We start from the raw sequence: 115,343 nt of genomic DNA on the forward strand, positions 1-115,343 counted from the left end.
CATTTGGTTTGGCAACCAGCATAGTCAAAAATTGGATAAGCTCATCGGAGCCGTTACCCAATGCGATTTCCGCTTTATCGGGAATACCGAAAACCTCCCTCAATTCTTCATAAATACCGCTCTTGGCAGCATGGGGATACAAATGAATCGGCGCCTGCTTTGCCAAGTCCGCCCATTCCGATAATAAAGATTCATACCCGGCGAAAGGATGATGCGGACACTCCATGGCGTCCAACTTAATAAAACCTTCCGGCAAATCAGCAACCTGATAGGCTGTCATTACTTTAATATCATCACGGATAACATCAGCAACGCGATTCATGGTTTTCTATCCTCCTGAGATAAAGTATTTAGAATAATAGCACAATCTTTATTAAATATATATATTAATAAGACTATAAAACAAGATAAAGTTTCATTCGTTTGAAGAAAAAACAATAAATCCTTTCTTCAGCATCTTTAAGCAATATTCTTGGCTTACCCCGCCTTTTTAGCGGTATAATTTTAAGTTTTCCAGTACGGCTTTACGCCCTCAATATTGTGAACAATACACGCTCCCCATTACCTTATCTTGCAACTTCCATAAGCCTTATCCTGCTGATTCTGCTTTCCTTGTCATGGGAATTGTGGATCGCGCCATTGCGCGAAGGCGGCTCATGGCTGGCACTGAAAGCCCTGCCGCTGTGCCTGCCGTTGACCGGCATTTTGAAAAAACGCATCTACACTTATCAATACAGCTCCATGCTGATTCTGATTTACTTTGCCGAAGCCTGTATGCGCCTGGCTGACACAGCCGTCGCCAGCCGGATTTGCGCCGCCGTTTCTGTATTATTGTGCATTGCCTTTTTCCTCGGCTGCCTTGCATTTATCAAACAACAAAAACACACATCAAAATGACCTACCACACTCTTTCAGACGGCCTGACTGAATCTTCAGTAAAAACCTTTTGGCCTTTATGGCTCAGTTTTCTTTGGATTTGCGCCGTCCCTTTTCTCTCGCTCTACCGAGTCGGTCCACTGCCCAGCTTTTATTTGGAAGCCATCTCTCTGAGCGGCTCATTGGTACTGACTTTGATTAGCGCACACAAAAGTCTGCTGAATATCCGCCTTCCTGCACTCAGTATCGGCTTGTTTGCCATGGCCGCATTTTGGTCGCTCCAAGCGCGCCTCATGTATTCCACCTACCCCGGCATGAGCGATATTACCGCCTGGACCTTTGTTATTTTGGCACTGGGCGCATGGTCGGTGCGGGGCTGGGTAGCAGCTTACGGACAGGAACGCGTCGTCAGCATCTTTGCTTGGTCTTTATTGATAGGTGCAACCATACAGGCCGTCATCGTCTGGCTGCAATTTAAAGGCTGGTCTAACGTAGAGTGGTTGAACGGCATCATTGCCCGAAGCAGCGGTACCGTAAACGGCCAACTCGGCCAGCGCAATCATTTGGGACATTATTTAATGTGGGGCATTTTGGCGGCATCCTATTTATGGACGGCGCGCAAAATGTCCAATACAGCAGGTTTTCTGTTTGTATTGGCATTGACTGCGACCCTCGGCCTTGTCAACTCGCGCACCATCTTAGGCTACATTGCCGCCCTATTCCTGATTACGCCGTTATGGTTTTGGCGTACCCGTTTCCAACACAAACGCGCACTGTGCATTTTCCTTCTGACCGCCATCCTGGCCGCCGCTTTCCAATTCGGCATGGGCAGCCTGTTGGATTTGTTTGGCAACATCAAATACGAAACCGCCGTCGAACGCGCAGGCACCAGCGGTTTTGAAGGCTCCATGCGCCAAATCGAATGGAGCAAGGCATGGATTGCCTTTCAATCCGCACCTTGGTTCGGTCACGGCTGGAACAGCTTTGCCCAGCAAACCTTTCTGATCAATGCCCAGCAACAATATTTCCCCAACAATATCCTCGGCGTACTGTTTACCCATTCGCACAATATCGTCATGCAGTTGCTGTCCGAAATGGGCATTGCCGGCACCTTGCTGGCAACCTTAACCCTGCTTGCAGCCGTATGGCGACTATCAGGCCGCAACCAAACACCGGCTTCCCTATTTTTGCTGACTGCCGCCGCCGTCAGCCTCTGCCACAGCATGCTCGAATATCCGCTTTGGTATATCTACTTCCTTACCGTATTCAGCCTGATTCTGTCGCTGACACCTTCTTATCCGAAAGATGTTTCAGACGGCCCTTTATCTACCCGAATCAGACAATGGACAGGCGGTATAGCTGCTTTATCGATTTTAATCGGCATGGCAAACCTCAGCTGGGAATATCAAAATCTGACCCAATATAGCCGTGTAGGGAAAACCGACGATCCGCAAACAGTTCAAAACAAAATTGACGGCTTGCAGCAGCTCTCCAAAGAAAGCCCCATGCTTGCCTATTACGCCGATTTAAGTTTGAGCAGACGTGCCGACCCGACCGATGCCTACATCCGCCCATGGGCGGAAGAAGCCGCACTCAAAGCCCTGACCTACCGCCCCTACTCCAGCGCCTATCAAGTCGGCCTCTACCTATACAGACAAGGCAAGAAAGAAGAAGGTGCGCAATGGATGCAGGCAGTGCAATATTATTACCCCTATATGATGTATTTCTACGCCGACAAAATACGCAGCCATCCGGTATTCTCCCCCCTGCTGCCCAAACTTTTGTCCGATTGCAAAGATTTCATCAACGCACCGAAACACCAAACTGCCAAATCATGTGATAAACCCTAAACAAAACTCACTCAATTGTCAGTTTGTCCTTACAGGCCGTCTGAAAATGTAAAGAGCGACAAGTTTCTATGCAAAAAAGCGCAAAAGCACAGAAAATTACGCTATCAACAAAAGCAGATTGCATGTTAAGATTGAACACAACTCTATTTTAATCGCCGCACTGCCTATTTAGTGCCACGGCGCATACAATCACGAAAAGGAAATTCCATGAGTCGCGTATTACTCGTAGATGACGATGCCCTCTTGACCGAATTGCTGACCGAATACCTGACTGCCGAAGGCCTCAACGTTCACAGCGTTCCTGACGGCGAAGCCGGCGTTCAAGAAATTCTGACCGGACAATACGATGTCATCGTATTAGACTCCATGATGCCTAAAATGAACGGCTTGGACGTACTGAAAAACGTACGTACCCAAAGCACTGTACCCATCATCATGCTGACCGCGAAAGGCGACGACATCGACCGCATTATCGGTCTGGAAATGGGTGCGGACGATTACGTACCGAAACCATGCACACCGCGCGAACTCTTGGCCCGCATCAACGCCATCCTGCGCCGTGCGCAACACAGCAACGAACAAAACAACGCGCCTAACAGCATTTCCGTCAGCGACGTCGTTTTGTACCCAGCCAAACGCCAAGCCAGCATCAAAGACACTCCGCTTGAATTGACCAGCACCGAGTTCAATCTGCTCGAAGTTTTGATGCGCCACGCCGGACAAGTTGTCAGCAAAGAGACCCTGTCTATCGAGGCACTCGACCGCAAACTGGCTAAATTTGACCGCAGCATCGACGTACACATCTCCAGTATCCGCCACAAATTGGGCGATGCTTCCCTGATTCAAACCGTACGCGGCTTAGGCTACCTGTTTGTTAAAAACTAAAGATTAAACAGATCAATGAAACTGTTTCAACGCATCTTCGCCACATTTTGCGCAGTCATCGTCTGCGCAATCTTTGTGGCGAGTTTTTCATTTTGGCTGGTGCAAAACACCCTCGCCGAAAACCAATTCAACCAACGCCGCACCATCGAAACCACATTGATGAGCAGCATCATCTCCGCGTTTAACTCGCGCGGAGACAGCGGTGCGCGTGAAATTCTTTCCGAATGGAAAAACAATCCGGTTTCCAATGCCGTTTATGTGATTACCGGCGACGATAAAAAAGATATTTTAGGCCGCAATATCGATAGCCTGTCCATTGAACGCGCCCGCATCTTTGCCATCAACAATCCCGAATCTGATTTGGCACACATCGAATACGACCGTTTTGGCGAAGAATACCTCTTCTTCATTAAAGGCTGGGACAACCATCAGGCCCAACGTCTCCCTAGTCCGCTCTTCATTCCCGGCTTGCCGCTTTCGCCTATTTGGCACGAATTTATCATTCTGTCTTTCATCATCATCGTCGGCCTGCTGATGGCATACATCCTTGCCAACAACATTACCAAGCCCATCAAAATTCTTGGTGGCGGCATGGACAGAGTAGCCAACGGCGAACTCGAAACCCGTATTTCCCAACAAGTTGACGACCGTGACGACGAATTGTCCCACCTTGCCGTGCAGTTCGACAAAATGGCCGAGAAACTTGAAAAACTTGTTGCCAAAGAGCGCCACCTGCTGCACCACGTTTCTCATGAAATGCGTTCGCCGCTGGCACGTATGCAAGCGATTGTCGGCCTGATTCAATCTCAGCCGCAAAAACAAGAGCAATATCTCAAGCGGCTTGAAGGCGAATTGGTGCGCATGGATACTTTGGTAGGTGAATTATTGACCCTCTCCCGCCTAGAGACTTCCAATATTCCTTTGGAAAAAGAAAACCTCAAACTCGTTCCTTTCCTGACCAACTTGATTGAGGACAACCAAAGCATTGCCCACCAAAACAACCAAAGCGTTACCCTGAGCATTGATCCAAAAATCCCCGAAAATGCCGTAGTCAGCGCCAACGAAGGCTATCTATACCGCGCCTTTGACAACGTTATCCGCAATGCCATCAATTACAGTCCGGAAGGCAGCACCATTCAAACCCATATCGGACAAGACGGCAAAAACTGGATTATCGATGTTACCGACAACGGGCCTGGCGTAGATGAAATGCAGCTTCCGCATATTTTCACTGCCTTTTATCGCGCCGACTCCAGTGCGCACAAGCCCGGTACAGGTTTAGGGCTTGCCTTGACGCAGCATATTATGGAACAGCACTGCGGTAAAATCATTGCTGAAAATGTCAAACCCAACGGCCTGAGGATGCGTTTTATCCTTCCCAAAAAGAAAGCCGGAGACAAAAAAGAAGTCTAGAAATAAGGCCGTCTGAAACTTTTCAGACGGCCAAAAACACAAATAAGGAACCATCATGAGTGCAACCGTCCAAACCGGCTACTTCTTCATGCCTGAACACATCATTCTCGTCGGCGCCAGCGAACGTCCGCACAGCCTTGGCGAACGCATTTTCAGCCACCTGCTCGGTTCCTCATATCAAGGCAAAATCACTCCCGTCAATCTTCGACACAGCAGTGTCGCTGGCATTCCCTCCTACTCCAGCCTCAGTAAAATTCCGGGACAAGCCGATTTGGTTGTTGCCGTTATCCCGCCCGACCATTACGACTCGCTGTTCAAAGCCTGCCGTAAAAAAGACCTGCGCCACATCATCCTGATTCAAGATTGGGAAAACCTGCCGCCCGAATCCTGCAAAAACGCCCGTTCCATTATTCAAAAATATCACGACGACGAATTGAACATCACCGTATGCAACAGCGCAGGCATCCAACTCCCCTCGCTCAACCTCAACATCGGCACCCAAACCGACTATCCCGCCGGCCATATTGCCTTACTGACCGGCCACAGCACCGTCAGCCGCAACATCAACCACCTGCTGAACACACTGCAGCAAGGTGTATCGCGCCACATCAGCCTCAATTATGACCTAAGCCCCACCACATCCGCCGACTGGCTCAACCGCTTCGGCCACAACCGCCATACCAAAGTTGCCGTTATCCACTACAATCCGGCCGAAAACCAACGCGAGCTGTTCAGTGCCATCCGCCACTTTACACGCCACACTCCGCTTATCCTGTTGTCCACACACTACACCGACGACACAGACAAAGCCGTCCTACATAGCCTCGCACGCCATTGCAACTTCCTGCCGGTATTCAATATCAACAAACTCGAAGCAGCCTTAAAAGCCCATCTTTCCGGCATTCCCGTCATTACCCATCCCACTATTTTGTCCGATACGCCGATAGAATGGCTGCGCAGCACCGCCGATGCCTGCGAATTGACCCTCGACCTCCCAACCGATGTACCGTCCATCCGACAAGGCTGCATCGGCAGCAACCCCACGCCTGCACGCATCCACCGCTTGGCGCTCGAACAATTACAAAATCCGCATACTCAAGCCCTGCTCGGCATTATTTCGCCAGATACGCCGGATGCGTACAGCATTCATCAAACTCTGGATAATTTGGCACAAAAAACCAGCAAGCCCATTCTCGTCAGCTATCGTTTTTCAGACGGCCTGACTCGGTTTAACACGCCGGAAGAAGCCTTGCTGACACTTTATTTCCGCAATCAAACCGCCTATTTGCAACAGGTGCAAAATACCCCTGCCCCAGTAAAAACAGGCCGTCTGAAAACACCTAAAAGCAAAAGTATCGATAAAGCCATTGCGTCCGGCCAAACCGAACTGATTGCGGAAGCCCTATACCTGCCTCCGTGCCAAACCCAAAAACACAATGCCGTCCAATTCCGATTCAGCCGCTATGCCATTTACGGCAATATCCTGACCGCCCATTACAACGGCCAAACCCAAGCCGCATTACCGCCCTTCACCACGCTCGATATCCAGCGTTTAAGCCAATTTGCAGAACTTGATAACACTTCCGTTCTCAATCAATTCCTGCATTCCCTAAACACGCTTATCCACAACAACCAGCATATCGGCGACATTATCCTCAGCTACAATGGTAGCCAATACAGCAGCACCATCATTCCCGAAATCGTGGAAAAACCAGCCGCACCAACAACCAAAATTCCTAAAAAAGCCGTCCAAACCTTAGAACAGGCCGCTGCTAAAATGCAAAGTGCCGCCGCCTACCTCCAACAAAAAAATCCGGCCGCAGCCGAATTCCTACGCAACACCGGCGAAGCCGCTTCCGAACTGCTGCACCCTAAAACCGAAACGCCCGAGATACAAAACGTACTCGCACCCTATCCGAGCCAAACCGATACCTTTACCCTGCCCGACGGCAACACGCTGCACATCCGTGCACTAGAGCCTGAAGATGCCGAAGCCAAACAAAAATTTGTCCGCCAATTACCCGCGACCGACCGCTATACTCGCTTCATGACCCATACCAACGAGTTACCGCTGCCCACACTCGCACGGCTGACCCGTCCCGATTTCCATACCGAATGCGCGTGGGCAGCCTTCGCTTCAGACGGCCGTATCGTCGCAGTCAGCCGTTACAGCCGCATCAATCGTAATGAGTGCGAGTTCGGCATTACTTTAGCACCTGAAACGCGCAAAACCGGCTTGGCCGGCAAAATGATGAGCCTCATTATCCAAACTGCCACACAACAAGGTTACCAAACCATGAATGCGGAAATCCTCAAAGAAAACACACCGATGCTCAAACTCGCTGAAAAATCAGGATTTACCGTTACCCCGTCGGAAACCGACCGCGGCCTATATCAAGCCAGCCTCGATTTAAACGAATGGCAAAACAGCAACAAAAACAAATAAAAACTTGCATAACCCGTGTGAAATATCCTAAAATTAGCGGTTTCTATATATCCGCATTTTTCAAAAGGACTCAAAATGGTAGTTATCCGTTTGGCTCGCGGCGGCTCAAAACACCGCCCTTTCTTCAACGTAGTCGTAACTGACTCTCGCAACCGTCGTGACGGCCGCTTCATCGAGCGCGTAGGTTTCTACAACCCCGTTGCCAACGAAAAACAAGAACGCGTACGTTTTGACGCAGACCGCATCAACCACTGGGTTGCTCAAGGCGCGAAAGTTAGCGACGCAGTTGCCAAACTGATTAAAGAGCAAAAAATCGCTGCTTAATCAGCTAAAACGACCATGACAGACACTCAAAAACGGGTAGCCATGGGCTACATCAAAGGCGTATTCGGCATTAAAGGCTGGCTTAAAATTGCCGCCAATACCGAATATACCGACAGCCTGCTGGACTACCCCGAGTGGCAGTTGTGCAAGGATGGCAAAACCCTGAATGTTGTGCTTGAGGCAGGTAAAATTGCCAATGGCGAACTTCAGGTCAAATTTGAAGGTATAGACGATCGCGATCAAGCATTTACCTTGCGCGGCTATACCATCGAAATCCCCAGAGAGTCATTCTCCCCTACTGAGGAAGACGAATACTACTGGGCAGATTTAGTCGGCATGACCGTCATCAACAAAGAAAACATCGTCCTCGGCAAAGTCAACAACCTGATGGAAACCGGTGCCAATGATGTTTTGATGATTAAAGGCGAACACGGACAAATCCTGATTCCCTTTGTCTCCAACTATATCGAATCTGTCGATACCGACAGCAAAACCATTATTGCCGACTGGGGTTTGGACTACTGATGCTGATTCAAGCCATCACCATTTTCCCAGAGATGTTCGACAGTATTGTCGAATACGGCGTTACAGGCAGAGCAAGAAAACAAAATCTTTGGCAGTTTCAAGCCATCAATCCCCGAAAATTTGCCGACAACAAACTTGGCTATATTGATGATCGACCCTTCGGAGGTGGTCCGGGAATGATTATGATGGCTCCGCCGCTTCAAGCGGCAATTGAAGAAGCCAAAGCAAACTCGCAAAAACCTGCCAAAGTAATTTATCTCAGTCCGCAAGGTCAGCCGCTGACACATAAAAAAGCTGCAGAACTTGCCGAACTGCCCCATCTTATTCTTCTATGCGGACGCTATGAAGGCATAGATGAAAGACTGCTGCAAAGCAGTGTGGACGAAGAAATCAGCATTGGCGACTTTGTCGTCTCGGGTGGCGAATTACCCGCCATGATGTTGATGGATGCCGTCTTAAGATTGGTTCCGGACGTATTGGGCGATATACAGTCAGCTGAACAAGACTCGTTTTCAGACGACCTTTTAGACTGTCCTCATTACACCAAACCCGTAGAATTCCAAGGCATGATGGTTCCTGATGTCTTACGCTCAGGAAATCATGGCTTGATTGCCGAGTGGCGATTGAAACAATCCCTGCGACGCACTTTAGAGCGCCGACCTGATTTATTGGAAAAGCGCAGTTTAATCCCAAAGGAATCCCGCCTCTTAAAAGAAATCTTGCAAGAGCAACAGGAAATCCAATCATAACTTAGGAAAAACAAATGAACTTGATTCAACAATTAGAGCAAGAAGAAATCGCTCGCTTGAACAAAGAAATCCCTGAATTCGCTCCAGGCGACACCGTTGTCGTATCTGTACGCGTGGTTGAGGGTTCTCGCAGCCGTCTGCAAGCATACGAAGGTGTTGTTATCGCTCGCCGCAACCGTGGCCTGAACAGCAACTTCATCGTTCGCAAAATCTCTAGCGGCGAAGGTGTAGAACGTACTTTCCAACTGTACTCTCCTACCGTAGAAAAAATCGAAGTTAAACGCCGTGGTGACGTACGTCGCGCCAAACTGTACTACTTGCGCGGCCTGACCGGTAAAGCAGCTCGCATTAAAGAAAAATTGCCTGCTCGCAAAGGTTAATAGCCTTCATCAAAAACCCACTTCAATGAAGTGGGTTTTTTGTTTTTATACAAGATCTCCTCGTCTTTCTTACACCAATCCTGCAAGCCAACCACAATCTCCATTTTACATATAAACTTAAACAGAATCGTAACTTACCTACCTCTTTTAACCTTTATAAAAAAGGCCGTCTGAAACAAAAGATTCAGACGGCCTTTAATCACATCGGACGGTTATTTAAACCATCTTGCCAATGCTGGGATACGTGATAACAACAATGTATCCAAAATCCAAATAACAGCGATTGCGGCAATGGCTGTTGGGAAAATCACAGCCAAAATCAGAAGTGGCACAGCCATTGCCCACCATACCGGCAATTTGATTTTCTGTGCAGGAGGAACCAAACCACGTGCTTCCGAAGGACGACGTTTCCACCACATCACACAGCCGCTGACGCAGATGAAGATGACCGCCAAGCAGAACAAAACGTTCGCCAACACGCTCCACCAGCCCATCGTACCGATATGCAGCGCAATGCTGACCGCCATGAATTTACCAAACCAGTTGTAATCGTCGTAATGGATGTCGGCAAGGACTTTACCGCTGTATTGATCGATGTGTACCGTGCGGTCGGCGGTCGGACTGGGCATATCGTAGCTCATCGAGTCTTGAGACAGCGTCCACACGCCCGTTTCGCCTTTAGGCAAATTAAGCTTGTAGCGACCTTCAAAACCGATTTCGCGGGCAAAGCGGCCAACCGTTTCCAAAGTCATCGGTTCGCTCGGATTGATGCCGTTTTCGCCCTTCGTTGTACCGGAAACAGGCATAGGCGTAAGCTCCAGAACCCATGGCACTTCTTTGATTTTACCGTCGTTCAACACATCGCCATGGGTCGGCACGGTAGATACAGGGTTCGGTTTGACGCCCCATTTACCGGCAGGGAATTGGCTCCAAGACTGAACCAACTTACCACCCCAAATTCCCGCCCAAGCAACGCCCGACAGGCAGAACAGTAATAGAAGCAAAGAAACCCAAGTGCCGAATGCGCCGTGCATGCTACGCCACCATGTGCGCCCTTTGCCTGCTTTCGGCACAAGCATGGATTTCAGGCTGCGCTGTTTCGCCCACCACAAATAAATCCCCGTGATTATCAGCAGGATGGTCAGCGACGCGGCAGTTTCCAGCAGATAGTCGCCTACCGGACCGATCATCATATCGCCATGGATTTCGTCCATGATGTGATACCAGCCTTCATTGCGCGGCGTTGAATTGACGACCTTCGCCGTATAGGGATCAACGGCAACCATAGTAGCCTTATCGTCATTGTTCACGCGGAATACGGCAACCATATCATCTGCGCGCGGCGCAATATACTGCACTACCGAAGCAGTTTCCGGATTTACAAACTGTCTGGCGGCTTCAGCCTGAGCCGATAAAGGCTGAACCACTGCCTGCGGCGCAACATGTATGAGTTCGCCTTCTTTACCGGTGATATTGGCAAATAGCAGCATTCCCAACCCTGTAACAGCCAACAGGGTTAAAAACGGCGCAACCAAAAATCCGGCATAAAAATGCCATCGCCAAACAGTCAAATAACGGCGGTTAGCCTGTTGTTCATTTTGGGGAGTTGGTTTTGTTTCCATATAATCTCTTCGTATAGTTAAAGCAGACTAATTACTACGAATTAGCATCAGGTATTTTAATCAAAAACATTCATTTAAGAAACCGTTTTTCCCATGCAGCTTTGAAATACTTCAATATTTAGTTTTCAGGCCGTCTGAAAAAAACAAAATAGAAAGAAAACAACACTTTACTGAAAATCCGTTTTAATCATTGCGGTTTCGGCAGAATTTGGTAGAATACAGGCATTACTTATTTATTCATCAAGCCGCCAAGCTTTGGCGGCTTGTATTTTTATTTCCAATCCGGCTACCGCGCGTGGCCGGATAAAATTTTAAAAGCATCATCATGCTTTCATGGAGAACTCAATGCAAAAAATCCCTTTGACCGTCCGTGGTGCAGAATTGTTGAAACAAGAACTTCAACACCTCAAAAGCGTAGCACGTCCAGAAGTCATTGAAGCCATCGCCGAAGCACGTTCGCACGGCGACTTGTCTGAAAACGCAGAATACGAAGCCGCCAAAGAGCGTCAAGGCTTTATCGAAGGCCGCATCGCCGAGTTGGAACACAAACTCTCTATGGCGCACATCATCAACCCTGCCGAAATCCATGCAGAAGGCAAAATCGTGTTCGGTACAACTGTGACACTGGAAGACTTGGAAACCGAAGAACAAGTTACCTATCAAATCGTCGGTGAAGATGAAGCAGACATCAAAGAACGCAAAATCTACGTTGGCTCCCCCATTGCCCGCGCCCTGATCGGCAAAGAAGAAGGCGACGTTGCAGAAGTTCAGGCACCTGGCGGTGTGCGTGAATATGACATTATTGCCGTACAATATATCTAAATAAACAAAAGGCCGTCTGAAAACATTTTCAGACGGCCTTTTGTTGTATCTAAAAACACGATAATAGAGAAGTGAAATCTTCCCAGGAGAAGCATAATGAATCTACTGTACAAAATTATCCAAACCGCTGCCGCCATGTGGCTCGGTATGCAGCTGACAGCAGGCTATGTTACTGCCCCTATCCTGTTCCGCCTTCTACCTAAAATGCAGGCAGGAGAAATTGCCGGCATCTTGTTTGCCATTACAGCAATATGTGGCTTAGTTATTTTTGGCGCAGCCTATGCCTTTTTCAGAAAGCAACTGGCCTCACTTTCTTGGTGGATCTTGGTACTTTGGCTACTCTTAGCCTGCAACCATCTTTTGGTTACGCCGGTTATCGAGGCACACAAGTACGGACTAGATAACTGGCTGCTGTCCCTAGTAGGTGGAACATTCGGCGTTTGGCACGGCTTATCCAGTATCATCTTTTTGATTTGTACAATACTCGCCGCTGTTTGCGTATGGAAATGGCTCAAGCCAAACTAATCTGTCTTAATAAAAGGCCGTCTGAAAATAAGTCTTTCCGACGGCTTTTTATTTTGAATCATGAATTCCCCGACTCTTCAAATATAAACCATAAAAAAATGCCCTGCATATTGCAGGGCATTTTTCACAAACCGATTAAGGTTTAGCGTAACCGTGAACGCCATTGTAAGGAGCTGGGATCCAACCTTCATCAGTAGCAGGCAATTCGCCTTGACCTTCGATAGTTTGGCCTGGAGCAACTTGACGAGTAACAACGCTGCGGATTTTAACATCAACGCGACGGTCAGGTTCGATACAAGCGATAAGAGCAGCACGTTTCTTAGCTTTAGAAACTTTTTTGCCCAGTTTAGCAACTTCAGCTTCACAAGTAGCAGTCATGCGAGCTTGAGATTCGCCCAGACCTACTGCAGAGATTTTGCTAGAAGCAACGCCATGACCTACCAAGTAGTTAGCAACTACGTTAGCACGACGCTCAGACAGAGCTTGGTTGTATTCTTCAGAACCCATGAAGTCAGTGTGACCTTCAACACGTACAGTTTCTACGTTTTTGTTGCTCAGGCGTTGAGCCAAAGCGTCCAGGTTTTCTTGAGCTTCAGGACGCAGGTTGTCTTTGTCGAAGCCGAACAGAGTTTTAGTAGACAGAGAAACAGTTTCATCAACATACTCAGGAGCTTGTTGTACAGGAGCAACTGCTTCACGATCACCACATTCAACACGGCCTTGGGTAGCTTTGTCGAAGTAGCTGTTTTTCCAGCATTCGCCGTAGTTGTTACGGACGATTTCTTGAGATTGGCTGCTTACGGTGTAACCGTGTTTGGTATGCGCTTCGCTGGCCATTGCGGTGCCAGAGGCAACCAAGGCAACGAACAATGCGCTTAATTTCAGCTGTTTGGTCATTTTATTCCCTCATCAAATTGTTATGCGGCGGACTAGGAAAGCAACCGCTGCAAAGTACCAATATACAGGCCGCAGTATCAAAACAGCGGCAAATCGGATATATCAGGTTGCACTATAAAGAAGCGCAAGGCAAACTGTCAATACTCGATGCCTTCAAACAATTATGAAGTGCCTGCTTCCTAGTAGTTAATCATGCCGAAAAATCAATCTTGTGTCATTAATTTAGGGCAAAATCAGCCAATTCACCCGCCCAAAGTTGTACAAAAACAACAAAACTTCATCCCCCTTTCATTCACAGATTTCCTGTTTTCATATCATTAAAAGATATTTTCATTAAAAACAACCATTTTCAAAACTCGGGGCAAAACTGGGCAAAATATGTTAAATTACATGCCGTTTGTCGCACAAAATCCACATTAACAACGTATCCGGTACTGCTACCATGAAACTGCAACAATTACGTTATGCCCTTGAGGTTTACCGACACAATCTGAATGTCTCCGAAGCCGCTGATGCGCTTTTCACATCCCAGCCCGGCATTTCCAAACAAATCCGCCTGCTTGAAGAAGAATTGGGTATCCAAATTTTTATCCGCAGCGGCAAACGTGTGGTTTCCGTTTCGCAACCGGGCAAAGCCGTATTAGAGATTTCGGAACGGATTTTGCGTGATGTACAAAACATTAAAAATATCGGCAGCGAGTTTACCGATCATGACAGCGGCTCCCTGACCATCGCGACAACGCATACCCAGGCGCGCTATGCTTTGCCCAAAATCGTTGCGGAATTTGTCAAAAACTACCCTAAAGTCAATTTGACCATCAAACAAGGTAGCCCTTCTGCCATTGCGCAAATGGTCAGCAGCGGCGAAGCTGATTTGGCAATTATTACTGAACGCATTGACGATCATCCTGAGTTGGGCAAACTGCCCTGCTATGAATGGAACCATGCCGTCATTGTTCCGCACGACCACCCTCTTTTGGACTGCCGCAATCCTTTAAGCCTTGAAGATTTAGCTTCTTTTCCGCTGGTCACTTACGAATTTGCTTTTAATTCCGGCAGCAGTATCGCGCGTACATTTAATAAAGCGCATATTGAGCAACCTGATGTTGCCTTATCGGCTGCCGATACGGATGTATTGAAGACGTATGTCCGCTTAGGCTTAGGCGTTGGATTAATGGCCAAAATGGCGTACGATCCCATTGTCGATCAAGATTTACAGCTGATTGATGCGGCACACTTATTTGAACCGTCGCCCACTTGGATAGCCTTACGCACTGATACCTACCTGCGTGGTTACGCGTATGACTTTATCCAAATGTTTGCACCGAAACTGACCAGAGAAGTAGTCGACCGCATTCTGTACACGCCGGTTGTTGAAGATTTTTCAATTTAATATCTGACTATCACTTGCGTAACTTAACAATTATTCTTTAATTCTTGTTAAAAAGGCCGTCTGAAATATTTCAGACGGCCTAAGATTCAGATAGCGTGCGAACAACCGGAAACCATTTTCTTCAAGGTTGTCGCATCTAAGATTTTGATGTGCTTGTGTTCAACCGAAATCAAGCCTTCATGATGGAATTTAGACAAGGTGCGGCTGACTGTTTCCAGCTTTAGCCCCAAATAGCTGCCGATTTCCTCACGTGACATCCTCAAGATAAAATCATTGGCGGCGAAGCCTCGTGAATAGAGGCGCTGAGACAAGTTTAGCAAGAATGCTGCCAATCGCTCTTCAGCGCGCATATTGCCCAAAAGCAGCATAACGCCCTGATCTCGAACAATTTCACGACTCATTAAGCGGAAAAAGTGAGAGCGGAGGCTGGGAATATCCTGACCGAGTTCTTCAATGTGTGTAAACGGAAGCTCGCATACCTCGCTGTCTTCCAAAGCCACAGCATCACAGCTGTGAATATGGGAACAAATCCCATCCATACCGATCAGCTCGCCCGACATAAAAAAGCCGGTTACCTGGTCTCGTCCATCTTGGCTGGCGACTGTTGTCTTAAAGAAGCCCGCACGGATGGCAAACAAAGAGGTAAACGGCTCGCCGGCACGGAACAGGTATTCACCTTTTTTCAGACGGCGGCTTTGACGAATAACCGCATCTAATTGTGAAAATTCGTTAGGCATTAGTCCGACAGGCAAACACAGCTCGCGTAAAGAACATGTGGAACACAAGGTTTTCATTTGATGTGTTGCATTGTGTGTAGCCATAACGCACCTTTAATTTGCTTAATTCTCTCAACCCCTGATTAAGCCGAATAACTATTGACCCATGTCAAAGTCGGCATATCATTATGAGGCATTCTACCAAACTATCGAAATTTTGACTAAAATTTTCCCTAATTTCCTCACTTTATACTACAAGCCCCGACCATGAAAATCATCCCCATCTCAAATAACACCAACACAAACAATGAATTACCGGAATTTGACCGTGAATTAATTGCCAGTTTGCCATCAAGCGGTCCACGTTATACATCCTATCCGACCGCCGACCGCTTCCATGAAGGCTTTAAAGAAGCCGAATATATCCAAGCTTTAAACCTGCGCAATATGGGCGCGCTCAACAAACCCCTTTCACTCTACATCCACATTCCCTTCTGCAATACCATCTGCTATTACTGCGGCTGCAATAAAATCATTACCAAAGACAAAAGCCGTGCCGATGCCTATATCCAATATCTGGAAAAAGAAATGGAGTTGCTGGCACCTCATTTAGGCGGAAGACACCAGCTCGCACAGCTCCACTTCGGCGGCGGTACGCCCACATTCCTGAGCGATGACCAACTCGAACGCGTCTTCGACATGATTCGTAAATACTTCCAGCTGATTCCCAACGGCGAATACTCCATCGAAATCGACCCGCGTAAAGTCAGCCGTGAAACCGTCCTCAAATTGGGCAAACTCGGTTTCAACCGCATGAGTGTCGGCATTCAAGACTTCGACCCTAAAGTGCAGGCAGCCGTCAATCGTATCCAAAGTTACGAAGAAACCAAAGAAGTCATCGATGCCGCCCGCGAAGCAGGGTTCAAATCCGTCAGCGTTGATTTGATTTACGGCCTGCCGCACCAAAACACCGAAAGCATCAAAACCACCATCGACACGGTCTTGTCCCTCAGTCCCGACCGCCTCGCCCTCTACCACTACGCTCACTTGCCGCATATCTTCAAACCGCAACGCCGTATCGACACCAATGTCGTTCCCGACAGCGAAGAAAAACTCGATATGCTGCAATATTGCGTCCAAACCCTGACTGAGCGAGGCTACGTTTTCATCGGCATGGACCACTTTGCCAAACCTGACGACGAGCTCTCCATCGCCCTCAAAGAAGGTTTCCTGCAACGAAATTTCCAAGGTTATTCCACCTATGCCGACTGTGACTTGGTGGCGATCGGCGTATCCTCTATTGGCAAAATCGGCAGCACCTACTCCCAAAACGAGCGCGACATCGATACCTATTACGCCGCACTCGATGCCGGACATCTGCCGATTATGCGCGGCTACCAGCTCAATCAAGACGACATTTTGCGCCGCAACATCATTCAGGATTTGATGTGCCGCTTCTCGCTCGACTATCGGATTTACGAAAGCGTGTTCGGCATTCCGTTTAGCCGTTATTTTGCAGCCGAACTGGAAGATATGAAGCAACTGGAAACCCTCGGCCTGGTCCACCTCAAACCGCACGGCCTGACCGTTACGCCGAAGGGCCGTTTCCTGATCCGCAACATCGCCATGGTGTTCGACTACCATTTACGCCATAAAGAAACCAAAGCCAAATACTCGCAAACCGTATAAACACTTAGGCCGTCTGAACATATGTGCTATATTTCAGACGGCCTTTTTTCACATCAAAAGCAACACAAAATGGATCAACCCGATTTCTTCCCCATTCCCAGCCCCTGCATCGGCGTTTGCGAAGCCAATGCCAAAGGTTATTGCAAAGGCTGCCTGCGCAGCCGGGAAGAGCGCTTGTACTGGCTCCAGATGACCGACAGCCAAAAACATCAAGTCATGCACCTTCTATCCCTCAGGAAGGCCAAAATCCGCAACCGCAAACAGGAAAAAACCGAAACGGGCGAACATCCGGTTCAAAACCTGCTCGATTTCTAAATTGCCCTTGCCTACCGCACACCACAATAAGGAAAAACATGAAAAAACTGCTTGCCTGTCTGCTGATACCATTTACCGCCCTCGCCTTAGGTACCTGCAAACCCGCTGCAACTTTACCCGAAAGCAAACCTGCCGAACTCAATTGGCAGCAGCCTAAACTCACCAGCAATGTTTGGAAAATCAGCAAAGAAGGCCAACCCGATTCCTATCTGCTCGGCACCATCCACATGGGGAAAACCAATCAGACCTTGTCTTCCGATGCCCTCAAACTGTTGCAATCCACCAACCAACTGACCACAGAAGTTGACGCATTGCCGGACAGCAGTCCGGAAACAAAAAAATGTATCAAAAATACTTCAAAGAGGTCATGAGTACCGAACCGCTCAGTCGCAAGCTTGGCAAAACAGATTTCCGTCTTTTACAAGAAATCTATTCAAAAAATGAAGAAAGCCGACCCATTGCCCAAATTGCCGACAAACTCCATCCGTGGGCAGCATTGGTTTTTGCCGGCAGCGCATTTCCCCAAGGATATAGCGCAGAAACCGGTGCAGATATGTTGCTGACCAATGCGGCCGCCGACATCAATAAGCCGCGTGGTTCATTGGAAAGTTTGGACGATGTTACCGCGATCTTCAAAGCCCAGCCTGAAGAGACCATGCTCAACTTTCTGAAAGCCAGCATTAAAACCAATAAAGAAGAAACCGAAGATATCAAAAAACTCCATCAAGCCTATTCAGACGGCCGCTTTGAAGAACTCATCCCACTTTTGGAAGAAACCGAACAGCGCACCCTCAAACTTGTTGATACCAAGTACGCCAAAGCCATGTCCGATTGGCTGAAAAACGACCTCCTGATCCGCCGCAACTTGGCATGGTTGCCTGAAATCCGCAAGCAATCGGCCAAACAAAGCACCCTCTTTGCTGTCGGCATTGCCCATTTACCCAGCGAAAAAGGCCTAATCGAACTATTGCGTCAAGAAGGCTATCAAGTAACCCCCGAACCCAAAGTCCTGATTTGGCAATAAACCCCCAATCCAACAACAAGACCGTCTGAAAGTCTTTCTTTCAGACGGCCTTTATTTAATCTCTATTAAATGAAGCAGTAAGCAGCGTTGAGCGCCAAACTCAATCGCCCAATGCCGCTACCATCACCGCTTTAATCGTGTGCATCCGGTTTTCTGCCTGATCAAACACGATGCTGGCTTCGCTTTCAAAGACTTCTTCCGTTACTTCCACGCCATTCAGGCCGAATGTCTCATAAATCCATTCGCCGACTTTGGTTTCGCGATTATGGAAAGCAGGCAGGCAATGCATAAACTTGACTTGCGGATTTTCAGCCGCGGCCATTAATTCGGGCGTAACGCGGTAATCTTTCAGCAAATCGATACGTTCCTGCCAAGCCTCTTTAGGCTCGCCCATGCTGACCCACACATCGGTATGGATAAAATCCACGCCTTTCACGGCTTCTTTCACATTCTCCGTCAACAGAATCCGTCCACCGATCTCTTTAGCAACAGCCTGCACCGTCTCGGTAATGTTTTCAGACGGCCACAAACTTTTCGGCGCACCGATACGCACGTCCATGCCCAGTTTTGCAGCCAACACCAGCAACGAATTAGCCATGTTGTAACGCGCATCGCCGACATAGGCAAACGCAATTTGGTTCAAAGGCTTATTGCTATGCTCGCGCATCGTCAGCGCATCAGCGAGCATTTGAGTCGGGTGGAACTCGTTGGTCAAACCATTGAACACAGGCACGCCTGCATACTTGGCCAGCTCTTCCACCACATCCTGTCCAAAACCGCGATATTCGATACCGTCAAACATCCGCCCTAAAACACGCGCCGTATCCTTAATGCTTTCCTTATGCCCGATTTGGCTGGCAGAAGGCTCTAGATAAGTTACCCCGGCCCCTTGGTCGCGTGCAGCCACTTCAAACGCGCAACGGGTGCGAGTCGATGTTTTCTCGAAAATCAGGGCAATGTTTTTCCCCTTCATCCGCTGCACTTCGCGCCCTGCTTTTTTAGCAGCCTTCAATTCGGCGGCAAGGTCGAGATAGGTGGTAATTTCTTCCGGCGTAAAATCCAAAAGTTTTAAAAAATGGCGGTTTTTCAGGCTCATGTCTTATTTCTCTTTTTTCTAGCGTGGGCGTTGCCCAACATTTTTCTCCATGCAGATTTTTCCGGGCTTCCCCGACCTTCTGCTACTCAATTTTTCAGCGCGCGAAGCCTGCCCCTAATGCAGATCCTCTCAAAACAAGGCCGTCTGAACCTCGCCTCTCTCCAAGGCAAGCAACGATTGTTTGCGGTTCAAACCGCCTGCGTAGCCGGTCAGTTTGCCATCACTGCCGATAACGCGGTGACAGGGAATCAGGATAGACACCTTGTTCTGCCCGTTTGCAGCGGCAACGGCGCGGACGGCTTTAGGATTACCCAACTGTTGCGCCTGCTCCTTGTAGCTGCGCGTTTCGCCGTAAGGAATGGTCAGCAGCGCATTCCACACCTGCTGCTGAAAGGCCGTGCCTATCGTTTCCAAAGGCGTCGCAAAAACTTTCAGACGGCCTTGAAAGTATAAATCCAATTCTTGGCATAAAAGTTGCGTTTGCTCATTTTCTTGGAAAATAAACTGCCCACGCAAAGCTTTTTGGACAGCCATGATTTCCTGCTCCATATGTTTCTGCCCGACAAATTCCAGCAGACACAAACCCTTACTGCCGAACACCGCCAACATCTCGCCCAACGGCGTGGCAACCGCAGCCGCAGTCAGTTCGTGCGGACTATCAGGATAACGCGTTTCCAACAGTAGGATAGCTCGGCGGATACGGACATATTCTTCAGGCGTACAACCGATACAGTCAATAAAATCCTGCTCGAACTGCTTGGCTTCGTGTTCTATAAACCGCTCGTGCAGCAAGGCTTCGAGAGTAGCGGGAAAGTCAGTTTCCAATTGCTCTCGGATATCATTCCACTTTGATGGAAGGTCGTTTAAAGAAGGCAGAGTAATCATATTTTGCCTTGTCTAATTATCGATAACTTAAACGAAAACAAAAAGAGCAAAAGAATCATATCGCCCTATCGTTTTTCAAAGCCTATACGGCCTTTTTCACTTAAACAAACGTTTCAACATACCTTCATATACTGCCGACAGCTTCGGAATATCTTCCAAACGTACGTTTTCATTGATTTGGTGGATGGTCGCGTTAGACGGGCCTAATTCGATGAGTTCTTTGGCAATGGCTTTGATGAAGCGTCCATCCGAAGTACCGCCGGTAGTGGACAATTCGGCCTCAACGCCACAAATCTCGGCAATGGCTTCGCGCGCCACATCGGTCAGTTTTCCGGCCTGAGTTAAAAACGGTTGGCCGGAACAAGACCACTGCAAATCATATTGCACGCAGTGTTTGTCCAAAATGGCGTGGACGCGTTGTTTCAGCCCTTCTTCGGTGGACTCGGTAGAAAAGCGGAAATTGAATTTGACGTTCAGCTCGCCCGGAATGACGTTGGTCGCGCCTGTGCCGCCGTTGATATTGGAAATTTGGAAACTGGTCGGTGGAAAGTATTCATTGCCCTCGTCCCAGACTTCTTGTGTCAGCTCCAGCAAGGCTGGGGCAAAAGTATGCACGGGATTGATTGCCAAATGCGGATAGGCAATATGGCCTTGCTTGCCTTTGACGGTCAGATTGCCCGACAACGAGCCGCGGCGGCCGTTTTTCAACATATCGCCTAATTTATCCACAGCAGTCGGTTCGCCGACGATACAGTAATCAATCAACTCGCCGCGCGCTTTCAACACATCGACGACTTTGGTCGTACCGTCCAGCGCATCACCCTCTTCGTCCGAAGTAATCAGGAGCGCGATGCTGCCTTGATGATTGGGATTTTCGGCAACGAATCGCTCGCAGGCGGTAACAAAACAGGCAATGCTGGTTTTCATATCCGCCGCGCCGCGGCCATACAGACGGCCTTCACGCTCGGTCGGTTCAAACGGTGGCGAATCCCATTTTTCAACAGGGCCTGTCGGCACGACGTCGGTATGTCCGGCAAAGCAGAACACCGGAGCCTGTGTACCGCGGCGCAACCAAACATTTTTGGTGTCGCCAAAATGAAGCTCTTCTACGGCAAAACCGATTTTTTGCAGGCGTTCGGCCAGCAGTTGTTGGCAGTTTTGGTCATCCGGTGTAACGGACGGGCGGGAAATCAGCGCTTTGGCAAGCTCTAGGGATTGCGTTTCGGTCATATTTGTTCACTTTGAGAAACAGGCCGTCTGAAACGTTCTGAATATAATTTTCAGACGGCCTTGAGTTTATTTGAAGATACTGAATGGGCAGTCTGCCTTTCGGTATTCTGAGTTATTTTCCATGACAAGCTTCATACAGCGGCAGTAAGTCTTCCACTGTTTCCACTATCCATTTCGCGACATCCTGCTTGCCTAAATCATCGCGTTCGATGTGTTTCCCGATGCAGAAGAAATCTTTGTCGTCTCGAAGCTTTCTATCGCCGTCGCTTTGTTGGGAGACGGTACGATAATCATCATATTCGCTTTCCGCACCGTGCCACATATCGAATGAAGCGTATTTTTCAGTATCAAAATTATCCAGCCAGCGGTTGTAATCAGGCAGCGCAATTGGGGAAACATCGGCTTTATAGCAATGCCAATCCAAGCTGACGCTCAGGCGGCGGCGATTCAGCAAAATCGACAAAATTGCTGCGGAATTTTTATATTGTTCGTATTTGAAATAGGCAAAGAAATGAGCGCGGACCTGCCAGCCGTTACACCAGCGTTCGATATGCGGCGGCGCAAACGGTGCACCCAATTCAGCGGCAACCTGCTGGATCAGCTGCTGCCATACTTGCCAGTTTTCTTTATAGTCTGCCTTGATTTGCGGAATGCTTTCAGGCTGGTATTTTTTAAGCTGGGAAAACTGGAAAAAAGGGATATTGAACAAATCGCAACTTTTTGGGGTCAGCATCGTGTATTCCTTGGGACGATTGTTTCAGACGGCCTTATTTGTGGCGGCGTGCGGCCATAATTTCGCCGATTTCGGTCAGTTTTTCTTTGGGGATAAAGGTTTTGCCCATATCAAACAGCGGCTCTTCAATCGCCAGATGAACATCATATCCTGCGACAAAGCGTTTGAATGCTTCGGCATCAGGGATATAGGCGTTGTCCGCTTCAAGCTTGGCAAATTCAGCCGCTACGCCGTCCCAGTTGCTATGCAGGCTAACATGTTGGCGCAACAGCTCGTCAACGCTCTCTTGGGCTTGCGGCGCATATTGCAACAAAAGCGGAAAGAAGTTTTCTTCTTCATCTTCATGGTGCAACGGCGCGGCAACGTTGAAATACTGGGCAATTTGGCGGATGGTTTGCAAAACAACCTGATTGCAGCCGTTTTCGGCAATATAGTCCGACAACATGGCAACCTGGCTGCAGAAACGGCGCACTTTGCCGTGGCAGGCGTACAGCATTTCAATGGGTTCGGCAAAAGTAACGCTTTTGGTTTCAAACGGATTCATAGGATTTATTCTTAAATTAATGTTTCCAGATTATAACAAAACAGCCTGCGCAAGGCAGGCTGTCTGTTTTCGAACTTGAGGCGGATTAGTCAACCAAAGTAACTTTACCGTTCATCAAAGCACCGTGACCTGGGAAGGTACAAGCGAATTTGTATTCGCCGTCAGCCAGTTTGGCAGGATCCAGAGTCAAAGAAGATTCTTCGCCGCCACCGATCAGTTTGGTGTGGGCAACAACGCGTGCATCATCAGGTTTAACGTAGTCAGTGTCAGCTGCGCCAACGCCATCTTTGAAAATACCGTCCATGTCTTCAGTTTTACCGATAACAATGTTGTGACCCATGCTGGCTTTAGGTTGGGTACCGGTGTGTTTCAGGGTGATGGTGAATTCTTTACAAGCTTTGCTTACTTGGATTTCTTTAGTGTTGAACTGCATAGCGTCGTTGGCTTCAACAGTAGTCGCGCAGTTGCCGGCAGCAGGAGCAGCGGCAGCGTCGGCTGGAGCGGCTTCAGAAGCAGGAGCTGCATCAGCAGGTGCAGTAGTTTCTGCAGGGGCAGCTTCGGAAGCAGCAGGGGCTTCAGCAGGTTTTGCAGCTTCTTGAGAGCATGCAGCCAAGCCGATAACGGCAGCGGAAATCAGAGCCAGATAAGCTTTCATTGATGTATCTCCTAATGATGAGAGTTTTGTTAAGTTCTATTAATAGCACCACACGAATATATTAATAAAAGGCAAACGCCAAACTAAAATTTATCCGCATAGCGTGATGTGAAATTCAGGCGTTATTTTGCTACAAACTTCACACGAAATCAAAGTTTCAAGCCAAGTTTACATCAGTTTACCTAAAAGAAAACAGATACTTTCTAGGTCGTATTTCTTTAGTATTAGATGCTATCATCCGAATGAAATAAGTTTTAACATTTATTAACAATAATCTCATCTGACATAATTTTAACGGCTGTGCTTGCGTACCAATTCTGCCAATGCCGCCGCCAATTCGGGATGTTTGCCTTCCAATTTGGCTGCCGCCTCGTCAAAACTGTCTAAAGCTGCCTCGCTCAATCGCAAACTATTGGTTTTCGGCTGAGTCGGAGGCTTGGGGACTACCCTGACCACCACTTCCCTTACCCCTGCATGCAATGCTTGCAACTTGGGCAACATGGCAGGCAGGATCATCTTCAAACGCGAAGCAGCCATATTGTTGGCGGCAAGCAAGACCAATCTTCCGTCTTCTACGCAGGCCGTCTGAAAATGCAGATGCAGGTTGGCCGGCAAAACCGTTTTGATTTTTGCATCCAATTTCCGCCATTGTTGCGATTGTTGCAACAAGCCCGCCAATAAATGATCGCGCTTGCCTAATTGTGCTAAATCCATATATTTCAGACGGCCTCTCAGTAAATTAACCAAACAATTACAATTGAAATACAGCAAAACCGCCTTTATTTCAAACAGCATTACCGCGTTATACAAGCGCTTGTGTTAAAATCCCAATTTCGCCCACTATTATATCAAGGCGCAGGAATTATTCATGCTGACAAACATTGCTAAGAAAATCTTCGGCAGCCGCAACGACCGCCTGCTGAAACAATATCGTAAATCCGTTGCCAAAATCAACGCGCTTGAGAAACAAATGCAGGCCTTGAGCGATGCAGAACTGCAAGCTAAAACAGCCGAATTCAAACAACGTCTCGCCGATGGACAAAGCCTGGACGACATCTTGGTCGAAGCCTTTGCCGTCTGCCGCGAAGCATCGAGCCGTGTATTGGGCATGCGCCACTTTGATGTACAGCTGATCGGCGGTATGGTCCTGCACAACGGCAAAATCGCCGAAATGCGTACCGGTGAAGGTAAAACTCTGGTGGCCACCCTTGCCGTTTATCTGAATGCATTGTCAGGAAAAGGCGTACACGTCGTTACCGTAAACGACTACCTCGCCTCCCGTGACGCGAGCATTATGGAGCCGTTGTACAACTTCTTAGGCTTGAGCGTCGGCGTGATCGTCGCCGATTTGCAACCTTTTGAACGCCAAACTGCTTATGGTGCCGACATTACTTACGGTACAAACAACGAGTTCGGTTTCGACTACCTGCGCGACAATATGGTGACCGACCAATACGACAAAGTTCAACGTGAATTGAACTTTGCCGTTGTCGACGAAGTGGACTCCATTCTGATTGACGAAGCGCGTACGCCGCTGATTATTTCCGGCCAGGCGGATGACAACATCCAGCTCTACCGTGTAATGAACGCTGTTCCTGCCCACCTTATCCGCCAAGAAACCGAAGAAGGCGAAGGCGATTACTGGGTAGATGAAAAAGCACACCAAGTCATCCTGAGCGAAGCCGGTCACGAACACGCCGAGCAAATCCTGACCCAAATGGGCTTATTGCAGGAAAACGATTCGCTCTACTCTGCCGCCAATATTTCCCTGATGCACCACCTCATGGCGGCATTGCGCGCACACACCCTGTTCCACAAAGACCAACATTACGTCATTCAAGACGGCGAAATCGTGATTGTGGACGAATTTACAGGCCGTCTGATGGCCGGCCGCCGCTGGTCCGAAGGCTTGCACCAAGCTGTTGAAGCTAAAGAAGGCGTAGAAATCAAACGCGAAAACCAAACGCTTGCATCTATTACCTTCCAAAACTACTTCCGCCTGTACAGCAAACTGTCCGGTATGACTGGTACGGCCGACACCGAAGCCTTCGAGTTCCAAAGCATTTACAACCTCGAAACCGTCATCATCCCGACCAACCGTCCTGTACAACGTAAAGACTTCAACGACCAAATCTTCCGCTCAGCCGAAGAAAAATTTGAAGCCGTTGTCAAAGACATCGCCGAATGCCATAAAAACGGCCAACCGGTTTTGGTCGGCACAACCAGCATCGAAAACTCCGAACTGGTTTCTGACTTATTACATAAAGCAGGTCTGCCGCATAACGTTCTGAACGCCAAAGAACACGAGCGCGAGGCATTAATTGTCGCTCAAGCCGGTAAAGTCGGCGCGATTACCGTTGCCACCAACATGGCCGGCCGCGGTACCGATATTGTCTTGGGCGGCAACCTCAAACATCAAATCGAAGCCATCCATGCCGATGAAACCTTGAGCGAACAGCAAAAACAAGCGCAAATTTCAGCCCTTGAAAGCGGTTGGCAAGCTGAACACGACCAAGTTGTGGCCGCAGGCGGTTTGCACATTATCGGTACAGAACGCCATGAAAGCCGCCGTATCGACAACCAGTTGCGCGGTCGTGCGGGCCGTCAGGGCGACCCCGGCTCCAGCCGTTTCTATCTGTCGTTTGAAGACCCATTATTGCGCCTGTTTGCACTCGACCGTGCCGCTGCCATCCTCAACCGTCTGGCACCTGAACGCGGCGTTGCCATCGAACACGGCCTGCTGACCCGTCAAATCGAAGGCGCGCAACGTAAAGTCGAAGGCCGCAACTTCGATATGCGTAAACAGGTTTTGGAATACGATGACGTTGCCAACGACCAACGTAAAGTGATTTACCATCAACGTAACGAAATCCTGACCAGCAAAGACGTCAGCGATTTGACCCGCGAAATCCGCGCCGACGTTATCAGCGACTTGGTTGATTACCACATCCCGCCTGACAGCATGGAAGAGCAATGGGACATTCCGGCACTGGAGCACCAACTTGCCGCCGATTTCCGCCTGCATGTCGATATTAAAGGCTGGCTGAAAGAAGACAGCACTTTGGACAACCAAGACATTAAAGAGCGCCTCATCAAACGCATCGAAGACGAATATGCCGAGAAAGTCGAATTGGTCGGCAAACAGGCCATGTCTGACTTCGAACGCAATGTTATGCTGCAAGTTATCGACAACCAATGGCGCGAACACCTCGCCGCTATGGACTACCTGCGCCAAGGCATCCACCTGCGCAGCTATGCTCAGAAAAATCCGAAACAGGAATACAAACGCGAAGCTTTCGCCATGTTTGAAAATCTGTGGCGCGGTATCAAACAAAACATTGCCGCTTTGCTGACCGCCGTTCAAATCGAGCGCAACAGCGAATACGACCATACTGCCGCACAAAGCGTCAGCGATGTTCAAACCGTCCACTCCGATGCGCCTGATATGGAAGAATTGCTAGGTCAATCGCAAACCGATTTGGTTACCGAAGCATTCGATCCTGACGGCACAGACTTCAGCCCTGAAGCGCTTGCACAAAATGGCCTGATTGTTCACCGCAACGATCCTTGCCCTTGCGGCAGCGGCCTGAAATACAAACAGTGCCACGGTAAATTAAACTAAGCAGTCATCTCAAAAGGCCGTCTGAATAAGTGTAAAAACGAAATCAAAGATTCTCGTTTCACCGTTCAGACGGCCTGAGAATTATCCAAATAAGCAAAAAATTTCCAAACCCAATTTCAAAAGAGTATCCCTATGGCAGGCAATACCTTCGGACAAATCTTTACCGTTACCACTTTCGGCGAAAGCCACGGCGCAGGCTTGGGCTGCATCATTGACGGCTGCCCGCCCGGATTAGAATTGAGCGAAGCGGATATCCAATTTGACCTTGACCGTCGCAAACCCGGCACCAGCCGCCACGTTACCCAACGCCGCGAAGCCGACCAAGTCGAAATCCTCTCCGGCGTATTCGAAGGCAAAACCACCGGTACCCCCATCGCCCTCCTGATCCGCAATACCGACCAACGCAGCAAAGACTATGGCAATATCGCCACCAGTTTTCGTCCCGGACACGCCGATTACACCTACTGGCACAAATACGGTACACGCGACTATCGCGGCGGCGGTAGAAGTTCCGCCCGCGAAACCGCTGCCCGCGTTGCAGCCGGAGCAGTTGCAAAAAAATGGCTGAAAGAAAAATTCGGCACGGAAATTACCGCTTACGTTACCCAAGTCGGTGAAAAAGAAATCCAGTTTGAAGGTTACAAATATATTTCCCAAAATCCTTTTTTTGCAGCAAACCAAAGCCAAATTGAAGACTTGGAAAACTATATGGACAGCGTGCGCAAATCATTGGATTCTGTCGGCGCAAAACTTCATATCGAAGCAGCCAACGTCCCTGTTGGCTTGGGCGAACCGGTTTTTGACCGCCTCGATGCAGAAATTGCCTATGCCATGATGGGCATCAATGCTGTCAAAGGCGTGGAAATCGGTGCAGGTTTTAATAGCGTAACGCAACGTGGCAGCGAACACGGTGACGAGCTCACGCCACAAGGCTTTCTATCCAACCACTCAGGCGGCATCTTGGGCGGCATCAGCACCGGACAAGACATTCATGTAAATATTGCCATCAAACCCACCAGCTCCATCGCCACACCGCGCCGGAGCATTGATATAGAGGGCAACCCTGTCGAGCTTGCCACACACGGCCGCCACGACCCCTGCGTCGGATTACGCGCTGCTCCGATTGCAGAAGCCATGCTGGCATTGGTATTGATTGACCACGCCTTACGCCATCGTGCGCAAAATGCCGATGTTCAGGTTAATACACCAGACATTGCCAAATTGGAAAAATAACCGTTTATTTCTGAATATTCTCAGAAAAATTTAGCCAAATCCCAGTCTTTATACTACAATAGCACCTTATTGCCGTATGACGAAAATACGGATTTATATTAGAGGAATACAACCGCAATGGCACAAGAAACCGCTTTGGGCGCTGCGCTGAAATCTGCCGTCCAAACTATGAGCAAGAAAAAACAGACAGACATGATTGCCGACCACATTTACGGCAAATATGATGTATTCAAACGATTCAAACCGTTGGCCGTCGGTATCGACCAAGACTTGGTTGCCGCCCTGCCCCAATACGACCCAGCACTGATTGCACGCGTACTGGCCAACCACTGCCGCCGTCCGCGCTATCTGAAAGCCCTGGCTCGCGGCGGCAAACGTTTTGACTTGAACAACCGCTTCAAAGGCGAAGTCAGTACAGAAGAACAAACCATTGCCCAACAGCACCCAGCCGTTCAACAGGCATTGGCTGCACAAGCCGAACGTCAAGCCGCTAAGGCTACTACAGAAGCAGAAGTAGCTCCTACTCAAGCCGAGACCAACGAAGCTGCTGAATAATGTTCAGACGGCCGTAAAGGCTTACACTAAATAGAAAAACCCCAATTCAATACGACACTTAAACGTCGATGAATTGGGGCTTTTTTATTACCTTAACCTTATAGCAGACTAATTAAAAATAGCTTTGTTTATCCTCACTAAACCCCAAAATCTTTTCCAAGATATTCCTAATAAGGTATTTCTCTATTACCTTGATTATTCTTGTATCAGTTCAAACATTGAAAAGCATGATTTGTGCATCGTTAAAACAAACTAAAATCTATCCTTTACAAAAATAAGTAAAGGCCGTCTGAAATCTATCTTTCAGACGGCCTTTTGAAATCAAGCAATCAATTAAAACACGGCTTGCAAAACCAAATAGCTGACAACAGACAAAACGGCAGCAGCAGGCAAGGTAATAACCCAAGCAAGGCCGATCGGTTTCATCAATTTCCAGTTGGCATTGCGGTTAACCAAGCCGATACCCAAAACTGCACCTACCAAGATATGGGTACTGGAAACAGGCAAGCCCATAAATGATGCGGCCATCACGACGGCGGCAGCAGAAAGCTCGGCTGAGAAGCCTGACGCGGGATGCATCTCTGCCAAGCTGGTGCCTACGGTTTTAATCACTTCTTTGCCGACAAACCATAAACCGACGATTAAAGCGATACCGAAAGTCAACATGGCAATCGGCGGCACGGCGTTTTGGGCAGTAATGCTGTTGGTACGCAACACATCCATAATCGCGGCAAACGGACCAATCGCATTGGCAATATCGTTCGCACCATGGCTGAATGCGAAACCGCAAGCGGTAAATACCTGCATCCATGAGAACATTTGGAAAGTCGATTTATCCAAATCTTTGCGTTTTAAACTTTTGGCAAATACAAACGTACCCATCCAAATAGCCGCACCGATCATGAAAATGGTCAGGAAGCTGTTGACGTTGCTCATGCCCAAATGCAGATTTTTCAGACCTTTGAAAATCAACATGGCCGCAATCATCATGCCGCCGACAGAAGCGATAAACGGCACCCAAGAGTGCAGGGCTTTGTAAGAATCTACTTCGCCCTTACGGCTGTCAAAGCGGTGCAGACCGCGATAATACTCAGACTGCAATTCTTCAGGATCAAAGTCCGGCTCATCATAAATTTGGGCATCGTGCGCCATTTTGGTGGCGTATTCGACTTTTTCAGATTCACTCAAGGCTTCAAAAAACAGGCGGTGTTCTTCTTTATAGGCTTTCTTCTCCAGCTTGATGCCTTTGAGCGTATTATCGGCCCAAGAGTTGTAGTCCAAAACGTTTTTCTTAATTCGTGAAAACAACAGATAGGAAACGATACCGCCCAATACCGGAGACAAAATCCAAGACAAGGCAATTTCGCCCAACTTGTCCCATTGAATCAGCGCAACGGAATCCACACCGTTCAATGCCGCCATACACAAGGCACTACCGACGATACCGCCGATAATGGCATGTGTCGTGGAAACCGGCAGACCTTTGCGTGATGCGAAAAGCAGCCACAATGCCGCAGCCAAAAGCGCAGACATCATAATAAAGACAAACTGCATCGGATCCAGATGCATGCCATTCAAATCGATAATACCCTTACGGATGGTATCTGTTACCTCGCCGCCGGCAATCACTGCGCCGCTGACTTCAAATACTGCCGCAATCAGCAAAGCTTGCGGAATGGTCAATGTGCCGGAGCCGACACTTGTACCGAAAGAGTTGGCAATATCATTACCACCCACATTAAACGCCATGAAGACGCCGAAAAAGGTAGCAAGGATAAACAGGACTGAGTGGTTGTAGTGGGTATAACCCAAACCCCAATAAATAAAATAGCCGACCATGCTCACAAGCATAGCGGCAAAAACCGTATTAATCAGCTTCAAGTTCGCACTCGACTGAGTTTGAGCCATGGAAAGTTTCCTTTTGGAAAACATGTTGAGTCGCGTTATTTTAACCTTTTTGTAATCTTTCTTGCACCAACTATTTACATTAAATGCCGAAATTCCCGTAAAAACGTCAAAAGGCGTTAAAATGTCGTTTTACCTTCTCTTTCTGTAACCGAAATGCAACCCCAATACTATATCGGCATCATGTCAGGAACCAGCATGGACGGTGCCGATGCCGTACTGATTCAAATGCAGGGCAAGCAATGGCAACGAGCCGTTGCCCACAGCTTTCTACCCTATTCAGACGGCCTGCGCCAAGAATTGTTGGCACTGCAAGACATAGGCGAAAATGAATTGCACAGAAGCAATATCCTGGCGCAAACACTCAGCCGCCTATACGCCCAAACCGTCCAACAACTATTGGCAGAACAAAACCTGTCGGCCAAAGACATTGCCGCGATCGGCTGCCACGGACAAACCATCCGCCATGCGCCTGAACACGGTTACAGCATTCAACTGGTCAACCTCTCCCTGTTAGCTGAACTGACCGGCATTTTCACTGTCGGCGACTTTCGCAGCCGCGACCTTGCCTGCAACGGCCAAGGTGCACCCCTCGTTCCAGCCTTTCACGAAGCGCTGTTTCAAGATGCGAATGAAACCCGCGCCGTACTCAACATTGGCGGTATTTCCAATATCAGTATCCTCCCACACGACAGCCCTTCTTTCGGCTTCGATACCGGCCCCGGCAATATGCTGATGGATGCATGGATGCAACATATTTGGCAGCAGCCTTACGACAAAAACGGGGAAAAAGCTGCACAAGGCAAAATCCTCCCTGATCTGCTCGCTTCCCTGCTCGACCATCCTTATTTCAGCCGCCCTTATCCCAAAAGTACAGGCCGAGAGTTGTTTTCCCTAAGCTGGCTTCAAGGCCATCTGAAAGGTAATGAAAAGCCGGAAGATGTGATACGTACATTGGTCTTTTATACCGCACAAACCATTTTTGACGCGGCCAAACAAGCTGCTCCGGTGATTCATCATCTTTATATCTGCGGCGGCGGCATCCGCAATCCTGTTTTGATGCAAGACTTGGAAACCCTGTTTTCTCCCGACACCAAATTGCACAGTACAGCCAAGCTCCATCTTGACCCGCAATGGGTGGAAGCCGCCGCTTTTGCCTGGCTTGCAGCCTGTTGGTGCAATCAAGTCCCGAGCAATCCCCACCATGCAACCGGCGCACATTCACACCGAATTTTAGGCTCAGGACATTACGGCAACTAAAGTTAAATCAATAAAAAGGCCGTCTGAACATTTTCAGACGGCCTTTACTATATTAGCCTTTCCTTATTCTTCTTCCGGCAAACGATTGATTTTCACACGGGCAATCCGTTGTCCGTCCTTCTCAACCACTTCAAAACGCCAGCCATGATAATCGATGAAGTCGCCCACATCAGGAATACTTTGCAATTCTTCCATAATCAAGCCGGCAACAGTATGGAAGTCCGCATCTTCTTCTTGAGCAGGCAGATTTAACTGGGAAGCCAATTCCACATACTCCAATGCACCATCCACAGACAGCGTTTCATCCTGGCTGGCTGGAGCAGCTTCTTCTTCCTCACGCTCGAATTCCTCTGGGAACTCACCGGCAATGGTTTCCAACAAATCTTTCATGGTCACCATACCCAACACCGCGCCAAATTCATCCACCACCAACGCATAATCCGCGCTGCTTTGACGGAACAATTCAATCGCATTTAACGCCGTCGTACTGTCCGGCAAAATCAATGGCTGGCGCAAGGCCGTCTGAATATTGATTTCTCCCGATTCAAGCAGCTGGTTCAGCAAATCTTTTTTACTGATATAGCCCAAAGGCTCATCTACACCTGCCTTACCGACAACCAACAAACGGCTATACGGCGTATTTTTCAACTGCGCATTTTGTTCTTCCCGACTTTGGGAAATATCCAATTTCTCGATTTCCCGACGCGGAATCATCACGCCCATAATCGGGCGTTCCGCCAAAGTCAGCACGCTGCGAATCATGGATTTTTCGTTTTCTTCAAAATGCTCGTCATCGCCGCCGTTGTCGCCTGCTTTTGCCAAAATGCTTTCGCGGATACCCATCATGCCCAACACATTTTCAGCGGTACGCTTACGCCAAGAAGTGCTGATATAGTCATTTTTACGGGCATTCTTTTGCGAAACCTGATTAAACAGTTCGATCAAAATCGAGAAGCCAATCGCCGCATACAAATAGCCTTTCGGAATATGGAAATGGAAGGCTTCTGCAATCAGGCTGAAACCAATCATCAACAAGAAACCCAAACACAACATCACAACGGTTGGATGCTTGTCCACAAAGGCAGTCAACGGTTTGCTGGCAGAAATCATCACCGTCATCGCCACAACAACCGCACCCATTGCCACCACAATATGATCCACCATCGCCACTGCCGTAATAACAGAATCGATAGAGAAAACTGCATCCAAAATCAAGATTTGCGCCACAACGCCCCAAAAAGCAGAATGCTTCTTCTGCCCTTCAGCAACAGCAAATTGATTGTGGCCTTCAAGTCGTTCGTGCAGCTCGGTAGTCGCTTTATAAAGCAGGAAAATACCGCCGGCAAACATAATCATGTCTTTACCGGAAATCTCCAGGCCGCCCAACTCAAACAAAGGACGCGTCAGCGTCATGATGTGCGCCATAAAGCCCAGCATGAAAATCCGAATAACAACGGCCAAGCCCAAGCCCGTTATCCGCGCCTTATCACGTTGCGACGGCTTAACCTTGTTTGCCAAAATCGCTACGAAAACAAGGTTATCAATACCTAAAACAACTTCCAAAACCAGAAGCGTGGCAAAGCCTATCCAAGTATGCGGCTCTGCCAACCAACTGAAATCCATAATGATTGTGTTCCTTTAAAATACAAAAAGGCAGCCGCTCCGCTTAAAACGGACAGACTGCCAAAGTTCGGACATAAATAAAGGGAAAGAAGCGGTATAACAACTACTCTGCTCTGCGTCTTTCATGAAAAATTTATACCTCGATCAACAATAATGGCAATCAGTTTATCAGTTTGACGAAAGAAAGGCAAAATCTGACAGCATATTTTCTTTTAAAAACAGCCTATACCAGCACTTACCAGCTTTCAGACGGCCTTTTCTTACTTGATAAAACCATCAATCGGCGCATAACCCAAGAAATCTGCCTGTTCATTCAATATCACAACCCATTCTTTACTTCGCGCACTGGTAAACGGCAAGAAATACAACTCTTTCCCATCATTTCTCAGCGAAGCCTGTTCCAAAATTGACTCCTCATTCATGCCACGGGCTTTTGCCAAGACAGACAACGGTTTCATTGCTTTACGAATTTTCTCACGTTCCTGCTGCGAATCTGGCAACCACCAAGAAGGCCTCATACTCGGTTCAACACCTTTCAAAGACAAATCAAGACCTTGGTTAGCTTCGTCCGGGCTCATCGCTTCACGCAACCCAACACGGCGTACGCCAAACCAAGATAAATCCTGCAAATCCTTCGGAGCATGGCTCAAATCATTTACATCAATTTCTGCAGCAGTTACCACATTTATCCTATCGGTTTCGAATGCGGAAACCACTGGACGCGCCAAAGATACGTTGCACAAACCATAAATTAAAGCAGCCAGCTGAATCATGCCGATTAAGGAAAAATCAACAATCCTCTCTTTAAGTTTTTTGCTCGGACTGGCAAGAATCAAAGTCAGCAACGGGCCGCAAACAATATCTACTGAAATGACCAGTTTATATAAAGCCAATCCGCCTGTCAGCTCGGCATACGGATAAGGATACCAAACTCCAAATACTAACAAAGCGGCCAATCCTGCCAAAATCAGACTAATCAACAAATGCCATGCCGCATTTTTTAATGCGAACCGAAAGCGTGGTGAAGAATGTAATGTATGTGCGTTTTCCATAGATAACAATAAGATATTATTTCTTCTATAAATATTATGTATAGCTAAAAAAATAAATGAGATATTTAAATATGCTGGTAGGCCGTCTGAAAATTGAAGCATTAACTGCAATCATCTCACCACGCATTATCAATATATTAAAAATACTAATAAATAGATAAAATAAAAACCACCATGTAACATGGTGGTTTTAAAATTTGGCTCCCCGACCTGGGCTCGAACCAGGGACCTGCGGATTAACAGTCCGTCGCTCTACCGACTGAGCTATCGGGGAATTAAAGATGGAATTATATAGAAAATATCAGAAACCTGTCAAGCAACAATCTATATAAAAACAAAAATATTTTTATATCTTTTTAATTTATAAAAATTTTATAAGATTTCAGCAATTTGTTTGGCTGCACGTTTCGCATCCAACAAAATCAAGCCCAATTTACCGCTTTCTTTTGCCATCAATACCAACACTGCATTTTCACCTGCTTGACTCAACAGAATATAGCCATTTTTACCTTTAACCATTACCTGATCCAACTCACCGCAAGCCAACTCATGTACGGAACGATTGCCCAATGCCAAAAGCGTTGCCGACATCGCACCTACACGGTCTGCATTCAAGTGGGAAGGCAGCATGGTTGCGATCGGCAGGCCGTCTGTAGAAATAACTGCAGAGGCAGTGATATCCGCAGAAGTATTGTTCAAATCGCTTAATACAGAGATTAATAGTTGTTGCATAGTCGCTCCATTCTAAAATAAATATCGGTCAGGCAAAAATCAACGGCTGCCGTATCGGTGATACAGCACTTTAACCAAAGTAACAAAAGCCTCTTTATTTAAGTCAGGCATTCCACCAATTACCAAAATCAGCTTGGTCATGCCAATATACAGGGGGAAAAAGGTCAATTCACTTTGGCCTGAAGGATCACAAATACCCCATGCGCTATTATTGATATGTAGGTTATTGCGAATCAAAAGACGGTGTTTGTCTTCCATTTTGGCTACTTCACTCGCCAAAAGGCCCAACTCTTCCGCAGCCTCGTGATGGAAATTGGCATTGGCAAAATACAAACCGTTTTCATCAGCCAATAAAGCCTTGCCAGAATTAGACAACTGTCCCAACAATGTAGGCAATTGCTCGTCAGTCAAATGGATATCGTCTGTACTGATTTCTTCATCACCATACAAAAATTCCAAGCGTTGGAGCCGATACAGCAGGTTCAAAGCAGTATTGATGTCGCTGGTATCCGCCCATGCCAAGATTTTTTCGCTGCTGATGGTTTCAGACGGCTCTGCACGCAACAGGCCATACAATAAAGTTCTGCTGGCACTGGGCGTATCATTTGAAACAGCATAATACGCACCCGCCGGTGTAATCTTAGGATATAAATTTGCTTGTAAAGAAAGTGTCGCTTCCATCTTATACCTCTAATCCGGGGTCAATTGAGAACAACATGGCAGTAACCAATTGTTTTACATCGTCTTCTCGACGCGCATCAATCTCAAAAACCGGGACATTAAAATTATTCTGTGCTAAATATTTTTGATAAACATCCACGCTTGGTAAGGATCGGATATCCATCTTTGTTACCCCTACAACCAGAGGCGCTTTTTTCAGCAACTCCCGGAATGCATCCAAGAAGAATTGCAGGTCTTTCAATGGATTGCTTCTTGTATTATCCAAAAGAAGCACCAAGCCCATACTGCCTTGGCTCAGAATTTCCCACATGAAATTAAAACGCTCCTGACCAGGCGTACCATACAGATGAACCTTGGTTTCCTCATCCAAATGAATGACACCGTAGTCCATCGCCACAGTCGTGTACCCCTTGCGGACAAGTGTCATATCGGATGCGGATGCATCGGTTTGAACTGGTGGTTCATCAGATAAAGCTGAAATTGCAGTGGTTTTACCTACGCCAACAGGACCGGTAAAGATAATTTTATTTTCTTTCATGACGTGTCCTTTACGATTTACCCAGCAACTTACGCATCAGGCGTTGCAACAGGCCGCGAGGTTGTTCTTTCGACGGACCGGCAATTTTTTGAGCCTCTTTGCTCATTGCTGTTTCAGGTACGTCTTTGCTATTCACATCAATCTGTTCATTCAACGAAGGCGTATTGTTCGCATCAGTTGCAAACTCTGTATCTGTTGCCAAAAAGCCTGTCATATATGTTGCCGATAAATAATTTAAAATATCAGGCATTTCTAAAGGCATAACTTTATAGAGGATGTTCAGATTAACAGACGTTTTTGTCAGAAATGCCGACAGACGCATAGATTCCGGAACATGTGCCAAACGGGTTAAGTTTGGCCACCGCTTGAGTGTAAAAACAGTTTGCGGCGTCATCGGATAAATCAGACGGCCTGATGCAGTCCAAATAGCCATTTGCCACAAGCATGACATAATGGTGACTTTGGCTTTTTCTTTCCATTGAGGATTATCAGGAACAGCCTTACACACGACAGCCAAGTTATCGTTCTTACACAATTTCTCCAACTCATTGGCAGTGACTGTCAACAGTACACGCTGAATACTAGGAAACACGATTAATATCGGCTTGCCTTCATGCAAGACGGCAATATCTTGGTGTCCTTGACTGGCAAATTTCAGCGCACCCAACAAGCCTTTATTTGGATTAAATCGGCGAATGGTTGCTTTTCTAGTGCCATCGGAATTTGATTGTCTTTTATTCTCTTCAGCCGCTTGTTGCTCAGACGGCTCAAAAACATTACCGCCTTGAGCCAGGCTGCGCAAAACAGGAAACAAGGTATCAAATTTGACCGGCTTAGCCAAATAAGGAGTCGTTACTGTCGGCAACTCGGAAGAAAACATAGCCACAGGTACTTCCGGATAAGTTTTCTTCGACTCTTTCCAAGCTTCTACACCTGCCGGAGTATCGGTATCAACCAATACCAAATCCGGTTTTTCATCAGAATCAGGGGAAACGATGACGTAATTCGTCGTATTGTGCATTTTAAATGCCATACGGAATACCGCCTGCTGTTGCTCACCCATCTCCTGTAACATAACCCGTATGGTTTTAATTTTTGGTAAATGATTATTCATCACTCGTACTTTCTACGATTATCTTATTTTTTTGAATATTGGTTCATTCGTTGCAAGAGACGACTCATTGCCAAGACAACCTCTTCAGGCAGGCTGACAACACGTTCACGCAACAAGCGCAGAAATTGTTCCAAACGTCCCCAATCTTCAACGCGTTCGTACAAATCAAACAAGATAATGTACAACTGCGATTCTTGAGGATACTGCAAAACAGCCTGTTCCAAAGTACCGATGGCCAAATCCAACTGACCATAGGCCAACAAAGATTCGACTTCTTTCACAGCTTCATCTGCAGGTGAAGAGCTCGCGCTGATGACTGAAGAGTCTTTTTGAACCAACTCACGATATTTGGCTTTCATCTGCAAAGAACTTGGCTGGATATAACCGCGTTTCAAGCCAATCTCTTTAATTTGCTGTTCAGACGGCCCTTTTTCCAAATCATCAAAAATTTCGTGATAACCAAGGCTATAACCCCAACCAAGCATACGTTCTTTTACTTGACGGCCATATTGACCCAAAGAGTGGTAAAGCTTCCACAGATGCTTGGCAAACTGCCCTACTTCTTCATTCTGATAATCCAGACGCAAGGCATCGATAATGAGACCAGCAGGTTTCGCAGAAGTTTGGATTGCTTTGTTGTATTGATGCAAAGCAGTCTCGTAGCTAATCTTGTCTTTCAGGATTTTTGCACTACGTTCCGGCTTGGCAAAACCAATAACTGCCCCCATCTCTTCAGGGCTGATTTCGCCAAAATCTTTCTTGCCTAATACGATAGGCGCACGGTTGCCCATACCTGGAACGACAATGCGTTCAACCGAGTCGTTCTCAAAGGCAATATGCTCGTCGGAGGCAACTTCCAAACCGCTTTGCTCGCCAATTTGACGATCGACTTCCTGCATATTCCAACCGAGATGATGCTCGGCAAAAACACGCAGGCGCAGGTTAGTAGAATCCAAAGCCAGACCGGCTTTCAGGTATTCGGCTACGCTGTCTTCAGAAAGGGAAGCACTATGACGCTCAAGCGTATCCGCCAGCATGTCGATATTGCCGACTCGCAGATTCAAACCAATTAATTCATGAACCAGTTTTTCCGGAGCGCCGTCCTCCAACGTATTGAGATAACCGGCCAAAGACTCTGCAGCCTTACTCTCATAGCCGAACTGTTTATAAACCTGATATTCGGTCAACGGATCGACTTCTTGCGCGGAGACAGAAGCTGTTGCATCGTTTGATCCGCTTCCGCCCCATTCCCAGTCTTGATTATCCGCATTGGAAACTGTCTGGTTGACTTTCTCAATCCAGTCGTTTCCATCCTCAGAGGAGGCTGTATGAGCAGCAGATGTACGGCCGCTTTTTGATGCATGTGCGCTTTGTTTGTCTGAATTGTTACTTTGTTTATGACGAACAAAAACCAACACCAGCAAAAAAAGCACCAGCAAAAGAATAGTTAAAAGTTGATAGTTCAAGAACACCTCCCGGTCTTGTGCTGCAAACTGCATTTATTAACATCTGTTGCTTTACACGCAACTTCAACGCTATTAATTCCCCAAACGAATGATGATAACATGAACGCACCCATTTTCACATTAGAAACCCTACCCCCATAAAGGACTTGATACCAATTTACAACTCAAACACACCAATGGATTCAACATGCGAGGTTTGTGCAAACATATTCATGATTCCTACCGCCTTAAACTTATAGCCCTTATCAACCAAGACACCGGCATCTCGTGCAAATGTTGATGGATTGCACGAAACATACACTATCTTCTGAGGCAAAAACGGCTTGTGTAGCGATTTGACAACAGCATAAGCCCCGTTTCTCGGAGGATCCAGCAACATCTTGTCAAATTGCCCCCACGACTCAACAGTTTTTTCATCGGTATCGAACAAGTCTGCAACAGAAAACGTCATATTCTCGGCACAACGATTCAGGCGTGCATTTTCCCTTGCCCTATCGACCAAATAATCGGCACCTTCAATACCGACAACCGATGCACCACTTTTTGCCAGCGGCAAACTAAAATTGCCCAAACCGCAAAACAAATCGGCAATCCTCTCCCCTTTTTGAGGGTTTAAAAGCCTGACCGCCCTTGCCACCATCACTTCGTTCAATTGCGCATTAATCTGCGTAAAATCACCCGGCTTGTAAGGCATTTCCACATCAAATTGAGCAAAAGTATAGTTCAGGGCAGGCGCGTTCTCAGGGTAAAACGGCAAAGACTCGGCATGATCCTGCAGCCATATTTGCCATGCCTTTTCAGCACCCGACAATATCTTATCAAACCAATTACGCAATTCGCTTAATATTTGTCCAAACGGTTGATTTACGAAACGAATGTTGAATACGGTCACATTTTTTCCGCAATAAAACTCAACAAATTTCACTTTCACACCGTCATCATGCAGCTTTTGCAGCAAATTGCGGACATCAGGCAACCTATCGGACACATGCTTAGGCAAAATATGGCAATGGCGGATATTGACGACATCATGGCTTTTTTTGGCCTGAAAACCGAGTTTCAGACGGCCTTGCTTATCCATCGAAACACTTAAACGTGCTCTATCGCGATAATACCAGGAGTAACCATATAAAGGGGGCAAAATTATCTCAGGCTTGACCTTACCTATCCGTTCCAACTGCTCTTCCAAAATCCGTTGCTTTAATGCAACTTGCGCGCCAAAGGAAACATGTTGAAGCGAACAACCGCCACATGTATCAAAATAGCAACAAGCTGGCTCAATGCGTTCGGAAGAAGGTTTTAAAACCGTTTCGACCTGAGCTTCTGCAAACTGCTTTTTTTCTTTATGAATGGCAAACGTTACACGCTCTCCGGGCAGCGCACCGCCGATGAATACAGTCTTCCCATCGACTCTGGCAACACCCCTGCCCTCATAATCCAAAGAAAAAACTTCCGCCTCTTGATACCGTTCTTTCACACTCATACCGTTTCCGTCAGACAGCCGCTTACCGGCCGTCTGACTGTCTTCCAATACCGAAAGCGCATATTTTCTCACAAAAACACAGAGTTTCAGGTATCATGCGCCAAAAACTTTCATTTCAATCCCTACAAAAAAAGACGACATGAAAAAATTATTCCTTGGCCTGACAGCTGCCCTTCTGACCTCGGCCACTACTGCAAACACACTTATTCCAGACGTCTCCCCCGCCTCTTCCGGACAACACGTCGTTATCAATATTACGCAACAGCGTTTGTTCCTCTACGACAACGGCAAACTGAGCAAAATTTATCCTGTTGCCGTCGGCAAAGCCATGACCCAAACCAATCTAGGCGAACATAAAATCGGCGCAAAAGCCTACAACCCGGTTTGGCACATCCCTAAATCCATCCAAAAAGAACGCAATGACGGCGTAAAAAGCGTACCTGCCGGCCCAAATAATCCGCTGGGCCCGGTATTTGTCCGTCTTGGTGACCCTAAATTGAGCCTTGGTATCCACGGCACCAATGCCCCTGCCAGCGTACCCGGCGTCCGTAGCCATGGTTGCGTGCGCATGAAATCGCCTGACGCATTGGAATTCGCCAAAACCATCGCAACAGGTTCTCCTGCCTCCGTTATCTACCAAATGGCGAGCCTGAACGAAGATGCCAACCAAAACTTGTGGCTGGCTGCCTATCGTGACCCATACGACAAGAAAAACCTTGATACGGCTGCCCTGAAAAAAAGCATTGCCGCCTGGGCAAAAGCGCACGGCAAAACCATTCCTGCCGCACGTGTGGATGCAATCCTGAAAGGACGCACCGGCGCAGCAAACTGTCTGACCTGCGCCAAAGGTGTGAAACTCAAATCGCCTTTGAAGTCTTTGGCATGGACCAGCGGCACGGATGCTTACAGCAAACCTAAAGTCATGCCGAAACCGGCTCCTGCTAAAGATGTGGTATTGCCTCAAGGAACTGAAATCGAAGTCGATGCTACCGACGATACAAACAAGGCAGCATCCGAACCGAAACAAAGCGTTCGTCCGACTCCGGTGAAACCGGCAAAACCTGCTGCCAAACCGGCAACCACTCCGGCCGATACTCCTGCTTCTGTGCCTAAAGCCGCTTCCGAACCGGCTACTACCCCTGCCTCTTCCCCTGCGAAAGATGCTCCGACAAGCAGCGAACCTGCAGATTTGTTGTTCTAAGCAGAACAAAATACATAGCCAAAGGCCGTCTGAAATGAATTTTTCAGACGGCCTTTTCGTACAACTGGATATTGGAAATATATGCCCCTCTTAATTCAGACGGCCTTTTTACTTTCCAAATATTCCGACAAACCGCACTCGCGCAAAATACAGCTTGGGCATTCATGACAACCACCAACCACGCCGTTATAACAGGTATGCGTGTGCTCGCAAATATAATCCAATGCACCCATTTCATCTGCCAGCGCCCATGTTTGCGCTTTGGTTAAATACATCAAGGGCGTGTGGATTTGAAAAGCGTAATCCATGGCCAGATTCAGCGTGACATTCATCGACTTGACGAACACATCGCGGCAGTCGGGATAACCGGAAAAGTCGGTTTCGCACACGCCGGCAATGATATGGCGTATCCCCTGACCTTTGGCGTAAATAGCGGCATAAAGCAAAAACAAAGCATTGCGTCCATCTACAAATGTATTAGGCAGGCCGTCTGAAGCTGTTTCAATGGATGCCTTATCATCCATCAAGGCGTTATGCGTAATCTGTTGCATCAGGCTCAAATCGAGTACTGTCTGCTTCACGCCCAAATCTTGGACAATCCAACGCGCGCGCTCCAATTCGATGGCGTGGCGTTGCCCATACTGAAAAGTGATGGCCTGCACATTCTCACGGCCATATGTTTGAATTGCCTGAATCAGGCAGGTTGTTGAATCCTGCCCACCCGAAAAAATAACGAGTGCCTGCTGTTTTTCCATAGTAAATTCCTAGTTTTGTTAACGCGGGAGGTTTGCGAACCGCGTGATTCGAAGATTGACGGATTATAACGGATTTCGTCTATAATCACGGCACTTCATTTTCTTTTATATAGCATAATTATGAGCATCTACGCCCTGAAACCAAAATTTCAAAACCTGTTGCGCCCCATTGTTAAGCGACTGTATCAAAAAGGCATTACTGCCAATCAGGTCACTCTGTTTGCCTGCGCCGTTTCCATTTTGATCGGTTTGCTTTTAGCATTGTTTGCTAGTGTATCCACATTATTCTGGCTTTTGCCGATTTGGTTGTTCGTCCGTATGGCACTGAATGCGATGGACGGTATGCTGGCACGGGAGTTCGGCCAGCAATCGGCATTAGGTGGTTATTTGAATGAAATCACCGATATTGCCGCCGATGCTGCTTTGTACCTGCCTTTTGCCTTTATCGCACCCTTCGGCGGCGTGCAAATTGCCCTGTTTATTTGGCTGGCGGCAATGACCGAGTTTTGCGGCGTTTTGGGACAAGTTCATGGCAACGGACGTCGTTATGACGGGCCATTCGGCAAAAGCGACCGCGCATTCTTTATCGGCGCATTGGCCGTATGGTATGCAATCGACGGTAGCTTCCATTCGACTTTCTATATCCTTATGTGGCTGGCCTGTGCGGCATTGGTTTATACCTGCTACAAACGTGTCATCAATGGCTTGAAGGCCGTCTGAAACTTGTCCACGTTCTTGGGTTAATCATTATTAATTAGAGTATTTAAACCCATCAACCTGTTTTACTGAAAACAAAAAGGCCGTCTGAAACCATAAACTATCGGTTTCAGACGGCCTTTTATTCAGTAGCCAAGATAACTTACTGTTTACCCAGTTGACTGTAATCTACCAACATATACTTGGCAGTAATTTTCTGCGAAGCATTACCTTCGTCACCCATCAGAATCATTTGAGGCTTGCCGTTAACGGTAATCGAATCGACGGCTTCAACGTTGGTGATGTGTTGCAGATTAGGCAGAGAGATTTTTTGCGGTTCATCAGTCGGATTACCGCTCCAAGTCCACAGTTGTGAGAATTTCTGTCCATTCTCATCCTTCACTTCATTGGCAATCACGTAGGTTTTCAACACAGGATCATAGTTGAGGGAACGGATACCGCCGCCATCAATATTAATCACGGCCACTTCATCAAACTCAGGTTTGGCATTGCGCTCAAATACATCTTTCGGATTGCTAATAAACGCGACCAACGCCATGTTGTTGAACTCAGGATCACGGAATCCCAAAACGAGACGTTTTTTCACCGGATCAAACGCCATGCCCTCAATATTGATTTCTTCAAAAGACACTTCTGCCTTGGTTCGCTCGCGAATTAAATCATGCAGTTTGTGATCGGTTTCCAAAACCTGCGTCAGATTGTCGTAGCTGGTCAGCCCCAACACATTGCCGTCTTGGATTTTAAAGCGCATCAGGTGTTCGCGGTCAGGCGAGCGGTTGCCTTTACGGGTGCGCGAGTGTGAAGTCATAGCGTAGATAAAGCCTTCATCGTCACGCGCTAAAGCTTCCAAGTCGCTGAGACGGCGTTTGAAACCGGTAATCACGCGTGTATCCAATGCCTCGTCTTCCACAAACCTGCCGGTTTTATCAATGCTGATGATACTGAACGCATGGTTTGGTTCGTCTTCCGCGATCAGCAACTTGCCGTCCGGAAGCTGTTGTACGGCAGAAGGTTCAAATACGCCGTTAAACATATTGATACCCAGCGAACGCAGCTCTGCCGCGTTGTTGGCCGGAGGCATCAGCAATGACGGCAGTGTTTTCACACCGATAAATGCCGCCAACGAAGCCAGCAAACCCCAGCGGAATACTGCATAAGATAAGTTAATGTATTTAAACTGTTTATCCGCCAACAAACCGAGCCAGTAAAGATGGTCGCTCATCTTTTGATAGACTTGTTTACGGTCGCCCATAATTTCCTGCATCATTTCCCAATATTGATCTTTTTGCAGCTTCACACGGTCTTCATAAATCAAAATATTGGGTTGGCTGCCGCCAAAAAAGCGCGTTTCGGTACTGCTGAGGCGGGTTTTCAAATCCCTCAGCTTAGAACGGCCGCGGACAAAATCCTTAAACCATGTACGCGCCGCCTGCATTTTGCCGATACGTTCAGGAGAAGCAGAAAGCAATGCAAACACGATAGACGCCGCGGCAGTAATCATAAACGTACTGGCCGGAATCAAAAATTCGGGCGATGATGAAAAAATAAACGCGCCCGAAATCATCAGCGCAGAAACAATAAAACCATTCAGCGAAATCATAATATTCGCTTTGGTTGCCGCCAGCGCCAACAATTCCATCTCTGAGCGTACGGCGTTGCGGAACATGGTTTCCACGCCCTTATTCGTACCCAACAGATCAGACGCATTCAAATCCTCGGCTTTATTTTTTTTCTTTTTCGCCTTGTCTTTTTTACGTTTGGCCTTCTTCTCGTTTTTTTCAGACGGCATCTCAGGATGTTCAACCACTTCCTGAATTTCTACCGCTTCAGCCACAACCTCAACTTCGTTTTCAACAACGCCGTTTTGCTTGTGATCCCACAAATCAACATCCTGTTGGGATTCTGCAGATGTGCCGTCGTTTAAAGGTTTTTCTTGGTCGCCCATCTGCTTCGGCTGACCATCTTCCTTCCAATCATTCAAACTCATATCATGACTCCCGACATCAAACACTTTGAACTACATGGAAAATAAAAAACATATTTAGTTCATTTGTTTTAGGTAATTTACATGCTGTTTACATTCTTTAAATTCCCAAATAGCAAACTGTCGCAGGACCAAAAGCCCTGCGACAATCCACTTTATATCAAAATATTAATAATCGATGCGCTCTTTGATAATTTGCAAATCAGGATACGACAAAACAATGTCGTACTCACGGCCATTTTTAAAAGCCTCAACCTCCAACACAGGCTGACCTCGACGGCTATCGGCATCAACATCGTGAACTTGATAGCCGCGTTGTTCCAACATTCTTACGGCTTTAGCACGGTTTTGCTCGAAGTTTTTGTCGCTGTAGATTTTGTGTTCGATGTAATCGCTGGCACCGGCAGTAGCAGCAGACAAAGCAACGATGGCGGTCAATAAGAATTTTTTCATGTTTGATTTCCTTTTAGAATGTGTATTCGGGTTTCGATGGATGTATTAAAACATGACAAAATTAGCAGTTAATTAGTGCTTGGTTAAACGTAGTAAAGGCCGTCTGAAAACTGTTCAGACGGCCTAAGTGATGCCCTTTCAAAAGAAATAAGAGAAAAAATTTGGCAACAATATGATAACGATAAGTCCCATCTGACTGTATTTCGTAAATTAATTGCGAAAAAACGAGTTTATGATGATATGTCGGTAGTAATTTGTAAGGTTATCCAAACACCCTCTATCTAACCTTTTAACAATCACTGTCATCGGTTTTAAGTAAAATTTGGAATCATCTTTTACCATTTCTCTCCATCATTGCATTTGTCCGTCTATCGGATAGTCATTGCTTTTATTTGATATGCCATGATACTGTTTAAAAACATGACTATTAGGAGTTTCTCATGTCCGAACAGCAAAAATACTTTTCTACCCAAGACGGTACTTCGCTTTTCTACCGCTATCGCCCTGCTGCCGATGGTTCTTCCGACAAAGCCATTGTGTTGTTCCATCGCGGACATGAGCACTCCGGCCGGATGATGTTTGTGGCGGACGAGTTGGGTTTTGATGATTTTGCCTATTTCGCTTGGGACGCGCGTGGTCATGGTTACAGCCCCGGTGAACGCGGCGATAGTCCGAGTATTGGCACTTCGGTTTCAGACGTAGATGATTTTATCCGACACATTCAAAGCGAATACGGTATCAAACCTGAAAACATCTGCGTGATTGCGCAAAGTGTCGGTGCGGTATTGGTTTCTACTTGGTTGCACGATTACGCGCCGAAAATCCGTTGCGCCGTATTGGCTTCGCCTGCGTTCAAAGTCAAACTCTATGTTCCGTTTGCCCGTACCGGTTTGAAAATTAAGCAAAAATGGCGTGGCAATTTCTTTGTCAACAGCTACGTCAAAGCCCACTATCTGACCCACAATGTCGAACGTCAAAAAAGCTACGACAATGATCCGCTTATTGCCCGCGCTATTTCTGTGCGCATCCTGCTGGGTTTATATGAAGCGGCCGAACGCGTCGTTGCCGATGCACAAGCGATTACTACGCCTGTACAACTGTTGATTTCAGGCAGCGACTGGGTTGTTCATCACAAACCGCAACACGATTTCTACAACCGTTTGGGCAGCCATATTAAAGAGCGCCATATCCTGCCCGGTTTCTACCACGATACTTTAGGTGAGCAAAACCGTGAAATCGCTTTTGTTGAAATGCGCCGTTTTATCCGCGAGCGTTTCAATCAGCCTTTGCAACAAGTCGATCTGACTCAATCGCACTTATTTGGAGACAGCCGTCGTGAAGCCGACGAACTGGCTACGCCTTTGCCTGTTTGTTCGCCTCGTGGCGCATTTTGGGCGACATATCGCGCCTCGCTCAAACTGGGTTCGCGCTGGAGTGAAGGTTTGAGAATCGGTCAAGAAACAGGTTTTGATTCGGGCAGCACACTGGATTACGTCTACCGCAATCAACCGCAAGGCAGCAACGCTTTCGGTGTATGGGTGGACAAGTACTATCTCAACGCCATCGGCTGGCGCGGTATCCGCCAACGCAAAGTCAATATCGGCAAAGCCATTCAGACGGCCTCAGCTAAATTGCGTGAAGCAGGCAAACCTGTACACGTTTTGGATATCGCGTCCGGTCATGGCCGCTATGTATTGGATGCCCTGACTGCCGACACATTGCCTGATTCCGTACGCTTGCGCGATTACAGCCCGATTAATGTCGAAGCCGGACGCAAACTGATTGCCGAGCGCGGCTTGCAAAACACGGTAACCTTCAATGAAGTCAATGCCTACGACCGCGCCAATTATCACGATTTACAGCCTCGTCCAACGCTGGGCATCGTCTCCGGCCTACATGAATTGTTTGCCGACAATGATTTGATTTTGAACTCGCTCTACGGCTTCGGAGAAGCCATCGAAACCGGCGGCTACCTGATTTACACCGACCAGCCGTGGCATCCGCAACTGGAAATGATTGCCCGTGCTCTGACCAGCCACAAAGCAGGCAGCCCAAACTGGGTAATGCGCCGCCGCAGTCAGCAGGAAATGGATCAGTTGGTTGAAAAAGCCGGTTTTGAAAAAATCCATCAATGGATAGACGAAGACGGTATTTTCACCGTGAGCTTGGCAGTGAAGAAATAAAAATAAAGGCCGTCTGAACAATTTTTTAACTTTCAGACGGCCTTATTTAAACCATGTACCTATCCATGAAACCTACCCTCAAAACCTCCCTACTCAAGCTGATTTCAGTCGGTATCCTGTTCTACACCAGCTACGGCCTATCCAATCATTATGCGGCATCGCTGGACTATGTGCCTGAAATCGCTTTTGCATGGGAGAGCAATATTCCGTTTTGGGCATGGACGATTGTGCCTTATTGGTCGCTGAACCTGATGTATGCTGCGGCATTTTTTCTTTGCCGTGATACACATGAACAAAACCGATATGTAGCGCACCTCGTAGCCGCCCAACTGATTGCGACTGCTTGCTTTGTGCTGTTTCCGCTGCGTTTCGGGTGGCCTAAACCGCCTGCCGATGGGCTGTCAGGCTGGCTGTTTGATTCATTGGCTGCATTTGATTTGCCATACAACCAAGCGCCATCTTTGCATATTGCGTTGGCAATTATCGTGGGTGCATTTTATTGGACACGCTTTCCCCAAATCCGCCTGCCGCTTTTCTTATGGCAAAGCCTAATTGCCTTGTCGGTACTGACGACTTATCAACATCATTTTATTGACGTGCCGACCGGAGCATTGCTCGGCTGGCTGGTGTTGTGGGCTTTCCCACATCAGATGACTTCGCCGTTAAAACTTAGCTCGAGTGATGTACACTCAAGAAATATTGTGCTGCTGTATTTACTTGGCGCGTGTTTGACGGCGTTGCCTGCGCTGCTGGGTGGCGCGTGGCTGTGGTTGATATGGATGAGCGTGTCTTTGCTGATGGTGGCCTTTGCCTATTTGACTGGAAATGCAAACATATTCCAAAAACAGGCTAACGGTAAATTATCGGCGGCAGCGACGGTTTTGCTGTTGCCTTATCTGGTGGGCGTACGGCTCAACATGGCGTATTGGTTACGCGGTAAGGCGAAAATGGCACAAGTCCGCCATGATGTATGGATTGGGAGCGTTTTGGGTATTTCAAACCATCTGCCTGCCGTATTGGATGTATGCGCCGAATATCCCTGCTGTAGCTATCAGGGAGAATATCGCGCCCTGCCTTTACTAGATATGGTAACGCCGTCTGAAAATGATTTGGTTCAGACGGCCTTGATATTGGAAACCTTACGCCAAAAACACGGCAAAGCGCTGGTATGTTGCGCTTTGGGTTATGGAAGAAGTGCCGCAGTGGTGCTGACGTGGCTGCTGGTCTATGGTGGCTGCAAAAACTTGGCGCAAGCGAAGGCCGAACTCAAACAGGCTCGGCCGCAAATGGTATTATCACCGACCGCCGCCCAAGCAGTCGAAGCTGCAGCAAACCGTTTAAAACAAGGATAATGATGGACAACGCAACCGATAGCCGTATTACTGCCCACCTGCTCTCTACCGCACATTATGTTGCCGCCTGTAACGCCTTGCTGCTCGCCTTGTCGGCAAAATATGGCGGCGTATGGTTTGCGGTGCAACTTTTCTTGGCAGCGGTTTTGTTGTACTGCCATATCCGCATTCACTTCGACCGCCGCGTGTTCGAAGACTTTGCCGACAACTGTTACTCTCCTGAAGACTTCGACCACGCCTTACAGCAAAACGGTTTGCGTCAAATTTCAGGCAGCCGTACTTTGCCCCAACGGATAAACGGCGCACTTTCCTTATGGCGCAAAAGCTTATACCTGACCGCCGTACAATTTTTAATTTTGCTTATCCAAAACATTTGATTATTTTTGCTGATTTACCCAAACCAAATCCTTAGCGGTATCTCATTTCAAAAGGCAGAAACAATGAAAAACTTCCTCAAAAAACAACTTGCCTGGCTGACCGACCAAGCCTTGTGTCTGTCGGTCTCTTTTCTTACGGGCGTACGCCCTAAAAGCCCGCGCGAGCTGACATTCAATCAGCACCAAAAAGTCTATTACGCCAATCACGGCAGCCATGGTGATTTTGTATTGGTGTGGATTTCCCTGCCCCGCCGCTGGCGCTTGTCCACGCGCCCTGTCGCCGGTTCGGATTACTGGCTGACGAGCAAACTCAAACGCTTCATCATTCAAAATGTTTTCAATGCCTTGCTGATTCCGCGTCATAGCGATAATCCGCAAGCAATTACCGAACAGATGAAAGACGCGCTGAACGCAGGCGATTCCTTGATTATTTTCCCTGAAGGCACGCGTAATACTGACGATAACACTATCCTGCTGCCGTTCAAGTCCGGCATTTATCATCTGGCGAAAAGCAAACCTAATACCGAATTTGTGCCGATTTGGATAGATAACATCAGCCGCGTACTGCCCAAAGGCAAAATCCTGCCTATCCCGCTTTTGTGTGAAGTCCATATCGGACAGCCGCTTACTTTGCAGGAAAACGAAGACAAAGACAGTTTTTTGACACGCAGCCGTGAAGCGCTGTTGGCACTCAGGCCGTCTGAAAATGACCGCGGCGAGCTTCGCCAAAATGAACCTGAAGTTCAGCAAAACAAAGGAGGACAAGCATGAGCCTTTCTACGACTTCCCAACAAATCATCGTCGAACAAGCCGCAGCTCATCTGACTCCGCAAGCCAGCTATATTTTTGTCGGCGTATTTGCCGTATTGTGTTTTGCCAGCATCATCGGACAATGGTTCAAGCGTAAAAACGGCGCAGATAATGCCACCATCGCCAACCTCAACGCCCGTATTTACGCATGGTGGCTGATGACGCTGGTGTTGCTGGGGGCGTTTTGGTTCGGCAAAATCGGGACGGTTGTACTGTTTTTCCTGATTTCATTTGCCGCACTGCGCGAATTTATGACCCTCGTCTATCGCCGCCGCAGCGACTATTACAGCATGGTAGTCTGCTTTTACCTGCTTCTGCCGGTGCAATACTATTTCGTCTATGACGGCTGGTACGGCATGTTCAGCATTTTTATTCCGGTTTACGGCTTTTTGATACTGCCGATTATTGCCAGCCTCAGCGGCCAAACCGCGCACTTTTTGGAACGCGCCGCCAAAACGCAATGGATGGCGATGATTTGCATCTTCTGTCTGTCTCATGTTCCGGCGCTGATGTTTCTGGACTTGGACGGCTTCGATAACGGCAACAATATCCTGTTGCTGATCTTCCTGATTGGCGTGGTGCAAGTATCGGATGTGTTGCAATACGTTTGGGGCAAACTGATTGGCGGTGCAAAAATCATGCCTTCGCTTTCGCCGTCAAAAACCATTTCCGGCACTGTCGGCGGTATTTTGTCGGCCACAGCCATTGCCGCGCTAATGGCGCCGATTACGCCGTTCTCCCACGGCCAAGCGGCCGTTATCGGCTTTATCGTCTGCCTGATGGGTTTCTTTGGCGGTCTGGTTATGTCTGCCATCAAACGCGATTACGGTGTCAAAGACTGGGGCAATATGATACGCGGCCACGGCGGTATGCTTGACCGCGTGGATTCGATTTGTTTTGCCGCACCCGTGTTTTTCCACATCACCCGTTATTTCTGGAACGGCTAAACTTCAGGCCGTCTGAAAGCTGTTTTCAGACGGCCTTTAATGATCGAAACTTCCAGTTCTACCAATTCGTTATACAATACGTAACCATTGTTATTACATACACACAACATGAATAAACCCTCTCCAATCTTTCCCATTTTTCTTGCTGCAATTATCTTCGCCCTTATTGTTTGGTCAGGCATTAATCCTCATGACCGCGCAGTCTGGTACGCCGAAATTATCCCCGTAGCATCCGTATTCTTCCTTCTGGTTGCCACCTACCGCATTTTCCGCTTCAGCAACTTGGCCTACTTATTCATGAGCTTCTGGCTGATTATGCATTCCATCGGCGCATACTATACTTTTGCCGATGTGCCATTTGAATCCATCAACCGCTTTGTCGAACCGATTTTGGGCGAAAACCGCAATCATTACGACCGTATTGCCCATTACATCATCGGCTTCTACGCCTACCCGATGGCCGAATGGCTGCTGCGCCGCAAGCTGTGCAACCTGCTGTTGGCCTTATTTTTCTCCCTATTCTTCATTATGAGCGTTGCTGCAGCCTATGAAATCATCGAATGGCAATATGCCGTCATCGACGGCGGAGAGGCCGGATTGGAATTCTTGGGTTCTCAAGGCGATATTTGGGATGCGCAAAAAGACATGCTTGCCGATACTTTGGGCGCGTTAACCTCGCTGTTTATTTTTGTGTTTACCCGCCCCGATAAACGTTTGGGTTCCTCTTAAATATATCTCTTTAAAATAAAAGGCCGTCTGAAACCAGATTTTCAGACGGCCTTTTTTCATTTTTCTATTGTTGCTATTGTAAAAATTAATAAATGCGATAGTTAAAAACATAAGCTGATTTTGAAACAAAATCCGTCATCAAAATTTTTAAGCACATGAAATATATAAAAAACCATGTCTGTTAAGATTTTGTAAACAATATGCCTACGTCAACCTAAATTTTTCGATTTGATTTAAATCAGCATATCTTGTGTCATTAATCCATAAAATATCCGGAATTCTACAAAATATTGATTAACCTGATAGATGTTATCATTAAGATGAGAAACACAAAATGCAGAAAATTCCAGAATTAGTCTGCCCAGCCGGCAACCTGCCTGCACTGAAAACCGCTGTGGATAATGGTGCGGACACGGTTTACATGGGTTTGAAAGATGCGACCAATGCACGAAACTTTCCGGGATTGAATTTCGATATGAAATCGGCACGGGAAGGCGTAGCTTACGCCCATGCGCGCGGACGCAATGTACTGATGGCCATCAATACATTCGCACAAGCCGGCCAAGTGGAGCGTTGGCACGCTGCTGTGGATACGGCGGCAGATTTGGGTGCCGATGCAATTATTGTTGCCGACCCCGCCATCATGGCGTATGCGGCAGACAAACATCCGAATTTACGCCTGCATATGTCAGTACAAGGTTCGGCCACCAATTACGAGGCCATCAATATGATGAAAGAGCTGTTCGGCATCCGTCGTGCCGTTTTGCCGCGCGTGCTGACCATCGATCAGGTCAAACATGTAATTGACAATACTGATGTGGAAATTGAAGTCTTTGGTTTCGGCAGTTTGTGTGTGATGGTGGAAGGCCGTTGCATCTTGTCGAGCTATGCAACAGGCGAATCGCCCAATATGCAAGGTGTCTGCTCTCCGGCAAAATCCGTCCGCTGGGAACAACTGCCCGACCGCATGAACGTACGTCTAAACCAGGTATTGATAGACCAATACAAACCCAATGAACCGGCAGGTTATCCAACCTTGTGCAAAGGCCGCTTTGAAGTCAATGATGAAACCTACTATGCCTTGGAAGAACCGACCAGCCTGAATGTTTTGGAAATGTTGCCCGAACTCATCAAAATCGGTGTGTCCGCCATCAAAATCGAGGGACGCCAACGCAGCCCGATGTATACGGCGCAAGTAACCAAATCCCTCCGCCAAGCACTGAATGCAGCCGCAGCCGACCCGTCGCATTTCAAAGTCAATCCGTCCTGGAACAATGCCTTGAGCAAAGTTTCGGAAGGTCATCAGACAACTTTGGGCGCATACAACCGCCCATGGAAATAAGGGGAAGAAAATGAATTCATTGAAATTGTCGCTGGGCCCTATTTTATTTTTCTGGCAAAAAGAAGCCCTACTGGAATTTTACGTTTCCATGCTGGATACGCCGTTGGACACTGTTTATTTGGGTGAGGTAGTCTGCTCACGCCGTCAGAAAATGCGCTTTGCCGACTGGTTCGGACTGGCTGAAGACCTGGCAGAAAGCGGTAAGGAGATTATTCTTTCTTCACAAGTCCTGCTCGAAAGCGAATCCGATCTGAAACGCCTGCGCAAAATTACGGAGCAGGGAAAGTTTAAAGTTGAAGCCAACGACATGGGTGCGGTCAAATTGGCACGCAAACACGGCATCCCGTTCGTTGCCGGTGCAAGCCTGAATATCTACAACGAAACCACTTTAGACGTATTCCGAAAATTAGGGGCATTCCGCTGGATTACACCGTCCGAGCTGAGCCGCGATAAGGTTGCCGAAATCATCAAGGCTTCAGACGGCATTGAAACCGAACTCTTCGCTTGGGGCAAAATGCCGCTTGCCTATTCATCACGTTGCTTTACCGCCCGCCATTACAATTTGAATAAAGACAGTTGCGAGTTCCGCTGCCTCGACCACGAGCACGGTATGGCCATGAATACGCGAGAAGGCCAGCCGTTTCTCACCATCAACGGCATCCAAACCATGTCTTACGGCTGCCAAAACCTACTGCCCCACCATGAAGACTTGAATAAAATCGGCGTGAATATGCTCAGACTGTCGCCACAAATGCACAGCATGGCTGAAATTATCCAAATTCACCGCGATGTATTGGACGGAAAAGCCACATGGGAAGATGTCCGCCCCGAGTTGGAACGACTGACTACCGGAACACTGGTTGACGGCTATTGGCGCGGTCAGCCCGGTATTGAAACCGTGAAGGAGGCATATTATGGCGCTGCCTGAAATCATATTACCCAAATGGATGGCAAAAATCGGTACCAAACTTCCCGGCAAACCTCCACGCTTTGTTTTGGTCTCCGTATTGAATACCATGCTGAAAAAAGGTTTACTACCTGCCGATATGGAACTTTTTGCCGGAAGAAAATTCGAAATCGAAGTTTTGGATGCCGGTATCAAAGTGCGGTTTAGTGCCGATACGGAAAAATTCCTGGACGACAACTTCAGCGGCGCCCCCGATCTGAGGCTGGCCGCCAACGGTATAGACTTCATGCGCATGATGATGCGCGAGGAAGATCCCGATACCTTATTTTTCAACCGTAAATTGCAAATTGAAGGCGATACGGAACTGGGGTTAATTACCAAAAACTTACTCGACAGCGTCGAGTGGCCTTTCAGCGAATGGTTCCTGAAACGCAGTACGTCCACTTTGGATTGATTAATTTTGGTTGAACCAAGAACAAAGGCCGTCTGAATGTTTCAGACGGCCTTTTGTATGTTTCTTCCATACGGTTTTATCAAACATAAAAAAAGCGTACCTAGAAAGGTACGCTTTTTTTCAATCTAACTCAAAATTAGAATTTTGCGCCAGACTCATTTGCCATAAAGTCAACAGCTGCTTTAACTTCATCATCGCTCAGGCTACCATTGCCACCTTTAGCCGGCATAGAATTAAAGCCTTCGATAGCATGTTTGTGCAGAGTGTCTTTACCTTGTTTAATGCGAGGAGCCCAGTCTTCTTTTTTACCTACGACAGGAGCGCCTGGAATCAAACCGCCATGACATGTTTTACAGTTGGCTTCAAAAACAGCTTTGCCGTCTACCTTAACCGGAGCTGCTTCTGCTTTTTCAGCAGGTTTGGCTTCAGCAGCAGGAGCAGCTTTAGCATCTGAAGCAGCTTTAGCATCTGAAGCAGCTTTATCGGCAGCAGGAGCCGAAGCAGCCGCTGGAGCAGAAGCATCGGCAGGTTGAGCTGCCGGAGCAGGCTCGGCTTTTTTAGCAGGAGCTTTTTTACCGTCTTTGTTGGACAAACCCCAAACATAAGCGGTCATGATGTGCAGCTTGTCTTTGTCGAGGAAGTGACCCCAAGCAGGCATTTGGCTGCTGCGACCGTTGGTAATGGTTTCGGTAATCGCTTTTTGAGTACCGCCCCACAACCATACATCGTCGGTCAGATTCGGGCCGAGGCCTTGGATACCTTGACCTTTGTCGCCGTGACAAGTGAAACAGTTGGCAGGTGGGCCGCTAAACAAGGCTTTACCGCGTTCTGCACGTTCTTCGTCGTATTGACCTTTAGGTTTAGAAAGGGACATAACATACTGTGTTACATTTTTCACGCCTTCTTCACCCAAAGCAGGACCCCATGCAGGCATGGCGGCAGTACGGCCTTTTTCAATGGTTTCCTGAATTTTTTCAGGCTCGCCACCCCACAACCAGTCATCGTCAGTCAGATTTGGGAAGCCTTTAGAGCCTTTAGCATCTGAACCGTGACATTGGATACAGTAGGTATTGAAAAGGTTTTGACCAATGGCACGTGCTTCAGGATTTTTAGCCACTTGGTCAATCGGCATATTGGAAAATTTAGCATACACTTTACCGTATTGCTGATTGGCTTTGGCAACTTCTTCTTCATATTGACCATGGCTGCTCCAGCCCCACAGGCCTTTGTAATCGCCGATACCTGGATACATAATCAGGTAGCCGACGCCAAACAGCCATGTGCAGACATAAAGCCAAAACCACCAACGTGGCAGAGGGTTGTTGTACTCCGAAATGCCGTCCCACTCATGACCTGTGGTTTTTACTTCTTCGCCTTTTTTAGGGCGTTTCACAACGTTTTGCGAAAGCAGAAGCCAAGCCAGGCCGATGAAGCTGAGCACGACGATAACGGCAATATATATACTCCAGAAACTACTGGTAAATTGGGATGTTGTGTTCATTATTTTGCTCCGTGATCACGGACTGACTGAGCTTGATCGTCCTTTTCAGACGGCCTTTGTTCGTCATTATCGAAAATACTGCTGGCTGCATCATCATAGTTTTTCTTATTGCGTCTATTGAACACAATATAGAGGACTAAAATAAAGCTGATGAATACCCAAACAGTAAAGAGCGAGCGAGCCCAGTTAGCGTCCATGATGTTACCTTACGTTTTTCAATGCCAAGCCCAAGCCTTGCAGGTAGGCGATAACAGCGTCCAGCTCTGATTTGTTGGCCAGCATTTCAGGTGCTTTGGCAATTTCTTCATCGCTGTAAGGTGTACCCACTTTACGCAGGGCTTTCATATGCGCCACAGTTGCCTCGGCATCGACTTTATTGCGTGCGAGCCATGGAAATGCAGGCATATTGGACTCCGGCACAACGTCGCGCGGGTTCAGCAGGTGGATGCGGTGCCACTCATCAGAATAGCGACCACCGACACGAGCCAAATCCGGACCGGTACGTTTAGAACCCCATTGGAACGGATGGTCATAAACAGACTCACCGGCAACGGAGTAGTGGCCGTAACGTTCAGTTTCTGCACGGAATGGACGAATCATTTGAGAGTGGCAGTTGTAGCAGCCTTCGCGTACGTAAATATCACGACCGGCCACTTGCAAGGCGTTGTATGGTTTCACGCCTGGCGCAGGTTCAGTAACTGCCTTGGAGAAGAACAGCGGGACAGCCTCGATCAGAAGGCCGACGCTGACTACAAGCAGGGTGAATACAATCAGTACACCAACTTTTTCTTCAGCTAATTGTTGCAATTTCATTTTGGTAGCCTATCTTTCTTATTATTAGTGGTGTTGGGTTTGAGAAACCGCAGGAATCTCAGCATCAACCGCTTTACCACTGATAGCAGTACGGTAAACGTTATATGCCATGATGCACATACCGCTCAGGTACAGAAGACCGCCGGTGAAACGAATCATGTAGTAAGGCATGGTACGTTTTACAGATTCGACAAAGGAATAAGTCAGTGTGCCGTCTTCGTTCAAAGAACCCCACATCAGGCCTTGCATCACACCGGCAATCCACATCGCGGCGATATACAGAACCACACCGATGGTTGCAATCCAGAAATGCGCTTCAACCAATTTGGTGCTGTACATTTCGTTTTTACCGAAGAGGCGTGGGATCATGTAGTAAACGGAACCGATGGTTACGAAGCCTACCCAACCCAATGCACCGGCATGAACGTGCGCAACAGTCCAGTCAGTATAGTGGCTCAGAGCGTTAACTGTTTTGATAGACATCATCGGGCCTTCGAAGGTAGACATACCGTAGAAGGACAGAGATACGATCAAGAATTTCAAAATCGGGTCGGTACGCAGTTTGTCCCATGCACCAGACAGAGTCATGATACCGTTGATCATACCGCCCCAAGAAGGTGCGAACAGGATCAAAGACAATACCATACCCAAAGATTGAGTCCAGTCAGGCAATGCGGTGTAGTGCAAGTGGTGTGAACCAGCCCACATATAAGTGAAAATCAAAGCCCAGAAGTGAACAACGGACAAGCGGTAAGAGTAAATAGGACGGCCTGCTTGTTTTGGTACGAAATAGTACATCATACCCAAGAAGCCGGCTGTCAGGAAAAAGCCCACCGCATTGTGGCCGTACCACCATTGAACCATCGCATCAATCGCACCTGCGTAAACCGGGTAAGATTTCATCAAACCGGCAGGGATGCTGATATTATTGACGATGTGCAACAGCGCAACGGCCAAGATAAAGCCGCCGTAGAACCAGTTGGCAACGTAAATATGTTTGATTTTACGTTTGGCAATCGTACCGAAGAATACGATGGCGTAGGCAACCCACACCAGCGTAATCAAAATGTCGATAGGCCATTCCAACTCGGCGTATTCTTTACCTTGGGTGTAACCCATAGGCAAGCTGATGGCCGCAGCCACGATAACAGCCTGCCAACCCCAGAAGGTAAATGCAGGCAGCCAACCGCCAAACAGACGGGTATTACATGTACGTTGAACAACGTAGTATGATGTACCGATCAAACCGCAACCGCCGAATGCAAAAATAACCGCATTGGTGTGCAGAGGACGCAGGCGACCGAAGTGGAACCAAGGTCCGATATTGGATAAATCGAGGGCCGGAGCAAAAAGCTGGGCAGCGACGATAACGCCGACCAACATGCCCACAATACCCCAAACTACAGTCATGATGGCGAACTGGCGCACCACTTTGTAGTTATAAGTTTGTGTGTCCATGGAAGTCTCCATAAATTATGGGTATAAAAAATTTTTATCTCACCCCAACCCCTGCATTTACGAAAAGCGCAATACGGCCAAGGCTCAAATTTTTCTAAATTTAACATAGACACCACAACATGCCAAGCAAAATTACATTCCACATTGCATAAAATATTTAGTAAGACATAAATTCATTTCTTTTATAATCAATAAATTATTAAAACATACGCATTAAATCAGACGTGGTATTTTTTCAAGCCCCCTTTTTCATACAGTTTTATTGATATAGATTAAGCCCACCCCTTAAACCCCCTTATTCTTAATAAACTTTAGCAAATTAACCAATAGTTATGATTAATTACAAAATTACTCCCAACTTTCTGTCTCATGAATGGCACATCACCTTATCATTCACTCAAACTGATGATTCAGAAACAGAAATCAGCTTACCCAACTGGGTTCCCGGCAGCTACCTCATCCGTGACTTTGCCCGCCATATCACGCACATCAGCGCGCGCTGCAACGGCAAAGCCCAGCTGCTGACACAAACCAGCAAAAACCATTGGCAAACCCCTGCTCTCAGTGGAGAGTGGGAAATTTACTACACTGTTTACGCATTCGACTTATCAGTTCGCGGCTCGTTCCTCAGCACCGAGCGTGGCTTTTTCGACGGCGCATGCCTATTCTTAAAAGTACACGGACAAGAGGAACAACCGCACCAAGTCGAATTTCCTACCCTGCCACACACATGGCAGATAGCCACAACCCTGCCACAAATTTCGGCGACCACTTTTCAGACGGCCTCATATGCCGAGCTTATTGATCACCCTGTTGAAACAGGCATCATCGAATTCCTCGACTTTGAAGCACAAGGTATTCCCCACCGTATTGCATTAAGCGGTATCTACCCCGATTTCGACCTCACCCGCTTCCTCGCCGATATTCAAAAAATCTGCGAAACCGAGTTGGCGATGTTCCCTTCCCCTGCCCCGTTTACCGAATACCTTTTCCTACTACATCTGGGAGACAACCTCTACGGCGGACTGGAACACATCAGCAGCACCGCCCTACTCGCCGACCGCCACAGTCTGCCATCTTACGATATGGGCGAAGCCGACAAAGCCTATACCGAATTACTCGGTCTATTCTCCCATGAATACTTCCACGCATGGAACGTCAAATCCATCAAACCGGCCGTCTTCGCACCTTACAATCTCGACCAAGAAAACTATACCGAGCAACTTTGGGCATTTGAAGGCATTACCTCCTACTACGACGACCTCTTTCTTGCTAGAAGCAAAACCATCAGCCCCGAAGCCTACCTTACCCTGCTTGCACAAGGCATCACACGCGTACAGCAAACACATGGCCGTCTGAAACAAACACTTGCCCAATCCAGTTTCAGCGCATGGGACAAGTTCTACAAACAAGACGAAAACAGCCCCAACGCCATCGTCAGCTACTATCAAAAAGGCGCACTGGCCGCACTTTGCCTCGACCTCATCATCCGTGAGAAAAGCCAAGGCAAATACACCCTCGACAGCGTGATGCAGCAACACTATCTCGATTGGTGCAACACCCATCAAGGCATACCCGAAAAACACTGGCAATCCCGTTGCCAAGAAATGACCGGTTTAGATTTAGAAACCTTCTTTCAGACGGCCTTATACAGTACCGATGATCTTCCGCTCGCAGAATGCCTGCAAAGCGTAGGTGTCAAACTCGACTTTATTCCCCTACCACGCCAGCACGGCGGAGCATTTGCCACCGAACCCCAATCGGTTGCCCCCGCCAACGATTTGGGCGCACGTTTCAAACAAAACAGCGATCATGCCGTCCTGACTCATGTATTTAATGGCGGTAGCGCAGAAAATGCCGGACTCTGCCCGCAAGATAAAATCATCGCCTTAGGCGGCTATGCCTGCAACGACCTTGCAGCGCAGTGGGGCAAACTGCCTATCGGCACGCGCACCACCATCCATTTCTTCCGCCAAGGCCTATTGCGTGAAACCAGCATCACAGTTCAAGCAGCAGAAGCCAATACTGCCCTGCTGCACATTACCGATCGCCAAAAACTCGAAAACTGGTTGTACAATCATTAAATAAAACTTCAAACGGCCTGCCACTTCCTAGGCCGTCTGAAATCAACATATCCATTTAATATAAAGAAAGGAAAAACTATGCCTATCCGTAAACTGACCGACACCCTCTATATCGCCCCTCAGCTGACCGAAGCCGACGTCCAAGAAGCCGTACGTCTCGACATCAAAACCATCATCTGCAATCGCCCGGACGGCGAAGAAGAAAACCAACCGGCTTTTGCCGAAGTACAAAACTGGTTTAAAGAGGCTGGCATCAACCAATTTTCCCACCAGCCCGTCGTTGCGCCTCAAATCACCGTAGCCGATGTTGCAGCCTTCCAAAATCTGTTGCAACAATCTCCGGCTCCCATTCTTGCCTTCTGCCGCACCGGCACTCGCTGCTCCCTGCTTTGGGGTTATCATCAAGTGCAACACGGCGCATCTGTAGCCGAAGTAGTTGCCGCAGCCGAACAGGCAGGCGTCAACCTCAGTAACTTTGAAGCCCGCCTGCAAGAAGCCAAAGATAAAGGTTTGGCTTAATACTTTATTTATATACTAAGTAGCAGCCTTCAAACCAATCAGGCCGTCTGAAACCCATTTTTCAGACGGCCTAATGACTTTTATTCACAATCAAACCTTATTTTTAATTTATTTCCACTATCCTAAAAATATATTTTCTAAATCAAGCCCGAATTGACCTGTATCAATACCCTAACCCTATTTTCATTTATAATGCCTTTCAATGCTTCAGGGTCAAGCCCGAATCATCCAGTTTTCCTCTATAAGAGCCAGCTCTCTTATTAAATGATTTTTCTTTCCTCTTGATGTGTGTGTGTTTGGGTGTGGCCGAAAGCCACCCCCTTTTTTTTATACCTACCCTCTTTAAGGCCGAGACCTTTGCAAAATTCCCCAAAATCCCCTAAATGTCTTGGTTGGAATTTAGGGAATTTTGGGGAATTTTGCAAAGGTCTCAATATGCCTGTGTTGGACGTGATTTCCGCCGGCGCGAAAGCCGCGCTGACAACGACGCGCAACAATAAAATCGGCATTATCGCCACCAATACGACAGTCAACAGCAATGCTTATGCGCGCGCCATCCATAGGAACAACCCTGATACGCTCGTCCGCACGCAGGCTGCGCCGCTGCTCGTCCCTTTGGTGGAGGAAGGTTGGTTGGAACATGAAGTTACCCGCCTGACCGTATGCGAATACCTCAAACCATTGCTTGCAGACGGCATCGATACGCTGGTGTTGGGCTGCACGCACTTTCCCTTGCTCAAGCCCTTAATCGGTAGGGAGGCGGGTAATGTCGCGTTGGTTGATTCTGCAATTACGACGGCTGAAGAAACAGCACGCGTCCTTGCGCAGGAGGGATTTCTCAATACTGACAACAATAATCCCGACTATCGTTTTTATGTCAGCGATATTCCTTTGAAATTCAGAATGATAGGCGAACGTTTTCTAAGTAGAACGATGGAGCAGATTGAAATGGTGTCTTTGGGTTAGTCAAGGTTTGCTCAAACACCCGCATATCCGGAGTAAGGATGTGCGGGTGTTTTTTGTGAAGGTACGTCAGAAAATGTTTGCAAATTACATTTTAAGTTAATAAAATATAAACTATTATCATTTTTAAAAAAGTTGATATGAAAAATTCACTTATTGCCCAAGCAGCCGGTATCCTGCCTGTGCTGCTGCTTTCTGCCTGCGCGGGTGGCGGCAGTTTCGATTTGGACAGCGTGGAAACGAAACAGCACAACCCGCAGTCCGAAGCACCGAAATACCAAGACGAACAGACTGAAAAACCGGCAAAACCCGATGAAGCGCAGGCGGCGGAAAACGACCGTCCGGTTTACGGTTTTGCAGCCAAAATACCGCGTCGGAACTGGCACCCGAAAAATAAAGAAGATCATAAGGCATTATCAGAAGCGGATTGGGAGAAATTAGGTGCGGGTGAGCCGGGTGAGTTTCCCCAAAAGAATGAGATTTTTGCGATGGATAAGGGTACGCTGAACGAATCCATCACAACGGGCGATGGCAAAAGCCGTGTGGAAGGATACACGGATTTCCAATATGTCCGCTCGGGCTATATCTACCGCAACGGTGCCAATAAAATCGATTTCAAAAACAATATCGCCCTTTCCGGCGCGGACGGCTACCTTTTCTACAAAGGCAGCAATCCTTCCCAAGCTCTGCCGATGGGCAAGTCGATTTACAAAGGCACTTGGGATTATGTAACCGATGCCAAGGAAAAACAGAAGTTTTCCCAGTTGGGTAATTCGCAAGCGGGCGATAGGTACGGGGCTTTGTCTGCCGAGGAAGCGGATGTGTTGCGCAATAAAAGCGAGGCACCGGAAGGTCAGACCGATTTTGGGCTGACCAGCGAGTTTGAGGTGGACTTCGCCGCCAAGACCATGACCGGCGCGCTCTACCGCAATAACCGGATTACCCATAACGAAACCGAAAATAAAGCCAAACAAATTAAACGTTACGACATTCAGGCTAACCTGCACGGTAACCGTTTCAAAGGTAAGGCGTTGGCTGCAGATAAAGATACTGGGAACGGTCATCCCTTTGTTTCTGATTCTGATAGTCTGGAAGGTGGTTTCTACGGGCCTCAGGGCGATGAGTTGGGCGGCAAGTTTTTGGCAAACGATAAGAAAGTGCTTGCCGTATTCAGCGCGAAACAGAAAGACGGTGCAGAAAAACCATTGGCTGAAACCTTTATGGACGCTTACCGCATCGGTGCGGATTTTGTGAAAAAACAGATAGACAGCTTTGGCAACGTGGCCAAACTGCTGATTGACGGCGTAGAGCTTGCGCTTGTGCCGTCCGAAGGCACTCAGACGGCATTCCAGCATGTATTTGAGAAAGACGGTGTGAAGGTGTCGGTATGCTGCTCCAATTTGGATTACCTGCATTTCGGGGTGTTGGAACACGGCGGTTCGCACGATATGTTCCTGCAGGGCAGCCGTACGCCGGTTTCCGATATGCCTGTAACGGCGGGAGAGGCGGTATATCGCGGTACATGGTCGGGTACTATTGTTAATGGTACGAGCTGGAGTGCCGAACCTTCCAATAAGGAAGGCGGTAACCGGGCGGAGTTTAAAGTTAATTTTGCCGAGAAAACCCTCAACGGTATGCTGACGGCGAAAGACCGCATTGCCCCCGTATTCACCATCACTGCCACGATTCAGGGCAACGGTTTTTCAGGTGTGGCGAAAACCGGTGAAAACGGCTTTGCATTAGATCCGAAAAATACCATCGATCCGAAACGGACGAATATCCGTGCAGATGTGTCCGGCGGCTTCTACGGCAAAACCGCCATTGAGATGGGCGGATCGTTCTCCGGAAATACATTGGAGGGAGAAAGCGGCAAGGCGGCAGTGGTATTCGGTACGAAACGCCAACAGCTTGTCCGGTAAACTGGGCTGCCGGTTGACAGAGGAAAGTTCTTCAGACGGCATATCGGTTTTAAATGCCGTCTGAAGGCAGTAAGTAGAGAAATGATATGAAACAGCAACATTTGTTCCGATTAAATATTTTATGCCTGTCGCTGATGACTGCGCTGCCTGCTTATGCGGATGTTTTACCGTCTGGACAAGTGTGGGAAAAGCAGCTCGATACCGTGCAGGTCAATGCGAAAAAACAGAAAACCCGCCGTGATAACGAAGTAACCGGGCTGGGCAAGCTGGTCAAATCTTCCGAGACGCTAAGTAAAGAACAGGTTTTGAATATCCGAGACCTGACCCGTTACGATCCGGGTATTGCCGTGGTCGAACAGGGTCGGGGCGCAAGTTCCGGCTATTCAATACGCGGCATGGATAAAAACCGCGTTTCCTTAACGGTAGACGGCGTTTCGCAAATACAGTCCTACACCGCGCAGGCGGCATTGGGTGGGACGAGGACGGCGGGCAGCAGCGGCGCAATCAATGAAATTGAGTATGAAAACGTTAAGGCCGTTGAAATCAGCAAGGGTTCGAATTCATCAGAATACGGAAACGGCGCATTGGCAGGTTCGGTCGCATTTCAAACCAAAACCGCAGCCGACATTATCGGAGAGGGAAAACAGTGGGGCATTCAGAGTAAAACTGCCTATTCTGGAAAAGACCATGCCCTGACACAGTCCCTTGCGCTTGCAGGACGCAGCGGCGGCGCGGAAGCCCTCCTTATTTATACTAAACGGCGGGGGCAGGAAATCCATGCGCATAAAGATGCTGGTAAAGGTGTGCAGAGTTTCAACCGGCTGATGCCGGTCGAGGATACCCATCCGTACGCAAATTTCATTGTCGAAGAGGAATGTTCCAATGGATATGCGGCCTGTAAAGACAATGCGAAAAAAGATGCTTTGGCCAAAGATGAGCGCAAAACCGTCAGCACGCAGGATTATACCGGCCCCAGCCGCTTCCTTGCGGACCCGCTTGAGTATGGCAGCCAATCATGGCTGTTCCGACCGGGTTGGCATTTGGACAACCGCCATTATGTCGGAGCCGTTCTTGAACGTACGCAGCAGACCTTTGATACACGGGATATGACTGTTCCTGCCTATTTTACCGAGGCCGATCTGAATGAAAGTGTCCGGAGAAACGGTACGCCGAGCGGCTTTGGCAAATATTCGGGCAATAATAAGGCCGAAAGGCTGTTTGTTCAGGGAGAGGGCGGTACATTGCAGGGTATCGGTTACGGTACCGGCGTGTTTTATGATGAACGCCATACTAAAAACCGGTACGGGGTCGAATATGTTTACCATAATGCTGACAAGGATACCTGGGCCGATTACGCCCGACTTTCTTATGACCGGCAAGGTATAGATTTGGACAACCGTTTGCAGCAGACGCATTGCTCTCACGACGGTTCGGATAAAAATTGCCGTCCCGACGGCAATAAACCGTATTCCTTCTATAAATCCGACCGGATGATTTATGAAGAAAGCCGAAACCTGTTCCAAGCAGTATTTAAAAAGGCATTTGATACGGCCAAAATCCGTCACAATTTGAGTATCAATCTAGGGTACGACCGCTTTAAGTCGCAATTGTCCCACAGCGATTATTATCTTCAAAACGCAGTTCAGGCATATGGATCGAAAATCCCGGAAGGGGCGCAGTCACCCAACGGAAGCCAAGGCAAACCGTATTGGGTGTCTATCGGCAAGACCACGGTCAATACATCGCCGATATGCCGTTTCGGCAATAACACCTATACAGACTGCACACCGAGGAATATCGGCGGCAACGGTTATTATGCAGCCGTTCAAGACAATGTTCGTTTGGGCAGGTGGGCGGATGTCGGAGCAGGCATACGTTACGATTATCGCAGTACGCATTCGGAAGATAAGAGTGTCTCTACCGGCACTCACCGCAACCTTTCTTGGAACGCAGGCGTAGTCCTCAAGCCTTTCACCTGGATGGATTTGACTTATCGCGCTTCTACGGGCTTCCGTCTACCGTCGTTTGCCGAAATGTACGGCTGGAGAGCCGGGGAGTCTTTGAAAACGTTGGATCTGAAACCGGAAAAATCCTTTAATAGAGAGACAGGTATTGTATTTAAAGGGGACTTCGGCAATTTGGAAGCCAGCTATTTCAACAATGCTTATCGCGACCTGATTGCATTCGGTTATGAAACCCGAACTCAAAACGGGCAAACTTCGGCTTCTGGCGACCCCGGATATCGAAATGCTCAAAATGCACGGATAGCCGGTATCAATATTTTGGGTAAAATCGATTGGCACGGTGTATGGGGCGGGTTGCCGGACGGGTTGTATTCCACGCTTGCCTATAACCGCATCAAGGTCAAAGATGCCGATATACGCGCCGACAGGACGTTTGTAACTTCATATCTCTTTGATGCCGTCCAACCTTCACGATATGTATTGGGTTTGGGTTACGACCATCCTGACGGAATATGGGGTATCAATACGATGTTTACTTATTCCAAGGCAAAATCTGTTGACGAACTGCTAGGCAGCCAGGCGCTGTTGAACGGTAATGCCAATGCTAAAAAAGCAGCATCACGGCGGACGCGGCCTTGGCATGTTACGGATGTTTCCGGATATTACAATATCAAGAAACACCTGACCCTGCGCGCAGGCGTGTATAACCTCTTCAACTACCGGTATACCACTTGGGAGTCTGTAAGGCAGACTGCCGAAGGAGCGGTCAATAGGCACAATAATGTCGGCAGGTATAACCGCTACGCCGCACCGGGACGAAATTACACCCTGACTTTGGAGATGAAGTTTTAACCTAAGCAACCGTGCATCAAGGCAATAGGAGACCTTTGCAAAATTCCCCAAAATCCCCTAAATTCCTACCCAGACATTTAGGGGATTTTTCATGAGTACCTTCTTCCAGCAAACCACACAAGCCATGATTGCCAAACACATCGACCGTTTCCCACTATTGAAGTTGGATCAAGTAATTGATTGGCAACCGATCGAACAATACCTGAATCGTCAAAAAACCCGTTACCTCCGAGACCACCGCGGCCGTCCCGCCTATCCCCTGTTGTCCATGTTCAAAGCCGTCCTGCTCGGACAATGGCACAGCCTCTCCGATCCCGAACTCGAACACAGCCTCATCACCCGCATCGATTTCAACCTGTTTTGCCGTTTTGACGAACTGAGCATCCCCGATTACAGCACCTTATGCCGCTACCGCAACTGGCTGGCGCAAGACGACACCCTGTCCGAATTGCTAAAACTGATTAACTGCCAACTGACCGAAAAAGGTTTAAAAGTAGAGAAAGCATCCGCCGCCGTCATTGACGCCACCATTATTCAGACCGCCGGCAGCAAACAGCGTCAGGCTATAGAAGTCGATGAGGAAGGACAAGTCAGCGGCCAAACCACACCGAGTAAAGACAGCGATGCCCGTTGGATAAAGAAAAACGGCCTCTACAGACTCGGTTACAAACAACATACCCGCACCGATGAGGAAGGCTATATCGAGAAACTGCACATCACCCCCGCCAATACCCATGAGTGCAACCATCTGTTGCCTTTGCTGGAAGGTATAGCCAAAGATACGACCGTCTATGCCGACAAAGGCTATGACAGTGAGGAAAACCGGCAACATCTGAAAGAGCATCGGCTGCAGGACGGTATTATGCGCAAAGCCCACCGCAAACATCCGCTGTCGGAAGCGCAAACCAAACGCAACCGATATTTATCAAAAACCCGTTATGTGGTCGAACAGAGCTTCGGTACGCTGCACCGTAAATTCCGCTACGCCCGGGCAGTCTATTTTGGTCTGCTCAAAGTAAGTGCACAAAGCCATCTGAAGGCGATGTGTTTGAACCTATTGAAAGCCGCTAACAGGCTAAGTGCGCCTGCTGCCGCCTAAAAGGCGGCCGGATGCCTGATTATCGGGTGTCCGGGGAGGATTAAGGGGATATTTGGGTAAAATCAGGAGTAATTAGGAGCGGAAATAAACGAAAACCTGTGTTTGGATTTCGGCTGTCGGGGGAAAAGGAATTTTGCAAAGGTCTCAGGCCGTCTGAAAACTTTCAGACGGCCTTTCCTTTCCCCTCACAAAAATAGTATAAAATCTCCTTATCGTTCAAACCACAAACTCAAAATACCATGGTCAACAAACTCACTCCCCCTCCAAGCCTGCCCGATCCGCAAGACCTCCGTGCCGTTATCGCTTACAACATGCGCCTCTACCGCGTTAATCACGGCTGGTCGCAAGAAGAACTGGCGCGCCAATGCGGACTTGACCGCACCTACGTCTCCGCCGTCGAGCGCAAACGCTGGAACATCGCCCTTTCCAACATCGAAAAAATCGCATCCGCACTCAAAATCGCCCCTTACAAACTCCTTCTTCCGCCGCAAGAGATGCTCCGCCAAATGACCGAGCCTGCCGACACCCAAGCCTAGTTCACAGCCAGATATCATTATGACCGCCGCCCAACAAGCCATCCAAACCTACCAGCAGCAAAAAGCAGCAGCAGAAACCGCCTACCGCCAAAACAACCGCCCTACCGTTTACTTCCGCGACCATATCGCCGCTGCCGAAACCCTGCTGCAAACCCTCTGGCAAATCCACTTTCCCGACAGCGACGACATCAGTCTCATTGCCATCGGCGGCTTCGGGCGTTGCGAACTCTACCCCCATTCTGACTGGGACTTAGCGATTATTTCCTCGGCCCCATTTTCAGACGGCCTGCAACAACAAACCGCCCAATTTATCCAAACCCTTTGGGACGCACGCCTCAATCCCGCCATCAAAAGCGGCAGCATAGAAGAAATACTCCAAAGTACCCAAAACGACATTACCGGCGAAACCGCCTTTCTTGAAGCACGCCACCTACAAGGCAATGCCGACCTTACCGCCCAACTTCTAAACAAACTCAACACACGTCGCGACACAGCCGCCTTTATCGAAGCCAAACTCCTCGAAATGGAGCAACGCCATACCAAATCCCAAGGCACAGGCGCACAACTCGAACCCAACATCAAAACCTGCCCCGGCGGCCTGCGCGACATCCATACCCTTATCTGGACAGCCAAAGCACAAGGCATAGACAGCAACCCCACTGCCCTCGTTACCGCAGGCGTCCTCACACGCACTGAAGCCGGCATGCTGGCTCATGGCTACCGCCGTCTCGCCAACATCCGCATTCACCTCCACCTTACCGCCGACCGCCCCGAAGACAGACTGCTTTTCGACTACCAGTCCCAAGTCGCCGAAAGCTTAGGCTATCCCCAACCCGACATCCGCGGCAGAAGCGAAGCCCTGATGCACACCTTCTACCGAGCCACCAAAGCCATCAAACAACTCAACGGCATCCTTATTCCGGTTCTCAAAAACCATCAAACCTCCAGCCATCCCCAACATATCCACCCCATCGACAGCCACTACAAACGCATCGGCCACCAAATTGCCACCAACGACCTTGCCCTGTTCGAACAAAATCCCGAACACATCTTCACCATTATTCAAACCATGCAGGAGCAAAACATCACCACCATCGAGCCGCAAACCCTGCGCGCATGGTGGGCGGCCACACGAAAAATCAACACCCGTTTTACCCAAAATCCAGAAAACCGCCGCCGCTTTATCCAATTCTTCAAACACGGCACCGGCCTTACCCAAACCCTCCGTTTTCTCAACCTCTACGGCGTACTTGGCCGCTATCTCCCCGCATGGGAAAAAATCACCGGCCTGCTCCAACACGACCTCTTCCATATTTACCCCGTAGACGACCACATCCTGACCGTCGTCCGCAATATGCGCCGTCTCGCCATCGAAACCCATAGCCACGAAATGCCCGAGGCCAGCGCCATCATGCAGGCCTACCCACGACCACATGTCCTCTACACCGCCGCCCTGTTGCACGACATCGCCAAAGGCCGTGGCGGCGATCACGCCAAAGAAGGCATCAAAGACGCACAACAATTCGCCGCCAACCACTACTACACCGAAGAAGAAAGCCACCTCCTCGCATGGCTGGTTGAAAACCACCTGCTCATGTCCACCGTTGCCCAAAAAGAAGACATCCAAGATCCTCACGTCCTCCAAGCCTTCTGCCGCCGTATTCCCACACGCGAATACCTCGACGCACTCTACCTGCTTACCATTGCCGACATCCGCGGCACCAACCCCAAACTTTGGAACACATGGCGCGCCAGCCTGCTCCAAACCCTCTACCACAGCACCGCCGCCGTTTTAAACAGCAAAAACCACGATCCCGAACGCCTCCCCAACCGACGCGAACAAGCCTCGACCGACCAGCTCACACGCGCGGCCGTCCCCCTCAAAAACCAACAAAAACTCCGCCGCATCCTCGGCAGCGCATACTACGTCCGCCATCAGACGCGGGAAATCCTCTGGCACACCGCAAACCTCGCCTACGACACCCAAAGTCCGGCCGTCCGCAGCCGCATCCTTCCCCAAAGCAACAGCCTTCAAGTCATGGTGTTCATGCCCAATGGCGACCGCCTCTTCGCACGCCTCTGCCGCATCTTCAGCAGCCACCGCTTCGACATCCAAGCAGCCCGTGCCTTCATTACCGAGCACGACTACATCCTCGATACCTTTATCCTCCAACTTCCCGACAATCTCCCGCCCGAAGAATATCCCGACCGCCAAAGCGCACTCGAAGCCGAACTCAACAGCTTCATCCACGGCAATACCACCGTCCAAAAACAAAGCGGCCGCCCGCACATCAGCCGCCGCATCCGCCACATCCCCATTCCGCCTACCGTAATCATCACCCCCGAAGAAGATTATCCCGGCTGGCACACCATAGACATCACCGCCGTCAACCGCCCCCACCTCCTCGCCGACATCGCCGAGACCTTCTTCGCACACAACATCAGCCTGCGCTACGCCAAAATTACCACCTTGGATCAGCGCATTGAGGACAGCTTCATTACCTACAGCCCATCCCTACAAGACCCACAAACCCAAAATACCCTAAAACAGGCATTGATCGAAGTCTTGACCCCATAAAGGCCGTCTGAACATCTTAAAAACATAGGGTGAGCATTTTTTGCTCACCCTAATCACACTCAAAAATATAAACATCCTGAATATACCCTTTTAAAACACTCAAGGAATCCAAAGCCTTAAAATTCGAAACCAGAACTTCCTTCTGACATAAAACTACATACCAAAATCATAACCCAAATGAATATAATTCCAATAACAAAATTTCATTCACCTATTACGCCAAATCCTCTTCAAAAATCCTTCCTTCCAAATTTTCTCCTTATCCGTATTCAAACAAAATACGCATCCAAAATAAAACCCATAAAAAACAAAAAAATAAAATCACAAAATATTAAACCCACCGATTAATCCATAAAAACACCGCCCATCTAAATCAATTAACATATTATTAACCAAGCCAAATTTCTGACAAAAAACGTCACATGACCAAACTTGCACACACTCTCTGTCACAAAAAACACAAAACTGACAAAAAACGTCAACCCCCTAATTTCCCTAAAATCCTGAAACTTTCAAACAAAACCTCACAAAATCTAAAAATTAAAAAATAATCCCAATAAAAACAATGAATAAAAAATAAAAAATAAAATTTTTAATCAGTTTTGCGCACTTGGCACACAGACTGCTTGTAACAACACATCCGATAAGGCCCAAGCCTCAAAGCAGCAAGCCCGACGGAAGCTGTATATTCCTTCTTACTTATGGTTTACTCATAATACATAGTGCCAAGCACATTACGGACTTTTTACTTAAACACAATTATTCACACTTTCAAACTGGAGTTTTAAACAATGAAAGCAATCCAAAAAGGTTTTACCCTGATCGAATTGATGATCGTCATCGCCATCTTGGGCATTCTGGCCGTAATCGCTCTGCCTGCATACCAAGACTACACCATCCGCGCTAAAATTTCAGAAGGTCTGAGCTTAGCTGAGCCTGCCAAGTTGGCTGTAGCAGAAACTTCTGCAGCTTTAGGTGGTTTAGATAAGGTTACTGCTACTAATACTGGTTATACTTTTCCTACTAAAGGTACCGATTACGTTAAAAGCATTGTAATTACACCTAAAACTGGTGTAATTACAGTAACTACTCAAAATACTGGTGCTAGTAAACAGCCTGTCTTTACTCTGACCCCTAACCAAGAAAAACCTGAGTTTCCTATCACTTGGAAATGTAAATCTACTGGTGGTGAAACCAAACACGTTCCTGCTAACTGCCGCTAATATTGGTATTGCAGTCTAAATAAAAGCAAATCCCATAAGGCAATTATGGGATTTGCTTTATAAAAATAAAAAAACTTAAAAACGATACACTCAAATGAATACCCCATTTCAAGCCCAAAAAGGTTTTACCCTGATTGAGCTGATGATAGTGATCGCCATCCTCGGTATTCTGGTTGTTGTCGCCATACCCACTTACCAAAACTATATCGGTAGGGCGCAAGCCTCCGAAGCACTATACCTTGCCGACGACCTGAAAACCGAAATCAGCATTGCCTCAGCGGTAAATAATCGCCTGCCCAATGCAGAGGATGTCAGTAAACAAGGCTCAATCGGCGTTACCGCTCAACGCATCGGTGGCACATACATCCAAAACGGTGGCGTAACTGTAGAAGCAGATACAGGCAAAATCAGTATTCCCTTCGATAAAGGGCAAAACAAAGGCAAAGTCCTGACCCTGACCCCTTATCGAAATAATAACGATTCGACTTGGTTGCTCAACTGGCAATGCGGCGGAACGCTGGATCCGATAATGGTTCCCGCCATGTGCCGTGACAACTCACACGGATAAGAAGCAAGCATATACCCTAAGAAAAACACACAAATACATTGCAAAGAAAACACCCCAAACAAAGCCAAATACAAACGCGGAAAGCGAACAAACCAAAAGAACAAAACTCTCCAAAACAAGGTCCTTAAGAGCCTGAATGATCACATTACGAAAATAAATGCCGTCTGAAATCATTTTCAGACGGCCTCTTTATATCTAATCCTAATATGACATAAAACTTTGGTCTTGATTAGTTTCAGACGGCCTTCATCTTTTCACAACTACATAAAACAAATTCGCAACACCCCTGATAAGACAATTTGTCGCACATCTGAACTCAATATATAATTTAACCATGCAAGTCTTTATTTTTAAGCATTTTTCATTTTCAAAACATATATTATCGACACTGGGAGAACCATCATGCCTCATCTAAACTTGGATAAAACGGATTTAAAGATTCTGCAGGTTTTGCAGGAAAATGGGCGGTTGAGCAATGTTGAGCTTTCTGAAAAGGTGGCGCTCTCCCCTTCTCCCTGCCTGCGCCGTCTCAAACAGCTTGAAGATGCGGGCATTATTCAAAAATACGCGGCCCAGCTTTCTCCCGTATCTTTGGGCTTGGGTTTGCAGGCTTTTATCCGTGTATCGATTAGCAAGGCAAAAGATGCGCGCGAGGATTTTTCCGAATCTGTCCGCGCTTGGCCGGAAGTATTGAGCTGCTTTGCTTTAACGGGTGAAACCGACTATCTGCTCCATGCCTTTTTTACCGATATGAACGCGTTTTCCCATTTTGTTTTGGACACGTTGCTTTCACACCACGGCGTGCAAGATGCGCAATCAAGTTTTGTGTTGAAAGAAATTAAAAACACGACTGCTCTGCCTTTGGTTCATTTGGTTCAGGATTGATGATTTGAAACCGATAAAGGCCGTCTGTTTTTCAGACGGCCTTTTAAATTCCAATGGTTTGCTTTCATGTCCATACACTTGTATACTTTTTAAGAATAATTCACATAAGCTTTTACTATGACTGACACCACCCATCTCGATAGCAATACTGTTTCAGAACATACCAAACAATGGCTGGAAAAAGCCGTTATCGGGCTGAATCTCTGCCCGTTTGCCAAAGCGCCGCACGTTAAAAACCTGGTTCGCATCGTTGTCAGCGAAGCCCGTCATTTGGATGGTTTCCTTGAAGACTTGGATCGTGAATTGCAGCTTCTGGGCAATACGCCCGCTTCGGAATTGGAAACCACTTTACTGGTTCATCCAACGCTGTTCCCTGATTTTGAAACCTTCAACCAAATGTTGGAAATCGCCGATGATGCCGTTGTAGAAAACGAATTGGAAGGCATTGTCCAAATTGCGCCGTTCCATCCTGACTTCCAATTTGAAGGCACTGAAGCCGACAACATCAGCAACTACACCAATCGCTCACCCTACCCGACTTTGCACTTGATTCGTGAAGACAGTATTGCCAAAGCGGCTGAAGCATTTCCCGATGCCTCGGCAATTTTTGACCGCAATATCGCGCTGCTGGAAAAAATGGGGCATGAGGGCTGGGATAAATTAGACATTCCGCGTTGTCCATTTCCACATCACAAGCCGTCTGAAAACAAATAATTGGTGACGGGAATATGGTTCGCTATTTATTGATTTTTTGCGGCGCATTGTCGCTCGTCTTGGGCATTATTGGCATTTTCCTGCCATTACTGCCGACTACGCCTTTCATTTTATTGACCGCCGCCTTCTGGGCAAAAGCTTCGCCGCGCTTTCACAATTGGCTGTATCATCACCGCCATTTCGGCCCGATCATACAAAACTGGGAAAATAACGGCGCCGTGCCACGCAAGGCAAAATTCTTCGCTATCGGCATGATGGCCCTTTCTTGCCTGTTTATGTTTTGGCAATTTCCAGAACGCTGGTGGATGGGTGCCGTTTCATCAGTCTTCTGTAGCTGCGTGGCAGTGTGGATGTGGTTACGGCCGGAGGCATAAAATAAAACAGGTGGGCATTTTCGCTTACCTGTTTTTTATTTTCACACCTAATTTATCCATTAAAACAATCAGTAAGGACTAAAACACCCTATTTCATCCTCATTTTTCAGACGGCCTCCATTTATTCAATCAAATGTAAATTTTAGCTAAAATTAATTCAAAGTATTTTTTCGATAGCATTATTTTCAATATTTCAAACTCCTGTTTCAAAAACATTTTTTTACTACTTTCGACTACTTCCCTCCCTTTTATTTCTTTATTTGTATCAACATTTCTTTTGATTCCAACACTCTAAACCGTCCCTTAACACTTGCTTTGCGTTATACTTTCCCCTGACACCACCGCGCAGTTCGTCTGGATATTTTCAGACGGCCTGAATATTTCACCGCCGTGCTTTCTCAACGAAGTTCCTCACGGCGCAACAGAATAAAAAGGAAATACTATGCGCTATCTCTCATTTTTACTGCTTCTTGCCGCCTTTCCTGCTGCGGCATCCGATTTTGACGGCTCATCCGCAAGCCTGCTTTGGGGTCTGCCGTTTGCACTGATTCTCTTGTCTATTGCACTCGGACCTCTGTTTTTCTCCCATACTTGGCACCACCACTTCGGCAAAATTACGGCGTTTTGGACGCTGCTGTTTTTAACTCCATTCATCGTAACCTTTGGTTTCGGAGCCGGCGTACATACCGTTGCCCATGCATTGGTTGAAGAATATATCCCCTTTATCCTGCTGCTTTTGGCGCTCTATACCATTTCAGGCGGTATTTTTGTCAGCGGCGATTTGCATGGTTCGCCTAAATTGAACACAATCCTGTTGGCAGTCGGTACGGCTTTGTCTTCCATCATGGGGACAACAGGCGCGGCGATGCTGATGATTCGTCCGCTTTTGAAAGCCAACCATAAACGCCACTACCGCGTTCACATTGTGATTTTCTTCATTTTCTTGGTGGCAAATATCGGCGGTGGTCTGACTCCTTTAGGCGATCCTCCGCTGTTCTTAGGATTCCTGAAAGGCGTAGATTTCATGTGGACGGTCAAACACATGCTGATGCCTGTATTGATCAGTTCTGTGGTTTTACTGGCCGTTTTCTACATCATCGACAGCCGACACTTCAACCGTGAACAAAGCGAACACCTTGCTCCTGCTCCTTCCGATAAAGAAGAAAAAGTCAAAATTTACGGCAAATGGAATTTCCTGTTGCTGGCCGGTGTAGTCGGCGCGGTTTTATTGTCCGGCTTGTGGAAACCAAATCATCCGGGCTTTGAAATCTTGGGCAGCCATTACGCCTTGCAAAACCTGATGCGCGATGGCATTTTGCTGGCTTTGACCGCCGTATCTTGGATTATTACGCCCAAACAGGTACGCGCAGGCAATGAGTTCAACTTCGAGCCGATTGCCGAAGTGGGCAAACTGTTTTTGGGTATTTTCATTACCATTTCCCCCGTCTTGGCGATTTTGAAAGCTGGTGAAACAGGCGCATTGGCTTCTGTTGTTTCTTTGGTTCACGACGCGGCAGGCAATCCGATTAATGTGATGTATTTCTGGATGAGCGGTTTGTTGTCGGCATTCTTGGATAACGCGCCGACTTATTTGGTGTTCTTCAATATGGCCGGTGGCGATGCCCAAGCTTTGATGACAGGCCATCTGTTCCATTCGCTGCTGGCAGTATCCATGGGTTCCGTATTTATGGGCGCGCTCACTTATATCGGTAATGCGCCGAACTTCATGGTCAAAGCCATTGCCGAACAACGCGGCGTACCGATGCCTTCCTTCTTCGGCTACATGGCATGGTCGGTAATTGTATTGGTACCGCTGTTTGCCCTGCATACGATGATTTTCTTCGTTTGGCAGCTCTTTTAAAACTTAGAGGCCGTCTGAAATTCAGACGGCCTTTTATTTTCAGCTATATCATCAAATATAGCGTTTAAATATCAATCAGTTAAAAATTATTTCCCTTAACACTCGATTACACATTCCTACTTTTTTCCCAATTTTCCCGTAAAAATAAGCGTAAAACTGACATAAAGCAGCCTATACCTGATAAAATCTAAAGCTTTGTTGTTTGCGTTTATTCATTGTTTTTATAGCAAACCTCTGCTTTTTTTTAGACGGCCCACCCTTTGTTTCAAAGCATTACATGCCGTCTGAAAAAACAATCCGACATCCGAATCTCAACCCACCAAAAAGTAACGCATCCTTATGATTAAGATAAAAAAAGGCTTAGACCTGCCTATCGCAGGCAGACCGGAGCAAGTCATTTATGACGGCCCGGCCATTACCGAAGTCGCGTTGCTTGGCGAAGAATATGTCGGCATGCGCCCCTCGATGAAAATCAAGGAAGGCGAAGCCGTCAAAAAAGGCCAAGTGCTGTTTGAAGACAAAAAGAATCCGGGCGTAGTATTTACCGCTCCGGCTTCAGGCAAAATCGCCGCGATTCACCGTGGCGAAAAGCGCGTACTTCAGTCAGTCGTGATTGCCGTTGAAGGCAACGACGAAATCGAGTTCGAACGCTACGCACCTGAAGCGCTGGCAAAATTGAGCAGCGAAGAAGTGCGCCGCAACCTGATTCAATCCGGTTTGTGGACTGCGCTGCGTACCCGTCCGTTCAGCAAAATCCCTGCCGTCGATGCCGAGCCGTTCGCCATCTTCGTCAATGCGATGGACACCAATCCGCTGGCTGCCGATCCTACAGTCATCATCAAAGAAGCCTCCGAGGACTTCAAACGCGGCCTGTTGGTATTGAGCTGCCTGACCGAGCGTAAAATCCATGTGTGTAAAGCAGCAGGCGCAGATGTGCCGTCTGAAAACGCTGCCAACATCGAAACACATGAATTTGGCGGCCCGCATCCTGCTGGTTTGAGTGGCACGCACATTCATTTCATCGAACCAGTCGGTGCGAACAAAACCGTTTGGACCATCAATTATCAAGATGTAATTGCCATTGGCCGTTTGTTTGCAACAGGCCGTCTGAACACCGAACGCGTTGTTGCCCTGGGCGGCTCTCAAGTCAACAAACCGCGCCTCTTGCGTACCGTTTTGGGTGCGAAAGTATCGCAAATTACTGCGGGCGAATTGGTTGATGCAGACAACCGCGTGATTTCCGGCTCAGTATTGAACGGCGCGATTGCACAAGGCGCGCACGATTACCTCGGCCGCTACCACAATCAGATTTCCGTTATCGAAGAAGGCCGCAGCAAAGAGCTGTTCGGCTGGGTTGCGCCACAACCGGACAAATACTCCATCACGCGCACAACCCTCGGCCATTTCCTGAAAAACAAACTCTTCAAGTTCAACACAGCCGTCAACGGCGGCGACCGCGCCATGGTACCGATCGGCACTTACGAGCGCGTGATGCCGTTGGACATCCTGCCTACCCTGCTCTTGCGCGATTTAATCGTCGGCGATACCGACAGCGCTCAGGCATTGGGTTGCTTGGAATTGGACGAAGAAGACCTCGCTTTGTGCAGCTTCGTCTGCCCGGGCAAATACGAATACGGCCCGCTGTTGCGCAAGGTGCTGGAAACCATTGAGAAGGAAGGCTGATTATGGGCTTGAAACATTTTCTTGAAAAAATCGAACCGCACTTCCTGCCGGGAGGCAAACATGAAAAATGGTATGCCCTCTACGAAGCTGCGGCGACGATTTTCTATACATCCGGCGCGGTAACGCGCAAAGCGGCCCACGTCCGCGATGCGCTCGACTCCAAGCGCATGATGATCTTGGTGTGGCTGGCTTTGTTCCCTGCCATGTTCTACGGTATGTACAACGTCGGCGCACAGGCATTCGGTGCGTTAACGCCTGATTTGCTGCAACAAAATATCGCCAACGACTGGCATTACGCCCTTGCCAACGCTTTGGGCATCAATATGTCGTCTGAGGCGGGCGTGTTGGGCAAAATGCTGTTCGGCGCGATTTTCTTCCTGCCGATTTACGCGACTGTATTTGTTGTGGGCGGCTTCTGGGAAGTTTTGTTCGCATCCGTACGCAAACACGAAATCAACGAAGGTTTCTTCGTGACTTCGATTCTGTTTGCTTTGATTGTTCCCCCTACCCTGCCTTTGTGGCAAGCGGCTTTGGGTATTTCTTTCGGCGTTGTGGTTGCGAAAGAAGTATTCGGCGGTACAGGTAAAAACTTCATGAACCCTGCTCTTGCAGGCCGTGCGTTCCTGTTCTTCGCCTACCCTGCCAACATTACCGGCGATACCATTTGGACTGCGGTTGATGGCTATTCCGGTGCCACTGCTTTGGCGCAATGGGCGGCACACGGTGCAGACGGCCTGAAAAATGCTGTAACCGGTCAAGCCATTTCTTGGATGGATGCGTTTATCGGTAATGTACCCGGCTCAATCGGCGAAGTGTCCACTTTGGCGCTCTTAATCGGCGGCGCGTTTATCGTGTTCACCCGTATTGCCTCTTGGCGCATTATCGCCGGCGTGATGATCGGTATGATTGCCATGTCTTCACTGTTTAACTTCATCGGTTCGGACACCAACGCCATGTTCTCCATGCCTTGGTACTGGCACTTGGTAGTCGGTGGCTTTGCCATTGGTATGCTGTTTATGGCGACCGACCCTGTTTCCGCTTCCTTTACCAATGTCGGCAAATGGTGGTACGGCGCGTTAATCGGCGTGATGTGCGTATTGATCCGCGTGGTCAACCCTGCTTACCCCGAAGGCATGATGTTGGCGATTCTGTTTGCCAACCTGTTTGCCCCGATTTTCGACTATTTCGTCGCACAAGCGAACATCAAACGCAGAAAGGCGCGCAGCAATGGCTAAGAAATTCGATAAAGACAGCTTCAGCGGCACGCTGATTGTGGTATTGGTTGTCAGCCTGATTTGTTCCATCATCGTTGCCGGTGCGGTCGTCGGCTTGAAACCCATCCAAGAGAAACAAAAACTCCAGGACAAACAAGGCTATATCTTGAGCGTAGCCGGTTTGATGGATAAAAACACCGACATCAGCAAAACCTTTGCCGAGCGTATCGAGCAACGTGTCGTGGACTTGGCTACCGGCGAATACGTCGCCGATGCGCCTAAAGACTTCAGCGCACGCGTTGCCGGCAAAGACCCTGCCCAAAGCATCCAAATCAAACCCGAAGACGATTTGGCCGGTATCAAGAGCCGTGCCAAATACACCGAGGTTTATCTGGTAAAAGGCGATGACGGCAAAGTCAGCCAAATCATCCTGCCTATGCACGGTAACGGTTTGTGGTCTGTTATGTACGGCTTTGTCGCCATCCAACCCGACGGCAACACCATCAACGGCATCACCTACTACGACCAAGGTGAAACCCCGGGCTTGGGCGGCGAAATCGGCAACCCTCTGTGGCAACAAAAATTCGTCGGCAAAAAACTGTTTGACGAACAAGGCAAACTCGCCCTGCACGTCGGCAAAGGCGCAGGCTCAGACAAAGAACACGGCGTAGATGCCCTCTCCGGCGCATCGCTGACATCTAAAGGCGTGCAAGGTTCGTTCGCCTACTGGTTCGGCGAAAACGGCTATATCCCCTACCTGAACAAATTGAAATCAGCAGGAGCACAATAATGGCTGACATGAAACGCTTGAAATATTTGATGTTTTCACCCTTTATCGACAACAACCCGATTGCCTTGCAGGTTTTGGGTATTTGTTCGGCTTTGGCGGTTACCACCAAACTTCAGACGGCCATCGTAATGGGTATTTCCGTAGCTTTGGTAACCGGTTTTTCCAGCTTCTTCATTTCTTTGGTACGCAACTACATCCCCAACAGCATCCGTATTATTGTGCAAATGGCGATTGTTGCTTCCTTGGTAACGCTGGTTGACCAACTGCTCCAAGCCTTTGCTTATGAGCTGTCCAAACAGCTGTCCGTATTCGTCGGCCTGATTATTACCAACTGTATCGTAATGGGCCGTGCCGAAGCATTCGCCATGAAAGAGCCGCCGCTGGAAAGCTTGGTTGACGGTATCGGCAACGGCGCAGGTTACGGCATGATGTTGATCATCATCGCAACCATCCGCGAACTGATCGGCTCTGGCAAGCTCTTTGGCTACACCATTTTCCAAACAGTACAAGATGGCGGCTGGTATCAAACCAACGGCTTGTTCTTGCTCGCCCCTAGCGCGTTCTTCATCATCGGCTTCTTGGTATGGGGTCTGCGCACTTGGAAACCTGAACAGGCGGAGAAATAACACATGGAACATTACTTAAGCCTCTTTGTAAAATCCGTCTTTCTGGAAAACATGGCACTTTCCTTCTTCTTGGGAATGTGTACATTTTTGGCGGTATCTAAAAAAGTATCCACCGCATTCGGTTTGGGCGTTGCCGTTACTTTCGTACTCGGCCTGTCCGTCCCAGCCAACCAACTGGTTTACTCGCTGCTGAAAGACGGCGCGCTGGTTGAAGGTGTGGACCTGACCTTCCTGAAATTCATCACCTTCATCGGCGTGATTGCCGCTTTGGTGCAGATTTTGGAAATGTTCTTGGATAAATTCGTCCCTGCCCTCTACAACGCATTGGGTATCTACCTGCCCCTGATTACCGTAAACTGCGCGATTTTCGGTGCCGTATCGTTTATGGCGCAACGCGAATACAACTTCGGCGAGTCCGTTGTATACGGTTTCGGTGCAGGTCTGGGCTGGCTTTTGGCTATTGTCGCTTTGGCGGGCATTACCGAAAAAATGAAATATTCGGATGTCCCTAAAGGCCTCAAAGGCTTGGGCATTACCTTTATCGCCGCTGGCCTGATGGCAATGGCGTTTATGTCGTTCTCCGGCATCCAGTTATAAGAAAGGAATCGGCATGGAGATTATTCTAGGTATCGTGATGTTTACCCTCATCGTCTTGGTTTTGGCACTGATGATTCTGTTTGCCAAATCCAAGTTGGTGAGCGAAGGCGACATCACCATCAAAGTCAATAATGAAAAAGAGCTGACGATGCCTGCCGGCGGTAAACTGCTGGGTGCGCTTGCCAGCCAAGGCATCTTCGTTCCTTCCGCCTGCGGTGGTGGCGGCTCATGCGGCCAGTGCCGCGTTATCGTAAAAAGCGGCGGCGGCGACATTCTGCCAACCGAGTTGTCCCACATCAGCAAACGCGAAGCGCGCGAAGGCTGCCGTCTGTCTTGTCAGGTCAACGTTAAAACCGACATGGACATCGAAGTACCGGAAGAAGTATTCGGCGTGAAAAAATGGGAATGTACTGTCATCTCCAATGACAACAAAGCAACGTTCATTAAAGAACTCAAGCTTGCCATTCCCGAAGGCGAAGAAGTTCCTTTCCGCGCCGGTGGCTACATCCAAATTGAAGCCCCTCCTCACACTGTTGCCTACAAAGACTTCGACATTCCTAAGGAATATCACGAAGACTGGGACAAATACAATCTGTGGCAATATGTTTCCAAAGTGGACGAGCCGATTTTGCGTGCCTACTCTATGGCTTCATACCCTGAAGAAAAAGGCATCATCATGCTGAACGTGCGTATCGCTACGCCTCCTCCACGCGTACCTGATGCGCCTCCAGGACAAATGTCGTCTTATATCTGGTCGCTTAAAGCCGGTGATAAAGTAACGATTTCCGGTCCATTTGGCGAATTCTTTGCCAAAGATACCGATGCCGAAATGGTATTTATCGGCGGTGGTGCGGGTATGGCTCCGATGCGTTCCCACATTTTCGACCAGCTGAAACGTTTGAACTCCAAACGTAAGATTACCTTCTGGTATGGTGCACGTTCTAAACGCGAGATGTTCTATGTCGAAGACTTCGACCAACTCGCAGCAGAATTCCCGAACTTCACATGGCACGTTGCCCTGTCCGACCCATTGCCTGAAGACAACTGGGATGGTTACACAGGCTTCATTCACAACGTAGTTTACGAAAACCACCTGAAAAACCATGAAGCACCGGAAGACTGCGAATTCTATATGTGTGGCCCTCCGATCATGAACCAGTCCGTGATCAAAATGCTCAAAGATTTGGGCGTGGAAGACGAAAACATCCTCTTGGACGATTTCGGCGGCTAACAAACAAAAAGGAAGAAACTTCGGTTTCTTCCTTTTTTATTGCCAGGTCGTCTGAAAACCATACTTTCAGACGGCCTGAACCTTTCTTTTACGATACAATAAAGGCTTCAAAAAATAATCCGCGAATCCCCTATGCCGTTTCTTTCCAATTCGTTTTACCGTCCGATAATCGGCTACACCGTTGCCATCGTTTCCGCACTCACGCTCTCTGCCTGCCAACCTGAAAAACAACAAACCATCACCCTGCAAGGCGAGACCATGGGCACTACCTATACCGTCAAATACCTTTCAGATGGTCAAGACAAACTCCCCTCCCCCGCCGAAATACAAAAACGCATTGATGACGCGCTTAAAGAAGTCAACCGGCAAATGTCTACCTACCAGACCGATTCCGAAATCAGCCAATTCAACCAGCTGCGCACCGTCAATCAGGCCATGCCCATTTCCCAAGACTTTGCCTATGTAACCGGCGAAGCCTTGCGTTTAAACAAATTGACGCACGGCGCACTGGACGTAACCGTCGGCCCTTTGGTCAACCTTTGGGGATTCGGCCCGCAAAAAGAAATCACGCACGAACCGACTGCACAAGAAATCCAACATGCTTCAGAAATGGTCGGTACGGACAAACTCAAACTTTCCCAAGATGGTCAGCAGCCTACACTCGCCAAAACCCATCCCGAAGTCTATTTAGACCTATCCTCCATCGCCAAAGGTTTTGGCGTGGATAAAACCGCCGCCGAACTTGAAAAACTCAATATCGGCAATTATTTGGTAGAAATCGGAGGCGAGTTACATGGCAAAGGCCACAATGCACAAGGCAATCCTTGGCGTATCGGCATCGAGCAGCCCAATATCGTTCAAGGCGGCGCCACTCAAATCACCATTCCATTGGACAATAAATCACTGGCCACATCCGGCGACTACCGCATTTTCCATGTCGATAAGTCAGGCCGCCGCCTTTCCCATATCATCAACCCTAAAACCAAACAACCCATCAGCCACAACCTTGCTTCCATCAGCGTAGTAGCAGAAAACGCCACACTTGCAGACGGCCTTTCCACCGGATTGTTCGTCCTCGGAGAAACTGAAGCACTTAAACTTGCCGAGCAAGAAAATCTCGCCGTTTTCCTTATCATCCGGACCCCGCAAGGCGGCTACCATACTAAAATGTCCAGCGCATTCAAGAAATTATTAAACTAACCTTCAGGAATACACACATGAAAACCCTCCTCCTCACTTTCGGCATTTTTATCATTGTCATCCTTGGCATGGCAGTCGGCTATATCTTCTCCAAACGCACCATCAAAGGCAGCTGCGGCGGCATTTCCTCTCTCGGCATGAAAAAAATGTGCGATTGCGACACGCCATGCGATACCTTGCAAAAAGAGCTGGATAAAAAACAACATTCCGACGACCAAGGCATCAAGGTCGATCATTAAGTCGTTGTTGAATGTTTATTAGCGATTTAAGGCTGCTTATCCCCTATCAGGCCGTCTGAAAAATAAAAGAGCGTAATCCCAATTGATACACACTCTTTTATTTTGTCTCTTCCAAAGCAATCCAAAAATATCTTACATACACATTTAAAACAAGCCCCCAAAAACCAATCAGAAAATAAAAAGAAAAGCTCCTGCAAAACAGGAGCTTTTTCTTGGAAGAAACTAGATTATTTCAATTTAGTTTCTTTGTAAATAACGTGTTTACGGGCTACTGGGTCAAATTTTTTGATTTCCAGTTTGCCAGGCATAGTACGTTTGTTTTTAGTAGTTGTGTAGAAGTGACCAGTACCAGCACTGGACTCCAGTTTGATTTTATCGCGCATTGCAGTAATCCTTAATTAATGGTGTTTAAATTAAGCTTCGCCGCGAGCACGCAAATCAGCCAATACGACATCAATGCCTACTTTATCGATGGTGCGCAATGCAGCGTTAGAAACGCGCAGGCGAACCCAGCGGTTTTCACTTTCTACCCAGAAACGACGTGATTGCAAGTTAGGCAAAAAACGACGTTTGGTTTTGTTGTTGGCGTGTGATACGTTATTGCCAGACATCGGGCGCTTACCGGTCACTTTGCAAACTCGTGCCATGGTTAGTCTCCAAACTTCTAAAATAGTAAAACGCAATTTATACCACGAAATCCGCCCTCAGTTCAAGTCGTTTACTGAAAAAACGGGATTTGTGGAAATAAATCTTCTCAATATGTTGCATCTGCGAAACGGTATCTCGCAAAGCCTTAACTTTTCAATTATAACGGATTTCTTCAAAAAAATCATCTGTCGTTTGCGTGGTCGGCGAAATAAACAGGCCATCTGAACATTTCAGACGGCCTGTTTATCGTCATGCTTTTTTCTTCAACGCCGCATTCAAAATGCAGCCGAGTATAAAGCAGGCTAAAGAGGGAACAACCCACCCTAAACCGATATTGTAAAACGGCAATGCACGCTCGATAGCAGCCGCGGTTTCGGTATCAAATCCAAACGCGGCCTTATAGGCATCGAGCAAGCCGACCATAAGAGCCGCCATCATGGTGCAGAAATAGACAATACGGCCACCGCCAAACAGTTTATCTGTCAAGGCCAGCAAAATGATGACAATGGTCAGCGGATACAACAGCATCAACATAGGGATGGAAAACTGCAAAATCGCTGACAGGCCTTTGTTGGCCAACAGAATAGACACCACCGTATTCAGTATCACAAAGATTTTATAAGAAATACCCGGGCAAAGACGGTTGAAATATTCGGCGCATGAAGTAATCAAACCCACCGCCGTACTCAGACAAGCCAGCAGCACCATGACGCCAAGCAACACAATACCGGCCGTACCGAAATAGTGCTGTGCGGTTTTAGACAAAACCGACGCGCCGTTTTCCTGCAAGCCGATACCGGCCACACCTGTCGCGCCCATATAGCCGATAAACAGGTAAACCACTGCCAAACAAGAAGCCGCCAACACACCGGAAATCGTCGTGGTCTTCAGCAAGTCCGCGCGGTTGTCCACGCCCATGGCGCGAACGGCATCAATGACGATAATGGCAAACACCAGCGAAGCCAGCGCGTCCATGGTGCCGTAGCCTTCCAAAATGCCTTTAACCAACGGATGAGTAGCAAAATCGCCTTGCGCCGCCTGCGGCACGCCCATCGGGTTAATGGCGGCATAGCCGACCAATATCGCGATTGACAACAACAAAACAGGCGTGAGGATTTTACCGATACGGTCAACCAGCTTCCCCGGAGAAATCGACAGCCAATAAGTAATGCCGAAAAACACCAGGCTGAATACGGCCAATGCGATGTTTTTCCAAGATTCATCAATGAAAGGGGAAATCGCGGTTTCAAAAGACACTGTCGCCGTACGTGGCATGGCAAACAGAGGTCCGATTGCCAGATAGAGCGCGGTGGCAAAAGTCACGCCGTACCAAGGTGCAACACGGGAAGCCAATGCCTCCACATCACGCGAGCCGGAATAGCCGACGGCAATCACGCCCAGCAATGGCAACCCCGCCCCGGTCAGCAGAAAGCCGGACATCGCCGAAAGCCAGTTATCACCGGCCTGCTGTCCCAAAAAAGCAGGAAAAATCAGGTTCCCCGCCCCAAAAAACAGGGCAAACAGCATTAAGCCTACCGCCCATAAAGAAGCTTTGTTATGACTTGTCGTCGAATTCATTTTAGTTCTCTTTTTTCAAATTTTCGTTATCGGTTTCATCGGCTTCAAGGCCGTCTGAAAACATTTCGGCTTCGTTTGTTTCCAAACCGTCTTTCAGGCTGATTTCGATTTCACCATAATTTTCAGGCTGCACGATACGCACCAAGCCTTCTTTAGCCAATTCCAGCAATGCAATAAAATTGACCACCACATATGTCGCGCCCTGCTCCGGCTTAAACAAATCGCTGAACTTACTGATACCGCTTTCGTTCAAACGACGCAAAATCGCCGTCATCTGCGCACGCACGGAAATGGTTTCCCGCACCACTTCATGACTGCGCGTATGCTTGGCACGCGACAAAATACCCAACCAAGCCTGCGTCAAATCGGCAACGTACACTTCCGGCAACTTCGCTTCGACCGCAATTTCCAGCGGCAAATACGCCCAAGCAAAATCACGTCCGGCACGCGGCAACGCATCCAAACCCTGAGCCGCCAGTTTCATCTGTTCGTAAGCCAACAGACGGCGCACCAGCTCGGCACGCGGATCCGCCTCTTCATCCTCAACTTCTTCAGGACGCGGCAACAGCAGGCGCGATTTAATTTCAATCAACATCGCCGCCATCAGCAGGTATTCCGCCGCTAAATCAAACTGATACGCTTCCATTTGGGCAATATAGTGCAGATACTGCTCGGTAATCTTCACCATCGGAATATCGAGGACATCGATATTTTGCTTGCGGATAAGGTACAGCAACAAATCCAACGGCCCTTGGAAGCTGCTCAATACCACCTTCAACGCATCAGGCGGAATAAACAAATCCTGAGGCACATCGGTGACAGGCTGACCGAACACCCACGCAACGGTATGTTCAGACGGCGTTGCGGCAGTGGAAGAAATAAGGTGTTCTGAAGGCATGGTTAAAGGGTCTTTTTCTTTTTAAGTTTAGTAAGAAGTTTCATCAACAAAAGGCCGTCTGAAACAAGGACAACCCGTTTTTAATATAAAAATCAGCGGTTTTTACGATTGATTTGCAAAGAAACAATGGCGACGGCAAAGGTCTGGGCCAAGGCCATACCCAACAGCGGCAGGCTGGCGAAAACCGTACCCGTCAGTACCGAGCCAATATCGCGAGAAAACACAAAACCATCCCTCGCAAGCATCGCCACCATCAAAGCCAACAACAGCAAACTTTCGCAGCCGACCAAAAGCCAAATCATTTTAACCGAACGGCGTTTGCGCCATTTCATGATACCGGCGTGTAAAAGGCTGAATATCACGACGGACAGAAACGGATAAAGAAAAGTGGTGAACGGGCGGTTATAACCGCTTTGCACACACAAATAATCGCCCGGCAGCGTATTGCATTCCATCACATCGAGAAACATCGGATCGACAGCATACATCAATACGCCGAACCATACCGCATAAATCAGGCTGGCGATAAAGTAGGCTTTAAAAAATCGGTTCTTAACCATCTTCCCCTACCCCTCACTTCCGCCCCGCGATATGCTCCACCGCAGCCTGTGCACAATACAATCCAAACGAAGCCGTTACCAGCATACTCGCCCCATAGCCCGCGCAGGACAAACCTTGCGGTGCGGCATCGGTCGAACACGCTTCGCCGGATTGCGGCGGCGTAATATTCTCGGTTGAATAGACGCAAGGCACGCGCATTTTTTCTTTGGTATCGCGGCTGAAGCCGTAGCGTTTGCGCAAGGTATAGCGCAAATTGGAAAGCAGAGGGTCGTGGGTAACGCGGCTCAAATCGGCGGTTTGGATTAAAGCCGGATTTTTCTGTCCGCCCGCGCCGCCGCTGATAATAAACGGTTGTTTATGTTGCACGAAATACGCCGCCATCGCCGCTTTGACACGGATTTGGTCGATGGCGTCGATGACAAAGTCAAAAGGCCGTCTGAAAAGTTCGTCCAGATTGTCTTCGGTCACAAAATCTTCGATTTCCGTCACTTCGCATTGCGGATTGATTTGGTCAATGCGTTCGCGCAAAGCAGTAACTTTTGCCTTACCGAAATCATCGGTCAAAGCGTGCAACTGGCGGTTGACATTAGACTCGGCAACGTTGTCCAAATCAATCAGCGTTAAACGACCGATACCGCTCCTCGCCAAAGCCTCCACCGCCCACGAACCGACGCCGCCGACGCCGACCACGCACACATGCGCACGCGAAAAGCGTGCCAGTGCTTCGTCTCCGTAAAGTCTGGCAATGCCGCCAAAGCGGCGCGAAGAAAGAAAAGCGGCGTCTTGCATAAGTAACCTTGTGATATATCAATAAATTAATGAAAAACGCCACAGGCGAATCGGACCGATATTATACTTGAAAGCAGATGGGCTGTTGTACCCGCCCGAAAGAGTTTATAATCGTTTCACATTCAGACAAGTTCTGATTTCATATTAAACGAAAGTGCCGCTACTCGGCGCAAAAGGAGAATAAATATGTACAAACATCTGGTTGTAGCCGTTGACGGTAGCGAGACTTCCCTCAATGCATTGAAACACGCCGCCGAACTGGCAAGCCTCAACAAAGCCCAACTGACTTTGGTTCACGTTGCCAACCCTGCCGAATACATGGCTTTGGCTCCTGAATTCCTGCAACACGAAAGCTACGAAGCCGCCGCAGTGGCTCAAGGTAACGAAGTTTTGGATTTCGCAGAAAAAACAGCGCGTGAAAGCGGCGTTGAGAACATCGTGAAACACCTGTTGGTTGCCAACAAAGGCGCGCGCGAAATGGCGCAAGACTTGGTTGACTATGCCGACAACAACGGCGCAGACCTGCTGGTACTCGGCACACACGGCCGCACCGGCCTGATGCACCTGCTGATGGGCAGCTTCGCCGAGACCGTAATGCGTCAAAGCCACCTGCCTCTGCTGATTATCCGCAGCAAAGCTGAAGAAGCATAATCAAGCATTGATTTAAAATAGCGAAAGGCCGTCTGAATATTTTTCAGACGGCCTTTTTTCACATGACAGCTTAAGCTTTTATTTTGCCATTTCTTTGAACACTTCGTGTGCCACAGCAATGGTTTCGTCAATCAGCTCAGGCGTATGCGCGGCGGAAACAAAACCGGCTTCGTAAGCAGACGGGCCGAATGCGACATTGCGGTCGAGCATACCGTGGAAGAAATGTTTGAAACCGTCGATATTGGAACGCGCCATGTCGGCATAGTTTTGCGGCGTATGGCTGGCAAAATACAAACCAAACATGCCGCCCACGCTGTCCGCCGTAAATTCAACGCCATGTGCTTTAGCCGCGTCGGCAATACCGTTGGCGAGGCGTTGGGTCAGGGCAGTCAGGTTTTCATAGAAGCCTTCGCGCTGAATGATTTCCAGCGTTTTCAAACCGGCGGCAACCGCAATCGGATTGCCGGACAATGTACCTGCCTGATACACGCCGCCCAATGGGGAAATATATTCCATAATGTCTTTACGGCCGCCAAACGCCGCCAAAGGCATACCGCCGCCGATCACTTTGCCCATGGTGGTCAAATCAGGTTTGATGCCGTGCAAAGATTGCGCACCGCCCAGCGCCACACGGAAGCCGGTCATCACTTCGTCGTAAATCAACACGGTACCGTGTTTTTCAGTTAATTCGCGCAAGGCTTTGACAAAGGCTTCAGACGGCCTAACCAGATTCATATTGCCGACAAAAGGCTCCAAAATCACACAGGCAATGTCATTGCCGCTTTGGGCAAAGGCTTCTTCCAGTTGGGCGATATTGTTGTACTCGAGTACCAAAGTATGTTTGGTAAAGTCGGCAGGCACACCGGCGGAAGAAGGATTGCCAAACGTCAGCAGGCCGCTGCCTGCTTTCACCAACAGGCTGTCGGAATGGCCGTGGTAGCAGCCTTCAAACTTGATGATTTTGTCGCGGCCGGTAAAACCGCGTGCCAGACGGATGGCGGTCATCGTTGCTTCCGTGCCGGAGCTGACAAGGCGCAGCTGCTCGACGGACGGCATGATTTTGGCGATTTCTTCGGCAATGACAATTTCGCCTTCAGTCGGCGCACCAAACGACAAACCGCCCAATGCTGCTTCGCGCACGGCATCAATGACTTCAGGATGGGCATGGCCGACAATCGCAGGGCCCCAAGAGCCGACATAGTCGGTATAACGCGTGCCGTTTTCGTCCCAAACATACGCGCCTTCTGCCTTTTTGATAAAGCGCGGCACACCGCCGACGCTGCCGAATGCGCGCACAGGAGAGTTCACGCCGCCGGGAATAATGGCTTTGGCGCGATTGAACAAGCTTTCATTACGGTTCATGGTCAATTCTTTCGTAAGAGGTCGTCTGAAAATCAAATCGGAGCCATTTTAACACCAAATCCTTTTCAGACGGCCCAAGCTTCAAAATAAGAATCGGGCGCAAAATCAAAATTATTCTTTAAAAACAAACACTCTATCCACATTTTTCCTGCTTGTGCTATAATCCGCGACCTATTGAAACAATAAAAGAAAAGCATCATGTTACGCGGACTCATACTCAGCCTCGCCCTTTTGGCGTCCTCCCTCGTCCATGCACAACGCAGCCTGCCTGATGATATGGACGTGGCCGTTTTAAAAACTGTCGATCTGCCTTATCTGAAAGTCAGCAAAGGCGGTTTTTCTTGGACGCGCCTGCTGACCTTGGGCATTGTGGACGGCAACGCAGCCAAACTGCAAATCACCCGCTTTACCAAAATCCACGATGAAAACGACCGTTTCATCCCCATGGGCCGCCTGCTGAATCAAACCGGCAAAGCCGTTGCGTTCAAATACAACGAAGAGAGCCGCCTCGTCCGCGAAATCTGGATTTTGACCGACGCCGAAGCCGACAGGTTCATCGAACACGCCAAAAAGCAGAAAAAGGCGGAAGAATAATTTTTCAGACGGCCAGAGTATTGCACAGGCCGTCTGAACCCTTTTACAACAAGCAAATCAATCAAAACAAACCATGAAAAAAGTATTTATCCGCACCTTCGGGTGCCAAATGAACGAGTACGACAGCGAAAAAATGCTGTCCGTCCTCGCCGAAGAACACGGCGGTATCGAGCAGGTTACCCAACCTGACGACGCCGACATCATCTTGTTCAACACCTGCTCCGTGCGTGAAAAAGCGCAAGAGAAAGTCTTCTCCGACTTGGGCCGCGTACGCCCGCTTAAAGAAAAAAATCCCGACCTCATCATCGGCGTTGCCGGCTGCGTTGCCTCTCAAGAAGGCGAAAACATCGTCAAACGCGCTCCGTATGTGGACGTGGTTTTCGGCCCGCAAACGCTGCACCGCCTGCCCAAACTCATCGTCGACAAAGAAACCACCGGCCTGTCTCAAATCGACATTTCCTTCCCCGAAATCGAGAAATTCGACCACCTGCCGCCTGCGCGCGTAGAAGGCGGTTCGGCATTCATTTCCATTATGGAAGGCTGCTCCAAATACTGCTCTTACTGCGTCGTCCCCTACACCCGCGGCGAAGAATTCTCCCGCCCACTTAACGACGTATTGACTGAAATTGCCGGTTTGGCGCAACAAGGCGTTAAAGAAATCAACCTCTTAGGCCAAAACGTCAATGCCTATCGCGGCGAAATGGAAAACGGCGAAATCTGCGACTTTGCCACTTTATTGCGCATCGTCCACGAAATCCCGGGCATCGAACGTCTGCGCTTTACCACCAGCCATCCGCGCGAATTTACCGACGCGATTATCGAGTGCTACCGCGACCTGCCGAAGCTGGTTTCCCATCTGCACCTGCCGATTCAAAGCGGTTCCGACCGCGTATTGAGCGCGATGAAACGCGGCTACACCGCCTTGGAATACAAATCCATCATCCGCAAACTGCGTGCCATCCGTCCTGATTTGTGCCTCAGCTCCGACTTTATCGTCGGTTTCCCGGGCGAGACCGAGCGCGAGTTCGAGCAAACCTTGAAACTGGTCAAAGACATCGCCTTCGACTTGAGCTTCGTCTTTATTTACAGTCCGCGCCCAGGCACGCCTGCCGCCAACCTGCACGACGACACGCCGCATGAAGAAAAAGTGCGTCGCCTCGAAGCTTTGAACGAAGTCATCGAAGCCGAAACCGCGCGCATCAACCAAACCATGATCGGCACGGTTCAACGCTGCTTGGTTGAAGACATCTCCAAAAAAGACCCCGACCAACTGCAAGCCCGTACCGCCAACAACCGCGTGGTCAACTTTACCGGCACACCCGACATGATCAACCAAATGATCGATCTGGAAATCACCGAAGCCTACACCTTCTCCCTAAAAGGCAAACCGGTATAAGCACACACAAACAAAGGCCGTCTGAAACTGTTCAGACGGCCTTTATCTTGGTTCAGCCCGGCATTATCTGATTCATGTATTTTTATTACCCGAGCAAAAGGCTTTTCAGTATAATACCGCCCGAAAATTCCCTTATTTGTTGAGAAGTTAAGGCCAAAATCTGAGCTTCCGGCAGTTAAACCCGATGATGCCGTCCTCGAACGGCTTTCCCAAAGGAATATCTCGAATGAGTTCTTCAAATCAAAGCGTTTTGGAAAAATTATTCAACCTCAACGCCAATCAGACCAACGTCCGCACGGAAATTATGGCCGGTGTGACAACCTTCCTCGCCATGTGCTACATCATCATCGTCAATCCCCTGATTTTGGGCGAAACCGGCATGGATATGGGCGCAGTATTTGTGGCCACCTGTATCGCCTCCGCCATCGGCTGTTTCGTGATGGGCTTTGTCGGCAACTACCCGATCGCCCTCGCTCCGGGCATGGGTTTGAACGCCTACTTTACCTTTGCCGTCGTCAAAAGCATGGGCGTAGACTGGCGTGTGGCTTTGGGTGCCGTTTTCATCTCCGGCATCATTTTTATCCTGTTCAGCTTCTTTAAAGTGCGTGAAATGCTGGTCAACGCCCTGCCTATGGGCTTGAAAATGTCGATTGCTGCAGGTATCGGCCTCTTCTTGGCATTGATTGCGCTCAAAGGCGCAGGCGTGATTGTGGCCAATCCTGCCACATTGGTCGGCTTGGGCGACATCCACCAGCCTACCGCCCTGCTGGCGATGGCAGGCTTTGTCATGGTGGTTGCACTTGGCCACTTCCGCGTTAAAGGCTCCATCATCATTACCATTCTGACGCTGACCGCCGTCTCCACCGTCTTGGGCTTGAGCGAGTTCAAAGGCGTGGTCGGCGAAATTCCGAGCATTGCGCCAACATTCATGCAGATGGACTTCAAAGGCTTGTTCACCGTCAGCATGGTCAGCGTGATTTTTGTATTCTTCCTGGTTGACCTGTTTGACTCTACCGGCACATTGGTCGGTGTTTCCCACCGCGCAGGCCTGTTGCAAGACGGCAAACTGCCGCGTTTGAAACGCGCCCTGCTTGCTGACTCAACCGCCATTATCGCAGGCGCCGCCTTGGGTACTTCTTCCACTACCCCTTACGTTGAAAGTGCGGCAGGCGTTTCTGCCGGCGGCCGTACCGGCCTGACTGCCGTTACCGTCGGCGTACTGATGCTTGCCTGTCTGATTTTCTCCCCGCTGGTTCAAAGCATTCCTGCATTCGCTACCGCACCCGCCCTGCTCTATGTTGGCGCGCAAATGTTGCGCAGCGCGCGTGAAATCGACTGGGACGACATGACCGAAGCCGCACCGGCATTCCTGACCATCGTCTTCATGCCGTTTACCTACTCGATTGCCGACGGTATTGCGTTCGGCTTTATCAGCTACGCACTCATCAAACTCTTGTGCAACCGCACCCAAGACGTACCGCCTATGGTATGGATTGTCGCTGTGTTGTGGGCACTGAAATTCTGGTTCTTGGGTTAAAACACTCAAAAGAACAGGCCGTCTGAAAACTTTTCAGACGGCCTGTTTTATTTTACCCAGCGTTTAAAGCTGTCGGTAAAAGATTATTTTTTCGCTTTTTTAGCAGCTGGTTTAACGGCAGCTTTCGCACCTTTGTCCAATGCGCAGAAGCGGGTAACGATTTGATCAACCACTTCTTGTTTACCGTTTACTTCGGTAGTACCGCGGATAGTCAGCATGTTGCCATCAACTTTGTCTACGTTGGCTGCAGTGGCTGCTTCGGCAACCCAAGCGACATTACCGCCCCAGAATGCGTTTACATCTTTGCTGCTGTCAGTGATACGGAACAGGTTTTCAGTTAATTGGCCTTTGTATTTTACTTGTGCAGCAACAACTTCGTTGCCTTTGAAGCCGTACATTACGCTCAGAGGCTCTTTGCCGTCTTTACCGCATTTGTAGTGAACTTCTTTAGTACCGTCGATAGAGTCTACTTTCAAAGTATTAGGCACTGGAGCTTGAGCTTGTTGAGCCTGAGCTTGAGTTTGTTGTTGCGCAGTAGGCGCAGCTTTAGCTTCAGGTTTGGCTTTAGAACCGCTGCTACATGCAGTCAGGGCAACAGCCGCCAAAACGGCAGGAACGATTAATTTAACATTCATATTCATAATTGACTCCCAAATGGTTTCAATAAAAAACCGGCAAACGCCGGCTGACATTTACACATTAACAGAGATATTCCGTCTTGTCTTTATCTCAGACGGCATTTTTTAAGAAAAGTTCAAATAAATATTTTTATTTTCTAAAATCAATAAATTATAAATATGAAATCATGTAAATTCAGGTTTGGGAATTTTTAAGATGAATACTGTTGTCAATAAATTGGGTTTTGACAATGGTAAAATGAGATTGAAAAGCGCATATAGACGACAAAAAGTCTGGGCAATTTATTTTACACACTTCTGTCTCTTGAATTGCTAAGCGTTTCAGACGGCCTTAGAACACAAACAGTAAATGTAATAAAAAAACGCAATCTGAAACAGATTGCGTTTTTTTGAAAACTGGCACGCCCACGGGGAATCGAACCCCGGTTACCGCCGTGAAAGGGCGATGTCCTAACCGCTAGACGATGGGCGCGGATAAATCTTGTGGCGCACCCGGAGCGATTCGAACGCCCGACCCTCTGGTTCGTAGCCAGATACTCTATCCAACTGAGCTACGGGTGCATCCTCATCACTTCGCAAGTGCGTTGTGAATCAAGAAGACCGAATAATATAGGCTTTGCCGAAACCTGTCTACTCTTTTCGCAGATATTTTTTATATTTTTATTTAACTAATTGAAGTTAAACAATATAAAACTAACGTAAAATCCCTACTCCTGACAAATCCTGCGCCATTTTGGCGGCGGAATTATCGGTCATACCACCGACAAAATCCAAAATTTTCATATAAGCCTGATACAGACTGTCTTCAGGAAGAATCGGATTGTGCTTTTTCAATAATTCCAACGCCAAAGACTGACGCGTTGCCAATTGTTTTTCTGCAATCAGGGCATAGGCGGCAGGGACGAGCAAATCCAAGATGGAGCCTAAGCATGGGAACGTGGCGATTTCGGTCAAGAGCTTGGTGTGATGGCGGAAAATCCGTGTTTGCGCCAATTCTTTCGCTTTTGCCAAAGTGTTTTGCACTTGCGGGCTACACAGAGCAAGCAAGTCTTTGCCTTTGAATGTTCCATCCAGTAAATCAGACTGATGCAGCATAAAGGTTTGCGCAACATCATCAATCGCCTTGCCAATCGCAATGCCGCGCAACATAGCGCAACGCTGACGGCTGGAACTGGCGTGCCATGCACTTTCGGCAAAGGTCAGCTCGGACAAGATACTCTCCACTTCCGTATCCGTGAGCAAATCCAATTCAACGGCATCTTCCAAGTCCAGCAAGGCATAGCAAATATCGTCGGCGGCCTCCATCAAATAAGACAAAGGATGGCGCGCCCAGCTGTCTGCTCCTGCGGAAACCAGTCCCAATTCGTCGGCAACTTGACGGATAAACGGCAACTCGGTTTGATAAATATTGAATTTCTTTCTGCCGTTTGGATGTTGCGTTGTCCACGGATACTTCAGCAATGCGCCAATGGCTGCCGCAGTCAGGCGCATTCCGCCCGCCTCCGGATACATTTCAAGGCTGGCGACGATACGCAGGCTATGCGCATTGCCTTCATAGGTTTGAATATCGTTGCGTTCCGCTTCGTTTAATGTGTTCAGATAAATTTGATGTTCAGGCCGTCTGAACCAATCACGCAAAGCATCTTCGCCGGTATGACCAAACGGCGGATTGCCCAAATCATGCGCCAAACAGGCAACCTGCACCACGGCACCAATATCGCTGGGCGTATTTTCCTGCGGCAAAAAACCGCCGTTATGCAACATCACGCCTACGCGGTTGCCCAAGCTCCTGCCCACGCTGGCAACTTCAACACTGTGTGTCAGGCGGTTGTGCGTCAAATCGTGTTGCGCCAGCGGATGTACCTGCGTTTTACGGCCAAGGCGGCGGAAGGCTCCGGAAAAAACGACTCGGTCGTAGTCGATGTGAAAATCCGTACGCAAGGCATCGGCACCTTCCTGGGTCGAAGGGGTAACGGTCGGCACAATTTCGCCGTTTTTGGTACGGAAGCGTTGGGTGGACAATAAGTTTTGCCAATTCATTCGGATGGTCATAAAGATTCCTCAAGCAAAGTAAAGGCCGTCTGAAACATGTTCAGACGGCCTTATGCTTATTTACCGCGCATCAATTCAAAGAAATCGTCATTGTTTTTGGAGTCTTTGAGTTTGCCCACCAAAAACTCGGTCGCTTCGATTTCGTCCATAGGATGCAGGAATTTGCGCAAGAGCCACATACGTTGCAACTGATCGTTCGGCACCAGCAATTCTTCGCGGCGCGTACCGGATTTATTAATGCTGATCGCCGGGAACAGGCGTTTTTCTGCCATGCGGCGGTCAAGGTGCAATTCCATATTGCCCGTGCCTTTGAACTCTTCGTAAATCACGTCGTCCATGCGGCTGCCGGTTTCAACAAGCGCTGTCGCAATAATGGTAAGCGAACCGCCCTCTTCCACATTACGCGCTGCGCCGAAAAAGCGTTTCGGACGGTGCAAAGCGTTGGCATCGACACCGCCGGTCAGAATTTTGCCCGAAGTCGGCACGACGGTATTGTAGGCGCGCGCCAAACGGGTAATCGAATCCAGCAGAATCACCACGTCTTTTTTGTGTTCGACCATGCGTTTGGCTTTTTCAATCACCATCTCGGCCACTTGTACATGGCGTTGCGCAGGTTCGTCAAACGTAGAGGAAACCACTTCGCCGCGTACAGAACGGCTCATCTCGGTCACTTCCTCCGGACGCTCGTCAATCAACAGGACAATCAGCTCGACATCGGGATAATTGGCGGTAATGGCGTGGGCAATGTTTTGCAACATCACGGTTTTACCGGTTTTAGGCGGCGCAACCAACAATGCACGTTGGCCTTTACCGATTGGGGAAACCAAGTCGATGGCTCGGCCGGTCAGATTCTCTTCGGCTTTGATGTCGCGCTCGAGTTTGAATTGTTCGGTTGGGAATAAAGGCGTGAGGTTTTCAAAGAGGATTTTGTGTTTGCAGACTTCGGGTTGATCGCCGTTGATGGTATCAAGGCGGACAAGTGCGAAATAACGCTCATTGTCTTTAGGCACGCGCACGCTGCCTTCGATGGTGTCACCGGTGTGCAGATTGAAGCGGCGGATTTGCGTGGGCGAAACATAAATATCATCAGGGCCGGCAAGATAAGAAGTATCTGCGCTGCGCAAGAAACCGAAGCCGTCGGGCAGGATTTCGAGTGTGCCGGAACAGGTAAAGCTGACATTTTGCTTCATCATCTGGCGGACGATGGCAAAAACGAGGTCTTGTTTGCGGAAACGGTTGGCGTTTTCAATGCCATGTTCTTCTGCCATTTCCAAGAGTTTAGAAATGTGGAGGGTTTGGAGTTCTGAAACGTGCATAGTATTGATATATTTTGAATGGTATCAGAGAGATGGCACGAAGGCCGTCTGAAAGTATGAAATCGTGCCGCAGGATACGGTAGATTTTTGAGAAAGTTGAATTTTAGGCAGTTGGAGGCAGGGTGTCAAATTTTTAAATCGAACACTGAGGCCGAGACCTTGGTCTTATCCTTCAATAAGATTACGGCTGGAAGTAACGTGGCAACCGCAATCTTATCATCAAAAATCCGAGTATTTACCCAACTTCAGACGGCCTTCTGCCCGTACCGCATCAGCATCATGCCGCCGACCGCCGCCGCGCAGCCTGCAATCAGCGAAATATGCAGCGGTTCGCCCAAAAACCACGCCGAAGACAGCACACCGAAAATCGGCACAAGCGTAATATACGCTGCCGCGCTGCCTGCACCCAAAGTCTTCACGCCTTCAAAATACCACGCATAGGCCAATACCGTCGCACCGATGACCAGCCACGCCAAGGCTGTCCAACCTCGCCCATCCATTGCCGCTATCGCCTCAAACGGCATTCCGTCCATCCACAACGCCACCACCGACAACATCAGAGCGCCGATGAACGAAGTTGCCATCGTTACCGTCAGCGCGTCTATCCCGCGCAAAACCGCGCGACCAATTAAAGTATAAGCCGCCCAACAAACCACGCAACCGAAAATCAGCCACTCTCCTGCCTTGATGCCGCCCGATAACACTGTCAACGGCTGCCCTTGCGTTACCACCATAATGGCACCGCCGACCGCCAGCAGCATACCCGCCAAAATCTTCGCATTTAAACGCTCGCCGAAAAACCAAGTTGCCAACAGCAGCGTCAGCACGGGGTTCACTGCCACGACCACCGCCGCCTTACCTGCCGGCATAGTCTGCAAACCCAGCATAAAAAACACCGCATAGCCGCACACGCCGACGGAAGCAGCCGCCGTCAAACCCAGCCATTGCCGCGCCGACAAAGCTGCCAAAGTTGCAAACCTGCTGCGCGCAAACAACCAGCCCAACAACAAAACCGAAGCCAGTACAAACCGAACCGCCCCGCCCGTCAGCGGCGGCAGCGACTGCCCCAGCATCCGCCCCATCGGCCAAGACGCGCCCCACAGCACCGCCATCCCCAGCAGTTTCAAATGTACAGAATAACGTTCCATCTCATTCCTTTTATCGACAAAGGCCGTCTGAAAATGTTTCAGACGGCCTTTATCCACTTAGGATTTTACAATACGACCATTAGGGTAAATACTGCGGTAAGCAATATAAGGAGCCAGCAGTAAAACTGCGCTGACAGGTAGGAATAGTAAAAGTATGATCATGATAATCCACTGGCCTAACATGCTGCCTAATACGCCCCACATAAAAGAATAGAGAGCCACACCTACAACATAAACTAATATTGCAGGAATATTACACATAGCCGCTTTAACATTAGCTTTAATAGCCTCCCATGGCTTCAGACCATCTAAAACAATCAAAGCGGGGGTTAATAAAAATATAGACAAAAGGACAATAACAATCAATACAACACCTATCATCATTGCCCAATGACCTGCAAAATATAGCGGAATGATAAGCAAACTAACAGCTATACTGAACAGCACCTGAAGTAACAATAAAATGAAAAAACTCATTTTTTTATCTAAAAAAACAATAAAAAAATCTTTCACATCAAATGCTTTTCCATTATTGATATTGTTAGCAACATACATAGCTCCGCCTACTAAGCATGAACCCACCCAGCTGAATACAATACCTTTTAAACTAGAAAGCGCATTAATTCCTAGTAAGTCAATAATAGAAACCACAAAGCCTACGATCATATAAGCCAATAATACGCCCATCCATTTCCACGGATGAAGTTTGAAAATACCGAAAGCGTCGGTAATCCACTTGATGCCTGCAGAAGCAGGAAGGCGTTTGGGTTCGTGATATCGAACTTCCTGTGAAGTGGGTATTTGGTTTTCCATAAAATTCCTATTATAAAATCAAAAATTTAAACACAATAAAGGCAGCCAGTGCATACTGACTGCCTTCTTACCAATTATTTTGCCTGCCAAGAATCTTTCAGCGTTACCGTGCGGTTAAACACCGGCGTGTCTTTGCTGTGGTCTTTGCGGTCGGTGACGAAGTAGCCGATGCGTTCAAACTGCCAACGGCTTTCTGCCGGCAAATCTTTTGCGACAGGTTCGGCGTAGGCGGTGATTTCCTTAATGGATTCGGGATTGAGGAAATCGGTAAACGGCAGGTAGTTACCGTCTTCGCCACGCACGGCATCGGGACGCTCGACGGTAAAGAGGCGGTCGTACAGGCGGACTTTGATTTCTGCTGCGTGTTCGGCAGACACCCAGTGAATCACGCCTTTGACTTTGCGGCCTTCGGGATTTTTGCCCAAGGTATCGTGGTCGATGCTGCATTTGAGTTCAACCACATTGCCTGATTCGTCTTTTACCACTTCATCGCACTTGATGACATAGCCGTGGCGCAAGCGCACTTCGCCGCCGGGAATCAGGCGTTTGAAGCCTTTGGGCGGATTTTCGGCAAAGTCGTCGGCTTCGATGTAAATGGTTTGGGACACGGGAATTTCGCGCTCGCCCATTTCTTCGTGGTTCGGATGAAACGCGGCACGGCGGCTTTGGGTTTTGCCGGCTTCAAAGTTGGTCAGGGTCACTTTGAGCGGGTTCAACACCGCCATCAGGCGAGGAGCGGAGTTTTCCAGCTCTTCACGAATCGCGCCTTCCAACACGCTCATGTCGACGATGTTTTCAGATTTGGAAATACCGGCGCGTTTGGCAAACAAGCGCAGGCCTTCGGGCGTGTAGCCGCGGCGACGCATACCCGAAATGGTCGGCATACGCGGATCATCCCAGCCGGCAACGTGGCCGTCTGAAACCAGTTGGTTCAGCTTGCGTTTGGACGTGATGGAATACAGAAGCTCCAAACGGGAAAATTCGTATTGGCGCGGACGGGTGGCGTGCGGCGCGGGAATGTTGTCCAACACCCAGTCGTACAGCGGACGGTGTGCTTCAAATTCGAGCGTACACAAGGAATGCGTGATGCCTTCGATGGCGTCGGAAATGCAATGCGTGTAGTCGTACATCGGGTAGATGCACCATTTGTCGCCGGTATTGTGGTGATGGGCGCGGCGGATGCGGTAGATGACGGGGTCGCGCATATTGATGTTACCTGATGCCATGTCGATTTTCAGGCGCAGGGTTTTGCTGCCGTCGGGGAATTCGCCGTTTTTCATGCGCGTGAACAGGTCGAGGTTTTCTTCGATACTGCGGTCGCGGTAAGGGCTATTTTTGCCCGCTTCGGTCAGCGTGCCGCGGTATTCGCGCATTTCTTCGGGCGTCAAATCATCGACATAGGCCTTGCCGTCTTTGATTAAACCGACGGCGTAATCGTAAAGCTGGTCGAAATAGTTGGAAGCGAAACGCGGCTCGCCTGCCCAATGGAAACCAAGCCACTCAACGTCTTCTTTGATGGCGTTGACGTATTCGTCGTTTTCTTTTTCGGGGTTGGTGTCGTCGAAACGCAGGTTGCACAAGCCGTCATAAATATACGCCAAACCGAAGTTCAAGCAGATGGATTTGGCGTGGCCGATGTGCAGGTAGCCGTTCGGCTCGGGCGGGAAACGGGTTTGGATGGCTGTATGCTTACCGCTTTTGAGGTCTTCATCGATAATGGTGCGGATAAAGTGGTTGTCCGCGAATTGGTCTTTATTCAACATAATATTTCTTTGATGGGAAAATGATTTTCTGTTTTCAGACGGCCTGAGCATTCAATCAGGCCGTCTGAAAGGAATGGAATGATGGCTCAATTGTACCCGACTTGGCTACTTTGATACAGGGTCGGCAACCTGCCACGCCACGCCGCGCTCGTTTAGGGTTTTCTGCATGGCGGCGGATGGGGTGCGGTCGGTAAACAGCTTATCGAATGCGCCGATATCTCCCAGTCTGACCAAGGCATTGCTGTTGAACTTGCTGTGGTCGACACCGAGATAGCGCACGCGGGCATTGTTCACCATCGCCTGCATGACGCTGACTTCCTTGTAATCGTCATCCAAAAGCGAGCCGTCGTTTTCTATGCCGTGGGTACTCATGATGGCATAGTCGACTTTGAATTGGTTGATGAAATCGACGGTCGCCACACCCGTAATACCGCCGTCCAACGGACGGACCACACCGGAAGCGATGATGACCGTGTAGTCGGTACGCGCCGCAGTGATGGAGGCGGCGTAGATGTTGTTGGTGATAATCCGCAGGTTTTTACGCTGTCTGACCAACTCGGCGGCGACGGCTTCCATGGTGGTGCCGATGCTGATAAAGAGCGAGGCATTGTCGGGAATGGTGGAAGCAATCAGCCGGGCAATGGCGTTTTTTTCCTGCTGCTGATGGTTGCGCCGCTCCTGCCCTGCCGTTACGACTGAAACGTCGCCCAAAGATGCGCCGCCATGATAGCGTTTAAGCTGTCCGGTCTCGCTTAACTCTTGAACATCGCGGCGTATGGTTTGCGGCGTAACATCCAAATTTGCCGCCAACTCTTCCACCGTCATAAAATTATGTTCGCGGACAAGGGTGAGGATATGTTCGTGTCTTTGGATTTTGGGTTTCATGGCGTTTCGTTTTATAGGGATAAACCAATGGCCGTCTGAATATTTCAGACGGCCTTGTTATTGTCAAACCGATTACATCTCGAGTTTCTGTTCCAAGCGTTCCATACACGCGCCCAAGTGGCGGCGTATGACTTTAGTCACACGGTTGCGCTTGCCTGCCAGCAACAAATCGAGGATTTCTCGGTGTTCATGGTGCGAATTGGAATCGATGTTGCGCTTTTCTTTGCGAAGCGGATCGGAAACGGCCACAATCAATGAAGAGCGCGCACACAAGGTATTCATGATTTCAAACAGGACATCGTTGTCCAACAGTCGCGCCAATTCGACATGGAAGGCATTGGACAGGCGGTTCCAACCCACGCGGTCGCCGCTTTCGGAGGCTGCGCCCTCTTGCTCAATCATGGCGTAAAGCGGTTGCAGACGCGTTTCCAAATCAGGCATATCAATGAGGACGCTCAGAATCATGCTTTCCATTTCGATACGCGTGTTGAACACGTCTTTCATTTCTTTCAAGTCCGGCACATGGACAAATGCGCCGCGGTTGGGCTGCAAATCGACGATTTTGTCGTGCGCCAAAAGCGACAATGCGCCACGCACGGTATTGCGCGAGCAAACCATTTGTCGGCAAAGCTCGGACTCGGTCAGTTTTTTACCCGGCAACAGCAGATGGTCGGTAATGCCGTCCAAAATCAATGCGTACACTCGGAAGAGTTCCGAATCGTGACGCTCTTCCAAAATAAGCGATGAAGTTGCAGGCGCAATGTTGGTATTATTTTCGTAATCCATACTGTTTCCCCAGTATCCGTATTAAGGCGCAAGCGTTTACAAACCTGCAGCTTTCGGGGTTGTTTAAAATATAATTAAAAATTGTTGACAATGTTAAACGAAACTTGCACAATGAGATCAACAAGCCAAGTTATAAAGGCTGATAGAGAGAGAGAAAAAGGAATAAAAAGCAAGCAGATATATTCATGTTAATGCGTGAATATATCTGCTTTTTTTGTGGGTAACCGGTTCACGCTCCGGCACTCCTACCCTGAAACCGCCCTATTCTGTTTCGACAATCTCGAAGCTGTGGCTCATTTTTGCCGCTTTGCCCAGCATAATCGATGCGGAGCAATATTTTTCGGCAGACATCTGTACGGCGCGTTCAATCGCGCTTTCTTGCAAATCCCGACCATACACTTTGAAATGGATATGGATTTCGGTAAACACGCGCGGCGCGGTGTCGGCGCGTTTGGCAGTCACTTCGGCACGGCAGTCGGTGATTTTTTGGCGTTGTTTCTCGGCAATCATCACGACATCGATGCTGGAACAGCCTGCTACACCCAACAACAGCATTTCCATCGGGCTGGGGCCGCGTTTGACTTCGCCTTCAGCCGCCGCGCCTTCCATCACAACGCTGTGTCCGTTTGCCGTTGTACCGACGAAGCACATTCCATCTATCCATTTTGAAGTAACTTGCATGGTGTCTTTTTTATCCGTAAAAGCATTAATCCGATATTGTAAACAATTTCAAGTGATAAACCTAGTCAGGCCGTCTGAAAAATACAATCAATTACAATCGGCCTAAACGCATTATTCGTCCCGATACGCCCAATGGTTGACCGGCCCGTGCCCTGCCCCGATGCCCAAAGGATGGGAAATGGCGGCGGCAATATAGTTTTTTGCCGTTTGAACCGCCTCAGGTACGCTAAACCCTTTTGCCAACTCGGCTGTGATGCAGGCAGAAAATGTGCAGCCCGTACCATGCGTATGCGGCGTTGGGAAACGTTTACTGTTCAGCTCAATGGTTTCGTATGGCGTAAACAGCCAGTCGGTGCAATATTCGCTTTGGCTGTCGGCAAGATGGCCGCCTTTAATCACCACATTTTTCACACCCCAATCCTGAAGAATTTTGGCGGCACGTTCCGCATCTTGGCGGTTTTCAATATTGATACCCGTCAATGCCTGCGCTTCGGGCAGATTGGGAGTCAATACGTCCGTATGCGGCAGCAGCAGGCGTTTCATGGCTTCGACGGCTGAGTTTTCCAACAACGGCGCGCCGCCTTTGGCAATCATAACCGGATCCAACACGCGTTTGCCGAAGTCACATTCGGCGGTTTGTTCCGTCACGCATTCGATGATTTCCGCCGTACCCAGCATGCCGATTTTATAGGCGCGGATTTGGAAATCTTCCTGAATCGCGGCAATTTGCGCGGCAATCATGTCGGTCGGTATCGGATGCACTGCCGATACGCCCAAAGTATTTTGTGCGGTAACCGCTGTCAGTACGCTGGTGCCGAACACGCCGCGCATCTGAAATGTCTTCAAATCCGCCTGTATGCCCGCGCCGCCTCCGGAATCTGAGCCGGCAATCGTCAACGTTTGAATAAAAAGTTCGTCCATCGTGTCCTCCTGTTTTTCAGACGGCCTTGTGTTTATCGTTGTTGAGAGCAGTTTGGTTTTATCCGCAAACAAAGGCATTCGCCGTCTATTTTTCCGAATGCCTTATCTGTTGTTTTACCAAAAACAAATGTATGTTCTCGGGCGAAATATCTTAACAAACAAAAGGCCATCTGAAAACTATTTTCATTTTCAGACGGCCTGTTCAATTTTAAACCTATTCAGGCTTAATCTTCGTATGCATCAATCGGCAAGCAGGAGCAAACCAGATTGCGGTCGCCATACACTTCATCTACCCGTTTGACGCTCGGCCAGAATTTGTTTTCGCGCACGAAAGGCAGCGGGAAGACGGCTTCTTCGCGGGAGTACGGATGCGCCCATTCACCGGTTACATCTGCTGCGGTATGCGGAGCATTCACCAGCGGATTATCCTCTTTCGGCCATTCGCCGCGCTCGACTTTCAGCACTTCCTGTTTGATTTGTTTCAAGGTAGCGATAAAGCGGTCGAGTTCGGCTTTGCTCTCGCTTTCGGTCGGCTCGATCATCAGCGTGCCGGCAACGGGGAAGGAGACGGTCGGGGCGTGGAAGCCGTAGTCCATCAGGCGTTTGGCGATGTCGGTTTCGGTGATGCCGCTTTCGGCTTTGAGCGGACGCAAATCGACGATACATTCGTGCGCGACGCGGCCGTTTTTGCCTGTGTAGAGAACGGGATAGTCTTCGCTCAGGCGTTTGGCGACGTAGTTGGCGTTGAGCAATGCCCAGCGCGTTGCCTGTTCCATGCCTTGTTTGCCCATCATGGTCAGGTACATCCAGGTAATCGGCAGGATGGACGCAGAACCGAAGGCCGCAGCAGCAACGGCGGTTTGGTCGGCACTGGCGCTGTGGGTGTCGGTCAAAGCGTGTCCCGGTGCAAACGGGGCAAGGTGGGCTTTCAAACCGATAGGGCCGACGCCCGGACCGCCGCCGCCGTGAGGGATACAGAAGGTTTTGTGCAGGTTCATGTGCAACACGTCCGCGCCGACTTCGGCAGGCTGCATGATGCCGATTTGGGCGTTGAGGTTGGCGCCGTCCATGTAAACCTGTCCGCCGTTTTCATGGATGATGCGGCAGATGTCGCGGATGCCTTCTTCGTACACGCCGTGGGTGGACGGGTAAGTAATCATGATGGCGGACAAAGCGTCGCGGTGTTGCTCTGCTTTGGCTTTCAAATCATCGATGTTGACGTTGCCGTGTTCGTCGGTATCGACAACAACGACTTTCAAACCCAGCATGGCCGCAGTCGCAGGGTTGGTGCCGTGGGCGGATTTGGGAATTAGGCAGATGTTGCGGTGTCCCTCGCCGTTAGCTTCTTGATAGCGGCGGATGGAGAGCATGCCGCTGTATTCGCCCTGCGCGCCGGAGTTGGGCTGGAAGGAAATCGCGTCAAAGCCGGTGATGGCTTTCAGGCTGTTTTCCATGTCGGTCAAAAGCGCGCGGTAGCCTGCGGCTTGGTCTTTGGGGGCGTAGGGGTGGATGTCGGTGAACTCTGCCCAAGTAATCGGCAACATTTCCGCAGTCGCATTGAGCTTCATGGTGCAGCTACCGAGCGAAATCATGCTGCGGTTCATTGCCAAATCGCGGTCTTCGAGTTTTTTCAGGTAGCGCAACATTTCGTGTTCGGTGTGGTAACTGTTGAACACAGGATGTTGCAGAATGTCGTCCTGACGCAGCAATTCTGCATTCAGACGGCCTTTGACGTCATCGGCAAATGTGAACGTATCTTTGCCGGTAAACGCGCGGTACAAATCGACCAAATCTTCGTATGCCGACGTTTCATGGAATGCAGCCGCAACTTGAGTATCGTTAACGCGGCGCAGGTTGTAACCCGATTCCAAAGCAGCGGCAAACACTTGGTCTGCTTTCTCTTTGCTGCCGAAATCGACGGTAACGGTATCGAAGAAGACCTTGTGAACCACATTCAGGCCGTCTGAAACCAGCACATTGGCAAAGGTAGAAGCCAGCGCATGGATACGTTTGGCAATGCGTTTCACGCCTTCAGGACCGTGGTAAACGGCATACATACCAGCCAAGTTCGCCAGCAATGCTTGTGCCGTACAAATATTGGATGTCGCTTTTTCGCGGCGGATGTGTTGCTCGCGGGTAGACAACGCCATGCGCAAGGCAGGTTTGCCCGATGCATCTTTGGATACGCCGATAATGCGGCCAGGAGCGGAACGTTTGAACTCGTCTTTAAACGCGAAATAAGCAGCGTGCGGACCACCGAAGCCCATCGGCACACCGAAGCGTTGGGTATTGCCCAAGGCAATATCCGCACCCAACTCGGCAGGAGATTTCAGCAAAACCAAGCTCATGATATCAGCGGCAACGGCCACGATTGTGCCTTTTGCTTTCAGACGGCCGATAACGTCCTGCAAGTCTTGCACATCGCCGTCTTTACCAACGTATTGGAACAGCGCACCGAAGTATTCGCCTTCATCCGCTTGGGCAAAATCGCCGACCACCAGTTCAAAGCCGAAATATTTGGCGCGGGTTTTCATCACATCCAAAGTTTGCGGATACACGCGCGCATCCACAAAGAAACGCTCGGATTTCACTTTGCCCACGCGGTGCGCCATCGCCATCGCTTCGGCGGCAGCAGTCGCCTCATCCAGCAAAGACGCGCCTGCCACAGGGAAACCGGTCAAATCGATACACACTTGTTGGAAGTTCAACAAAGCTTCCAAACGACCCTGTGCAATTTCCGCCTGATACGGGGTGTAGGCAGTGTACCAACCCGGGTTTTCCAATACGTTGCGCAAAATCACATTCGGCACGCGGGTCGGGTAATAGCCCAAACCGATATAGGATTTGTTGATCACGTTTTTAGACGCGATGCCTTTCAATTTCGCCAACGCGTCCGCCTCGGTCAAAGCCTCGGGCAAATCGAGTTCGGACGGCATACGGATGCTTTGCGGCACGGTATTGCCGACAAATTCGTCCATGCTCTTCTCGCCGAGCGCTTCCAAAAGCGCAGCCTCGTCGCCAAAGCTCAAATGGCGCGCGGCAAATTCGTTCGGGTTGAACAATTCAGATAGTTTCATTTCTACTCCTTCGGTGTTATCGATATCAACACTGTTTTTTCTTGCAGATGTTGTTTCAGACGGCCTCCGCCCACTTTGGACGACATGCCAATATTTCCCTATAAACCGGACAGCTTTCAATATGCGCGCCGGGCAGATAGCCGGTACTCATTAAAAATTCGCCAACGATTTCGCCGCCGACAAATTTGAAATGTTTTTTAAACAGCTTCACCCATTCAGCCTTGTCGAGCGGATGGTTCGCATCCAGCCAGTTTTTGAATGAGCCGTATTCTTGCTGTATTTGTTTGATTTGTCGCGCGTTATAAATGGCTGCGTTGATTTTCAGGCGGTTGCGGACGATGCCTGCATCGGCAAGCAGTCTCTCAATATCGGCTTCATCAAATGCGGCGACCGTATCGATGTCGAAACCTTTAAATGCCGTCTGAAATGCCTGCTGCTTCTTCAACATCAGCGTCCAGCTCAATCCTGCCTGATTGATTTCCAACACCAGCCGCTCAAACAATTCATTGTCATCCTCAATCGGAAAACCGTATTGCTTATCGTGGTAATGTTTGTTCGGATTGTCCGTATCGTCGGGTAGCGTGGCGACAAATTCGCAATAATTCATGTTTATTGAGGAAAAATTGAAACAAAGGCCGTCTGAAAGTATTTTCAGACGACCTAAGACCTGCAATATCAAACAGGCGTAAAACCTGTTTGGATGTTTGCAAAAATCAAGCTACTTCGCCTGCGTATTGTTCGGCAGTCAGCAGACCGTCGTAATCGGCAGGGTTGGCAGGTTTGATTTTGAAGAACCAGCCTGCGCCGTAAGGGTCGCTGTTGGCAGTTTCCGGCGCGCTTGGCAGATCTTCGTTGACGGCAACGATTTCGCCTGCAATCGGCGCGTACACGTCGGACGCGGCTTTCACAGACTCAACCACACCGGCTTGCTCTTCGGCAGCCAGGTTTGCACCGACTTCAGGCAGCTCGACAAACACGATGTCGCCCAACAGCTCTTGCGCGTGATGGGTAATGCCGACGGTGATGGTACCGTCTTCTTCAAGGCGCAGCCATTCGTGGCTGGCAACGTATTTCAGTTCTGCTGGGATGTTGCTCATGGTTTGATACTCCATTGATAGGGGGTTATTTCCAGACGGCATCTGCATGAATCAATATCCACAGATGCCTTGTTCAATACTTTCTACAAACGTCCGTATCGGACGACAATTAAAACCTGCTTTCAGACGGCCCTTAACAAATAAAGGCCGTCTGAACCGATATTAATCAAACTGTTTTTGACCGTTGCGCACAAACGGCAGCTTCAGTACGCGTACATCCACTTCTTTGCCGCGAATCAGGACTTTGGCGGTATCGCCGTCAAAATCTTTCGGTACGCGCGCGATGGCGATGGATTGTTTCAGGCTTGGAGAGAATACGCCGCTGGTGGTTTCGCCTTGGCCTTTATCGGTCAACACTTCCATATGCGCGCGCAGGATGCCGCCTTTTTCGAGCAACAGGCCGACCTGTTTCACGGCAACGCCTTTTTCTTTCAATGCCACCAATGCGGCTTTACCGACGAAATCGCGGCTTTCATCTTTCAAGTCAACGGTCCAACCCATGCCTGCTTCGAGCGGGCTGGTTTCGTCATCCATATCGTTGCCGTAGAGGTTCATACCGGCTTCCATGCGCAGGGTATCGCGTGCGCCAAGGCCGCAAGGCTGTACGCCTGCTGCTTGCAGGGCTTTGAAGAATGCGACGGCTTCAGTGCCCGGCAGAATCACTTCGACGCCGTCTTCGCCGGTATAGCCTGTACGGGCGACAAACCAGTCGTTGCCCAAGTCTGCACCTTGGAACGGTTTGAGGCCGTGAATCACGTCCGCCCATTCAGGTTTGACGGTCAGGAGTTTTTCGATGGCTTTCGGGCCTTGTACGGCAAGCATGCCGAGGTCGTAGCGCGGATTGAAGGCAACGCCGAACTCTTGTCCGACTTTGTGGAATTGCGCCGTGTCTTTCTCGCGGGTCGCACCGTTGGACACGATGCGGTATTGGGTTTCGGCTTCGTTGGTGCGGTAAACGATCAAGTCGTCAATCACGCCGCCGTTATCGTTGAGCAAAGCGGAATAAAGGGCTTTGCCGACGAAGGCGAGTTTGGCAACGTCGTTGGCAATCAATTTGCGGAAAAAGGCTTTGGCGTTCGCTCCGGCGACGTCGGTAACGAGCATATGGGATACGTCAAACATACCGGCGTCGGTGCGCACGGCTTCGTGTTCGGCGATTTGTGAACCATAATGGATGGGCAGCTCCCAGCCGGCAAAATCTACCAGCTTCGCGCCTGCATCTTGATGGGCTTGATGAAATGGGGTGGTTTTCAGAGCAGTCATTCTCAAGTTTCTCCGGATTTTTTGTTCAGATGCCGCCCGCGCACCTGTGCGCGGATGACCCTATCTGTCCTTGAACCTGAGATTTTCGGCCGTATCCGCATGATGCAAACCAGTCTGCTCACTGCTTTGCGCGGTTGTCTGAATGGTGGTTCAGACGGCCTTCTCCCCTTCGGTGGACGTTATTCTAACGCCGCTCTCCAGATTGTTTGTTTCAATGTGCAGTCCCTGATACCTGAGCGATTTAAGGGTGTCTGCGCCTTCGGTGGTTACATTGTAGTTGGGTGTAACACTCTCCTGCACATTTCCCGATTATGTCTTGAATCGGCAGTTTGGGCAAGTAGCCGACGAATATTTATGATGTGAATATCCGTCTTTTTATTGGGGCGGCAAAACTTGAGCCTTTATAAAATTGTTAGCTATGCGGCAAATGTTTTTGCAAAAGTCTCAGGCCGTCTGAAGCCCTTACCCGTTTTTCCTATATAATTCTGTTTTTTCGATTTATCCGCGCCCATCATGAACCGCCTCAAACGCATTAAAACCATCCTCTGCACGCTCTACCGCTACCGCCTTGCCGAGCTGATTGCCTCGCTGGTCCGTCCGGGTTGGGCGCGGACTTTCCTCAATATGCTGCCGCAGTCGTCCAAGTTCAAACACGAAATGCCTGCCGTGCGCCTGCGTTTGGCGTTGGAAAGCCTGGGGCCGATTTTCATCAAATTCGGGCAGGTATTGTCCACGCGTCCCGATTTGATTCCGCACGATTACGCGGTCGAACTGGCAAGGCTGCAAGACAAAGTGCCGCCGTTTGACGCGCAACTTTCACGCTCGCAAATCGAAAAATCACTGGGACAATCCATCGACACTTTATACGCGGAATTTGAAACAGAGCCTGTCGCCAGCGCGTCCATCGCCCAAGTACACAAAGCCCGCCTGCATTCGGGCGAACAGGTCGCCGTGAAAGTCTTGCGCCCCAACCTTTTGCCCGTTATCGAACAGGATTTGTCGCTGATGCGCTTTGGTGCAGGCTGGGTAGAGCGTTTGTTTTCAGACGGCAAGCGTTTGAAGCCGCGCGAAGTGGTGGCCGAATTTGACAAATACCTGCACGACGAATTGGACTTAATGCGCGAAGCCGCCAATGCCAGCCAACTCGGACGCAATTTCCAAAACAGCGATATGCTGATTGTGCCGAAGGTGTTTTACGACTACTGCACCAGCGACGTGCTGACCATCGAATGGATGGACGGCACACCGGTATCCGATATCGCCAAACTCAAAGCAGACGGTATCGATTTGCACAAACTTGCCGATTACGGCGTGGAAATCTTCTTCACGCAAGTTTTCCGTGACGGCTTTTTCCATGCGGATATGCACCCCGGCAACATTCTGGTCGCCGCCGACAACCGCTACATCGCCCTCGATTTCGGCATCGTCGGCACGCTGACCGATTACGACAAACGCTATCTCGCCATCAACTTCCTCGCCTTCTTCAACCGCGATTACCACCGCGTCGCTACCGCCCACATCGAATCGGGCTGGGTACCTGCCGACACGCGGGCGGAAGAATTGGAAGCGGCTGTCCGCGCCGTGTGCGAGCCTGTGTTCAACAAACCGATTTCGCAGATTTCCTTCGGCTTGGTGCTGATGCGCCTGTTTGAAGTCAGCCGTCGCTTCAATGTCGAAATCCAGCCGCAGCTGGTATTGCTGCAAAAAACGCTGCTCAACATCGAAGGCTTGGGTCGCCAACTCGATCCAGATTTGGACTTGTGGAAAACCGCCAAACCGTTTTTGGTGCGCTGGATGAACGAACAGGTCGGCCCCAAAGCCCTTTGGCGCAATCTCAAAAACGAAGCCCCCGACTGGGCGCAAATCATCCCTTCCCTGCCGCGAAAAATCAGTGCGCTGGTTGATGAAAACCGCCAGCAGGAAATGCGCGATGCCTATGTGCATTTGGTCAAAGTACAGCAACGCCAAAGCCTGTGGCTGAGTGTGATTGCGGTTGTTTTGCTGCTGATTTTGCTGTTTAAATAAACTGTAATACAGCTTTAAACGACATAATAAAGGCCGTCTGAAATCGATTTTCAGACGGCCTTTTTATATGCCGACCTATTCTTTTTTCTCGTGCTGAACATATCCGCTTTCAGCTTCGATATGCCGTCTGAAGCGCAAACCTGCGGCGTGGTAAAATGGGTGCGGCGAGAACTGGCGCGAGACTTGCGAAGCGAAGATGCAAGTCAGCAGCATCCAAAACAATAAATTCTGTCCGCCCGTCATTTCCATTACCACCACGGCGGCGGTCAACGGCGATTGGGTCGCAGCGGCAAGGAATGCGGCCATGCAAAGCAAAACCGCGACATTGGACGCGTCGCCCAGTTGCGCGAAAGAAGCCATGTGTTCGCCTATCATCGCGCCGATGGTTAATGACGGCGTGAAGATACCGCCGGGAATACCTGCCCAGTAGCTGAACACGGTTGCCGCCCATTTCGCGGCGGCCAAGCCGAACGGCGCTTCATACGCACCTTTGAGTGCGGCTGCGGCTTCGTGATAGCCCGTGCCATAGGTTTTGCCTTGATAAAACGTACCGAGCAGTGCCAGCAAGATACCCATCACAAAGGCGACCACCAACAAATGACGGCGGATGAAACTGCGCCAGCGTACCGGCGCGAATGCTGCCGCGCCGCGATACAAAAAGCTACTGAACAATCCGCCGGCCACACCGCAGACAATGCCCGACACCGCGGCCCACATCAGCATGTTTGGCAGCTCATGCCCTTGAAACCCTGAAAAATACGGGTTGTTGCCCTGTATCGCCACTTGAATGAAACCGGCTGCCAACACGCCCATCAGGATTTGGCGTTCCCAACGCAAAATCACGCCGCGTCCCAATTCTTCGATGGCAAAGACCACGCCTGCCAAAGGCGCGTTAAACGCCGCCGCCAAACCGCCTGCAGCGCCTGCGGCAATCAAATCGTTTTCCTGCATGCCCCTAAACGCCAGCCCGTGCTTTTTACACCACGCGCCCCAAGCGTTCATCACCGCCGCACCCACTTGTACAGACGGTCCTTCCCTGCCGACAGACGCGCCCAACAGCATGGCGCAAAACGTCAGCGGAATTTTGAAAAAGGTTTCGCCCAAACGAATCAAACGGGTTTTCTGCGCACCATAAGGCAAAGACAAAGAGGCGATGACCTGAGGGATACCGCTGCCGGAAGTGTATGGCGCAAATTTACGCGTAAACCATGCCAAAAGCGGCAAACCCAGCGGCAAAGCCACCCACGCAAACCACGGATATTTTCCCACCAGCAATGCGTTCCATTCCAAAGCCAAATCTGCCAAGTACGCAAACATCAAAGCCGTCAGGGCAACCAGTGCCGAGCCTGCCAGCAAAAACAGAAGGGCAATGCTCTTTTTCGACAGGCGTTTGGTTTGGCGGATTTTGTGGGCGAGGCGCGCCGCCCAAGTCTGGGGAAATTTCATCATAAACACGCAGTCAATGTGTTCAGACGGCCTTGATACTTTGCTCAAAAGCCGTCTGAACACAAGGATAAAGGTTTTTAAGAACGGTAATCCGCGTTAATCGACACATACTCGTGCGACAAATCGCAGGTATAGACGGCCGCCGTCGTATCGCCGCGTTGCAAATCGATGCGGACGGTGATTTCTGGACGGTTCATCACCGCTTGTCCTGCTTCTTCGGTATAGCTTTCCGCGCGGCCGCCGTTTTCGGCCACCAACACGTCATCCAGCCACATTTTTAAAGCATCGACGTCCAAGTCTTCAATACCGGCATAGCCGACGGCTGCCAACAGACGGCCCAAGTTTGGGTCGGAGGCAAAGAAAGCGGTTTTCACCAAAGGCGAATGGGCGACGGCATAAGCCACTTTGCGCGCCTCTTCGCGGGTTTTCGCGTTTTGCACTTCAATCGTGATGAACTTGGTCGCACCCTCGCCATCACGGACAATCGCCTGTGCCAACTCCAAAGCCAGCGAACCAAGCAAGGCTTTGAGCTGCGCATAGCGCGGATCGGCGGTATTGTCGATTTCGCTCTGACCGCAACGGCCTGTCGCCATAATGACAAAGCTGTCGTTGGTACTGGTATCGCCGTCCACGGTAATCGTATTGAAACTTTCATCTGCGATTTCTTGGGTCATCAGCTGCAAAATCGGTTGGGACACTTTGGCATCAGTGGCGATAAACGACAACATGGTCGCCATATTCGGATGAATCATGCCCGAACCTTTGGCGATACCGGTAGCGCGGACTGTGTGTTTTTCGCCGACCAAGCCTGTGCGTGAAGCGGCTTTCGGTACAGTATCCGTCGTCATGATGGCACGA

The 115,343-nt window shown here is 48.9% G+C and carries 107 protein-coding genes, 3 tRNA genes, 1 pseudogene and 2 riboswitches (2 of these 113 cut by a window edge); of the genes and pseudogenes, 58 read left to right on the forward strand and 53 right to left on the reverse strand.

The genetic code is table 11. From position 1 onward, the window contains the following. Window positions 1-322, reverse strand: partial view of a histidinol-phosphate transaminase gene (gene hisC, locus ACTHSN_RS02010; RefSeq protein WP_070460183.1) — the start only. 764 nt of this gene lie to the left of the window's left edge; only the first 322 of its 1,086 coding nucleotides appear in the window; its start codon is at window positions 320-322; its stop codon lies off the left edge, out of view. 218 nt (window positions 323-540) lie between these two features. Here hisC and ACTHSN_RS02015 point away from each other — a divergent pair, with 218 nt between their 5' ends. From ACTHSN_RS02015 to rplS, 9 genes are all read left to right on the forward strand, one after another. Then, a complete protein-coding gene (locus ACTHSN_RS02015; protein ID WP_049336736.1) occupies window positions 541-897 on the forward strand; it encodes a DUF2069 domain-containing protein in 357 nt (118 codons plus the stop codon). After that, complete coding sequence (locus ACTHSN_RS02020; RefSeq protein ID WP_070460181.1) at window positions 894-2,726, forward strand: PglL family O-oligosaccharyltransferase; 1,833 nt, start codon at window positions 894-896, stop codon at window positions 2,724-2,726. Before ACTHSN_RS02015 ends, ACTHSN_RS02020 begins: the two co-directional genes overlap by 4 nt. 207 nt (window positions 2,727-2,933) lie before the next feature. Further along, window positions 2,934-3,611 (forward strand): two-component system response regulator MisR, encoded by a 678-nt coding sequence (gene misR, locus ACTHSN_RS02025; protein WP_070632537.1) that lies wholly within the window; start codon window positions 2,934-2,936, stop codon window positions 3,609-3,611. 15 nt (window positions 3,612-3,626) lie between these two features. Next, window positions 3,627-5,024, forward strand: a complete 1,398-nt coding sequence (locus ACTHSN_RS02030) for a HAMP domain-containing sensor histidine kinase (protein WP_049331159.1) — start codon at window positions 3,627-3,629, stop codon at window positions 5,022-5,024. Between the two features lie 55 nt (window positions 5,025-5,079). Next, window positions 5,080-7,470, forward strand: a complete 2,391-nt coding sequence (locus ACTHSN_RS02035; protein WP_440365038.1) for a GNAT family N-acetyltransferase — start codon at window positions 5,080-5,082, stop codon at window positions 7,468-7,470. 75 nt (window positions 7,471-7,545) lie between these two features. Then, a complete protein-coding gene (gene rpsP, locus ACTHSN_RS02040) occupies window positions 7,546-7,794 on the forward strand; it encodes a 30S ribosomal protein S16 (RefSeq protein ID WP_003684452.1) in 249 nt (82 codons plus the stop codon). A 15-nt stretch (window positions 7,795-7,809) separates the two neighbouring features. After that, window positions 7,810-8,319, forward strand: a complete 510-nt coding sequence (gene rimM, locus ACTHSN_RS02045) for a ribosome maturation factor RimM (RefSeq protein WP_440365039.1) — start codon at window positions 7,810-7,812, stop codon at window positions 8,317-8,319. Then, complete coding sequence (gene trmD / locus ACTHSN_RS02050) at window positions 8,319-9,068, forward strand: tRNA (guanosine(37)-N1)-methyltransferase TrmD (protein WP_107769200.1); 750 nt, start codon at window positions 8,319-8,321, stop codon at window positions 9,066-9,068. The genes rimM and trmD overlap by 1 nt, the downstream gene beginning before the upstream one ends. Window positions 9,069-9,082: 14 nt before the next feature. Then, the gene (gene rplS, locus ACTHSN_RS02055) at window positions 9,083-9,448 is read left to right on the forward strand and encodes a 50S ribosomal protein L19 (protein ID WP_003679470.1); all 366 of its coding nucleotides are present in this window, start codon (window positions 9,083-9,085) and stop codon (window positions 9,446-9,448) included. A 212-nt stretch (window positions 9,449-9,660) separates the two neighbouring features. Here the strand turns inward: rplS and ACTHSN_RS02060 are convergent, their stop codons facing one another. Further along, on the reverse strand, window positions 9,661-11,070 hold the full coding sequence (locus ACTHSN_RS02060; RefSeq protein WP_440344922.1) for a PepSY-associated TM helix domain-containing protein: 1,410 nt from the start codon (window positions 11,068-11,070) through the stop codon (window positions 9,661-9,663). Between the two features lie 345 nt (window positions 11,071-11,415). Between ACTHSN_RS02060 and greA the strand changes: the two genes are divergently transcribed. Beyond that, on the forward strand, window positions 11,416-11,892 hold the full coding sequence (gene greA, locus ACTHSN_RS02065) for a transcription elongation factor GreA (protein WP_003684304.1): 477 nt from the start codon (window positions 11,416-11,418) through the stop codon (window positions 11,890-11,892). A 96-nt stretch (window positions 11,893-11,988) separates the two neighbouring features. Next, window positions 11,989-12,417, forward strand: coding sequence for a DUF4149 domain-containing protein (locus ACTHSN_RS02070; protein WP_440365040.1), 429 nt, complete (start codon window positions 11,989-11,991; stop codon window positions 12,415-12,417). 135 nt (window positions 12,418-12,552) lie between these two features. Here ACTHSN_RS02070 and ACTHSN_RS02075 read toward each other — a convergent pair whose 3' ends face one another. Beyond that, window positions 12,553-13,314, reverse strand: coding sequence for an OmpA family protein (locus tag ACTHSN_RS02075; RefSeq protein WP_107769197.1), 762 nt, complete (start codon window positions 13,312-13,314; stop codon window positions 12,553-12,555). Window positions 13,315-13,756: 442 nt separating this feature from the next. On the opposite strand from ACTHSN_RS02075, the gene ACTHSN_RS02080 reads away from it, so the two are divergent. Further along, window positions 13,757-14,707 carry a CysB family HTH-type transcriptional regulator gene (locus ACTHSN_RS02080; protein ID WP_036472646.1) on the forward strand — a complete coding sequence of 317 codons (951 nt, stop codon included), beginning with the start codon at window positions 13,757-13,759 and terminating at the stop codon, window positions 14,705-14,707. Between the two features lie 86 nt (window positions 14,708-14,793). Here ACTHSN_RS02080 and fnr read toward each other — a convergent pair whose 3' ends face one another. Continuing rightward, window positions 14,794-15,528 carry a fumarate/nitrate reduction transcriptional regulator Fnr gene (gene fnr / locus ACTHSN_RS02085; protein ID WP_039862092.1) on the reverse strand — a complete coding sequence of 245 codons (735 nt, stop codon included), beginning with the start codon at window positions 15,526-15,528 and terminating at the stop codon, window positions 14,794-14,796. A gap of 162 nt (window positions 15,529-15,690) precedes the next feature. Here fnr and hemN point away from each other — a divergent pair, with 162 nt between their 5' ends. From hemN to ACTHSN_RS02105, 4 genes are all read left to right on the forward strand, one after another. Next, window positions 15,691-17,112, forward strand: a complete 1,422-nt coding sequence (gene hemN / locus ACTHSN_RS02090) for an oxygen-independent coproporphyrinogen III oxidase (RefSeq protein ID WP_440365041.1) — start codon at window positions 15,691-15,693, stop codon at window positions 17,110-17,112. A 69-nt stretch (window positions 17,113-17,181) separates the two neighbouring features. Continuing rightward, window positions 17,182-17,427, forward strand: a complete 246-nt coding sequence (locus tag ACTHSN_RS02095; protein ID WP_107769216.1) for a DUF1289 domain-containing protein — start codon at window positions 17,182-17,184, stop codon at window positions 17,425-17,427. 38 nt (window positions 17,428-17,465) lie between these two features. Further along, complete coding sequence (locus tag ACTHSN_RS02100) at window positions 17,466-17,798, forward strand: TraB/GumN family protein (protein WP_440365042.1); 333 nt, start codon at window positions 17,466-17,468, stop codon at window positions 17,796-17,798. Beyond that, window positions 17,795-18,451, forward strand: coding sequence for a TraB/GumN family protein (locus ACTHSN_RS02105; RefSeq protein WP_440365043.1), 657 nt, complete (start codon window positions 17,795-17,797; stop codon window positions 18,449-18,451). The genes ACTHSN_RS02100 and ACTHSN_RS02105 overlap by 4 nt, the downstream gene beginning before the upstream one ends. Before the next feature lie 100 nt (window positions 18,452-18,551). On the opposite strand, the gene argF is transcribed toward ACTHSN_RS02105, so the two are convergent. The 7 genes from argF to ACTHSN_RS02140 form a co-directional block, all read right to left on the reverse strand. Continuing rightward, entirely contained in the window at window positions 18,552-19,547 is a 996-nt protein-coding gene (argF, locus tag ACTHSN_RS02110; RefSeq protein WP_107792343.1) for an ornithine carbamoyltransferase, read from the reverse strand. Window positions 19,548-19,676: 129 nt separating this feature from the next. Then, window positions 19,677-20,432, reverse strand: a complete 756-nt coding sequence (locus ACTHSN_RS02115; RefSeq protein ID WP_107769193.1) for a methylated-DNA--[protein]-cysteine S-methyltransferase — start codon at window positions 20,430-20,432, stop codon at window positions 19,677-19,679. A gap of 96 nt (window positions 20,433-20,528) precedes the next feature. Further along, window positions 20,529-21,662, reverse strand: a complete 1,134-nt coding sequence (gene dapE, locus ACTHSN_RS02120) for a succinyl-diaminopimelate desuccinylase (protein ID WP_107769192.1) — start codon at window positions 21,660-21,662, stop codon at window positions 20,529-20,531. Window positions 21,663-21,774: 112 nt separating this feature from the next. After that, window positions 21,775-22,395: a glucose-6-phosphate 1-dehydrogenase family protein gene (locus tag ACTHSN_RS02125; protein WP_440365044.1), complete on the reverse strand. Its 621-nt coding sequence runs from the start codon at window positions 22,393-22,395 to the stop codon at window positions 21,775-21,777. Window positions 22,396-22,429: 34 nt separating this feature from the next. Continuing rightward, complete coding sequence (locus ACTHSN_RS02130; RefSeq protein WP_440365045.1) at window positions 22,430-22,939, reverse strand: hemerythrin domain-containing protein; 510 nt, start codon at window positions 22,937-22,939, stop codon at window positions 22,430-22,432. A gap of 85 nt (window positions 22,940-23,024) precedes the next feature. Beyond that, on the reverse strand, window positions 23,025-23,594 hold the full coding sequence (azu, locus tag ACTHSN_RS02135; protein ID WP_070460143.1) for an azurin: 570 nt from the start codon (window positions 23,592-23,594) through the stop codon (window positions 23,025-23,027). 291 nt (window positions 23,595-23,885) lie between these two features. Next, window positions 23,886-24,308, reverse strand: a complete 423-nt coding sequence (locus ACTHSN_RS02140) for a DciA family protein (protein ID WP_070460140.1) — start codon at window positions 24,306-24,308, stop codon at window positions 23,886-23,888. A 154-nt stretch (window positions 24,309-24,462) separates the two neighbouring features. Here ACTHSN_RS02140 and secA point away from each other — a divergent pair, with 154 nt between their 5' ends. The 3 genes from secA (at window position 24,463) to ACTHSN_RS02155 (ending at window position 29,004) form a co-directional block, all read left to right on the forward strand. After that, window positions 24,463-27,216, forward strand: coding sequence for a preprotein translocase subunit SecA (secA, locus tag ACTHSN_RS02145; protein ID WP_107810701.1), 2,754 nt, complete (start codon window positions 24,463-24,465; stop codon window positions 27,214-27,216). Between the two features lie 132 nt (window positions 27,217-27,348). Beyond that, window positions 27,349-28,449, forward strand: a complete 1,101-nt coding sequence (gene aroC, locus ACTHSN_RS02150; RefSeq protein ID WP_070460134.1) for a chorismate synthase — start codon at window positions 27,349-27,351, stop codon at window positions 28,447-28,449. A 117-nt stretch (window positions 28,450-28,566) separates the two neighbouring features. After that, window positions 28,567-29,004: a ProQ/FINO family protein gene (locus ACTHSN_RS02155; RefSeq protein WP_070460131.1), complete on the forward strand. Its 438-nt coding sequence runs from the start codon at window positions 28,567-28,569 to the stop codon at window positions 29,002-29,004. A 333-nt stretch (window positions 29,005-29,337) separates the two neighbouring features. On the opposite strand, the gene ACTHSN_RS02160 is transcribed toward ACTHSN_RS02155, so the two are convergent. Next, complete coding sequence (locus tag ACTHSN_RS02160) at window positions 29,338-30,912, reverse strand: inorganic phosphate transporter (protein ID WP_070460128.1); 1,575 nt, start codon at window positions 30,910-30,912, stop codon at window positions 29,338-29,340. 153 nt (window positions 30,913-31,065) lie between these two features. Between ACTHSN_RS02160 and ACTHSN_RS02165 the strand changes: the two genes are divergently transcribed. Continuing rightward, a complete protein-coding gene (locus ACTHSN_RS02165; protein WP_070460125.1) occupies window positions 31,066-32,169 on the forward strand; it encodes an anhydro-N-acetylmuramic acid kinase in 1,104 nt (367 codons plus the stop codon). 63 nt (window positions 32,170-32,232) lie between these two features. Here the strand turns inward: ACTHSN_RS02165 and ACTHSN_RS02170 are convergent, their stop codons facing one another. The 9 genes from ACTHSN_RS02170 to rlmD form a co-directional block, all read right to left on the reverse strand. After that, complete coding sequence (locus ACTHSN_RS02170) at window positions 32,233-33,792, reverse strand: TerC family protein (protein WP_003684289.1); 1,560 nt, start codon at window positions 33,790-33,792, stop codon at window positions 32,233-32,235. A gap of 260 nt (window positions 33,793-34,052) precedes the next feature. Continuing rightward, on the reverse strand, window positions 34,053-34,844 hold the full coding sequence (locus ACTHSN_RS02175) for a fimb protein (RefSeq protein ID WP_070460121.1): 792 nt from the start codon (window positions 34,842-34,844) through the stop codon (window positions 34,053-34,055). 198 nt (window positions 34,845-35,042) lie between these two features. After that, window positions 35,043-35,118: transfer RNA gene (locus tag ACTHSN_RS02180), tRNA-Asn, on the reverse strand. Window positions 35,119-35,216: 98 nt separating this feature from the next. Beyond that, window positions 35,217-35,576 (reverse strand): roadblock/LC7 domain-containing protein, encoded by a 360-nt coding sequence (locus ACTHSN_RS02185; protein ID WP_070460119.1) that lies wholly within the window; start codon window positions 35,574-35,576, stop codon window positions 35,217-35,219. A 39-nt stretch (window positions 35,577-35,615) separates the two neighbouring features. Then, complete coding sequence (locus ACTHSN_RS02190) at window positions 35,616-36,257, reverse strand: peptidase M23 (RefSeq protein WP_070460116.1); 642 nt, start codon at window positions 36,255-36,257, stop codon at window positions 35,616-35,618. A 1-nt stretch (window position 36,258) separates the two neighbouring features. Next, a complete protein-coding gene (locus tag ACTHSN_RS02195; protein ID WP_003748733.1) occupies window positions 36,259-36,795 on the reverse strand; it encodes a GTP-binding protein in 537 nt (178 codons plus the stop codon). Window positions 36,796-36,805: 10 nt separating this feature from the next. Next, a complete protein-coding gene (locus tag ACTHSN_RS02200) occupies window positions 36,806-37,909 on the reverse strand; it encodes a response regulator transcription factor (RefSeq protein WP_070460113.1) in 1,104 nt (367 codons plus the stop codon). Between the two features lie 23 nt (window positions 37,910-37,932). Next, window positions 37,933-39,408 carry a 23S rRNA methyltransferase gene (locus tag ACTHSN_RS02205; RefSeq protein ID WP_107792333.1) on the reverse strand — a complete coding sequence of 492 codons (1,476 nt, stop codon included), beginning with the start codon at window positions 39,406-39,408 and terminating at the stop codon, window positions 37,933-37,935. Between the two features lie 124 nt (window positions 39,409-39,532). After that, window positions 39,533-40,858 (reverse strand): 23S rRNA (uracil(1939)-C(5))-methyltransferase RlmD, encoded by a 1,326-nt coding sequence (rlmD, locus tag ACTHSN_RS02210; protein WP_070460107.1) that lies wholly within the window; start codon window positions 40,856-40,858, stop codon window positions 39,533-39,535. A 139-nt stretch (window positions 40,859-40,997) separates the two neighbouring features. Between rlmD and ACTHSN_RS02215 the strand changes: the two genes are divergently transcribed. Further along, complete coding sequence (locus tag ACTHSN_RS02215) at window positions 40,998-42,059, forward strand: L,D-transpeptidase (protein ID WP_070460104.1); 1,062 nt, start codon at window positions 40,998-41,000, stop codon at window positions 42,057-42,059. 95 nt (window positions 42,060-42,154) lie between these two features. On the opposite strand, the gene queC is transcribed toward ACTHSN_RS02215, so the two are convergent. After that, window positions 42,155-42,814: a 7-cyano-7-deazaguanine synthase QueC gene (gene queC, locus ACTHSN_RS02220; protein ID WP_070460101.1), complete on the reverse strand. Its 660-nt coding sequence runs from the start codon at window positions 42,812-42,814 to the stop codon at window positions 42,155-42,157. A gap of 3 nt (window positions 42,815-42,817) precedes the next feature. Then, a riboswitch (PreQ1 riboswitch) is annotated at window positions 42,818-42,863 on the reverse strand. Between the two features lie 71 nt (window positions 42,864-42,934). Between queC and ACTHSN_RS02225 the strand changes: the two genes are divergently transcribed. Next, entirely contained in the window at window positions 42,935-43,534 is a 600-nt protein-coding gene (locus ACTHSN_RS02225) for a CDP-alcohol phosphatidyltransferase family protein (RefSeq protein ID WP_070460099.1), read from the forward strand. 139 nt (window positions 43,535-43,673) lie between these two features. On the opposite strand, the gene ACTHSN_RS02230 is transcribed toward ACTHSN_RS02225, so the two are convergent. Beyond that, entirely contained in the window at window positions 43,674-45,320 is a 1,647-nt protein-coding gene (locus ACTHSN_RS02230; RefSeq protein WP_440365076.1) for a Pycsar system effector family protein, read from the reverse strand. A 363-nt stretch (window positions 45,321-45,683) separates the two neighbouring features. After that, window positions 45,684-45,968, reverse strand: coding sequence for a PepSY domain-containing protein (locus tag ACTHSN_RS02235; protein WP_070460093.1), 285 nt, complete (start codon window positions 45,966-45,968; stop codon window positions 45,684-45,686). Between the two features lie 440 nt (window positions 45,969-46,408). On the opposite strand from ACTHSN_RS02235, the gene ACTHSN_RS02240 reads away from it, so the two are divergent. The 9 genes from ACTHSN_RS02240 to ubiT all read left to right on the forward strand — a co-directional run bounded on the left by ACTHSN_RS02240 (window position 46,409) and on the right by ubiT (window position 55,069). Continuing rightward, window positions 46,409-48,151 (forward strand): bifunctional alpha/beta hydrolase/class I SAM-dependent methyltransferase, encoded by a 1,743-nt coding sequence (locus tag ACTHSN_RS02240; protein WP_070460090.1) that lies wholly within the window; start codon window positions 46,409-46,411, stop codon window positions 48,149-48,151. A gap of 65 nt (window positions 48,152-48,216) precedes the next feature. After that, on the forward strand, window positions 48,217-49,503 hold the full coding sequence (locus ACTHSN_RS02245; RefSeq protein ID WP_234395985.1) for a phosphatase PAP2/dual specificity phosphatase family protein: 1,287 nt from the start codon (window positions 48,217-48,219) through the stop codon (window positions 49,501-49,503). Window positions 49,504-49,505: 2 nt separating this feature from the next. Next, window positions 49,506-49,880, forward strand: coding sequence for a hypothetical protein (locus tag ACTHSN_RS02250; protein WP_070460084.1), 375 nt, complete (start codon window positions 49,506-49,508; stop codon window positions 49,878-49,880). A 63-nt stretch (window positions 49,881-49,943) separates the two neighbouring features. Further along, window positions 49,944-50,651 carry a lysophospholipid acyltransferase family protein gene (locus tag ACTHSN_RS02255; RefSeq protein ID WP_070460081.1) on the forward strand — a complete coding sequence of 236 codons (708 nt, stop codon included), beginning with the start codon at window positions 49,944-49,946 and terminating at the stop codon, window positions 50,649-50,651. Next, window positions 50,648-51,637, forward strand: a complete 990-nt coding sequence (locus ACTHSN_RS02260) for a phosphatidate cytidylyltransferase (protein WP_070460078.1) — start codon at window positions 50,648-50,650, stop codon at window positions 51,635-51,637. The genes ACTHSN_RS02255 and ACTHSN_RS02260 overlap by 4 nt, the downstream gene beginning before the upstream one ends. A gap of 108 nt (window positions 51,638-51,745) precedes the next feature. After that, window positions 51,746-52,366, forward strand: coding sequence for a DUF2238 domain-containing protein (locus tag ACTHSN_RS02265; protein WP_070460075.1), 621 nt, complete (start codon window positions 51,746-51,748; stop codon window positions 52,364-52,366). A gap of 334 nt (window positions 52,367-52,700) precedes the next feature. Beyond that, window positions 52,701-53,708, forward strand: coding sequence for a ubiquinone anaerobic biosynthesis protein UbiU (gene ubiU / locus ACTHSN_RS02270; protein WP_070460072.1), 1,008 nt, complete (start codon window positions 52,701-52,703; stop codon window positions 53,706-53,708). Window positions 53,709-53,718: 10 nt separating this feature from the next. After that, window positions 53,719-54,636: a U32 family peptidase gene (locus ACTHSN_RS02275; RefSeq protein ID WP_070460069.1), complete on the forward strand. Its 918-nt coding sequence runs from the start codon at window positions 53,719-53,721 to the stop codon at window positions 54,634-54,636. Beyond that, window positions 54,623-55,069 (forward strand): ubiquinone anaerobic biosynthesis accessory factor UbiT, encoded by a 447-nt coding sequence (gene ubiT, locus ACTHSN_RS02280; RefSeq protein ID WP_049323906.1) that lies wholly within the window; start codon window positions 54,623-54,625, stop codon window positions 55,067-55,069. Before ACTHSN_RS02275 ends, ubiT begins: the two co-directional genes overlap by 14 nt. A gap of 136 nt (window positions 55,070-55,205) precedes the next feature. Here the strand turns inward: ubiT and ccoP are convergent, their stop codons facing one another. The 4 genes from ccoP to ccoN are packed head-to-tail and all read right to left on the reverse strand — an operon-like array spanning window position 55,206 to window position 58,841. Next, window positions 55,206-56,570 carry a cytochrome-c oxidase, cbb3-type subunit III gene (gene ccoP, locus ACTHSN_RS02285; protein WP_083290024.1) on the reverse strand — a complete coding sequence of 455 codons (1,365 nt, stop codon included), beginning with the start codon at window positions 56,568-56,570 and terminating at the stop codon, window positions 55,206-55,208. Beyond that, entirely contained in the window at window positions 56,570-56,767 is a 198-nt protein-coding gene (locus tag ACTHSN_RS02290; protein ID WP_003748776.1) for a cbb3-type cytochrome oxidase subunit 3, read from the reverse strand. The genes ccoP and ACTHSN_RS02290 overlap by 1 nt, the downstream gene beginning before the upstream one ends. 4 nt (window positions 56,768-56,771) lie before the next feature. Continuing rightward, window positions 56,772-57,383 (reverse strand): cytochrome-c oxidase, cbb3-type subunit II, encoded by a 612-nt coding sequence (gene ccoO, locus ACTHSN_RS02295; RefSeq protein WP_063075589.1) that lies wholly within the window; start codon window positions 57,381-57,383, stop codon window positions 56,772-56,774. 24 nt (window positions 57,384-57,407) lie between these two features. Beyond that, window positions 57,408-58,841 carry a cytochrome-c oxidase, cbb3-type subunit I gene (gene ccoN, locus ACTHSN_RS02300; protein WP_199900391.1) on the reverse strand — a complete coding sequence of 478 codons (1,434 nt, stop codon included), beginning with the start codon at window positions 58,839-58,841 and terminating at the stop codon, window positions 57,408-57,410. A 332-nt stretch (window positions 58,842-59,173) separates the two neighbouring features. Between ccoN and ACTHSN_RS02305 the strand changes: the two genes are divergently transcribed. From ACTHSN_RS02305 to nqrM, 22 genes and pseudogenes are all read left to right on the forward strand, one after another. Further along, window positions 59,174-60,925 (forward strand): M61 family metallopeptidase, encoded by a 1,752-nt coding sequence (locus tag ACTHSN_RS02305; protein WP_070460061.1) that lies wholly within the window; start codon window positions 59,174-59,176, stop codon window positions 60,923-60,925. Between the two features lie 78 nt (window positions 60,926-61,003). Continuing rightward, on the forward strand, window positions 61,004-61,444 hold the full coding sequence (locus ACTHSN_RS02310) for a TIGR01244 family sulfur transferase (protein WP_070460058.1): 441 nt from the start codon (window positions 61,004-61,006) through the stop codon (window positions 61,442-61,444). Between the two features lie 432 nt (window positions 61,445-61,876). After that, window positions 61,877-62,410 (forward strand): annotated as a pseudogene (locus ACTHSN_RS02315) (glutamate racemase); the annotation flags it as partial. 137 nt (window positions 62,411-62,547) lie between these two features. Further along, window positions 62,548-64,326, forward strand: a complete 1,779-nt coding sequence (locus tag ACTHSN_RS02320) for a transferrin-binding protein-like solute binding protein (RefSeq protein ID WP_070460055.1) — start codon at window positions 62,548-62,550, stop codon at window positions 64,324-64,326. A gap of 86 nt (window positions 64,327-64,412) precedes the next feature. Beyond that, entirely contained in the window at window positions 64,413-67,142 is a 2,730-nt protein-coding gene (locus tag ACTHSN_RS02325; RefSeq protein ID WP_070460052.1) for a lactoferrin/transferrin family TonB-dependent receptor, read from the forward strand. 91 nt (window positions 67,143-67,233) lie between these two features. Further along, window positions 67,234-68,241 (forward strand): IS5 family transposase, encoded by a 1,008-nt coding sequence (locus ACTHSN_RS02330; protein ID WP_107810936.1) that lies wholly within the window; start codon window positions 67,234-67,236, stop codon window positions 68,239-68,241. Window positions 68,242-68,480: 239 nt separating this feature from the next. Further along, window positions 68,481-68,777 carry a helix-turn-helix domain-containing protein gene (locus tag ACTHSN_RS02335; protein WP_003680870.1) on the forward strand — a complete coding sequence of 99 codons (297 nt, stop codon included), beginning with the start codon at window positions 68,481-68,483 and terminating at the stop codon, window positions 68,775-68,777. Between the two features lie 19 nt (window positions 68,778-68,796). Further along, window positions 68,797-71,355, forward strand: a complete 2,559-nt coding sequence (gene glnD, locus ACTHSN_RS02340; RefSeq protein ID WP_440365046.1) for a [protein-PII] uridylyltransferase — start codon at window positions 68,797-68,799, stop codon at window positions 71,353-71,355. Window positions 71,356-72,146: 791 nt separating this feature from the next. After that, complete coding sequence (locus ACTHSN_RS02345; RefSeq protein WP_219088883.1) at window positions 72,147-72,578, forward strand: pilin; 432 nt, start codon at window positions 72,147-72,149, stop codon at window positions 72,576-72,578. A gap of 94 nt (window positions 72,579-72,672) precedes the next feature. Continuing rightward, the gene (locus tag ACTHSN_RS02350; RefSeq protein ID WP_440365047.1) at window positions 72,673-73,146 is read left to right on the forward strand and encodes a pilin; all 474 of its coding nucleotides are present in this window, start codon (window positions 72,673-72,675) and stop codon (window positions 73,144-73,146) included. Window positions 73,147-73,548: 402 nt separating this feature from the next. Beyond that, window positions 73,549-74,031: an Lrp/AsnC family transcriptional regulator gene (locus tag ACTHSN_RS02355; RefSeq protein ID WP_003684427.1), complete on the forward strand. Its 483-nt coding sequence runs from the start codon at window positions 73,549-73,551 to the stop codon at window positions 74,029-74,031. Window positions 74,032-74,148: 117 nt separating this feature from the next. Then, window positions 74,149-74,745, forward strand: coding sequence for a DUF1415 domain-containing protein (locus ACTHSN_RS02360; RefSeq protein WP_070460316.1), 597 nt, complete (start codon window positions 74,149-74,151; stop codon window positions 74,743-74,745). Between the two features lie 14 nt (window positions 74,746-74,759). Next, window positions 74,760-75,119, forward strand: a complete 360-nt coding sequence (locus ACTHSN_RS02365) for a YbaN family protein (RefSeq protein ID WP_070460318.1) — start codon at window positions 74,760-74,762, stop codon at window positions 75,117-75,119. Window positions 75,120-75,561: 442 nt separating this feature from the next. After that, complete coding sequence (locus ACTHSN_RS02370; protein WP_070460320.1) at window positions 75,562-76,980, forward strand: sodium:proton antiporter; 1,419 nt, start codon at window positions 75,562-75,564, stop codon at window positions 76,978-76,980. Between the two features lie 339 nt (window positions 76,981-77,319). Further along, window positions 77,320-78,663 (forward strand): Na(+)-translocating NADH-quinone reductase subunit A, encoded by a 1,344-nt coding sequence (locus ACTHSN_RS02375; protein ID WP_070460322.1) that lies wholly within the window; start codon window positions 77,320-77,322, stop codon window positions 78,661-78,663. Between the two features lie 2 nt (window positions 78,664-78,665). Next, entirely contained in the window at window positions 78,666-79,898 is a 1,233-nt protein-coding gene (locus tag ACTHSN_RS02380) for an NADH:ubiquinone reductase (Na(+)-transporting) subunit B (RefSeq protein WP_070460324.1), read from the forward strand. Next, window positions 79,891-80,667 carry a Na(+)-translocating NADH-quinone reductase subunit C gene (locus ACTHSN_RS02385; protein ID WP_070460326.1) on the forward strand — a complete coding sequence of 259 codons (777 nt, stop codon included), beginning with the start codon at window positions 79,891-79,893 and terminating at the stop codon, window positions 80,665-80,667. Before ACTHSN_RS02380 ends, ACTHSN_RS02385 begins: the two co-directional genes overlap by 8 nt. Further along, window positions 80,667-81,293 carry an NADH:ubiquinone reductase (Na(+)-transporting) subunit D gene (locus ACTHSN_RS02390; protein WP_003684313.1) on the forward strand — a complete coding sequence of 209 codons (627 nt, stop codon included), beginning with the start codon at window positions 80,667-80,669 and terminating at the stop codon, window positions 81,291-81,293. Before ACTHSN_RS02385 ends, ACTHSN_RS02390 begins: the two co-directional genes overlap by 1 nt. A gap of 3 nt (window positions 81,294-81,296) precedes the next feature. Further along, window positions 81,297-81,890 carry an NADH:ubiquinone reductase (Na(+)-transporting) subunit E gene (gene nqrE, locus ACTHSN_RS02395; protein WP_003684365.1) on the forward strand — a complete coding sequence of 198 codons (594 nt, stop codon included), beginning with the start codon at window positions 81,297-81,299 and terminating at the stop codon, window positions 81,888-81,890. Between the two features lie 13 nt (window positions 81,891-81,903). Further along, complete coding sequence (gene nqrF, locus ACTHSN_RS02400) at window positions 81,904-83,121, forward strand: NADH:ubiquinone reductase (Na(+)-transporting) subunit F (protein ID WP_049323894.1); 1,218 nt, start codon at window positions 81,904-81,906, stop codon at window positions 83,119-83,121. A gap of 132 nt (window positions 83,122-83,253) precedes the next feature. Beyond that, complete coding sequence (locus tag ACTHSN_RS02405; protein ID WP_083290029.1) at window positions 83,254-84,321, forward strand: FAD:protein FMN transferase; 1,068 nt, start codon at window positions 83,254-83,256, stop codon at window positions 84,319-84,321. A 17-nt stretch (window positions 84,322-84,338) separates the two neighbouring features. Next, window positions 84,339-84,560: a (Na+)-NQR maturation NqrM gene (nqrM, locus tag ACTHSN_RS02410; RefSeq protein ID WP_070460328.1), complete on the forward strand. Its 222-nt coding sequence runs from the start codon at window positions 84,339-84,341 to the stop codon at window positions 84,558-84,560. 227 nt (window positions 84,561-84,787) lie between these two features. On the opposite strand, the gene rpmG is transcribed toward nqrM, so the two are convergent. From rpmG to ACTHSN_RS02440, 6 genes are all read right to left on the reverse strand, one after another. Then, window positions 84,788-84,943, reverse strand: coding sequence for a 50S ribosomal protein L33 (gene rpmG / locus ACTHSN_RS02415; RefSeq protein ID WP_003684373.1), 156 nt, complete (start codon window positions 84,941-84,943; stop codon window positions 84,788-84,790). Window positions 84,944-84,973: 30 nt separating this feature from the next. Beyond that, a complete protein-coding gene (gene rpmB, locus ACTHSN_RS02420) occupies window positions 84,974-85,207 on the reverse strand; it encodes a 50S ribosomal protein L28 (protein WP_002216391.1) in 234 nt (77 codons plus the stop codon). Between the two features lie 250 nt (window positions 85,208-85,457). Next, window positions 85,458-86,786: a branched-chain amino acid transport system II carrier protein gene (gene brnQ / locus ACTHSN_RS02425; RefSeq protein ID WP_440365048.1), complete on the reverse strand. Its 1,329-nt coding sequence runs from the start codon at window positions 86,784-86,786 to the stop codon at window positions 85,458-85,460. A gap of 1 nt (window position 86,787) precedes the next feature. Beyond that, window positions 86,788-87,684: a segregation and condensation protein A gene (locus ACTHSN_RS02430; protein WP_049323891.1), complete on the reverse strand. Its 897-nt coding sequence runs from the start codon at window positions 87,682-87,684 to the stop codon at window positions 86,788-86,790. 92 nt (window positions 87,685-87,776) lie between these two features. Further along, window positions 87,777-88,244, reverse strand: coding sequence for a hypothetical protein (locus ACTHSN_RS02435; RefSeq protein WP_070460336.1), 468 nt, complete (start codon window positions 88,242-88,244; stop codon window positions 87,777-87,779). Between the two features lie 13 nt (window positions 88,245-88,257). After that, a complete protein-coding gene (locus tag ACTHSN_RS02440; RefSeq protein ID WP_440365049.1) occupies window positions 88,258-89,034 on the reverse strand; it encodes a tRNA threonylcarbamoyladenosine dehydratase in 777 nt (258 codons plus the stop codon). 186 nt (window positions 89,035-89,220) lie between these two features. Between ACTHSN_RS02440 and ACTHSN_RS02445 the strand changes: the two genes are divergently transcribed. Further along, a complete protein-coding gene (locus ACTHSN_RS02445; protein WP_003680896.1) occupies window positions 89,221-89,685 on the forward strand; it encodes a universal stress protein in 465 nt (154 codons plus the stop codon). Window positions 89,686-89,763: 78 nt separating this feature from the next. Here the strand turns inward: ACTHSN_RS02445 and hemL are convergent, their stop codons facing one another. Continuing rightward, entirely contained in the window at window positions 89,764-91,047 is a 1,284-nt protein-coding gene (gene hemL, locus ACTHSN_RS02450; protein ID WP_293197678.1) for a glutamate-1-semialdehyde 2,1-aminomutase, read from the reverse strand. 198 nt (window positions 91,048-91,245) lie between these two features. On the opposite strand from hemL, the gene ACTHSN_RS02455 reads away from it, so the two are divergent. The 3 genes from ACTHSN_RS02455 to ACTHSN_RS02465 all read left to right on the forward strand — a co-directional run bounded on the left by ACTHSN_RS02455 (window position 91,246) and on the right by ACTHSN_RS02465 (window position 94,574). Next, window positions 91,246-91,641, forward strand: a complete 396-nt coding sequence (locus ACTHSN_RS02455) for a hypothetical protein (RefSeq protein ID WP_070460342.1) — start codon at window positions 91,246-91,248, stop codon at window positions 91,639-91,641. Window positions 91,642-91,714: 73 nt separating this feature from the next. Beyond that, window positions 91,715-93,037 carry a tRNA (N6-isopentenyl adenosine(37)-C2)-methylthiotransferase MiaB gene (gene miaB, locus ACTHSN_RS02460; protein WP_440365050.1) on the forward strand — a complete coding sequence of 441 codons (1,323 nt, stop codon included), beginning with the start codon at window positions 91,715-91,717 and terminating at the stop codon, window positions 93,035-93,037. A 226-nt stretch (window positions 93,038-93,263) separates the two neighbouring features. After that, the gene (locus ACTHSN_RS02465; RefSeq protein WP_440365051.1) at window positions 93,264-94,574 is read left to right on the forward strand and encodes an NCS2 family permease; all 1,311 of its coding nucleotides are present in this window, start codon (window positions 93,264-93,266) and stop codon (window positions 94,572-94,574) included. 83 nt (window positions 94,575-94,657) lie between these two features. Here ACTHSN_RS02465 and ACTHSN_RS02470 read toward each other — a convergent pair whose 3' ends face one another. The 16 genes from ACTHSN_RS02470 to gcvT form a co-directional block, all read right to left on the reverse strand. Further along, the gene (locus tag ACTHSN_RS02470; protein ID WP_440362199.1) at window positions 94,658-95,215 is read right to left on the reverse strand and encodes a hypothetical protein; all 558 of its coding nucleotides are present in this window, start codon (window positions 95,213-95,215) and stop codon (window positions 94,658-94,660) included. A gap of 394 nt (window positions 95,216-95,609) precedes the next feature. Then, window positions 95,610-95,684: transfer RNA gene (locus ACTHSN_RS02475), tRNA-Glu, on the reverse strand. Window positions 95,685-95,696: 12 nt separating this feature from the next. Continuing rightward, window positions 95,697-95,773: transfer RNA gene (locus ACTHSN_RS02480), tRNA-Arg, on the reverse strand. A 132-nt stretch (window positions 95,774-95,905) separates the two neighbouring features. Beyond that, window positions 95,906-97,264 carry a deoxyguanosinetriphosphate triphosphohydrolase gene (locus tag ACTHSN_RS02485; RefSeq protein ID WP_371460520.1) on the reverse strand — a complete coding sequence of 453 codons (1,359 nt, stop codon included), beginning with the start codon at window positions 97,262-97,264 and terminating at the stop codon, window positions 95,906-95,908. A 56-nt stretch (window positions 97,265-97,320) separates the two neighbouring features. Beyond that, window positions 97,321-98,580, reverse strand: coding sequence for a transcription termination factor Rho (gene rho / locus ACTHSN_RS02490; protein WP_003680905.1), 1,260 nt, complete (start codon window positions 98,578-98,580; stop codon window positions 97,321-97,323). Between the two features lie 245 nt (window positions 98,581-98,825). Then, a complete protein-coding gene (locus ACTHSN_RS02495) occupies window positions 98,826-99,728 on the reverse strand; it encodes a DMT family transporter (RefSeq protein WP_070826429.1) in 903 nt (300 codons plus the stop codon). Window positions 99,729-99,785: 57 nt separating this feature from the next. Further along, on the reverse strand, window positions 99,786-100,541 hold the full coding sequence (locus tag ACTHSN_RS02500; protein WP_070460349.1) for a BPSS1780 family membrane protein: 756 nt from the start codon (window positions 100,539-100,541) through the stop codon (window positions 99,786-99,788). Between the two features lie 74 nt (window positions 100,542-100,615). Beyond that, the gene (locus ACTHSN_RS02505) at window positions 100,616-102,304 is read right to left on the reverse strand and encodes a glutamine--tRNA ligase/YqeY domain fusion protein (RefSeq protein WP_440365052.1); all 1,689 of its coding nucleotides are present in this window, start codon (window positions 102,302-102,304) and stop codon (window positions 100,616-100,618) included. A gap of 105 nt (window positions 102,305-102,409) precedes the next feature. Further along, window positions 102,410-103,189, reverse strand: coding sequence for a DeoR/GlpR family DNA-binding transcription regulator (locus ACTHSN_RS02510; RefSeq protein ID WP_004519551.1), 780 nt, complete (start codon window positions 103,187-103,189; stop codon window positions 102,410-102,412). A 72-nt stretch (window positions 103,190-103,261) separates the two neighbouring features. Continuing rightward, window positions 103,262-103,975, reverse strand: a complete 714-nt coding sequence (locus tag ACTHSN_RS02515; RefSeq protein WP_070460353.1) for a GntR family transcriptional regulator — start codon at window positions 103,973-103,975, stop codon at window positions 103,262-103,264. 261 nt (window positions 103,976-104,236) lie between these two features. After that, window positions 104,237-104,656 (reverse strand): OsmC family protein, encoded by a 420-nt coding sequence (locus tag ACTHSN_RS02520; RefSeq protein ID WP_003679886.1) that lies wholly within the window; start codon window positions 104,654-104,656, stop codon window positions 104,237-104,239. A 111-nt stretch (window positions 104,657-104,767) separates the two neighbouring features. After that, window positions 104,768-105,577: a bifunctional hydroxymethylpyrimidine kinase/phosphomethylpyrimidine kinase gene (gene thiD, locus ACTHSN_RS02525; protein WP_070460355.1), complete on the reverse strand. Its 810-nt coding sequence runs from the start codon at window positions 105,575-105,577 to the stop codon at window positions 104,768-104,770. Between the two features lie 224 nt (window positions 105,578-105,801). Further along, the gene (gene gcvP / locus ACTHSN_RS02530; protein ID WP_440365053.1) at window positions 105,802-108,654 is read right to left on the reverse strand and encodes an aminomethyl-transferring glycine dehydrogenase; all 2,853 of its coding nucleotides are present in this window, start codon (window positions 108,652-108,654) and stop codon (window positions 105,802-105,804) included. A gap of 55 nt (window positions 108,655-108,709) precedes the next feature. Continuing rightward, window positions 108,710-109,261, reverse strand: coding sequence for a DNA-3-methyladenine glycosylase I (locus tag ACTHSN_RS02535; protein ID WP_315039672.1), 552 nt, complete (start codon window positions 109,259-109,261; stop codon window positions 108,710-108,712). A gap of 106 nt (window positions 109,262-109,367) precedes the next feature. Continuing rightward, window positions 109,368-109,766 (reverse strand): glycine cleavage system protein GcvH, encoded by a 399-nt coding sequence (gene gcvH / locus ACTHSN_RS02540; protein ID WP_063068454.1) that lies wholly within the window; start codon window positions 109,764-109,766, stop codon window positions 109,368-109,370. Between the two features lie 147 nt (window positions 109,767-109,913). After that, on the reverse strand, window positions 109,914-111,014 hold the full coding sequence (gene gcvT / locus ACTHSN_RS02545; protein ID WP_440365054.1) for a glycine cleavage system aminomethyltransferase GcvT: 1,101 nt from the start codon (window positions 111,012-111,014) through the stop codon (window positions 109,914-109,916). Window positions 111,015-111,223: 209 nt separating this feature from the next. Continuing rightward, a riboswitch (glycine riboswitch) is annotated at window positions 111,224-111,321 on the reverse strand. Window positions 111,322-111,527: 206 nt separating this feature from the next. Between gcvT and ubiB the strand changes: the two genes are divergently transcribed. Beyond that, entirely contained in the window at window positions 111,528-113,039 is a 1,512-nt protein-coding gene (gene ubiB / locus ACTHSN_RS02550) for a ubiquinone biosynthesis regulatory protein kinase UbiB (RefSeq protein WP_070460362.1), read from the forward strand. 75 nt (window positions 113,040-113,114) lie between these two features. Here the strand turns inward: ubiB and ACTHSN_RS02555 are convergent, their stop codons facing one another. Continuing rightward, the gene (locus tag ACTHSN_RS02555; protein ID WP_083290037.1) at window positions 113,115-114,485 is read right to left on the reverse strand and encodes a chloride channel protein; all 1,371 of its coding nucleotides are present in this window, start codon (window positions 114,483-114,485) and stop codon (window positions 113,115-113,117) included. A gap of 77 nt (window positions 114,486-114,562) precedes the next feature. Next, a protein-coding gene (gene argJ / locus ACTHSN_RS02560) for a bifunctional glutamate N-acetyltransferase/amino-acid acetyltransferase ArgJ (RefSeq protein WP_070460366.1) crosses the window boundary here: on the reverse strand, window positions 114,563-115,343 show its 3' portion. The gene runs 440 nt beyond the window's last position; only the last 781 of its 1,221 coding nucleotides appear in the window; its start codon lies off the right edge, out of view; its stop codon occupies window positions 114,563-114,565.

This window comes from Neisseria sp. P0009.S010, from assembly GCF_051958545.1.
In the GTDB taxonomy this organism is placed as follows: Bacteria; Pseudomonadota; Gammaproteobacteria; order Burkholderiales; family Neisseriaceae; genus Neisseria; species Neisseria subflava_A.

Excerpts from the sequence above, each read along its gene's own strand:
- ACTHSN_RS02020 (WP_070460181.1), top strand. The coding sequence starts at position 894 with ATGACCTACCACACTCTTTCAGACGGCCTGACTGAATCTTCAGTAAAA.
- misR (WP_070632537.1), top strand. The coding sequence starts at position 2,934 with ATGAGTCGCGTATTACTCGTAGATGACGATGCCCTCTTGACCGAATTG.
- ACTHSN_RS02030 (WP_049331159.1), top strand. The coding sequence starts at position 3,627 with ATGAAACTGTTTCAACGCATCTTCGCCACATTTTGCGCAGTCATCGTC.
- ACTHSN_RS02035 (WP_440365038.1), top strand. The coding sequence starts at position 5,080 with ATGAGTGCAACCGTCCAAACCGGCTACTTCTTCATGCCTGAACACATC.
- rpsP (WP_003684452.1), top strand. The coding sequence starts at position 7,546 with ATGGTAGTTATCCGTTTGGCTCGCGGCGGCTCAAAACACCGCCCTTTC.
- rimM (WP_440365039.1), top strand. The coding sequence starts at position 7,810 with ATGACAGACACTCAAAAACGGGTAGCCATGGGCTACATCAAAGGCGTA.
- trmD (WP_107769200.1), top strand. The coding sequence starts at position 8,319 with ATGCTGATTCAAGCCATCACCATTTTCCCAGAGATGTTCGACAGTATT.
- rplS (WP_003679470.1), top strand. The coding sequence starts at position 9,083 with ATGAACTTGATTCAACAATTAGAGCAAGAAGAAATCGCTCGCTTGAAC.
- ACTHSN_RS02060 (WP_440344922.1), bottom strand. The coding sequence starts at position 11,070 with ATGGAAACAAAACCAACTCCCCAAAATGAACAACAGGCTAACCGCCGT.
- greA (WP_003684304.1), top strand. The coding sequence starts at position 11,416 with ATGCAAAAAATCCCTTTGACCGTCCGTGGTGCAGAATTGTTGAAACAA.
- ACTHSN_RS02070 (WP_440365040.1), top strand. The coding sequence starts at position 11,989 with ATGAATCTACTGTACAAAATTATCCAAACCGCTGCCGCCATGTGGCTC.
- ACTHSN_RS02075 (WP_107769197.1), bottom strand. The coding sequence starts at position 13,314 with ATGACCAAACAGCTGAAATTAAGCGCATTGTTCGTTGCCTTGGTTGCC.
- ACTHSN_RS02080 (WP_036472646.1), top strand. The coding sequence starts at position 13,757 with ATGAAACTGCAACAATTACGTTATGCCCTTGAGGTTTACCGACACAAT.
- fnr (WP_039862092.1), bottom strand. The coding sequence starts at position 15,528 with ATGGCTACACACAATGCAACACATCAAATGAAAACCTTGTGTTCCACA.
- hemN (WP_440365041.1), top strand. The coding sequence starts at position 15,691 with ATGAAAATCATCCCCATCTCAAATAACACCAACACAAACAATGAATTA.
- ACTHSN_RS02095 (WP_107769216.1), top strand. The coding sequence starts at position 17,182 with ATGGATCAACCCGATTTCTTCCCCATTCCCAGCCCCTGCATCGGCGTT.
- ACTHSN_RS02100 (WP_440365042.1), top strand. The coding sequence starts at position 17,466 with ATGAAAAAACTGCTTGCCTGTCTGCTGATACCATTTACCGCCCTCGCC.
- ACTHSN_RS02105 (WP_440365043.1), top strand. The coding sequence starts at position 17,795 with ATGAGTACCGAACCGCTCAGTCGCAAGCTTGGCAAAACAGATTTCCGT.
- argF (WP_107792343.1), bottom strand. The coding sequence starts at position 19,547 with ATGAGCCTGAAAAACCGCCATTTTTTAAAACTTTTGGATTTTACGCCG.
- ACTHSN_RS02115 (WP_107769193.1), bottom strand. The coding sequence starts at position 20,432 with ATGATTACTCTGCCTTCTTTAAACGACCTTCCATCAAAGTGGAATGAT.
- dapE (WP_107769192.1), bottom strand. The coding sequence starts at position 21,662 with ATGACCGAAACGCAATCCCTAGAGCTTGCCAAAGCGCTGATTTCCCGC.
- ACTHSN_RS02125 (WP_440365044.1), bottom strand. The coding sequence starts at position 22,395 with ATGCTGACCCCAAAAAGTTGCGATTTGTTCAATATCCCTTTTTTCCAG.
- ACTHSN_RS02130 (WP_440365045.1), bottom strand. The coding sequence starts at position 22,939 with ATGAATCCGTTTGAAACCAAAAGCGTTACTTTTGCCGAACCCATTGAA.
- azu (WP_070460143.1), bottom strand. The coding sequence starts at position 23,594 with ATGAAAGCTTATCTGGCTCTGATTTCCGCTGCCGTTATCGGCTTGGCT.
- ACTHSN_RS02140 (WP_070460140.1), bottom strand. The coding sequence starts at position 24,308 with ATGGATTTAGCACAATTAGGCAAGCGCGATCATTTATTGGCGGGCTTG.
- secA (WP_107810701.1), top strand. The coding sequence starts at position 24,463 with ATGCTGACAAACATTGCTAAGAAAATCTTCGGCAGCCGCAACGACCGC.
- aroC (WP_070460134.1), top strand. The coding sequence starts at position 27,349 with ATGGCAGGCAATACCTTCGGACAAATCTTTACCGTTACCACTTTCGGC.
- ACTHSN_RS02155 (WP_070460131.1), top strand. The coding sequence starts at position 28,567 with ATGGCACAAGAAACCGCTTTGGGCGCTGCGCTGAAATCTGCCGTCCAA.
- ACTHSN_RS02160 (WP_070460128.1), bottom strand. The coding sequence starts at position 30,912 with ATGGCTCAAACTCAGTCGAGTGCGAACTTGAAGCTGATTAATACGGTT.
- ACTHSN_RS02165 (WP_070460125.1), top strand. The coding sequence starts at position 31,066 with ATGCAACCCCAATACTATATCGGCATCATGTCAGGAACCAGCATGGAC.
- ACTHSN_RS02170 (WP_003684289.1), bottom strand. The coding sequence starts at position 33,792 with ATGGATTTCAGTTGGTTGGCAGAGCCGCATACTTGGATAGGCTTTGCC.
- ACTHSN_RS02175 (WP_070460121.1), bottom strand. The coding sequence starts at position 34,844 with ATGGAAAACGCACATACATTACATTCTTCACCACGCTTTCGGTTCGCA.
- ACTHSN_RS02185 (WP_070460119.1), bottom strand. The coding sequence starts at position 35,576 with ATGCAACAACTATTAATCTCTGTATTAAGCGATTTGAACAATACTTCT.
- ACTHSN_RS02190 (WP_070460116.1), bottom strand. The coding sequence starts at position 36,257 with ATGGAAGCGACACTTTCTTTACAAGCAAATTTATATCCTAAGATTACA.
- ACTHSN_RS02195 (WP_003748733.1), bottom strand. The coding sequence starts at position 36,795 with ATGAAAGAAAATAAAATTATCTTTACCGGTCCTGTTGGCGTAGGTAAA.
- ACTHSN_RS02200 (WP_070460113.1), bottom strand. The coding sequence starts at position 37,909 with ATGAATAATCATTTACCAAAAATTAAAACCATACGGGTTATGTTACAG.
- ACTHSN_RS02205 (WP_107792333.1), bottom strand. The coding sequence starts at position 39,408 with ATGCAGTTTGCAGCACAAGACCGGGAGGTGTTCTTGAACTATCAACTT.
- rlmD (WP_070460107.1), bottom strand. The coding sequence starts at position 40,858 with ATGAGTGTGAAAGAACGGTATCAAGAGGCGGAAGTTTTTTCTTTGGAT.
- ACTHSN_RS02215 (WP_070460104.1), top strand. The coding sequence starts at position 40,998 with ATGAAAAAATTATTCCTTGGCCTGACAGCTGCCCTTCTGACCTCGGCC.
- queC (WP_070460101.1), bottom strand. The coding sequence starts at position 42,814 with ATGGAAAAACAGCAGGCACTCGTTATTTTTTCGGGTGGGCAGGATTCA.
- ACTHSN_RS02225 (WP_070460099.1), top strand. The coding sequence starts at position 42,935 with ATGAGCATCTACGCCCTGAAACCAAAATTTCAAAACCTGTTGCGCCCC.
- ACTHSN_RS02230 (WP_440365076.1), bottom strand. The coding sequence starts at position 45,320 with ATGCCGTCTGAAAAAAACGAGAAGAAGGCCAAACGTAAAAAAGACAAG.
- ACTHSN_RS02235 (WP_070460093.1), bottom strand. The coding sequence starts at position 45,968 with ATGAAAAAATTCTTATTGACCGCCATCGTTGCTTTGTCTGCTGCTACT.
- ACTHSN_RS02240 (WP_070460090.1), top strand. The coding sequence starts at position 46,409 with ATGTCCGAACAGCAAAAATACTTTTCTACCCAAGACGGTACTTCGCTT.
- ACTHSN_RS02245 (WP_234395985.1), top strand. The coding sequence starts at position 48,217 with ATGAAACCTACCCTCAAAACCTCCCTACTCAAGCTGATTTCAGTCGGT.
- ACTHSN_RS02250 (WP_070460084.1), top strand. The coding sequence starts at position 49,506 with ATGGACAACGCAACCGATAGCCGTATTACTGCCCACCTGCTCTCTACC.
- ACTHSN_RS02255 (WP_070460081.1), top strand. The coding sequence starts at position 49,944 with ATGAAAAACTTCCTCAAAAAACAACTTGCCTGGCTGACCGACCAAGCC.
- ACTHSN_RS02260 (WP_070460078.1), top strand. The coding sequence starts at position 50,648 with ATGAGCCTTTCTACGACTTCCCAACAAATCATCGTCGAACAAGCCGCA.
- ACTHSN_RS02265 (WP_070460075.1), top strand. The coding sequence starts at position 51,746 with ATGAATAAACCCTCTCCAATCTTTCCCATTTTTCTTGCTGCAATTATC.
- ubiU (WP_070460072.1), top strand. The coding sequence starts at position 52,701 with ATGCAGAAAATTCCAGAATTAGTCTGCCCAGCCGGCAACCTGCCTGCA.
- ACTHSN_RS02275 (WP_070460069.1), top strand. The coding sequence starts at position 53,719 with ATGAATTCATTGAAATTGTCGCTGGGCCCTATTTTATTTTTCTGGCAA.
- ubiT (WP_049323906.1), top strand. The coding sequence starts at position 54,623 with ATGGCGCTGCCTGAAATCATATTACCCAAATGGATGGCAAAAATCGGT.
- ccoP (WP_083290024.1), bottom strand. The coding sequence starts at position 56,570 with ATGAACACAACATCCCAATTTACCAGTAGTTTCTGGAGTATATATATT.
- ACTHSN_RS02290 (WP_003748776.1), bottom strand. The coding sequence starts at position 56,767 with ATGGACGCTAACTGGGCTCGCTCGCTCTTTACTGTTTGGGTATTCATC.
- ccoO (WP_063075589.1), bottom strand. The coding sequence starts at position 57,383 with ATGAAATTGCAACAATTAGCTGAAGAAAAAGTTGGTGTACTGATTGTA.
- ccoN (WP_199900391.1), bottom strand. The coding sequence starts at position 58,841 with ATGGACACACAAACTTATAACTACAAAGTGGTGCGCCAGTTCGCCATC.
- ACTHSN_RS02305 (WP_070460061.1), top strand. The coding sequence starts at position 59,174 with ATGATTAATTACAAAATTACTCCCAACTTTCTGTCTCATGAATGGCAC.
- ACTHSN_RS02310 (WP_070460058.1), top strand. The coding sequence starts at position 61,004 with ATGCCTATCCGTAAACTGACCGACACCCTCTATATCGCCCCTCAGCTG.
- ACTHSN_RS02320 (WP_070460055.1), top strand. The coding sequence starts at position 62,548 with ATGAAAAATTCACTTATTGCCCAAGCAGCCGGTATCCTGCCTGTGCTG.
- ACTHSN_RS02325 (WP_070460052.1), top strand. The coding sequence starts at position 64,413 with ATGAAACAGCAACATTTGTTCCGATTAAATATTTTATGCCTGTCGCTG.
- ACTHSN_RS02330 (WP_107810936.1), top strand. The coding sequence starts at position 67,234 with ATGAGTACCTTCTTCCAGCAAACCACACAAGCCATGATTGCCAAACAC.
- ACTHSN_RS02335 (WP_003680870.1), top strand. The coding sequence starts at position 68,481 with ATGGTCAACAAACTCACTCCCCCTCCAAGCCTGCCCGATCCGCAAGAC.
- glnD (WP_440365046.1), top strand. The coding sequence starts at position 68,797 with ATGACCGCCGCCCAACAAGCCATCCAAACCTACCAGCAGCAAAAAGCA.
- ACTHSN_RS02345 (WP_219088883.1), top strand. The coding sequence starts at position 72,147 with ATGAAAGCAATCCAAAAAGGTTTTACCCTGATCGAATTGATGATCGTC.
- ACTHSN_RS02350 (WP_440365047.1), top strand. The coding sequence starts at position 72,673 with ATGAATACCCCATTTCAAGCCCAAAAAGGTTTTACCCTGATTGAGCTG.
- ACTHSN_RS02355 (WP_003684427.1), top strand. The coding sequence starts at position 73,549 with ATGCCTCATCTAAACTTGGATAAAACGGATTTAAAGATTCTGCAGGTT.
- ACTHSN_RS02360 (WP_070460316.1), top strand. The coding sequence starts at position 74,149 with ATGACTGACACCACCCATCTCGATAGCAATACTGTTTCAGAACATACC.
- ACTHSN_RS02365 (WP_070460318.1), top strand. The coding sequence starts at position 74,760 with ATGGTTCGCTATTTATTGATTTTTTGCGGCGCATTGTCGCTCGTCTTG.
- ACTHSN_RS02370 (WP_070460320.1), top strand. The coding sequence starts at position 75,562 with ATGCGCTATCTCTCATTTTTACTGCTTCTTGCCGCCTTTCCTGCTGCG.
- ACTHSN_RS02375 (WP_070460322.1), top strand. The coding sequence starts at position 77,320 with ATGATTAAGATAAAAAAAGGCTTAGACCTGCCTATCGCAGGCAGACCG.
- ACTHSN_RS02380 (WP_070460324.1), top strand. The coding sequence starts at position 78,666 with ATGGGCTTGAAACATTTTCTTGAAAAAATCGAACCGCACTTCCTGCCG.
- ACTHSN_RS02385 (WP_070460326.1), top strand. The coding sequence starts at position 79,891 with ATGGCTAAGAAATTCGATAAAGACAGCTTCAGCGGCACGCTGATTGTG.
- ACTHSN_RS02390 (WP_003684313.1), top strand. The coding sequence starts at position 80,667 with ATGGCTGACATGAAACGCTTGAAATATTTGATGTTTTCACCCTTTATC.
- nqrE (WP_003684365.1), top strand. The coding sequence starts at position 81,297 with ATGGAACATTACTTAAGCCTCTTTGTAAAATCCGTCTTTCTGGAAAAC.
- nqrF (WP_049323894.1), top strand. The coding sequence starts at position 81,904 with ATGGAGATTATTCTAGGTATCGTGATGTTTACCCTCATCGTCTTGGTT.
- ACTHSN_RS02405 (WP_083290029.1), top strand. The coding sequence starts at position 83,254 with ATGCCGTTTCTTTCCAATTCGTTTTACCGTCCGATAATCGGCTACACC.
- nqrM (WP_070460328.1), top strand. The coding sequence starts at position 84,339 with ATGAAAACCCTCCTCCTCACTTTCGGCATTTTTATCATTGTCATCCTT.
- rpmG (WP_003684373.1), bottom strand. The coding sequence starts at position 84,943 with ATGCGCGATAAAATCAAACTGGAGTCCAGTGCTGGTACTGGTCACTTC.
- rpmB (WP_002216391.1), bottom strand. The coding sequence starts at position 85,207 with ATGGCACGAGTTTGCAAAGTGACCGGTAAGCGCCCGATGTCTGGCAAT.
- brnQ (WP_440365048.1), bottom strand. The coding sequence starts at position 86,786 with ATGAATTCGACGACAAGTCATAACAAAGCTTCTTTATGGGCGGTAGGC.
- ACTHSN_RS02430 (WP_049323891.1), bottom strand. The coding sequence starts at position 87,684 with ATGCCTTCAGAACACCTTATTTCTTCCACTGCCGCAACGCCGTCTGAA.
- ACTHSN_RS02435 (WP_070460336.1), bottom strand. The coding sequence starts at position 88,244 with ATGGTTAAGAACCGATTTTTTAAAGCCTACTTTATCGCCAGCCTGATT.
- ACTHSN_RS02440 (WP_440365049.1), bottom strand. The coding sequence starts at position 89,034 with ATGCAAGACGCCGCTTTTCTTTCTTCGCGCCGCTTTGGCGGCATTGCC.
- ACTHSN_RS02445 (WP_003680896.1), top strand. The coding sequence starts at position 89,221 with ATGTACAAACATCTGGTTGTAGCCGTTGACGGTAGCGAGACTTCCCTC.
- hemL (WP_293197678.1), bottom strand. The coding sequence starts at position 91,047 with ATGAACCGTAATGAAAGCTTGTTCAATCGCGCCAAAGCCATTATTCCC.
- ACTHSN_RS02455 (WP_070460342.1), top strand. The coding sequence starts at position 91,246 with ATGTTACGCGGACTCATACTCAGCCTCGCCCTTTTGGCGTCCTCCCTC.
- miaB (WP_440365050.1), top strand. The coding sequence starts at position 91,715 with ATGAAAAAAGTATTTATCCGCACCTTCGGGTGCCAAATGAACGAGTAC.
- ACTHSN_RS02465 (WP_440365051.1), top strand. The coding sequence starts at position 93,264 with ATGAGTTCTTCAAATCAAAGCGTTTTGGAAAAATTATTCAACCTCAAC.
- ACTHSN_RS02470 (WP_440362199.1), bottom strand. The coding sequence starts at position 95,215 with ATGAATATGAATGTTAAATTAATCGTTCCTGCCGTTTTGGCGGCTGTT.
- ACTHSN_RS02485 (WP_371460520.1), bottom strand. The coding sequence starts at position 97,264 with ATGACCATCCGAATGAATTGGCAAAACTTATTGTCCACCCAACGCTTC.
- rho (WP_003680905.1), bottom strand. The coding sequence starts at position 98,580 with ATGCACGTTTCAGAACTCCAAACCCTCCACATTTCTAAACTCTTGGAA.
- ACTHSN_RS02495 (WP_070826429.1), bottom strand. The coding sequence starts at position 99,728 with ATGGAACGTTATTCTGTACATTTGAAACTGCTGGGGATGGCGGTGCTG.
- ACTHSN_RS02500 (WP_070460349.1), bottom strand. The coding sequence starts at position 100,541 with ATGGAAAACCAAATACCCACTTCACAGGAAGTTCGATATCACGAACCC.
- ACTHSN_RS02505 (WP_440365052.1), bottom strand. The coding sequence starts at position 102,304 with ATGTTGAATAAAGACCAATTCGCGGACAACCACTTTATCCGCACCATT.
- ACTHSN_RS02510 (WP_004519551.1), bottom strand. The coding sequence starts at position 103,189 with ATGAAACCCAAAATCCAAAGACACGAACATATCCTCACCCTTGTCCGC.
- ACTHSN_RS02515 (WP_070460353.1), bottom strand. The coding sequence starts at position 103,975 with ATGGATTACGAAAATAATACCAACATTGCGCCTGCAACTTCATCGCTT.
- ACTHSN_RS02520 (WP_003679886.1), bottom strand. The coding sequence starts at position 104,656 with ATGCAAGTTACTTCAAAATGGATAGATGGAATGTGCTTCGTCGGTACA.
- thiD (WP_070460355.1), bottom strand. The coding sequence starts at position 105,577 with ATGGACGAACTTTTTATTCAAACGTTGACGATTGCCGGCTCAGATTCC.
- gcvP (WP_440365053.1), bottom strand. The coding sequence starts at position 108,654 with ATGAAACTATCTGAATTGTTCAACCCGAACGAATTTGCCGCGCGCCAT.
- ACTHSN_RS02535 (WP_315039672.1), bottom strand. The coding sequence starts at position 109,261 with ATGAATTATTGCGAATTTGTCGCCACGCTACCCGACGATACGGACAAT.
- gcvH (WP_063068454.1), bottom strand. The coding sequence starts at position 109,766 with ATGGAGTATCAAACCATGAGCAACATCCCAGCAGAACTGAAATACGTT.
- gcvT (WP_440365054.1), bottom strand. The coding sequence starts at position 111,014 with ATGACTGCTCTGAAAACCACCCCATTTCATCAAGCCCATCAAGATGCA.
- ubiB (WP_070460362.1), top strand. The coding sequence starts at position 111,528 with ATGAACCGCCTCAAACGCATTAAAACCATCCTCTGCACGCTCTACCGC.
- ACTHSN_RS02555 (WP_083290037.1), bottom strand. The coding sequence starts at position 114,485 with ATGAAATTTCCCCAGACTTGGGCGGCGCGCCTCGCCCACAAAATCCGC.